At 71.0% G+C, this 91,646-nt stretch carries 78 protein-coding genes, 1 tRNA gene and 6 pseudogenes; 59 read left to right on the top strand and 26 right to left on the bottom strand.

Going from position 1 to position 91,646, the window contains the following annotated elements; all coding sequences use genetic code 11:
• Positions 1 to 295 (top strand): annotated as a pseudogene (locus ACFHVL_RS15270) (hypothetical protein); the annotation flags it as partial.
• 247 nt (positions 296 to 542) lie between these two features.
• Here ACFHVL_RS15270 and ACFHVL_RS15265 read toward each other — a convergent pair.
• The gene (locus ACFHVL_RS15265) at positions 543 to 1,115 is read right to left on the bottom strand and encodes an HD domain-containing protein (protein ID WP_416628496.1); all 573 of its coding nucleotides are present in this window, start codon (positions 1,113 to 1,115) and stop codon (positions 543 to 545) included.
• Positions 1,116 to 1,263: 148 nt separating this feature from the next.
• On the opposite strand from ACFHVL_RS15265, the gene ACFHVL_RS15260 reads away from it, so the two are divergent.
• From ACFHVL_RS15260 to ACFHVL_RS15230, 7 genes and pseudogenes are all read left to right on the top strand, one after another.
• A complete protein-coding gene (locus tag ACFHVL_RS15260; RefSeq protein WP_416628495.1) occupies positions 1,264 to 2,478 on the top strand; it encodes a helix-turn-helix domain-containing protein in 1,215 nt (404 codons plus the stop codon).
• 195 nt (positions 2,479 to 2,673) lie between these two features.
• On the top strand, positions 2,674 to 3,873 hold the full coding sequence (locus ACFHVL_RS15255; protein WP_416628494.1) for a helix-turn-helix domain-containing protein: 1,200 nt from the start codon (positions 2,674 to 2,676) through the stop codon (positions 3,871 to 3,873).
• Between the two features lie 349 nt (positions 3,874 to 4,222).
• On the top strand, positions 4,223 to 4,498 hold the full coding sequence (locus ACFHVL_RS15250; protein WP_416628493.1) for a hypothetical protein: 276 nt from the start codon (positions 4,223 to 4,225) through the stop codon (positions 4,496 to 4,498).
• Entirely contained in the window at positions 4,495 to 5,706 is a 1,212-nt protein-coding gene (locus ACFHVL_RS15245; RefSeq protein ID WP_416628492.1) for a helix-turn-helix domain-containing protein, read from the top strand. Before ACFHVL_RS15250 ends, ACFHVL_RS15245 begins: the two co-directional genes overlap by 4 nt.
• 267 nt (positions 5,707 to 5,973) lie before the next feature.
• Complete coding sequence (locus ACFHVL_RS15240) at positions 5,974 to 7,590, top strand: DUF885 domain-containing protein (RefSeq protein ID WP_416628491.1); 1,617 nt, start codon at positions 5,974 to 5,976, stop codon at positions 7,588 to 7,590.
• A gap of 187 nt (positions 7,591 to 7,777) precedes the next feature.
• Positions 7,778 to 8,503 (top strand): bacteriorhodopsin, encoded by a 726-nt coding sequence (locus tag ACFHVL_RS15235; RefSeq protein ID WP_416628490.1) that lies wholly within the window; start codon positions 7,778 to 7,780, stop codon positions 8,501 to 8,503.
• 41 nt (positions 8,504 to 8,544) lie between these two features.
• A pseudogene (locus ACFHVL_RS15230) lies at positions 8,545 to 9,429 on the top strand (Brp/Blh family beta-carotene 15,15'-dioxygenase); the annotation flags it as partial.
• A gap of 188 nt (positions 9,430 to 9,617) precedes the next feature.
• Here the strand turns inward: ACFHVL_RS15230 and nudC are convergent.
• Entirely contained in the window at positions 9,618 to 10,334 is a 717-nt protein-coding gene (gene nudC, locus ACFHVL_RS15225; RefSeq protein ID WP_416628489.1) for an NAD(+) diphosphatase, read from the bottom strand.
• Between the two features lie 115 nt (positions 10,335 to 10,449).
• Positions 10,450 to 11,160, bottom strand: coding sequence for a hypothetical protein (locus ACFHVL_RS15220; RefSeq protein ID WP_416628487.1), 711 nt, complete (start codon positions 11,158 to 11,160; stop codon positions 10,450 to 10,452).
• A 217-nt stretch (positions 11,161 to 11,377) separates the two neighbouring features.
• On the opposite strand from ACFHVL_RS15220, the gene eno reads away from it, so the two are divergent.
• From eno to ACFHVL_RS15155, 13 genes and pseudogenes are all read left to right on the top strand, one after another.
• Positions 11,378 to 12,661, top strand: a complete 1,284-nt coding sequence (gene eno, locus ACFHVL_RS15215; protein ID WP_416628485.1) for a phosphopyruvate hydratase — start codon at positions 11,378 to 11,380, stop codon at positions 12,659 to 12,661.
• A gap of 175 nt (positions 12,662 to 12,836) precedes the next feature.
• The gene (locus ACFHVL_RS15210) at positions 12,837 to 13,529 is read left to right on the top strand and encodes a septum formation initiator family protein (protein ID WP_416628484.1); all 693 of its coding nucleotides are present in this window, start codon (positions 12,837 to 12,839) and stop codon (positions 13,527 to 13,529) included.
• Positions 13,519 to 14,014, top strand: a pseudogene (locus ACFHVL_RS15205) (DUF501 domain-containing protein); the annotation flags it as partial. The gene ACFHVL_RS15210 and the pseudogene ACFHVL_RS15205, both read left to right, overlap by 11 nt.
• Positions 14,015 to 14,105: 91 nt before the next feature.
• Positions 14,106 to 14,633: an amino-acid N-acetyltransferase gene (locus ACFHVL_RS15200; protein ID WP_416628483.1), complete on the top strand. Its 528-nt coding sequence runs from the start codon at positions 14,106 to 14,108 to the stop codon at positions 14,631 to 14,633.
• Positions 14,634 to 14,747: 114 nt separating this feature from the next.
• The gene (locus ACFHVL_RS15195; protein WP_416628505.1) at positions 14,748 to 15,674 is read left to right on the top strand and encodes an exopolyphosphatase; all 927 of its coding nucleotides are present in this window, start codon (positions 14,748 to 14,750) and stop codon (positions 15,672 to 15,674) included.
• A 141-nt stretch (positions 15,675 to 15,815) separates the two neighbouring features.
• A complete protein-coding gene (locus tag ACFHVL_RS15190; protein ID WP_416628481.1) occupies positions 15,816 to 16,517 on the top strand; it encodes a dienelactone hydrolase family protein in 702 nt (233 codons plus the stop codon).
• A 43-nt stretch (positions 16,518 to 16,560) separates the two neighbouring features.
• A complete protein-coding gene (locus tag ACFHVL_RS15185) occupies positions 16,561 to 17,298 on the top strand; it encodes a uracil-DNA glycosylase (protein ID WP_416628480.1) in 738 nt (245 codons plus the stop codon).
• A gap of 46 nt (positions 17,299 to 17,344) precedes the next feature.
• Complete coding sequence (locus ACFHVL_RS15180) at positions 17,345 to 18,082, top strand: DUF4129 domain-containing protein (protein WP_416628478.1); 738 nt, start codon at positions 17,345 to 17,347, stop codon at positions 18,080 to 18,082.
• Between the two features lie 21 nt (positions 18,083 to 18,103).
• Positions 18,104 to 18,688: a hypothetical protein gene (locus tag ACFHVL_RS15175; RefSeq protein WP_416628477.1), complete on the top strand. Its 585-nt coding sequence runs from the start codon at positions 18,104 to 18,106 to the stop codon at positions 18,686 to 18,688.
• Positions 18,685 to 19,722 carry an AAA family ATPase gene (locus ACFHVL_RS15170; protein ID WP_416628476.1) on the top strand — a complete coding sequence of 346 codons (1,038 nt, stop codon included), beginning with the start codon at positions 18,685 to 18,687 and terminating at the stop codon, positions 19,720 to 19,722. Before ACFHVL_RS15175 ends, ACFHVL_RS15170 begins: the two co-directional genes overlap by 4 nt.
• On the top strand, positions 19,719 to 21,182 hold the full coding sequence (locus ACFHVL_RS15165; RefSeq protein WP_416628475.1) for a DUF58 domain-containing protein: 1,464 nt from the start codon (positions 19,719 to 19,721) through the stop codon (positions 21,180 to 21,182). The genes ACFHVL_RS15170 and ACFHVL_RS15165 overlap by 4 nt, the downstream gene beginning before the upstream one ends.
• A complete protein-coding gene (locus tag ACFHVL_RS15160) occupies positions 21,179 to 21,742 on the top strand; it encodes a hypothetical protein (RefSeq protein WP_416628473.1) in 564 nt (187 codons plus the stop codon). Before ACFHVL_RS15165 ends, ACFHVL_RS15160 begins: the two co-directional genes overlap by 4 nt.
• 127 nt (positions 21,743 to 21,869) lie before the next feature.
• A pseudogene (locus ACFHVL_RS15155) lies at positions 21,870 to 23,186 on the top strand (NAD(P)/FAD-dependent oxidoreductase); the annotation flags it as partial.
• Positions 23,187 to 23,293: 107 nt separating this feature from the next.
• Here the strand turns inward: ACFHVL_RS15155 and ACFHVL_RS15150 are convergent.
• Positions 23,294 to 25,159 (bottom strand): hypothetical protein, encoded by a 1,866-nt coding sequence (locus ACFHVL_RS15150; protein WP_416628472.1) that lies wholly within the window; start codon positions 25,157 to 25,159, stop codon positions 23,294 to 23,296.
• A gap of 138 nt (positions 25,160 to 25,297) precedes the next feature.
• Between ACFHVL_RS15150 and ACFHVL_RS15145 the strand changes: the two genes are divergently transcribed.
• The 3 genes from ACFHVL_RS15145 to ACFHVL_RS15135 all read left to right on the top strand — a co-directional run bounded on the left by ACFHVL_RS15145 (position 25,298) and on the right by ACFHVL_RS15135 (position 26,820).
• A tRNA-Leu gene (locus ACFHVL_RS15145) sits at positions 25,298 to 25,378 on the top strand.
• A 131-nt stretch (positions 25,379 to 25,509) separates the two neighbouring features.
• The gene (locus tag ACFHVL_RS15140) at positions 25,510 to 26,331 is read left to right on the top strand and encodes a Bax inhibitor-1/YccA family membrane protein (RefSeq protein WP_416628471.1); all 822 of its coding nucleotides are present in this window, start codon (positions 25,510 to 25,512) and stop codon (positions 26,329 to 26,331) included.
• A gap of 120 nt (positions 26,332 to 26,451) precedes the next feature.
• Positions 26,452 to 26,820 (top strand): hypothetical protein, encoded by a 369-nt coding sequence (locus ACFHVL_RS15135; RefSeq protein WP_416628470.1) that lies wholly within the window; start codon positions 26,452 to 26,454, stop codon positions 26,818 to 26,820.
• Positions 26,821 to 26,830: 10 nt separating this feature from the next.
• Here the strand turns inward: ACFHVL_RS15135 and ACFHVL_RS15130 are convergent, their stop codons facing one another.
• On the bottom strand, positions 26,831 to 27,640 hold the full coding sequence (locus ACFHVL_RS15130) for an SGNH/GDSL hydrolase family protein (RefSeq protein ID WP_416628469.1): 810 nt from the start codon (positions 27,638 to 27,640) through the stop codon (positions 26,831 to 26,833).
• Between the two features lie 40 nt (positions 27,641 to 27,680).
• The gene (locus ACFHVL_RS15125) at positions 27,681 to 28,808 is read right to left on the bottom strand and encodes an SGNH/GDSL hydrolase family protein (protein WP_416628468.1); all 1,128 of its coding nucleotides are present in this window, start codon (positions 28,806 to 28,808) and stop codon (positions 27,681 to 27,683) included.
• Positions 28,809 to 28,979: 171 nt separating this feature from the next.
• Between ACFHVL_RS15125 and ACFHVL_RS15120 the strand changes: the two genes are divergently transcribed.
• Both ACFHVL_RS15120 and ACFHVL_RS15115 read left to right on the top strand, forming a co-directional pair.
• The gene (locus ACFHVL_RS15120) at positions 28,980 to 29,336 is read left to right on the top strand and encodes a YkvA family protein (RefSeq protein ID WP_416628466.1); all 357 of its coding nucleotides are present in this window, start codon (positions 28,980 to 28,982) and stop codon (positions 29,334 to 29,336) included.
• A 174-nt stretch (positions 29,337 to 29,510) separates the two neighbouring features.
• Positions 29,511 to 30,887 carry a cystathionine beta-synthase gene (locus tag ACFHVL_RS15115; RefSeq protein WP_416628465.1) on the top strand — a complete coding sequence of 459 codons (1,377 nt, stop codon included), beginning with the start codon at positions 29,511 to 29,513 and terminating at the stop codon, positions 30,885 to 30,887.
• A gap of 306 nt (positions 30,888 to 31,193) precedes the next feature.
• Here ACFHVL_RS15115 and ACFHVL_RS15110 read toward each other — a convergent pair whose 3' ends face one another.
• The gene (locus ACFHVL_RS15110) at positions 31,194 to 31,724 is read right to left on the bottom strand and encodes a GNAT family N-acetyltransferase (protein ID WP_416628464.1); all 531 of its coding nucleotides are present in this window, start codon (positions 31,722 to 31,724) and stop codon (positions 31,194 to 31,196) included.
• Between the two features lie 754 nt (positions 31,725 to 32,478).
• On the opposite strand from ACFHVL_RS15110, the gene ACFHVL_RS15105 reads away from it, so the two are divergent.
• Positions 32,479 to 33,546 (top strand): helix-turn-helix domain-containing protein, encoded by a 1,068-nt coding sequence (locus ACFHVL_RS15105; RefSeq protein WP_416628463.1) that lies wholly within the window; start codon positions 32,479 to 32,481, stop codon positions 33,544 to 33,546.
• A 27-nt stretch (positions 33,547 to 33,573) separates the two neighbouring features.
• Here the strand turns inward: ACFHVL_RS15105 and msrA are convergent, their stop codons facing one another.
• Positions 33,574 to 34,227 carry a peptide-methionine (S)-S-oxide reductase MsrA gene (gene msrA, locus ACFHVL_RS15100; protein ID WP_416628462.1) on the bottom strand — a complete coding sequence of 218 codons (654 nt, stop codon included), beginning with the start codon at positions 34,225 to 34,227 and terminating at the stop codon, positions 33,574 to 33,576.
• Positions 34,228 to 34,361: 134 nt separating this feature from the next.
• On the opposite strand from msrA, the gene ACFHVL_RS15095 reads away from it, so the two are divergent.
• From ACFHVL_RS15095 to ilvA, 3 genes are read left to right on the top strand one after another with little or no spacing between them, the layout of a single operon-like run.
• Positions 34,362 to 35,504, top strand: a complete 1,143-nt coding sequence (locus ACFHVL_RS15095) for a cystathionine gamma-synthase (protein WP_416628460.1) — start codon at positions 34,362 to 34,364, stop codon at positions 35,502 to 35,504.
• Between the two features lie 38 nt (positions 35,505 to 35,542).
• A complete protein-coding gene (locus ACFHVL_RS15090) occupies positions 35,543 to 36,937 on the top strand; it encodes an amidase (RefSeq protein WP_416628459.1) in 1,395 nt (464 codons plus the stop codon).
• A gap of 44 nt (positions 36,938 to 36,981) precedes the next feature.
• Entirely contained in the window at positions 36,982 to 38,205 is a 1,224-nt protein-coding gene (gene ilvA, locus ACFHVL_RS15085; RefSeq protein WP_416628458.1) for a threonine ammonia-lyase, read from the top strand.
• Between the two features lie 59 nt (positions 38,206 to 38,264).
• Here the strand turns inward: ilvA and greA are convergent, their stop codons facing one another.
• Both greA and ACFHVL_RS15075 read right to left on the bottom strand, forming a co-directional pair.
• Positions 38,265 to 38,765, bottom strand: coding sequence for a transcription elongation factor GreA (gene greA, locus ACFHVL_RS15080; protein WP_326551501.1), 501 nt, complete (start codon positions 38,763 to 38,765; stop codon positions 38,265 to 38,267).
• Positions 38,766 to 38,905: 140 nt separating this feature from the next.
• Complete coding sequence (locus ACFHVL_RS15075; protein ID WP_416628456.1) at positions 38,906 to 39,340, bottom strand: DUF4307 domain-containing protein; 435 nt, start codon at positions 39,338 to 39,340, stop codon at positions 38,906 to 38,908.
• Positions 39,341 to 39,471: 131 nt separating this feature from the next.
• Between ACFHVL_RS15075 and mca the strand changes: the two genes are divergently transcribed.
• From mca to purE, 8 genes and pseudogenes are all read left to right on the top strand, one after another.
• Positions 39,472 to 40,353 carry a mycothiol conjugate amidase Mca gene (gene mca / locus ACFHVL_RS15070; RefSeq protein WP_416628455.1) on the top strand — a complete coding sequence of 294 codons (882 nt, stop codon included), beginning with the start codon at positions 39,472 to 39,474 and terminating at the stop codon, positions 40,351 to 40,353.
• A gap of 51 nt (positions 40,354 to 40,404) precedes the next feature.
• Complete coding sequence (locus ACFHVL_RS15065) at positions 40,405 to 40,677, top strand: hypothetical protein (RefSeq protein WP_416628454.1); 273 nt, start codon at positions 40,405 to 40,407, stop codon at positions 40,675 to 40,677.
• Positions 40,678 to 41,012: 335 nt separating this feature from the next.
• Positions 41,013 to 43,538 carry a putative bifunctional diguanylate cyclase/phosphodiesterase gene (locus tag ACFHVL_RS15060; RefSeq protein WP_416628503.1) on the top strand — a complete coding sequence of 842 codons (2,526 nt, stop codon included), beginning with the start codon at positions 41,013 to 41,015 and terminating at the stop codon, positions 43,536 to 43,538.
• Complete coding sequence (locus ACFHVL_RS15055; protein ID WP_416628452.1) at positions 43,535 to 44,137, top strand: HAD family hydrolase; 603 nt, start codon at positions 43,535 to 43,537, stop codon at positions 44,135 to 44,137. The genes ACFHVL_RS15060 and ACFHVL_RS15055 overlap by 4 nt, the downstream gene beginning before the upstream one ends.
• 57 nt (positions 44,138 to 44,194) lie before the next feature.
• Positions 44,195 to 45,428 (top strand): annotated as a pseudogene (locus ACFHVL_RS15050) (thioredoxin domain-containing protein); the annotation flags it as partial.
• A 98-nt stretch (positions 45,429 to 45,526) separates the two neighbouring features.
• A pseudogene (locus ACFHVL_RS15045) lies at positions 45,527 to 46,216 on the top strand (hypothetical protein); the annotation flags it as partial.
• A gap of 12 nt (positions 46,217 to 46,228) precedes the next feature.
• Entirely contained in the window at positions 46,229 to 47,407 is a 1,179-nt protein-coding gene (locus ACFHVL_RS15040) for a 5-(carboxyamino)imidazole ribonucleotide synthase (RefSeq protein ID WP_416628451.1), read from the top strand.
• Positions 47,404 to 47,901 carry a 5-(carboxyamino)imidazole ribonucleotide mutase gene (gene purE, locus ACFHVL_RS15035; protein WP_416628450.1) on the top strand — a complete coding sequence of 166 codons (498 nt, stop codon included), beginning with the start codon at positions 47,404 to 47,406 and terminating at the stop codon, positions 47,899 to 47,901. The genes ACFHVL_RS15040 and purE overlap by 4 nt, the downstream gene beginning before the upstream one ends.
• A gap of 103 nt (positions 47,902 to 48,004) precedes the next feature.
• On the opposite strand, the gene ACFHVL_RS15030 is transcribed toward purE, so the two are convergent.
• Together ACFHVL_RS15030 and ACFHVL_RS15025 are read right to left on the bottom strand one after the other, a co-directional pair.
• The gene (locus ACFHVL_RS15030; protein ID WP_416628449.1) at positions 48,005 to 53,176 is read right to left on the bottom strand and encodes an SCO7613 C-terminal domain-containing membrane protein; all 5,172 of its coding nucleotides are present in this window, start codon (positions 53,174 to 53,176) and stop codon (positions 48,005 to 48,007) included.
• Between the two features lie 170 nt (positions 53,177 to 53,346).
• On the bottom strand, positions 53,347 to 54,774 hold the full coding sequence (locus ACFHVL_RS15025; RefSeq protein WP_416628448.1) for a UDP-glucose dehydrogenase family protein: 1,428 nt from the start codon (positions 54,772 to 54,774) through the stop codon (positions 53,347 to 53,349).
• Between the two features lie 264 nt (positions 54,775 to 55,038).
• Here ACFHVL_RS15025 and ACFHVL_RS15020 point away from each other — a divergent pair, with 264 nt between their 5' ends.
• Entirely contained in the window at positions 55,039 to 56,202 is a 1,164-nt protein-coding gene (locus tag ACFHVL_RS15020; protein WP_416628447.1) for an acyl-CoA dehydrogenase family protein, read from the top strand.
• 7 nt (positions 56,203 to 56,209) lie between these two features.
• Here the strand turns inward: ACFHVL_RS15020 and ACFHVL_RS15015 are convergent, their stop codons facing one another.
• Both ACFHVL_RS15015 and ACFHVL_RS15010 read right to left on the bottom strand, forming a co-directional pair.
• Entirely contained in the window at positions 56,210 to 57,292 is a 1,083-nt protein-coding gene (locus ACFHVL_RS15015) for a hypothetical protein (RefSeq protein ID WP_416628445.1), read from the bottom strand.
• A gap of 79 nt (positions 57,293 to 57,371) precedes the next feature.
• Complete coding sequence (locus ACFHVL_RS15010; protein ID WP_416628443.1) at positions 57,372 to 58,130, bottom strand: hypothetical protein; 759 nt, start codon at positions 58,128 to 58,130, stop codon at positions 57,372 to 57,374.
• 230 nt (positions 58,131 to 58,360) lie between these two features.
• On the opposite strand from ACFHVL_RS15010, the gene ACFHVL_RS15005 reads away from it, so the two are divergent.
• A complete protein-coding gene (locus ACFHVL_RS15005; RefSeq protein ID WP_416628441.1) occupies positions 58,361 to 60,364 on the top strand; it encodes an acetoacetate--CoA ligase in 2,004 nt (667 codons plus the stop codon).
• Positions 60,365 to 60,449: 85 nt separating this feature from the next.
• Positions 60,450 to 60,788, top strand: coding sequence for a hypothetical protein (locus ACFHVL_RS15000; RefSeq protein WP_416628440.1), 339 nt, complete (start codon positions 60,450 to 60,452; stop codon positions 60,786 to 60,788).
• Positions 60,789 to 60,862: 74 nt separating this feature from the next.
• Here the strand turns inward: ACFHVL_RS15000 and ACFHVL_RS14995 are convergent, their stop codons facing one another.
• Positions 60,863 to 61,597: a TIGR03089 family protein gene (locus ACFHVL_RS14995; protein WP_416628438.1), complete on the bottom strand. Its 735-nt coding sequence runs from the start codon at positions 61,595 to 61,597 to the stop codon at positions 60,863 to 60,865.
• A gap of 220 nt (positions 61,598 to 61,817) precedes the next feature.
• Here ACFHVL_RS14995 and ACFHVL_RS14990 point away from each other — a divergent pair, with 220 nt between their 5' ends.
• A complete protein-coding gene (locus tag ACFHVL_RS14990; RefSeq protein WP_416628437.1) occupies positions 61,818 to 62,981 on the top strand; it encodes a glycosyltransferase family 4 protein in 1,164 nt (387 codons plus the stop codon).
• Between the two features lie 79 nt (positions 62,982 to 63,060).
• Positions 63,061 to 64,161 (top strand): mannose-1-phosphate guanylyltransferase, encoded by a 1,101-nt coding sequence (locus tag ACFHVL_RS14985; protein ID WP_416628436.1) that lies wholly within the window; start codon positions 63,061 to 63,063, stop codon positions 64,159 to 64,161.
• A gap of 12 nt (positions 64,162 to 64,173) precedes the next feature.
• Here ACFHVL_RS14985 and ACFHVL_RS14980 read toward each other — a convergent pair whose 3' ends face one another.
• Complete coding sequence (locus ACFHVL_RS14980; RefSeq protein WP_416628434.1) at positions 64,174 to 65,358, bottom strand: coenzyme F420-0:L-glutamate ligase; 1,185 nt, start codon at positions 65,356 to 65,358, stop codon at positions 64,174 to 64,176.
• A complete protein-coding gene (cofD, locus tag ACFHVL_RS14975) occupies positions 65,355 to 66,383 on the bottom strand; it encodes a 2-phospho-L-lactate transferase (protein ID WP_416628432.1) in 1,029 nt (342 codons plus the stop codon). The genes ACFHVL_RS14980 and cofD overlap by 4 nt, the downstream gene beginning before the upstream one ends.
• A 192-nt stretch (positions 66,384 to 66,575) precedes the next feature.
• Between cofD and ACFHVL_RS14970 the strand changes: the two genes are divergently transcribed.
• From ACFHVL_RS14970 to ACFHVL_RS14945, 6 genes are all read left to right on the top strand, one after another.
• On the top strand, positions 66,576 to 67,409 hold the full coding sequence (locus ACFHVL_RS14970) for a hypothetical protein (RefSeq protein WP_416628431.1): 834 nt from the start codon (positions 66,576 to 66,578) through the stop codon (positions 67,407 to 67,409).
• A 67-nt stretch (positions 67,410 to 67,476) separates the two neighbouring features.
• Positions 67,477 to 70,038, top strand: a complete 2,562-nt coding sequence (locus ACFHVL_RS14965; RefSeq protein ID WP_416628430.1) for a bifunctional FO biosynthesis protein CofGH — start codon at positions 67,477 to 67,479, stop codon at positions 70,036 to 70,038.
• Between the two features lie 258 nt (positions 70,039 to 70,296).
• A complete protein-coding gene (locus ACFHVL_RS14960) occupies positions 70,297 to 70,527 on the top strand; it encodes a hypothetical protein (protein ID WP_416628428.1) in 231 nt (76 codons plus the stop codon).
• Positions 70,528 to 70,670: 143 nt separating this feature from the next.
• Positions 70,671 to 72,059: a DUF4331 domain-containing protein gene (locus ACFHVL_RS14955; RefSeq protein ID WP_416628427.1), complete on the top strand. Its 1,389-nt coding sequence runs from the start codon at positions 70,671 to 70,673 to the stop codon at positions 72,057 to 72,059.
• A gap of 85 nt (positions 72,060 to 72,144) precedes the next feature.
• Complete coding sequence (locus ACFHVL_RS14950) at positions 72,145 to 72,513, top strand: phospholipase (RefSeq protein WP_416628426.1); 369 nt, start codon at positions 72,145 to 72,147, stop codon at positions 72,511 to 72,513.
• A 478-nt stretch (positions 72,514 to 72,991) separates the two neighbouring features.
• The gene (locus tag ACFHVL_RS14945) at positions 72,992 to 73,249 is read left to right on the top strand and encodes a WhiB family transcriptional regulator (protein WP_326551528.1); all 258 of its coding nucleotides are present in this window, start codon (positions 72,992 to 72,994) and stop codon (positions 73,247 to 73,249) included.
• Positions 73,250 to 73,367: 118 nt separating this feature from the next.
• Here the strand turns inward: ACFHVL_RS14945 and ACFHVL_RS14940 are convergent, their stop codons facing one another.
• Complete coding sequence (locus ACFHVL_RS14940) at positions 73,368 to 73,733, bottom strand: metallopeptidase family protein (protein ID WP_416628502.1); 366 nt, start codon at positions 73,731 to 73,733, stop codon at positions 73,368 to 73,370.
• A gap of 219 nt (positions 73,734 to 73,952) precedes the next feature.
• Between ACFHVL_RS14940 and ACFHVL_RS14935 the strand changes: the two genes are divergently transcribed.
• Complete coding sequence (locus ACFHVL_RS14935; protein ID WP_416628424.1) at positions 73,953 to 74,324, top strand: DUF3499 domain-containing protein; 372 nt, start codon at positions 73,953 to 73,955, stop codon at positions 74,322 to 74,324.
• 16 nt (positions 74,325 to 74,340) lie between these two features.
• Here the strand turns inward: ACFHVL_RS14935 and ACFHVL_RS14930 are convergent, their stop codons facing one another.
• The 4 genes from ACFHVL_RS14930 to ACFHVL_RS14915 all read right to left on the bottom strand — a co-directional run bounded on the left by ACFHVL_RS14930 (position 74,341) and on the right by ACFHVL_RS14915 (position 79,304).
• Positions 74,341 to 75,690, bottom strand: a complete 1,350-nt coding sequence (locus tag ACFHVL_RS14930; protein ID WP_416628500.1) for an NAD(P)/FAD-dependent oxidoreductase — start codon at positions 75,688 to 75,690, stop codon at positions 74,341 to 74,343.
• 151 nt (positions 75,691 to 75,841) lie between these two features.
• Positions 75,842 to 77,188, bottom strand: coding sequence for an aspartate aminotransferase family protein (locus ACFHVL_RS14925; RefSeq protein ID WP_416628423.1), 1,347 nt, complete (start codon positions 77,186 to 77,188; stop codon positions 75,842 to 75,844).
• 658 nt (positions 77,189 to 77,846) lie between these two features.
• The gene (locus ACFHVL_RS14920) at positions 77,847 to 78,704 is read right to left on the bottom strand and encodes an SPFH domain-containing protein (RefSeq protein ID WP_416628498.1); all 858 of its coding nucleotides are present in this window, start codon (positions 78,702 to 78,704) and stop codon (positions 77,847 to 77,849) included.
• Positions 78,705 to 78,821: 117 nt separating this feature from the next.
• Positions 78,822 to 79,304 (bottom strand): Lrp/AsnC family transcriptional regulator, encoded by a 483-nt coding sequence (locus ACFHVL_RS14915; RefSeq protein ID WP_416628422.1) that lies wholly within the window; start codon positions 79,302 to 79,304, stop codon positions 78,822 to 78,824.
• A gap of 238 nt (positions 79,305 to 79,542) precedes the next feature.
• On the opposite strand from ACFHVL_RS14915, the gene ACFHVL_RS14910 reads away from it, so the two are divergent.
• The 6 genes from ACFHVL_RS14910 to ACFHVL_RS14885 all read left to right on the top strand — a co-directional run bounded on the left by ACFHVL_RS14910 (position 79,543) and on the right by ACFHVL_RS14885 (position 85,893).
• Positions 79,543 to 80,781 (top strand): ABC transporter substrate-binding protein, encoded by a 1,239-nt coding sequence (locus tag ACFHVL_RS14910; protein ID WP_416628421.1) that lies wholly within the window; start codon positions 79,543 to 79,545, stop codon positions 80,779 to 80,781.
• Between the two features lie 11 nt (positions 80,782 to 80,792).
• A complete protein-coding gene (locus ACFHVL_RS14905; RefSeq protein ID WP_416628420.1) occupies positions 80,793 to 81,956 on the top strand; it encodes an ABC transporter ATP-binding protein in 1,164 nt (387 codons plus the stop codon).
• Complete coding sequence (locus ACFHVL_RS14900; protein ID WP_416628418.1) at positions 81,953 to 82,867, top strand: ABC transporter permease; 915 nt, start codon at positions 81,953 to 81,955, stop codon at positions 82,865 to 82,867. The genes ACFHVL_RS14905 and ACFHVL_RS14900 overlap by 4 nt, the downstream gene beginning before the upstream one ends.
• Positions 82,867 to 83,709: an ABC transporter permease gene (locus tag ACFHVL_RS14895; RefSeq protein WP_416628417.1), complete on the top strand. Its 843-nt coding sequence runs from the start codon at positions 82,867 to 82,869 to the stop codon at positions 83,707 to 83,709. The genes ACFHVL_RS14900 and ACFHVL_RS14895 overlap by 1 nt, the downstream gene beginning before the upstream one ends.
• Positions 83,710 to 83,767: 58 nt before the next feature.
• The gene (locus ACFHVL_RS14890) at positions 83,768 to 85,021 is read left to right on the top strand and encodes a saccharopine dehydrogenase family protein (RefSeq protein WP_416628416.1); all 1,254 of its coding nucleotides are present in this window, start codon (positions 83,768 to 83,770) and stop codon (positions 85,019 to 85,021) included.
• 158 nt (positions 85,022 to 85,179) lie between these two features.
• Positions 85,180 to 85,893 (top strand): hypothetical protein, encoded by a 714-nt coding sequence (locus ACFHVL_RS14885; RefSeq protein WP_416628414.1) that lies wholly within the window; start codon positions 85,180 to 85,182, stop codon positions 85,891 to 85,893.
• On the opposite strand, the gene ACFHVL_RS14880 is transcribed toward ACFHVL_RS14885, so the two are convergent.
• Complete coding sequence (locus ACFHVL_RS14880; protein WP_416628412.1) at positions 85,871 to 87,307, bottom strand: gamma-aminobutyraldehyde dehydrogenase; 1,437 nt, start codon at positions 87,305 to 87,307, stop codon at positions 85,871 to 85,873. The genes ACFHVL_RS14885 and ACFHVL_RS14880 overlap by 23 nt on opposite strands.
• A gap of 505 nt (positions 87,308 to 87,812) precedes the next feature.
• On the opposite strand from ACFHVL_RS14880, the gene ACFHVL_RS14875 reads away from it, so the two are divergent.
• The 3 genes from ACFHVL_RS14875 (at position 87,813) to ACFHVL_RS14865 (ending at position 89,116) form a co-directional block, all read left to right on the top strand.
• Positions 87,813 to 88,073: a ribbon-helix-helix protein, CopG family gene (locus tag ACFHVL_RS14875; protein ID WP_416628410.1), complete on the top strand. Its 261-nt coding sequence runs from the start codon at positions 87,813 to 87,815 to the stop codon at positions 88,071 to 88,073.
• Positions 88,070 to 88,504 carry a type II toxin-antitoxin system VapC family toxin gene (locus ACFHVL_RS14870; RefSeq protein ID WP_416628408.1) on the top strand — a complete coding sequence of 145 codons (435 nt, stop codon included), beginning with the start codon at positions 88,070 to 88,072 and terminating at the stop codon, positions 88,502 to 88,504. Before ACFHVL_RS14875 ends, ACFHVL_RS14870 begins: the two co-directional genes overlap by 4 nt.
• A 396-nt stretch (positions 88,505 to 88,900) precedes the next feature.
• Positions 88,901 to 89,116, top strand: a complete 216-nt coding sequence (locus tag ACFHVL_RS14865) for a hypothetical protein (protein WP_416628407.1) — start codon at positions 88,901 to 88,903, stop codon at positions 89,114 to 89,116.
• Positions 89,117 to 89,423: 307 nt separating this feature from the next.
• Here the strand turns inward: ACFHVL_RS14865 and ACFHVL_RS14860 are convergent, their stop codons facing one another.
• The 3 genes from ACFHVL_RS14860 to ACFHVL_RS14850 all read right to left on the bottom strand — a co-directional run bounded on the left by ACFHVL_RS14860 (position 89,424) and on the right by ACFHVL_RS14850 (position 91,579).
• The gene (locus ACFHVL_RS14860; protein WP_416628497.1) at positions 89,424 to 90,170 is read right to left on the bottom strand and encodes a phosphotransferase family protein; all 747 of its coding nucleotides are present in this window, start codon (positions 90,168 to 90,170) and stop codon (positions 89,424 to 89,426) included.
• A 489-nt stretch (positions 90,171 to 90,659) separates the two neighbouring features.
• The gene (locus ACFHVL_RS14855; RefSeq protein ID WP_416628405.1) at positions 90,660 to 90,848 is read right to left on the bottom strand and encodes a DUF397 domain-containing protein; all 189 of its coding nucleotides are present in this window, start codon (positions 90,846 to 90,848) and stop codon (positions 90,660 to 90,662) included.
• On the bottom strand, positions 90,845 to 91,579 hold the full coding sequence (locus tag ACFHVL_RS14850) for a helix-turn-helix domain-containing protein (protein WP_416628404.1): 735 nt from the start codon (positions 91,577 to 91,579) through the stop codon (positions 90,845 to 90,847). Before ACFHVL_RS14850 ends, ACFHVL_RS14855 begins: the two co-directional genes overlap by 4 nt.
• Positions 91,580 to 91,646 lie beyond the last annotated feature (67 nt).

Raw genomic sequence — 91,646 nt, 5'->3', positions numbered from 1 at the left:
CGACGAGACGGTGTGGGTGTGGGACGCGGCCACCGGCACCCCGATCGGCCAGCCCTTCACCGGCCACACCGACGACGTGAACGCGGTGGCGGTGGGGCAGGTCGACGACCGTCCGGTCGTCGTCTCCGGCGGCGCCGATGCGACGGTGCGGGTGTGGGACGCGGCCAACCTGCGAACCTACGAAACCACAGAGATCCATCTTCCAGAATCAGCCTATGGAACCGCGTTCAATGTTCCCGGAATCATTGCCATCGCAACCACACTCGGTGTCATAAGCGTGCGGCTAGAGCACTAATAGGAAGCAAAGGCGGCCGAGTGCTCCGACGCACTCAACTCGGCAGATCCGGAAGTCGAGCGTCCGCTGTCTCGCATAACCGATCGTTACACGACGTGTTGGCAACGAGCCTTCGCCGGGTTGATCTTGGTGGACGCCATGTCGGAGTGAGCTTTGGGTAGCAGGCAGACTCGATCGCGCGCGGTCAGGCAAGACGCACCTGACCCTCGACGGGTCGGTCCCAACGCTCGGCTCGGCGGAACCTGCCCTACTTCGGTGGTTCGAGCCAGGCGAGTGGTTGGCCGGCGAGGGCGGCGTCGGCGAGGCGGTGGGCCGAGGCGGTCTTGAGGACGGCGCGGGAGCTGTCGATCCAGCGTTGGATGTTGTCGATGCCTTGGTGGCGGTATTCGACGGCTTGGACGAGGAGTTCGAGTTTGTCGGCGTCGCGGGCGACGATCGCTTCGGGGGTTTCGCCGGCTTCGTACTCGGCGACGGCGGCGGTGATGACGTCGGCGACGGCTGGTGGGCAGTCGGCGACCTGGTCGGCGGTGATGGTGGTGTTGGGTGCGGCGGTGAGGTAGCGCTTGGCGATGTGCGGTAGGTCGGTGGTGCGGGTTTCCTGGGTGTCGTGCAGGACGCAGAGCATGGTGACGCGGGCTGGGTCGGCGCCTTCCATGGCGGCGAGCATCATGCCGATGATCGCCGTGCGGAACGAATGGTCGGCGATGGATTCGGGCTGGGTGACGCCGGCGAACCACCAGCCGGTGCGGGCCGCGCGTTTGAGCACGCCGGCCTCGAAGATGAACTTCATCGCGCCGGCAATGTCGTGGTCTTCGCTCATCTGCTCGTTCCTGTGCCGGGGAACCCGTTGGTACGCAGGCTGTAGAGGATCGAGGTTAGCTCCTGCCGGGACTGGCCGGAGAGCGTGTCGCTGTCCAGTAGCGTGGTGTCGACGAGCCGGTGACATCCCTCGCTGCGAGGAGGTCTGGGTGGGCGCGATGCCAGAGTTGAGCTTCGGACAGCGGTTGAAGCTCTATCGCGAGCGGTCAGGCAAGACCCGTGCTGTCCTCGGTGGTCTGGTGGGTCGCAGCGCCGAGTGGGTAAAGGCGGTGGAGACCGACCGCATCCTGCCGCCCCGGGTCCACATGCTCGATCGGATTGCCCGTGCTTTGAAGATCGACGTTGTTGTGTTGGTCGGTGAGTTGAGCGACCGGTCGGCCGTGGTCAACGGCACGGAGCATCCCGCGTTGGCGTCGGTGCGTGACGCGGTGAACCGCTATCCACTCTCCAGCGAACTTCCACCCGTGCCACTCGGACAACTCAGCGAGCGGTTGATCGCGGCCTGGCGGGCCCGTCACCAGGCGTCGGACCACCGTACGGTGCTCGGAGCGCTGCTTCCGGATTTGGTCCGGGACGCGCAGCGCGCCGCACTCGCCTACGAAGGCGCCGAGCGTCGCCGAGCGCAGGCGCTGTTGGCCGAAGTGCTCGGGTTGGCGCAGATGTTCATCGCGTACCAGCCGGCTGCCGAACTGCTCTGGCGCGTCGCCGACCGGGCGATGGTGGCGGCGCAGGAGTCGGGTGATCCGGCGGCACTGGCCTGTGCCGGATGGTTCCTGTGCCAGGTGCATCGGGACGCGGGTGACTGGGATACCGCCATGGCGGCGACGCTCGACGTCGTTTCGGCACTGGAGGCGCGGATGCCTGATGCCGATACGAACCTCCTCGCACTCTGGGGTGCTCTGCAGTTCGAGGCTGCCTACACGGCGGCCCGCGCCGGCGAGGAGGGGCGCGCCTGGCGGTACTGGGATCGTGCCGACCGGGTTGCGCAGCGGCTGCCGCAGGACTTCTACCAGCAGCAGACATCGTTCTCCCGGGTCATCATGCCGGCTCACGCGGTGACGGTGGCGGTGGAGCTGCAGAAGTCCGGCGAGGCGGTCCGGCAGGCGCGGCGTATCGATCCGGCGACCATCCCGTCCCGCCCGCGCAGAGCCCGGCATCTGATCGAGGTCGCCCGTTGCCACGACGGCAAAGGCAACAGCGAGGCTACCGCGATGACGCTGCGACAGGCGTACGAGTCCGCGCCGGAAACGATCCGATTCAACGGCTACGCCCGGCAGATGACTCTGGACCTGCTGCAGAGCGGGCCGCGTTCGATGCGCAACGAGGCGCATGACCTTGCGCTGAAGGTGGGCCTCGTCGCCTAGGTTCGTACAGCGGCCTGGCTCCGTCAGGTAGAAGTTCAGGTAGAAGATGGTTGATGTAGTGCCGGTTCTCGGCGGTGGTGTGCCGGGCCGCTGCACAGGCCAGCCGCGTAACGCGGGACCGGGTACCGTCGGACGTGGTGGCGCGCCGGGATGAAGCGGCCTCGTCCGCCCCGCTGCCCAGCCTCTACCTGGGAGATGCTCATGGATACGTTTGGATCGCGGCTGCGGACGTACCGCGAACGTAGCGGCAAGACCCGGGCGGTGCTCGGCGGTCTCGTCGGGCGCAGTGCCGAGTGGGTCAAAGCTCTTGAATCCGGTCGGCTGCTCACCCCTCGCCTGCCGATGCTGCTGCGGTTGGCAGAGGTATTGGGCATCGATGATCTGTCGGCGTTGACCGGCGAGCAGTCGCTTCCGGTCGCGTCGGTCACCCGCGCCGGCCATCCAGCTATGGACAGCGTTGCCGCTGCCGTGCAGCGCACGACCCTGCCATCGGGCGATCCGGTGAAGGTCGCTGCGCTGCGTTCCCGGGTGGATCACGCGTGGGCGACGTGGCATCACGCCAGTGCCGAGCGGACTGCGGTCGCCGCGTTGCTGCCGGGGCTGCTGACCGATGCTCGCCTTGCGGCTCGCCGGTTGGATGGGGTCGATCGTAGGCAGGCCGCTGCTGAGCTTGCTCGGGTGTATCACCTGGTGCAGTTGTACGCGGCACACCAACCGCAGCCGCAGCTGGTCTGGCTCGCGGCTGACCGGGCGATGCTTGCGGCGCAGGACGCTGACGATCCTGGGGCGATCGCTGCTGCGGCCTGGTATTACGCCCATGTGTACCGCTCTGATGGCGAGCCTGACGCGGCGGAGCAGGTGCTGGTCGACGCGCTCGACCTACAGGGCGACGGCGAGGGCGGTAGCGCTGAGCAGCTTGCCCGGTTGGGGCAGCTGCAACTAGGCCTTGCCTTGGGACATGCCCGCGCCGGTCGTGCGGGGCAGGCCTGGCGGTACTGGGACTCGGCGGATGCCGCCGCGCGGCGACTCGGTCCCGGATACGTGCACCCGTGGTTGATGTTCGGGTCGGTGGTGGTCGATGCGTTCGGGGTGACCCTTGGTATCGACCTGGTGCGTCCGGGTGATGCGGTGCGGCGGGCGGCGGCGGTCAACTACTCGGCGCTCCCGTCCCGGACCCGCCGGGCCGGTGGCCTGATTGACGCCGCCCGGGCTCACCTCATGCGACGGGACGAGGTGGCGGTGGTACACCTGCTCGGCCGGGCGTTGCGCGAGTCGGTGGAGACTGTCCGGCATCAGCCGTATGCCCGAGGTATGGCTATGGAGCTTGCTGGCCGCACCGGGGTGGTGGGCGAAGACGCCCGGGAGTTGGCGTTGGCGATGGGTATCGACTGGTAGCTGTACCTCGGGTACAAGTTGTCCCCCTCGAACTCGTGACCGCTCGTAGCGTTCCCGATACGGCCTGCTGGATGGGTGACTGTTTCCACGTCAGGCCGGCCTGCTGGGCGGCGGCTCGGGGTTGATGTGGAGAGCCACTTCGGGTCGCCGCCCTTCCAACTGCCGTCGAGGGGGCCGTGGTGCTCGGGAAGTGGTTTCAGCGTGCGGATGTGCCGGTGGACGTGGTGTATCCGGTGCCGGGCAGGCGGCGATACGCCGAGTTGACCGCGTCGCCGCCGGATCGGCGGCCGGCGACGCGTGGGGATCGTGCGGAGCGTCGGGGCGGAAACGCCGGAAGGCACTTCCTGTCGTGACCGGGATCAGGACCAAGGTCAGCGGTGGTGGGCCGGTGCATGAGCCGGTGCGGCCGTCATGGTGGTGTGCGGTGTGTCCGGACGGGACGCCGTGGCCGTGTCCGCCGGGTCGGACGCAGTTGGCGGAGGCGTACGTCGGGGAGCCGATCGCGCTGTCGGTGGACGTCGCTGAGTTGCTGCCGCTGACGGCTGAGGAAGCCGGGATCACTGATCCGGCCGAGTTGTACGAGCGGTTCGTGTCCTGGACCTGGATCGAGGTCGAGCACCGGTGAGCGTGTCGGTGGGGGTGGGGCGTCGGGTGGCGTTGTGGCGGGTCCAGCGGCGGATGACCCAACAGGTGTTCGCCGACCGGATCGGCCGGTCGAAGAGCTGGGTGGAGAAGGTCGAGCGCGGGGTCCGGCGGTTGGATCGGTTCTCGCTGATCCAACAGGTAGCCGAGGTGCTGCGGGTCGACCCGGCCGAACTGCTCGGCACCGACCGCCCATCGGAGACCGACAAGGTGGCTGCCGGCGTGTCGGCCGTCCGGGCGGCACTCGCCAGCTACGAGGTGTTCGCCGCGGACTCACCGGACCCGAAATCCGACACTGGGGAGGTAGGGCGGTGGGTTGAGCATGCCTGGTCGACGTACCGGCACGGGGATTATCCCCGGTTGCTGCGGATGGTGCCGGACCTGCTGAACGTCGCACGGCAACTGCATTCGGCGCGACCGTCGGCAGGAGCAGGGCCGCTGGTCCAGGCGTACCGGGTCACGGCCCAGGTGCTGGTCAAGGTCGGGGAAGCCGAGCTCGCCTGGTTGGCGGCCGACCGGGCACTCGCGACGGCGGGCAGCGATCGGTTGCTGGCGGCGTCGGCGGTGGTGCCACTCGGGCAGGCGCTGCGCGGGTTGAACCAGGGCCGGTTGGCGATGGCGGCCACGATCGCCGCCGCCGACCGGATCGCCGCGTCGACCGGTCCAGGCAACTCACCCGAGCACCGGTCGGTGTACGGGACGCTGCTGCTGCAGGCAGGGTTGGCAGCCGCCGCCTGCGGCGAGACGCACAGTGTCGGTGAACTACTCGGGCAGGCGGCCGGCGTCGGGGCACGGATCGGTGTCGGGCAGGACTTCCGTACTGCGAGTTTTGGTCCGGCGGCGGTCGAGTTGGCGCATGTGGTGGCAGCGGTGGAGTTGGGTGATGCCCGGCAGGCGGTACGCCGGAACGAGACGGCCAGCCGACGTCACCCTTGGCAGGGATTGCCGGCCGAGCATCGGGCGGCGTACCTGGTGGACGCCGCGCGGGCACACCTGGAGATCGGTGACTTCCCTGGGGCGGGGCGGTGGCTGGTCGAGGCGGACCGCGTCGCACCGGCTGAGATCCGCTACCGGCCTTCCGCCCGTACCGTCGTGGGTGAGGTCGCCCGGTGCGGGCCGCAGGTCGCCGGGGTCGCCCGGCTGGCGACGGCGCTCGGCCTGATGAAGTCCGGCGTCGAGTTGCTGGTCTAGCATGCGCCGGGTGTCGGCGGAGCACGATCGGTCCGGGTCCGGTCCGCCGTCCGGCCCGGCACGCAACGCTTGCCCGACGAGACGGTGGAGCGGGTCGGCCTGCTCCGGTCCGTCCTGGCCGACCGACGATCCAGGCGAAGACCTACACCTTCAGCGCGAACGGGATCACCGCGACCCGGACCCTGTCGCTCACGACGAGCCGGCGGTAGCCCGCGCCCGTAGCCTGATCCACGGCCAGCGTCGGTGGGATGCCTTAGGGTCGGTGGCATGGTGCCGTTCGTACCCTTGGCTGAACGTGTCGTCGACGCGCTGTTGGCCAGCGACCCGTCGTTGGCGTCGTCGGCCGGCGACCACCGCTACGACGACCGGTTGCCGGATCTCTCCACCGACGCGGTCGCCGCCACCGCGACGATGCTGCTGGACGCCACCAACGCGCTCGCCGAAGTCGACGCGGACACCCTGTCCGCTCAGGAACGGGTGGACCACGCGATCCTTTCGACGATCGTCGACCGGCGGCTGTTCGAGCTGACCGAGGTGCGGGCCAGGGAGTGGAATCCGCTGGTCTACAACCCTGGTTCGCTGCTGCACAGCCTGATCGCGCGCCCATTCGCGCCGGCCGCCGAGCGGTTGACCGGCCTGGCCGGGCGGCTCGGCGCGGTGCCGGACGTGCTGGCCACCGCCCGCGACACGCTGCGCGGGGTGCCGGCGATCCACGCCGAGACCGCTGCCGGGCAGTTCGCCGGCACCGCCACCCTGGTCCGCGACCAGGTGCCGGTGCTGCTGGCCGAGGAGCCAGGGCTGCGCGGCATGGTCGAGCCGTTGGCCGCTGAGGCGGCGCACGCGCTCGACGAGTTCGCCGGCTGGCTGCGCGAGGGTCTGGACCGGGGCACCGACCGGCGGGATCCGCGATTGGGCCGGCGGCTGTGGGAAGCCCAACTCTGGCACACCCTGGACACCGAGCTGACCGCCGCCGACGTACTGGATCGGGCCTGGGCGAATCTGGAGCGGGTCACCGGTGAGATCCGCGCGGTGGCCGCCGAGTTGACCGGCGGCCCGGCCGACGACGACACGGTACGCAAGGCACTGGACCAGCTCGCCGCCGAGCACCCGGACGACGCGTCGATCGTGTCACTGGCGCAGCGGGCGGTAAGGGAGACAACGGAGTTCGTCACCTCCCGTGACCTGGTGTCGCTGGTGGATGATCGGTGCGTGGTCCAGGAGATGCCGGAGTTCGCCCGGGGAGTGGCGGTCGCCTACTGTGACCCGCCCGGGGTGCTGGAGCGCGCCGACGTGCCGACGTTCTACTGCATCGCGCCGACCCCGGCGGGCTGGCCGGCGGAGCGGGTCGAGTCGTTCTACCGCGAGTACAACGATCACATGGTGCGCAACCTGACCGTGCACGAGGCGATGCCGGGGCATTTTCTGCAGTTGGCGCACGCCCGCAGGTTCCTCGGTACCACCCGGGTGCGGGCGATCGGCCGCTCCGGGCCGTTCGTCGAGGGCTGGGCGGTGTACGCCGAGGAGCTGATGGTCGACGCTGGCTTCGGTGGCCTGCCGGTGCGGCTGCAGCAGCTGAAGATGCAGCTGCGGATGACCATCAACGCGATCCTGGATCAGTTGACGCACTGCGAGCAACTGCCGCAGGCCGAGGCGATGTCGTTGATGACCGGTCGCGGCTTCCAGGAGGAGGGCGAGGCGGCCGGCAAGTGGCGTCGGGCGCTGCTCACCGCCACCCAGCTGTCCACCTACTTCGTGGGGTACAGCGAGGTGGCGGCGGTGGCGGCGGCGCGTCCGGCGGACGTGCCGGCGCGGCAGTGGCACGACGCGATGCTGTCGCACGGTTCGCCGCCGCCCCGGCATCTGCCGGCGCTCCTCCGGTTCTGAGCGTCCCGCTACGGGCGGCCGACGGCGGCGGGTTCCGTTGGTGTTCGATCAGCCAGCGGGATGTCGAGTACGCCGCTGGCAGCTCGGTCGGCAGGTGTCGTCGAGCGCGATCCAGCCGGCTTCGGCGGGCTGGAATAGCTGATGAAGCAGAACAATCCGCGAAATAGTGCGACAGTACCCTTAGTGGTTGTCTGACTGCAAAGGGCTCGCGGTGTCGCAGTGGTGGTTGTGGTTGTTCGTGGTGGTCGCGTCCGGCGCGGTGCTGTACTTCGCCCACTGGATGCGCGAGCCCAAGGGCGTCCCCGTCACCGTGTACCTGCTTGCGATCGGCATCCTGATCTGGTCCGCCGTCTGGCACGCGGTGATGGCGCTCGGCGGCGCACACACCATGGTCGGCGACCATGACGTGCACTGGGGATACTATGCCGACTGGATGGTCACCGCGCCGTTGCTCGGCTATGCGCTGGTTCTGGTGGGGACGCACGCCCTGACCGGCAAGAGGACCGACCTGGTGGCGCTCGTGGCAGTGACCAGCGTCCCCATGATCTTCTGCGGACTGGTCGGTGACCTGGCACCCAATCCGCCCACGCGATACCTTGCGTACGGAGTCGGCGTTGCCGCGCTGGCGGCCAACTTCGTGGTGATCTGGGGGCCGCTGCGCAGGGCTGCGGCTCAGCAGCCGGACCCGATGACGGCCCACTTCAACCAGTTGGCCCTACTGCTCGGCGCCCTGTGGATCGGCTTCACCCTGGTCTGGCTGCTGGGACCATCCGGCCTCGGCATGCTCGACGAGCCGACGACCACTGCGGTGTTCGTCGTCCTGTCGGTGCTGATGAAGGTCGTCTGGAGTGCGTTCGACCTGAGGCGGCTGCGGTCGCTTGCCGACCGAGACGCCCTGCACGTCGCGCATTGAGTGCCAGCCGGCAACTGCTGAGTCGGGCCGGACGGGTCGCCGTGCTGGCGTTGGGCGCGGTGCTGCTGTTGTACCTGTCCGTGCCGATCCACGCGGCGCCGGTCGTCGATTCGCCGCTGCCGTTGCTGGTGGGGCTGCTGCTCGGCCTGCCCCACGGGGCTGTCGACCATCTGGTCCCGGCCTGGTTGAGATCCGCCGCCGGCGGCTGGCGGCCCCGGGCTTGCCTGCTCGTGGGGTACGCCGGGTTGGCCGTCCTCGCCTGGTGGATCTGCCATCGTGCCCCCGGTCCGGCGCTCGTCGCCTTCCTGATCCTTACGGTCATCCACTTCGGTGCCGGTGACGAGGCGTTCCACCGGCAACGGGACGCACGGTGGACCCGGACCCGGACCCGGACCCGGACCCGGCCGTACGCCGTGCTCGCGTATGGCGCGCCGCCGGTGCTGCTGCCGTTGACGCTCTGGCGGGACCAGGTCGATCCGCTGCTGGAGACCATCGGCCCCGACGCGGCGCACCTGCTGACCACCGAGGTCCGCGGGGCAGCCGTCGCGCTCGTCTGCGCGGCGGTGGTCGCCACTGTGCTCGACGACCTGCGAGCTGGCCGGCGCGGTGACACCGGCTACCTCGGGCTGCTGATCGCCGTGTTCGTGCTCGTTCCGCCCGCCTGGGCGTTCGGCACGTACTTCGCGGCGAGTCACTCGGTGCGGCATGTGGCCCGGCTGCTGCTGGCCGACCCCGGCAACGCCGCCGCGCTGGCCGCCGGGAGGCTCGCTCCGGCACTGCTGCGGTTCGCTGCCCAGGCGGTGATTCCTACCGGAGTCGTGCTGGCTGTGCTGGTGCCGTTTGCTGTCTCGGCCACGCCGGACGTGGTGTTGTCCACCGGCTTCGCGGTACTGGCCGGGCTAACTGTGCCGCACGCCATGCTGGTGTTCTGGCTGGACCGGCATGCCGTCCGGCAGCGGGCAGGCTGGACGCCCGATGTCCGGGGGCAGGCACGCCGCGGTAGCCCGGTGATGTCGGCGACATGGCATAGGGCCGGTGGAGTGGCGTCGGTCGGACCTTTGCCGGACGTGTCGTCGACGAGCTGCCGGTCGGACCGGTCGGTCGGACCGGTCGGTTACTGGGCGGCCGAGGGCCGCGGGCTCCGTTGGTGTTCGATCAGCCAGCGGGAGATCGAGTATCCCGCCGGCAGCTCGGCCGGCAGATCGTCGAGGGCGAACCAACGGGCTTCGGCGATCTCCCGGCCGTCGGCGACTGGCACGGCGTCGGGCGCCGCGCGAGCGGTGAATCCGGCGAGTAGCACGCCGGGACCGGACATCGCCCATGGCTGGCTGCCGAAGTAGGCGATGTCGTGCACAGCCAGCCCGACCTCCTCGTCGACCTCCCGGTGCACCGCCTCCTCCAGGGTTTCGCCGGCCTCGACGAAGCCGGCCACCAGCGCCCAGACCGCGGTGGCGCCGTAGGCGTGCCGGACCAGCAGCAGCTCGGCCGCGCCGACGTGGGTGGTGCGGGTGATCGCAGCCAGGACGGCGGGGGAGAGCTGCATCGGTACGTACAGGTTGCAGCCGGGACAGCGGCGGGCATGCTCGTCGGGCACGTCGGCCAGTTCGGTGGCGCAACCGCCGCAGAACCGGTGGGTACGCCGCCAGGTGATCACCTGCAGGGCCCGTCCGGCCAGTGCGGCCAGTGGCTCACCGACCTTGTCGGCCATCGCCGGCCAGCTGTGCCAGTCGCCGAGTTGGTCGTCGACGGTCGGCAGGCCGGTGGCCCACACCCTGGTGCCGTCGAGGCTACCCAGCGGCACCAGCTCTGCCCCGGCTGGCAGGTCGGCCACGGTGGGCAGCGGCCCAGTCGTGCCAACGAGAAGTCGGCGACCGGCAATCACCAGGCACGGATCGCCGGGGCTGGCGACAGCGCCACCCGTCCCGGCGTCGGGCAGGAACCTGCGGCTAGGCCGACCCAGGCCGCCGATCGACGGATCGGGCACCTGCGGGTAGCTCGAATGCGGTCTCGTCGGCGGTGTCACTGTACCGGCTTATCGCGATCTCGACGGCTTGTCCATCGACCACCCCGGCGAAGCTGCCCAACGCGCCCTCCGTGGTCACACAGGCGTCGAAGCGGGAGGCCGCCGCTGTCTGCACCTGACTGACTCGTACGCAGGTGGCGTGCCGGCCAGCGATGGTGGTGTCGTTCTGGGCGACCACCGCCGCGGGATCCAGGGCGGTCGCGGTCAGCAGCGCGATCACGACCGCCGGGGCGATCAGGCCGCCGTCGTTGGCGTCGGTGAACAGCTCCGGCTCCGGCTGGGTCGACGGTGACGGTCCGGTGCTGAGCGTGCAGACCGGACGGGCGGTCGCGGTGTCGCACTCCGTGGTGGCGTCGGTGCTGACGATCAACTTGCCGCCAGGGTAGTCGTAGGCGGTGCGCTGCGGGTTCTGTGCCTGCACGATCCTGGCACTGGCGCCGCCGACGAGTTGGTAGTCGGCGGAGTAGGTGAGCGCGCTGGCCTGGTCTAGCCGGGACGCTAGTTCGTTGACCAGGTCGGCGGGCTGGATCGTCTGGCCGGCGTCGGCGATGCTCTGGCAACCGGTGGTCAGTAGCAGGGTTGCGGCGGCGGCCACCGCCGTCGTCCGGTGGGCGAGCTTCCCCGGTGCGCGCATGGGGACAGGGTGACCGATCGTGTCCACCCGCCGCAAACTCGTTGCCATCAATGTCCGAATATGGGGTGGATGCGCGATGCGGGTGGTTCCCGCCTTGTACATCCTGGGTTCCGGAAGGCAGCGCCCGTGACCAGATGCCGGCCCGATACGCTGCCTCATGGAACGGTTCGGCCGCACCGTCGCGGCCTGCGGGAATTTGATCACGAGGAGCGACACAGTGGCTACCATCGAGGGAATCGTCGCCAGGGAGATTCTCGATTCGCGCGGAAATCCGACCGTCGAGGTCGAGATCGGGCTCGACGACGGCACGATCGCCCGCGCGGCGGTGCCGTCCGGCGCGTCCACCGGAGCGTTCGAGGCGGTCGAGCTGCGTGACGGCGACGCCGACCGGTACGCAGGCAAGGGCGTCGAGCGTGCGGTTTCCAACATCGAAGAGCGAATCGTCGACCAGTTGGTCGGATACGAGGCCAGTGAGCAGCGGCTGATCGACCAGAAGATGCTCGATCTGGACGGCACCGCGGACAAGTCCGGGCTGGGTGCCAACGCCATTCTCGGGGTTTCCCTCGCGGTGGCGAAGGCCGCCGCCAACAGCGCCGAGTTGAGCCTGTTCCGCTACCTCGGTGGTCCGAACGCGCACCTGTTGCCGGTGCCGATGATGAACATCCTCAACGGTGGCGCGCACGCCGACTCCAACGTCGACGTGCAGGAATTCATGATCGCGCCGATCGGCGCGCCGACGTTCCGGGAGGCGCTGCGCACCGGTGCCGAGGTCTACCACAAGCTCAAGTCGGTGCTGAAGAAGAAGGGCCTGGGGACCGGTCTCGGCGACGAGGGCGGCTTCGCGCCGAGCCTGCCGACCAACGCCGCCGCGCTGGATCTGATCGCGGAGGCGGTGGCCGCCGCCGGCTACCAGCTCGGCACCGACATCGTGCTGGCGCTGGACGTGGCCGCCACCGAGTTCTACTCCGACGGCGCGTACGTCTTCGAGGGCGCGAACAAGACCTCCGACGAGATGATCGCCTACTACACCAAGCTGGTCGGCGAGTACCCGATCGTGTCTATCGAGGACCCGCTCGCGGAGGACGACTGGGCCGGCTGGTCGGCGATGACCGCCGCGCTCGGCGACCGGATCCAGATCGTCGGCGACGACCTGTTCGTCACCAATCCGCAGCGGATCGCCCGGGGTATCGCCGAGCAGGCCGCCAACGCCGTACTGGTCAAGGTGAACCAGATCGGTTCGCTGACCGAGACGTTCGACGCGGTCGAGTTGGCCCACCGCAGCGGATTCCGGTGCATGATGAGCCACCGTTCGGGCGAGACCGAGGACACCACGATTGCCGACCTGGCGGTGGCGACCGGCTGCGGCCAGATCAAGACCGGTGCCCCGGCCCGTTCCGAGCGCGTCGCCAAGTACAACCAGCTGCTGCGGATCGAGGAGGAGCTGGCCGACGCGGCGCGCTACGCCGGGGCCGGCGCGTTCCCCAGGTACCGTTCGGCGTGACGTCCCGACGCCGTGCGGCGTCGCCATCCCGCCGATTCGCGGCGCGATGCCGCGCCGTTTCGGCTGGTTCAGGTTCGCGAGTGGTGGTGGCATCGCCGGCGGTTCGACCAGCCGGCGGCGATGCCACCACCGCCGCGGGAGTACCACCGATCGCCCGGGGAGGGGTGTGACGACGGTGACGCAACGGCGCACACCGAGTGGGCAGGGCCCGGCCCGCCGGCCGGGGCAGCCCGGCCGGTCCGGAGCCCGTGGCCCGCTGCGGATCGCAGGCCGGGACGCCGGGCGGCCGGCTGCCCGCGAATCCGGCCGGAGCGCAGGCCGCGACGGCGGCTCCCGCGCCGATCAGCGCAGCGGGTCGGCCCGCTCCGCCAACGGTACGCGGGCTGGTGATCCGGGTCGCCCGGCCAGCCGGCCAGCGGCCGGCCGTCGGGCACCGGGGGGGCCGGTCAAACGGACCGCGGCACCCCAACCCAACCGTTTCACCGGGCGGGCCACCGTACTGCTGGTGGTCCTGGTCGCGCTTGCGTTGGCGTACACCTATCCGGTGCGGGTCTACCTGAGCCAACAGGCCGACATCGCCCGGATAGAGCAGGCCCAACAGGAACAGCGGGATCGGATCGCCGACCTGGACGCGCAGGCGGAGCGCTGGCAGGACCCGGACCACATCCGGATCGAGGCCAAGCGCCGGTTCTTCATGGTGTACCCGGGTGAGGTGCCGCTGCTGGTGCTGAACGACCCGGACGGAGCCGCTCGCGACGCCGGCACCCCGGTCGACCCACTAACGGACCCGGCCGCCCCGGCGGATCCGTGGTACGACACGCTCTGGTCCAGCGTCCAGGCCGCCGACGCCGAAGGCGGTGCCCGATGACCGGCGGACCGGCGGACGAACAGGACCTGGCGGCGGTCGCCGCGCAGCTCGGCCGGACGCCACGCGGCACCCGGGCGGTCGCCCACCGCTGCCCGTGTCAGCTGCCCGACGTCGTCGAAACGGTGCCCCGGCTGGCCGACGGCACCCCGTTCCCGACCTTGTTCTACCTGACCTGTCCCCGGGCCACGGCCGCCTGCAGTCGGCTGGAGTCCGCCGGCCTGATGCGTGAGTACGCCGAGCAGCTCGCCGGGGATCCCGAATTCGCCGCCGACTACCAGGCGGCACACGAGGACTACCTGGCCCGGCGGGAGGCGATCGGTCACGTGCCGGAGATCGCCGGGGTGTCGGCCGGCGGCATGCCGGGGCGGGTCAAGTGCCTGCATGTGCACCTGGGCCACGCGTTGGCGGTCGGTCCGGGGGTCAACCCGATCGGTGACCGGGTCCGCGAGTTGATCGAGCCGTGGTGGGCTGCTGGTCCCTGCGTACCGCCTGCGGAGCTGGACCAGGGCCGGACGCCGCGGCCGGCTGCGGCTGCGGCCGGCGACAGGGCTGCGGCCACCGGTCTGGAGGCCGGTCGTGGCGGAGCCTGACCTCGGCACGGAGGTGGTCGTCCGGCGGGCACGTACCCGTGACGTGCGGGGTATCCGCCGGCTGATCGACCTGTACAGCCCGGATCGTCGGCTGCTCAGCAAGGCGACGGTGACGCTCTTCGAGGACGTGCAGGAGTTCTGGGTCGCCGAGCTGCCGGCCGACGGCACCATCGTCGGTTGCGGTGCGCTGCACGTGATGTGGGAGGACCTGGCGGAGATCCGTACCGTCGCGGTCGACCCGGCGTGCCGGGGCCGCAAGATCGGGTACCGGATCGTGGCGGAGCTGCTGGCCGTGGCCCGGGAGCTGGGGGTGGGTCGGGTCTTCGTGCTCACCTTCGAGACCGGGTTCTTCGCGACGTTCGGCTTCGTCGAGATTGATGGAGCGCCGGTGCCGGCTCAGGTGTACGAACAGTTGCTGCGCTCCTACGACGAGGGTGTCGCGGAGTTCCTCGGGCTGGAGCGGGTGAAGCCGAACACGCTCGGTAACACCCGGATGCTCCTGCACCTGCCCTGAGCACCCCGACCCGTCAAGATCCCGACGATCTTGCGCTTATCGACGGACAATCTGGACAAAAGCTCTCGACGAGTGCAAGATCGTCGGGGAGAGGGAATGGGTGGCGCGATGCGGGTGGCGGGGATCGATTGCGGCACGAACTCGATCCGGCTGTTGGTGGCCGACCTCGGCGAGCAGGGCGACCTCGCGCCGCTGACCGACGTGGTGCGCCGGATGGAGATCGTCCGGCTCGGTGAAGGCGTCGACGAGACCCGCCGGCTCGCCCCGGCTGCCATCGAGCGCACCCGCCGGGCGCTGGCCGGGTACGCCGCCGAGATCGCCGCGCACGGTGCCGAACGGGTACGTATGTGCGCCACCTCGGCCAGCCGGGACGCCGCCAACGCCGACGAGTTCGTCGCGATGGTCGAAGCCACCCTGGGTGTGACGCCGGAGGTGGTCACCGGCGACGAGGAGGCACGGCTCACCTTCACCGGAGCGGTCGGCGGGCTGGCTGATGTCGCCCCGGCGCCGTACCTGGTGGTCGACATCGGCGGCGGCTCCACCGAGTTCGTTGTCGGGGTGGACACCGTGGCGCGGGCGGTGTCGGTCGACAGCGGCTGCGTACGGATGACGGAGCGGCACCTGCGGGCCGACCCGCCGACCGCCGCGCAGATCGTCGCCGCCGAGCACGACATCGCCGAGGCGGTCGACCGGGCGGTGGCGGTGTTGACGGTGACGGACCTGCCCGGCCCAGCGACCCTGGTCGGCCTGGCCGGGTCGGTGACCACGGTGGCCGGGATCGCACTGGGGCTGGACGAGTACCGGCCGGAGCGGCTGCACCACGCCCGGATCAGCTACCAGCAGGTCGCCGAGGTGACCGCCGACCTGCTCGCCATGCCGGTCGCGCGGCGGCTGCGTATCCCGGTGATGCACCCCGGCCGGGCGGATGTGATCGCCGCCGGAGCCCTGGTACTGCGGATCATCATGGAGCGGGCCGGTGTGCCGTCGGTGGTGGCCAGCGAGCACGACATCCTGGACGGGATCTGCCTCAGTCTGCGGTGACACCGATCCGAACGGCAGGTCAGCAAGAGGCGAACGCCACCCTGCGCACGCCTTCCCCGGCCTCGCGGCGCGTGTCAGGCTACCCGGACACGTGAGCCACTGCGCGCCAGCCAACGATGACTGACCGACAGGAGGACCCCCATGGGTGAGATGGTGAGTTACCGCAGCAACGGTGGGACCAGCGAGGGATATCTGGCCCTGCCGCCGACACCCAGCGGGGAGAGCGGCCCGGTACCTGCGGTCATCGTGATCCAGGAGTGGTGGGGGCTGGTGCCGCACATCACCGCGGTCGCCGACCGGTTCGCTGAGGCGGGCTTCGTCGCGCTCGCCCCGGACCTCTACCACGGGGCGCAGACGACCGAGCCGGACCAGGCCCGGCGGCTGTTGATGGGGCTGGCGATGGATCAGGCCGCGAAAGACATCGCGGGCGCCGCGGAGTACCTGGCCGGCCGCGGCGAGACGGCCGGTGACACCATCGGTACGGTCGGATTCTGCGCCGGTGGCTCGCTGGCGCTCTGGTCGGCCACGCTCACCGACCGGATCGTCGCCACCGCCGGGTTCTATCCGGCGTTGCCGTGGGAGCGGATGCGTCCGGACTGGTCCGGCTACGCCGGCAAGTCGGCGATCATCCACTGCTCGCAGGAGGACGGCACCTCCGCGGCCGACGGCATCCAGCAGGCCAAGGGCTCCGTCGAGGCGGCCGGTGGCAACTGCGCCGTCTACGACTACCCTGGCACCCGGCACGCGTTCTTCAACGACGATCGTCCGGAGTCCTACGACGACGACGCGTCGACGCGGGCCTGGGCGCGGACCCTGGAGCTGTTCCGGACCCGGCTCGGCTGACCGGCCGGCCGTCCGGTCTGCCCGACGCCGGAAGGAGCCGCCGGTGACCCGTACCGCCGACGAGGTGACCGCGACGGCGGCGGCCGTGCCGGACCTGGCTGCCCTGGATCGGGCGGTGGCGCGCTGCCGGGCCTGCCCCAACCTGGTCTCCTGGCGGGAAGAGGTCGCGGCGACCAAGCGGGCGGCATTTCGCGATCAGACGTACTGGGGTCGGCCGGTGCCCGGCTTCGGCGCGCCGGACGCCCGGATCGCCATCCTCGGCCTGGCCCCGGCGGCCCACGGCGGAAACCGGACCGGCAGGGTGTTCACCGGCGACCGTTCCGGCGACGTGCTGTTCGCCGCCCTGCATCGGGCCGGGCTGGCCAACCAGCCGACCAGCGTCGCCGCCGACGACGGCCTGCGCCTGCGGGACACCCGGATCGTCGCCGCGGTGCGCTGCGCCCCACCGGCGAACAAACCCACCCCGGCTGAACGGGACACCTGCGCGCCCTGGCTGCACCGCGAGTTCGATCTGCTGAAGCCCACCCTGCGGGTGGTGGTCGCGCTCGGCGCGTTCGCCTGGGCCGCCTGGTGGCCGGTGCTTACCCGAATTTACGGCCGACGCCCGCCCACACCCCGACCCGCGTTCGGCCATGCGGCACACTGGTCGGGTGGCGGGCAGGTGCCCAACGTGCTGGGCTGCTATCACGTCAGCCAGCAGAACACGTTCACCGGACGGCTCACCCCCGCCATGCTCGACGAGGTCTTCGCCGAGGTGAAGCGCCTCGCGGGGCCCGTCTGACCGGGCTGGGGCGGCCATGAGGGATTCGAGGGGGCGCACGTCGACAATGGATTTCGCGGCTCTCCGTCGGCTGTGGCCACTCGCCGCTGTCGCCGTCCTGCTCGCGCTGACCGCGGTCGCGGCGGCGAATTCGACCTTGCCGGTCAGTCGGACCGACACCACCACCGAGCGGGAGCTCCCGGCCCTGCCGGATTACCAACAGCCGCAGACCCTCCCCACCGACGAGCCGCCGGAGGACTTCGCCGCCGCCGAGCAGCAGCCGGTCCCGTCGTGGATCCCTCTCGCCGCCGGCGCCCTCTGCGGGGTCGCCGTCCTGGTGGTCGTCGGCCTGCTGCTGTGGACGCTGCTGCGTGACCTGACCCGGCGGCGTTCCCGGGCGGCACCGGGTCGGATCCGCCGCCGGGCGCCGCCGCCCGGTCCGGCCAGCGCGGCGGAGGTGGTAGCGGCGGTCGACGCCAGCCTGGTCGAACTCTCCGACGCCGACGCCGACCCCCGCCGTGCGGTGATCGCCTGCTGGGTACGGCTGGAACAGGCCGCCGCCGCGGCCGGCACTCCCCGGCAGATCGGCGACACCTCCACCGACCTGGTCACCCGGCTGCTCGCCGGACACGCGATCAGTGCCGAGGTGCTCTCCGCGTTCGCCGCCGTCTACCGCCAGGCCCGGTACGCCCGGCACGCCGTCGACGAGCGGACCCGGGCCCAGGCCCAGTCGGCGCTGCGCCGGCTGCGCGGTGAGTTGACCGCCAGCGTCGGCGCCACCGACGGCAGGCCGGGCGATGAGTGACCAGCGGGGTGGGCCGGGGCGATGACCGACCAGCAGACCAGCATCGACGACCTGCTCTATCACGAGGAGGAGCCCTCGGCCGCACCGCGCCGGGAGCGTGGCCGGGCCTGGTCCTGGCTGAGTGCGGTGCTGATCGCCGCCGCCGGTGCCGCCGCCGTACTGCTCGGACTGCGGATGTTCGGCCTGGCCGTGCCGATCGAAGCGGTGTTCGCCGGCTGCCTGGCGCTGGTGGTGCTGCGCCGCACCGTACGTTCGGTCGCCCCGGTGCCGCCGCCGAAGCTGCGCCGGGTCGGCACCGACCCGGAGGACGGCAGCTACCTGCTCGGCACCCAGGACGGCCTGCGGGAGGCGGTACGCCAGTGGGAGAGCCGACTGAAGTCCGCGCAGCACGGCGCCGGCCGGTTCACCGAGCTCATGCTCCCGGTGCTCGGCGAACTGGTCGACGAACGGCTCCGGCAACGGCACGGACTGACCCGGGCCAGCGATCCGCAGCGCGCCCGGGCGATCTGCGGGGACGAGTTGTGGAACTTCCTGAACACCCCGGCCCGACGGAAACCGTCGGCCAAGGACTACGCGGTGTTCGTCAGCCAATTGGAGAAGATGTGAACGACGTGGTGGCTGCCCCGACCGCCGAGGCGAGTCGGCTCGCGCACGCCGTACTGGACGCGGTCGGCACCGTCCTGGTCGGCAAACGGGCCTCGCTGGAGCTGGTCCTGGCCGGGATCCTCGCCGGTGGGCACGTGCTGCTGGAGGATCTGCCCGGCCTCGGCAAGACCCTGACCGCCAGATCGTTCGCGCAGGCGTTGGGGTTGGATTTCCGCCGGTTGCAGTTCACCCCTGACCTGCTGCCCGCCGACGTCACCGGGTCCTTCCTCTACGACCAGCGCAGTGCCGACTTCACCTTCCGGGCGGGGCCGGTCTTCACCAACCTGCTGCTCGCCGACGAGATCAACCGGACGCCGCCGAAGACCCAGGCGGCGCTGCTGGAGGCGATGCAGGAGAAGCAGGTGTCGGTGGAGGGGGTCACCTACCGGCTGGAGGTGCCGTTCCACGTACTCGCCACCGCCAACCCGATCGAGTACGAAGGCACCTATCCGCTGCCGGAGGCGCAGCTGGACCGGTTCCTGCTGCGGGTGTCGTTCGGCTATCCGAGCCACGACGAGGAGTGGGAGGTGCTCCGCCGCCGGATCTCCCGCCGACAGGAGGAGACCGAGCTGGCCGCGGTGGTCGACGCGGCCGGGCTGCGGGCGATGCAGGCGGCGCTGGAGAACGTGGTGGTCGAGGATTCCATCGGCCGGTACATCGTGGCGCTCACCCAGGCCACCCGGGAGCACCCGTCGGTGCTGGTCGGGGCGTCGCCCCGGGGTTCGCTGGCGTTGCTGCTGCTGGCCCGGGCCAAGGCGGTGCTCGCCGGGCGGGACTTCGTCGTCCCCGAGGACGTCAAGGAGGTCGCCGCCCCGGCCCTGGCCCACCGGATCACGCTGCGGCCGGAGATGTGGCTACGCCGGGTCGACCCGGCCTTCGTGGTCGCCGAGGTGCTGGCGCAGACCCCCGCGCCGGCCAGCGGGGCGCTGCCCAGCTACGCCGGTGGGTTCGGCCCGTCGGCCGCGGCGGCCGGTGGCCGCCGCCCAGCACCGTGACCGCCGGCCAGTGGCTGCCCACCCGGGCGCTCGGGCGGGCGGTGCTGGTCACCGGGCTGTTGCTGATCGCCGGAGTGATCCTCGGCCGGGTCGACCTGGTCGCCCTGGCCGCACCGTTCGCCGTCGGCACCGCGTACGCGTTGCGTCGCCGCCCGGCCGCCGCGCCGGTCCTCGACGTCGGCGCGGTCGAGGGTGACCTCGTCGAGGGAGGTCAGGTCGGGGCCCGGGTCGCCGCCGCCAACCCGGCAGACGTCGGCTACGACCTGGTGGTGGTCCGCGCCCTGGTGTCTCCGTGGCTGCGCATCGACGAGTTGGGGCTGCTGGCAGCCACCACGATCGGCGATGAGCCGGCCGGTGCGGCCGACGGTGCGCCCGACGGTGGTGGGTCCGCCGGGCCGGGTGCCGCGACCCTGCAGGTGCTGGAGCGGTTCGGGGCACCGGCCCGGCTGTCGCCCAGCGGCGGGGTGCCGGACCGTCCGTTCGGTCTGGTGGTGCCGACCGGCAGCGCGGCCGGTTTCGAGTTGGGCGGCATCGCCCTGCGATGGGGCCGGCCGGCGATCGGCCCGGTCGCCGCCCGGGCGGTCGCCTGCGACGGCCTGCTGGCCTGCCGACCGTTGGTCGCCGAACCGGTCCGGGTGCCGGTGTATCCGGTGACCGAGCCGTTCGACGCAGACGAGGCGATGCCGCGCGCCGCCGGTCTGGTCGGCGGGCACCGGTCGCGCCGGCCGGGGGAGGGCGGCGAGCTGGCCGGCGTACGGATCTTCGGCCCCGGTGACCGGCTGCGGCGGATCGACTGGCGGGTGTCCTTGCGGGCCCGGCAGCTGCACGTGGCGGCGACGCTGTCCGACCGCGACGCCGAGGTGGTGCTGCTGTTGGACGTACTCACCGAGGTGGGCCGCTCCGGCGGGTTCTCCGGCGGCGCGTCGGTGCTGGACACCACGGTCCGGGCGGCGGCTGCGGTCGCCGAGCACTACCTGCACCGGGGCGACCGGGTCGCGATGCTGGAGTACGGGCCGTTGGCCCGGCGGCTGCGTCCGGCCACCGGTCGTCGGCAGTACCTGACCGTGCTGGAGTGGCTGCTCGACGTCGAGGTGCGGCCGACTCCGTACGAGCCGTACGACCAGGTGTTCGGCCCGCAGCTGCTCTCCTCGGACGCGCTGGTGGTGGTGCTGACTCCGCTGGTCGACCCGCGATCGGCGGAGATGCTGGCCCGGATGGCCCGCTCCGGCCGGATCGTCGTCGCCGTCGACACGCTGCCCACCACGGTGGCACCGCCGCCCCGGGGGGGCCCGTGGACCGAGGCGGCGTACGGGCTGTGGCGGCTGGACCGCGACAACACCATCGGCCAGTTGCGCGAGCACGGGGTGCCGGTGGTGACCTGGGCCGGTGCCGGCAGCCTCGACCAGGTGCTGCGTGACGTCTCCCGGCTGGCGTCGGCGCCGAAGGCGGTGCTGCGGTGATCACCTCGATCCGGGGCCGGGTGGCGTCGGCCCGGACCACGGCCAGCCGGGCCACCCTGGCACCGCTGCTGGTACGGGCCGCCCTGGCGGTCGTCACGCTGCTCGCGCTGCTGCTCGCGTACCCGGGTGAACTCGGCGACGATCGGCTCTACCTGGCGTTGTTCGCCGCCGCCGGGCTGCCGGCGATCGCCCCGCGTGGTCACGCACCGACGGTGGCGATCCTGGTCGGGGTGGTCGGCTGGGTGCTCGCCACCACCGCGTACGGGGTACCGGTGCAGCTGTGGCGGCTGCTCGCGGTGGGGTCGTTGCTCTACCTGACGCACAGCCTCGCCGCATTGGCCGCCGCGTTGCCGTACGACGTGGTGCTCTCGCCCGACGTGCCGGTGCGGTGGCTGGTCCGCGTGGCGGGCGTGCTGCTCGCGTCGGCGGTGCTGGTGGTGTTGCTGCTGGCGGTGGCCGGGCAGGCCGCCGGGCAGCCGTTCCTGCTCGCGGTACTGGCCGGGTTGGCTGTCGGGGTCGGCGCGGTCACGCTGCTCGCCGCCCTGGTGAAGCGGCGCTGACGCCGCTCCGGTTGGCCGCCTCGTCGATGGCGCAGGTGGCAGCGTGTGAGGGCTCACATCCGCGTGCTGGGTCACATATCTGGCTTTGGAGGCGGCGTCAAGAGGCAAGCGGGAGCAAGATGGGGATGTGAATCCGCAACGGATCCTTGTCGTCGGTGCCGGGCACGTCGGTCTCTACGCGGCTCTGCGCCTGTCCCGCAAGATGCGTCGGGGCGAGGCCGAAGTGATCGTGGTCGACCCGCAGCCCCACATGACCTACCAGCCGTTCCTTCCTGAGGCGGCCGCCGGCAACATCTCGCCCCGGCACTCGGTGGTGCCGCTGCGCCGGGAGCTGCGCCGCTGCCAGGTGATCGCCGGGGCGGTCACCAGGATCGAGCACTCCCGCAAGGTCGCCAGTGTGCAGCCGATCGTCGGCCCGGCCAGGGAGATCGCCTATGACCACGTGATCGTCGCCCCCGGCTCGGTGTCCCGGACGCTGCCCATCCCCGGCCTGCGGGAACACGGCATCGGCTTCAAGACCATCGGCGAGGCCATCTATCTGCGTAACCACGTCCTGCAGCGGCTCGACGTGGCGGCCGCGACCGTCGACGCCGAGGTGCGACGTACCGCGTTGACCTTCGTCTTCGTGGGCGGGGGGTACGCGGGCATCGAGGCGCTCGCCGAGATGGAGGACATGGCCCGCGACGCGCTGCGCTACTACCCGGAGCTGAAGCCGGCCGACATGCGGTGGGTGCTGGTCGAGGCGACCCAGCGGGTGCTGCCCGAAGTCGACCGGGACATGGGCGCGTACACCGTGCAGCAGCTTGTGAAGCGCGACATGGACATCCGACTGGACACCCGGCTGGAGGCCTGCGTCGACGGGATGGTGAAGCTGTCCGACGGCGACAGCTTCCGCGCCGACACGATCGTCTGGACCGCCGGGGTCAAGCCGTCGCCGATGCTCGACGCCACGGACCTCCCGCGCGACGAGCGGCGGCGGGTCGCCTGCGCGGCGACGTTGCAGGTCGTCGATGGCGACCGGATCGTCGACGGCGCCTGGAGCGCCGGTGACTGCGCCGCGGTGCCGGACCTGACCGGGCCACCCGGAGCGTACTGCTCGCCGAGTGCGCAGCACGCCGTCCGGCAGGCGCGGACCGTGGCCGACAACATCCTGGCGGTGGTCCGTGGCCAGCAACCGGTGGAGTACCGGCACAAGCACGCCGGCAGCGTCGCCAGTCTCGGCCTGCACAAGGGCGTCGCCCAGGTGTACGGCATCAAGATGACCGGTCTGCCTGCCTGGTTCATGCACCGCACGTACCACATGAGCCGGATTCCGTCGGTCAACCGCAAGGTCCGGGTGATCGTCGACTGGACGCTGGCGCTGATCCTCAAGCGCGAGGTGGTGGCGCTCGGCCAGCTGCACGACCCGCGGGAGGATTTCCTCGGCGCGACGCCGCCGGTGACCAACGCTCCGGTGGCCACCGACGCTGTGCCGGCTTCCGGCACGTCCGCGGCACAGGTCGGATCGGAACCGGCGAAGGCCAAGTAGGTCGACCGCGTGGGCCTGGCGGGTCAGCCGACCCGCCAGGTCCACGCGTCGGCGACCCGTTCGCCGGGCCGGCCGAGCAGCGCCTCGGCGGTCTGCCGCAATGCCCCGGCGTTCTCAGTCCCGTCGACCAGCACCACGCAGTCGGCACCCCACTGGGCCAGGTCGCGCCGGGCTCGGGCCCGTTCGGCGTCGGTGACCTCGGGTACGTCGCCGGTGCTGGCCACCTTGGCGAGGATCTTCGACGTGGGCTGTTTGGAGGTGCCCATCGAGGCGTCCCCGCCTGGTGCGTACGGGCCGATGAAGAACCCTTCCGGCATGCCGAAAGCGACGTTCGCGCCGGTGGCCCAGGCCATCGGCCAGGGCTCCTTCGGCGTGGCCAGCGGCACTGGCACCAGCACGCCGCCGGTCGGCACGCAGTCGCGCCAGTGGCCGCCGGTGATGAACTCGGGCAGTGGATCGCGGTCGACCGCCGGTAGCGGCGCCGCGACGGCGGGCAGCAGCGCCACGGCGATCGCGGCCGGAACGCCGACCCGCACCGGGCGCCGACCGAGCCGCAGTGCCCGGTCGATCGCCAGCGCCAGGATCGTGGCGATCAGCGGGATCACCGCCAGGGCGAACCGCATCGGCAACGCGCCGTCCACCACCGGCATCCCGTGGAGCATCGCGTACAGGCCGGGGACCTCGGTCCGGGTGCCGTCGACGACGATCCGTGGGCCCAGCGAGAGCCAGGCCATCAGCAGCGTCCCGGCGGTGCTGGCGATCACCACCGGCCGGCGGATCAACCAGGCGGCGCAGCCGAGCGTGGCGATCACCAGTGGCCAGCCGAGGAAGGTGTTGTACTCGGCCGGACCGGTGGTGAGTTCGGCGGCGGCGGCCGAGCCGACAACCGAGAGCTCGGACACCGCGGGCCAGCTGGCCAGGTCGGCGGAGAAGTACGACGGGTCGAAGACGCCGTCGTCGACGCCCTGTGGGCCGGCGAACTGGAACCACAGCGGGTACGCGAGCAGCCCCACTCCGACGGCCACGGCGACGAGCATCCCGACGACGAAGTTCGGCAGGATCCGCCACGCGTAGCGGGGGCGGGCGGCGGCGAACGCGACGGTCATGATGATCAGCGTGACGGCGGTGAGGAACAGCACCTCTTCGCCGATGAAGACCTGCAGGGCGACGACGACGCCGAGCCAGCCGCCGGAGGTGAGGAGCCGGCGGCGGTCGGGGTGGCCGGCCGGGCCGAGGATCTGCCCGCCGGGCGTCGAACCGGTCGGATCGGCGGCCCGCATCATCCGGACCAGCAGCCAGATCATGACCGGTACGAGCCAGATCGCTGTCATGTGCAGGTGACTGTTGCTCTGCGACACCATTCCCGGGGCGAAGCCAGCGAACGCGCCGCCGGTGGCGGCGGCGAGCCGGTGTACGCCCGCGACCCGGTTGAACAGGAAGTAGAAGGCGATCGCGCTGGCGGCGAGGTTGCCGGCGACGAGCAGCGCGAAGGTCACCGGGGCACCGAAGGTCAGGGTGACCGGGGCCAGCAGGAAGCCCAGGGCGATGACCGTGGTGTTGGCCATCAGGTTCACTCCGTCGGGCGCGTTCAGCCGGTCGCTGAGCAGGCTGAAGTCACCGAGCAGAATCCGCGCGTCAGAGGCCAGGAACCATTCGTACAGGGTCTGGTCCTCTGGGTTGAGCGCCAGCAGCCGGGCGCCGGGCGCCGGCCACAGCTGGTGGGTCAACCACGCGGACACCACGATGAAGAACAGACATACCGCTATATCGCGGCTGTTTCTCCGCACTGCTGCGGCGAACCAGGAGCGGCGGGAGCTGCCCGGTGCGGACTTGTCCGGGCGCGCCGGAACGGGACCGGTGTCCTGCGCGGCGGTGGCTGAGCGGGTCACGAACCGAACCCTAGTGCCGACGGGCGGCCGGGTCGCGCCCGGCTGGGTGCGACCCGCTACCGTGACATTCTGCGGTCGCGTACGTGCGCGGTGGTGTGGGTTCGCGGTGCGAACCGGACGCGAGCGCTCGGTCGACCGGCCCGGGTGGTGGAACGGCAGACACGGCTGCCTTAAAAGCGGCTGCCGAAAGGCGTGCGGGTTCGATTCCCGCCCCGGGCACCTCGCCGCCGACCGTCGCCAGATTCCCGCCGCCGAGGCCCCGCGACAACGCGTTCCGCACAGTGCCGAACACGCCGTCTACTCTTGAAGGCACACCATCGTGTGACAACCCCCCTGAGGGAGGCTGGACAGTGAAGACATCCAACCCGGTTCTGGCCCGGCTCGGCCAGGCGGCCGAGCGGGAGCGGGCGGCCGGGTACGCCCCTGCCGGTCCGTACGGGCAGCCCGGCCACGGGCAGCCATACCCGACGGCAGCCGGCTACCCGGCCGCGCCGCCCACCGTCGCGCCGATGACGATCGACGACGTCGTCGTCAAGACCGTCACGCTGCTCGGCGTCACCGGTCTGTCGGCGGCGGCGGCCTGGGTCCTGGTGCCTGACGCGCTGCTCGGTATCACCATGATCGGTTCGGCGATCGTCGGCCTGGTCCTCGGCCTGATCATCTCGTTCTCCCGGATGGCGAACCCCGCCCTGATCGTCGGCTACGCCGTCATCGAGGGTGTCTTCGTCGGCCTGGTGAGCAAGTTCTTCCAGGTGGTCGCCGGTTACCAGGGCATCGTCCTACAGGCGGTGGTCGCCACCTTCGGCGTGTTCTTCCTGATGGCCGGGCTGTACAAACTCAAGGTCATCCGGGCCACCCCGAAGTTCACCCGCGGTCTCATCGCCGCGATGGCCGGCGTCTTCGCCGTCATGATGATCAACCTGGTGCTGGCGCTGTTCGGTGTCGACACCGGCCTGCGCAGTGGCGGTCCGATCGCGATCATCTTCAGCCTGATCTGCATCGTGGTCGCTTCACTGAGCTTCGTGCTCAGCTTCCACGAGGTCGAGGAAGGCGTCCGGCTCGGGCTGCCGCAGCGGTACTCCTGGGTCGCCGCGTTCGGCATCCTGGTCAGCCTGATCTGGCTCTACATCGAGATCCTGCGGCTGCTCAGCTTCTTCCAGGGCGACGACTGACACGCAGCGGTACTCCGCCCGGCGATGCGGCGGGTCTGTTCGAGCGCGAAGCCCGGTCCCCGATCATTCGGCGGCCGGGCTTCGCGCTGTCCGCGCCGGTGCTGGGACTAAACTGCGCCGGTGCCCACGCGAGCGCCCGACGGTCAGGCGGCCGCCCTGGCCCAGCAACTCGACCTGCTGGCCCGCCAGGTCGACCTGCTGGCCCGCCAGGTGGCCCACTGGGAGGTCGCCCGCTGGGCGGTCGGCGGCGGCCGGCGGGCAGCCGATTTCCATCACCTCGTACAGGACGTCGCGGACCTGGGCGCCGCCGCAGAGGGTCGCCCCGGCCGGCCGGTGCCGCGACTTCGGCTCGACACCGCTCTGCCTGATCAGTTGCGGGTGGTGACGGCAGACCTGATCAGCGCCGCCACGGACGCGGCCTCGGCGACGGACATGGCGGTCGTCGAAAGGGCCATCGCGGCCGTGCGGCGGCTGCGCGCACAGCTCTGACGAACGCCGATCAGTTGCGGGTGGCCGCCGTCGCCGCCCCGAGCACGGCCGGCAGCAGGGCATGCGCCCAGATGCGGTAGCCGTCGGCAGACGGGTGGTAGCCGTCGTAACAGTAGGTGCCAGGATCCGCGCGGAACACCGCACCCGTCTCGCTGGCCAGATCGATCACCCGGGCACCCGCGTTGCGACCGGCCCGGGCCTGGGCCCGAGCGGTGCGCCGACCGAGCAGCCCGGCGATCTGCCGCAGCGGCGGCGCGATCGCCCGCACCGCACCGAGATCCGGACAGGTGCCGACCACCACCTCAGCGCCGGCGCTGCGCAGCCGGCGTACCGCCGCCGCCAGATGGACCGCCGACTCGCCCGGCCGGCGCATCGCGGTCGCGTCGTTGGTGCCGATCAGGATGACGGCGACATCCGGACGTTCCCCGAGTAGCGCCCGTGCGACCTGGGTGGCCAGATCGCTGGACCTGGATCCGGCCACACCGACGCTGGACAGCAGCACCCGTCGCCGTGCGCCGCCCGCGCCGCCGCCGTCATGTTCGGCGAGCAGCCGGGCCAGCTGCCCGCCGACCGTGTCCGCCACCCGGTCCACCCCGACGCCGAGGGCGATCGAGTCCCCGAGCAGCACCAACCGCACCGGCGCACCGCTCGCCGGGCCGAGCGCCGCCCGCACCGCCAACCCCAGCTCGGGCTGGGCATATCGGCGGTTACGAGCCAGCAGCACCTCGCTGACCAGGAGCGCCGCACTGCCGACGGCACTGGCGGCTATCGCAGCGGCGGTGACCTGACCGACCCGTACGGCGACGTCTTTCGGGCTCACGGGGTCACCTTCCGTCGGGATGGCTGCGGCGGGCACGGTCTCAGCTCTCCGGCGCGGCGGCGGTGAGCCCCAGCTCGTGTTCCTGACCGGAGAATACGGCCGGGCCACGGTCGTCGCTGTCGCGTTCGGTGCCCGGCGGGCCGATGAGCCAACTGAGCGCCGCCGCCCGCCAGGATTCGCCGGACAGGATCGGGCGGCGGCGTAGCCGGGCCCAACGTCCGGCCGGCCCACGTTCGCGCCCACCGACCCGGGTGCCGCGCACCTCGGTGCCGGCGTGGCGGACCGCCTCGTGTGCCGCCTGCGGCAGGGTGCGGACCTTTTCCCGTCCGGTGACCCCGGTACGCGAGGCGGTGCTGGTGCCGAGTGCGCCGAGTGCCGCAGGCAGCAGGACCGCGGCGGCCATCGCGTACCCCTCGGCCGAGGGATGGAACCGGTCCCAGGAGTAGAGGCGGGTCGGCTCGGCGGCGAACCGGGGGCCCAGCAGGTCACCGAGCGAAACCGTCCACCCGCCGGCCTCGACCACCGCCACGGTCTGCGCGGCGGCCAGTTGTCGGCTCCACCGTCGGGCCAACCACCGCAGGGGCGGCTTGACCGGCTCGATCGCGCCCAGGTCCGGGCAGGTCCCGACGACGACCTCGGCGCCGACGGCGCGTAGTCGGCGCACCGCGTCGACCAGGTGCCCGACCGCGACGTCGGTCGGGGTACGGGCGGTGACGTCGTTCCCGCCGATCAGGATGACGGCCAGGTCTGGCTGTAGTTCCACCGCCGCCTCGACCTGGGGGACCAGACCGACGGACCGGGCTCCCACCACGGCCAGCCGGTGCAGTCGGACCGGGCGGCGCAGCCGCCGGGAGATCCCGTTCGCCAGTAGCGCGCCCAGCGTCTCCCGGGGTCGGTGGACGCCGTACCCGGCGGCGGACGAGTCGCCCAGTACCACCAGGGTCAACGGTGGTCCGGGCAACCGGGCGCCGTAGATCCCGTCGCCGCGCGGTGGCGGAGCCTCCGCGAGCGGGATGACCCGGCGGGCCTGCCTGGCCTGACCGTAGAGGGTGCCGGCGGTGGCCACCGCCACCGCCGCGGCGGTGGCGGCACCGAACGCGACCAGCCTGGCCACCCGCGTCGCCACTGTCCGACCGGCTGGGCGTGTCCCCGCGTCAACCGTGCTCATCGTGTCCCCCGACTGCGCTCCGGTGCTGCCGTCGTGCTGCGTCCTTCGAGATTATCCCGGTTCGCCGGGCGGGACCCGACCCGATTCGGGCCGGATGCTCGTGCGGCGCTATTTGCCCACAGGGGGCATCATTGGACGCGAGGGTCGTGGCGGGTGACGAGGAGGTGGCCGATGGCCAGAACACTCAAGCGGGCGGCGGCGTTCGCGGCGCTGGGCCGGGCGTTGACCGCCGGTGCCCGTGGCGGACCGTCGCTGGGCCGGCGGCTCGCGGCGCTGCCCCGGATGATCAGGGCGACGGTACGGGGCCAGTACGACGGTGGCATGCGGCTGGCGTTGATGACGGCCGCCGTGGCGTACGTCGCCTCCCCGTTCGACCTGGTGCCGGAGGCGCTACTGATCCTGCTCGGCCTGGTCGACGACGCGCTCGTGGTGACCTGGCTGGCTGGCAGCGTGCTGGCCGAGACCGAGCGGTTCCTCGCGTGGGAAGCGAGTCGTGAGTCGGTGGTTCCCGGTCAGGTCATCGGCTGACCGACGGGACGGTGGTCCGGATCGGGCCGTCAGCTGACAGAGACAGACTGACGACCGCCGGCCGCGTAGGCTGACCGCGACATACTCCACCGCCGGCAGCGGGCTTGTTGTCGGCCGACGACCTCGACCCCGACGATTGGCGCGTCGCCGGCGCCAGCAGAAGGGCACAACGAGGTGCGCTACCACGACAACGTCGTTGATCTCATCGGCAACACCCCGCTGGTACGCCTGCGCAACGTCACCGCCGGGATCTCCGCGACGGTGTTGGCCAAAGTCGAGTACTTCAACCCGGGCGGTTCGGTGAAGGACCGGATCGCGTTGCGTATGGTCGAGGCCGCGGAGCAGGCGGGTCTGCTCCAGCCGGGCGGCACGATCGTAGAGCCGACCAGTGGAAACACCGGGGTCGGCCTGGCGCTGGTCGCGCAGCTCAAGGGCTATTCCTGTGTCTTCGTCTGCCCGGACAAGGTCAGCGAGGACAAGCAGAACGTGCTGCGGGCGTACGGAGCCGAGGTGGTGGTCTGCCCGACCGCGGTCGCGCCGGAGGATCCCCGCTCGTACTACCAGGTGTCCGACCGGTTGGCGGCGGAGATCCCCGGGGCGTGGAAGCCGGACCAGTACGCGAATCCGGCCAACCCGCAGTCGCACTACGAGGTCACCGGACCGGAGCTGTGGGAGCAGACCGAGGGCCGGATCACCCACTTCGTGGCCGGGGTGGGTACCGGCGGGACCATCTCGGGGGTGGGCCGGTATCTCAAGGAGACTTCCACCGGGGCGGTCCGGGTGATCGGTGCCGACCCGGAAGGCTCGGTCTACTCCGGCGGATCTGGCCGCCCGTACCTGGTCGAGGGGGTGGGTGAGGATTTCTGGCCGCAGACCTACGACCGGTCGATCTGCGACGAGATCGTGGAGGTCTCGGACCAGGAGTCGTTCGCGCTGACCCGTCGACTGGCCCGGGAGGAAGGTCTGCTCGTCGGCGGCTCGTGTGGCATGGCGGTCGCTGCGGCGTTGCGGGTGGCCCGGCGGGCCGGTCCGGACGACGTGGTGGTGGTGCTGCTACCGGATGGCGGCCGCGGCTACCTGTCGAAGATCTTCAACGACGAATGGATGGCACGGTACGGGTTTCTGGACACCAACGGTGCCGAGCCGACGGTCGGCGACGTGTTGGCGGCCAAGCCGGGTGGGCTGCCGGAGCTGGTGCACGTGCACCCGACGGAGACGATCCGGGACGCGGTCGACTACATGCGCGAGTACGGCATCTCCCAGTTGCCGGTGCTCAAGGCCGAACCGCCGGTGGTGACCGGGGAGGTGGCCGGCTCCATCGCCGAGCGGGATCTGCTCGACGCGTTGTTCAGCGGCAAGGCGCAGCTGTACGACACGATCGAGCGGCACATGGCGGAGCCGTTGCCGATGGTGGGGGGCGGTCAGCCGGTACGCGAGGCGGTGGCGCTGCTGGCCGCTACGGACGCGGCGCTGGTGTTGGTCGACGGTAAACCGCGGGGTGTGATCACTCGGCAGGACCTGCTGGCCCATCTGGGAAAGAGTGGCGCATAGTCGCACAGGGTGTCCGGTCGACTGCGGCTGGCTGGGGTTGACTACAGCTATGGAAGTTCCGTCCCGGCACTGTCCGCTGCCGGGGCGGACGACCATGACGCTTCACCACCGCGGTGACCCGGGCGCCCGCCAGCATCCCGGTGTCCCGCACTGTTGCCCGCCCACAACCGATCAACCGGCACGCCTCCGCCGGTTGAGCGCCTTCGGCCAGGCGTTTTCCCCCGGTTAGGGCGGGCAGTGCCGGGCGAGAGTGCGGGGCTGGACGGGAACCCCCGCAGCAGCGGTCCCGTACTCTCGCCCGGCCGTTCAGATGTTGTCGGACCGTTCGGTGAGCGCCTGTGCGTAGCGCAGCTGGGGAGTCGAGACCGGTCCGATCCATCCGTCGCGCCGCCCACCGTCGGGCTGCCAGCCGCCGCGCTCGTAGAAGCGTCGCGCACGCTGATTGGCGGTGATCACCCACAGCGTTCCCCGCAGGTACCGGCGGCGGCGCATCGTGGCGAGCGCGTCGTGGATCAGCGCGGTGCCGATGCCGCGACCGTGGTACTGGTCGTCGACGTGGATGGCATACAGCTCGCCGGCCGCCGGGTCGCCGTCCTCGTCCGGCCCGACGTAGGTGAAGCCGGCCAGGGCGCCGTCGGCCTCGGCGACGGTCAGCAGGTGGGTGTCGCGTTCGTAGCTCCATCGCTCGACCCACCATCCGGCCATGGCGTCGGCGGGCACGGCGGTCAGCGCGGATTCCGGCACGATGTCCCGGTAGGCGCTGCACCGGGACCGGTAGTGCAGGTGGCCGACCGCAGTGACGTCGTCAGGCTGGGCCGGGCGCAGGATGACCGCCACCTGGCGAGCCTACCGGGATGGAACGACCCCCGGGGCTTCCGCGTCGGTGACGCGGGCCGGCTGGACTTGGCCGGCACCCCGGGGGTCGGGTGGCTGTCGTGCATTCGCCGCACCGCTGCCACACGGTCTCGACGATCTGAGCTGTCAAGGACAGCGGCTAGCGGGCAGCCACCTCACGAGTCCTATAGCTATTCAACGCTGGACCACCTCCTTTCCCGTGTACGGCCACGCTAGCTGGGTCGTGGGCGGGCGGCAACGGTTTTTTCGACGACCCGCCCGACTGGTCGGCGTGGTCACCCGAGGCAGGCCAGGGCTCGGTCGGCCCCGGGAGACGCGGGTCGTGGGACGCCGGGGTAGGCGCCTAATGTTACTAATTGTCACCAGACGCTTACCTAAGGTGTTCTGGCGTGCGTGGCATTGATGCTGGTCATATTTCTGCATGCCGACGACAAAATGATCTACCTTCAGTCGAAGGAAGTAACCCCCCTTGTCGAGTATGGCCAACATCTGCCATCGTCTTTTCCGGATGGTGCATGAAGTGCTCCACGACCGATCCGGTGGGTTGCCTGTCGTTGACACCATCCTGGGTGGGCCGCGAGGTCGACGGGTCGTTACGCCGAGTCGGTGGAGGCTCGTCGAACGCGTCCGCGCGCCATCCCCGCGGCCCTGGCCATTAGCGTCGTGCGCTGCAGATGGCCATGAATAGTACGGACGAGTTTTCAGCGGGTCTTCAATAGAGGTGGGCGGGCAGAATATGAACGACATAGGTGAGAAGCTGAGGGCGGCCCGGGAATCCGCTGGTATCAGCCTGGCCCGAATGGCGGCACTGAGTCACTTCAGCAAGGGCCACCTGTCGAACGTCGAGGCTGGGCGGCGGACCGCCACAGCCGATGTGATGATCGCCTACGAGCAGGTGTTGGGGGACCAAATGCAACGTCGGGGACTGATCGCCGGGCTCGCCGCCGGGGTGGTGGCTCCGGCCGCCGTGTCCGAGTTGATCCATCGCGGGTTCACCGCCGCGCTCGACGACCCGGCGGCCGAGGAGCAGTGGCGGGAACGGGCCGACAACCTCGGTCGGGACTACATGTCGGTCGGCGCCGGTGAGCTCCAGGAGCGGCTGGCCAGCGATCTTGTAGTGCTCCAGCAGCAGCTCGGCACCCCGACGATGTGGGGGTTGGCGGCCCGCTTCCTGAGCGTGTACGGCAAGACCACCGGCGAGGCACGGGAAGCCATCCGGTGGTACCGGATGGCGGCGGTGGCCGCCGACCGCAGCGGGGACACCACCGTACGGGTCTGGGTCCGTGGCCGGGCCGCGCTCGCCCTCGGATACGAAGGAGCGGCGCTCGCCGTCGCGCAGGACCTGGCCGACCAGGCCCTCACCCTGACCGAGCGCCCGTCGCTGGGCCGGCTCAACGCATTGATGGCCAAGGCCCAGATGGCCGGGGTGCGCGGCGAACGCGCCGCCGCGCTCGCTCATCTCGACACCGCCCGCCGGGTTTTCGACCAGATCGGCTCGACCGAGCTGATCTCGGACTTCGCGGTGCCCGAGTGGCGGATGGCCACCTTCACCAGCATGCTGCTCGCCCGGCTGGGCGACCCGTCCGCGATCGACGCCCAGGAATGGTCCGACCGGACCAGACCGGCGAGTCTGGCCCGGTTCGCAACCCACATCGAGATGCACCGCGGTCTGATGCTGGTCAGATTCGGTGATCAGGCCGAAGGGATCCGCTACGCGCGTTCGGCCTTGGCCAAGCTTCCGACGGCCAAGCACAGCCAGTCCCTGCGCCTGATGCTGCGGGAGGTCGAGCGCACCGCCGCCTGATCGCGCTGCGACGCACCCGGCGACCCGTCAGTTGGCGCGGGCCACCCCGACCGGGCAGCTCATCCCGTTCGGCCCGTGGTTGCAGTAGCCACCAGGATTCTTGTGCAGGTACTGCTGGTGGTGGTCCTCGGCGTAGTAGTACTCGCCGAGCGGGCGGATCTCGGTGGTGATCGCACCACGGCCGGCCGCCGCCACCACCGGCGCGAACGCCGCCTTCGACTCGCTGGCCACCGTGGCCTGCTCGGCGTCCGTGGTGTAGATCGTCGACCGGTACTGGGTGCCGACGTCGTTGCCCTGGCGCATCCCCTGCGTCGGGTCGTGATTCTCCCAGAACACCTTGAGCAGGTCGGCGTAGCTGATCTGGGCCGGGTCGTAGACCACCGCGACGACCTCGGCGTGTCCGGTGCGGCCCGAGCACACCTCCTCGTACGTCGGATTCGAGGTTTCGCCGCCGGCGTAGCCGACCGAGGTCGAGAAGACCCCGGGCAGCTGCCAGAACAATCGCTCGGCACCCCAGAAACAGCCCATCCCGAACACCGCCACCCGGTTGCCGGTCGGCCACGGTCCGGCCAACGGGGTACCGAGCACCAGGTGCCGGTCCGCGACGGGCATCGGCCGGTCCCGGCCGGGCAGCGCCTCACCTGGTGCGGGCAGGTCCGCCTTCATCGGTCGTAGGAACACCACGACTCCTTTCGTCTGTGCCATCCGCGTCAACACCGGCGGCGGCCAGGTCGTTCCCGCCGGGTACCCGCAGGACGCGCCGGCATCCGTCCCGACGAGCGCTGTGGTCGGGGTGATGGCCTAGCCTCGACGCCATGACATACGGGTTCGACACCGTCGCCATCCACGCCGGCCAGGAGCCGGAGGCCCGAACTGGTGCCGTCGTGCCGCCGATCTACCAGACCAGCACCTATGCGCAGGACGAGGTCGGCGCGCCCCGGTCCGGGTACGAGTACAGCCGATCGGCCAACCCGACCCGCGACGCCCTGCAGGAGTGCCTGGCGGCGATCGAGGCCGGCCGTCGGGCGTTGGCCTTCGCCAGTGGGCTGGCCGCCGAGGACACCCTGTTGCGCGCCCTCTGCCGGCCAGGCGACCACGTGATCATCCCGGATGACGCGTACGGGGGCACGTTCCGCCTGTTCGCCCGGGTGGCGCAGCGTTGGGGGTTGACCTGGACGGCGGCGCGGATCTCCGACGTCGACGCGGTCCGTGCGGCGATCCGACCCGATGAGACCAGGATGATCTGGGCGGAGACCCCCACCAATCCGCTGCTCGGCATCGCCGACGTGGCGGCCCTGGCCAGCCTCGCCCGTGACCGCCGGGCACTGCTCGTGGTCGACAACACCTTCGCCTCGCCGTACCTTCAGCAGCCACTCGCGCTCGGTGCCGACGTGGTCGTCCACTCCACCACGAAGTACCTCGGTGGCCACTCCGACGTGGTGGGCGGCGCGCTGGTCGTGGCCGACCCCGGTCTCGCCGACGAACTCGCCTTCCACCAGAACGCGATGGGCGCCGTCAACGGACCGTTCGACGCCTGGCTCACCCTGCGCGGCGTCAAGACCCTCGGGGTACGGATGGAACGGCACTGCGACAACGCCGAGCGGGTCGTCGAGTTCCTCGACCACCACCCGGCGGTACGCCAGGTGCTCTACCCCGGACACCCGGAGCACCCCGGCCACGAGACGGCCGCCAAGCAGATGCGCCGGTTCGGCGGCATGGTGTCGTTCCGGGCGGCCGGTGGCGAGGAGGCGGCGGTGCGAATCTGCAACCAGGCCCGACTCTTCGTGCTCGCCGAGTCGCTCGGCGGGGTCGAGTCGTTGATCGAGCACCCTGGACGGATGACCCACGCGAGCGCGGCCGGCTCGCCTCTTGAAGTTCCCGGGGATCTCGTGCGACTGTCAGTCGGCATCGAAACCGTCGACGACCTGCTGGCCGACCTGGACCAGGCGCTCGGCTGAGAAGTCGCGAACCTGCGTACCGGTTGCCTGGAGGTGCCGTGCACGACATCGTCCCGACCTGGGTCGGAACCACCGCTCGGCAGATCGCCCGAGCCGTACGGCGGGGTGACACCTCGGCCACCCAGGTCGTCGCCGACCATCTCGATCACATCGCGCGGGCCGACGGCGAGCTGTCGGCGTTCCGTGCGGTGCGCGGCGGTGAAGCGATCGTCGAGGCCGAGAAGGTCGACGAGCAGGAGGATCTGGCGAATCTGTCGTTGGCCGGCGTGCCGGTCGCGGTCAAGGAGAACACTCCGGTGGCCGGGTTGGCGACCTGGCACGGGTCGGCCGCCGCGCGTACCCCGGTCGCCGAGGACGACCACGAGATCGTCCGCCGATTGCGCGGCGCCGGTGCGGTGGTCGTCGGCGTGACCCGGATGCCGGAGCTGGGTCTGTGGGCGAGCACCGACGACGCGACCGGGGTGAGCCGTAACCCGTGGCAGCCCTCGCGCACGCCTGGCGGGTCGTCGGGTGGCGCGGCCGCCGCAGTGGCCAGCGGGATGGTCCCGATCGCGCACGGCAACGACGGATTCGGCTCGATCCGAATTCCAGCCGCCTGCTGCGGGCTGCTCGGGCTCAAGCCCGGCACCGACGTGGTGCCGCGTCAACTCGGCACCGAGGACTGGTTCGGGATGACCGAGAACGGCATCCTGGCCAGCTGTGTGGTGGACGCGGCCATCGGCTTCGCGGTGCTCGCCGGTCGCCGGGTGGAGAAGCTCGTGCAGCCGGGCCGGTTGCGGGTCGCGGTCTCGCTCACCTCGCCGGTGGTCGGGGTCCGGGCCGACGCGGCCAACCGGGACGCGGTGGCCTCGACGTCGCGCCGGCTCGCCGAGGCCGGCCACGACGTGGTGGGCACCGCGTTGAACTATCCGACCGCGCTGGGCCTGCAGGGCCTGGCGACCTGGTTCGCGGCCGCGGCCGAGGACTCCGCAGCCGGTCGGGCCGGTGGTCGCGACCTGCAGTCGCGTACCCGTCGGCACGTCGCATTGGGTCGTTGGGTGCAACGGCGGGGGTACGTGCGGGCGGCCGACCGGGCCGGCTGGCGGGAGCGGATGATCGGATTCTTCGCCGATCGCGGTACGGACGTGCTGCTGACGCCGGCGTTGGCGAGCGTGCCGCCGGTTGCGACCGGCTGGGCACGGCGCTCCTGGTCGGCGAACATGTGGAGCAACATCCGGTACGCCCCGTACGCGGCGCCATGGAACATGGCCGGGCTGCCTGCTCTGGTGGTGCCGGCCGGGTTGCGCCCGGACGGGCTGCCGGTCGGTGTGCAGCTGGTCGGACCGCCCGGGTCGGAACTGCTGCTGCTCGCCGTCGCCGGCCAGTTGGAGATGGTGGCCCCCTGGCAGCGGCACGCCCCGTCCTGGCCGAGGGTGGCCAGCGCGGTCTCCTGAGCCCTGAGCGCGGTCGCCGTTCGGCTGATGCGACGATCATCGACATGACAGAACTGGTCCAACTGTCGGATGTGCTCGCCGCCCGGGAAGTGCTGCGCGGTGTGGTGCGGGTCACTCCGCTGGAGCCGTCTCGGCCGTTGAGTGAACTGCTCGACGGTCCGGTGTGGCTCAAGTGCGAGAACCTGCAGCGGGCCGGCTCGTACAAGGTCCGTGGGGCGTATCTGCGGATCTCCCGGCTGACCGCGCAGCAGCGCCGCGGCGGCGTGGTCGCGGCCAGCGCCGGCAACCACGCGCAGGGCGTCGCGCTCGCCGCCGGGCTGCTCGACATCGCCTCGACGGTCTTCATGCCCGAAGGCGCGCCGCTGCCCAAGGTCGCCGCGACCAAGCGGTACGGCGCGCAGGTCGAGTTCGCCGGTGCCACTGTGGACGAGGCGTTGGACGCCGCCCACGAGTTCGCCGACCGTACCGGTGCGGTGTTGATTCATCCGTTCGATCATCGCGACGTCATCGCCGGTCAGGGCACCGTCGCGTTGGAGATCCTGGAACAGTGCCCGGACGTCACCACGATCGTCACGGCGGTCGGTGGCGGTGGACTGGTCTCCGGGATCGCGGTGGCGGTCAAAGCACTGCGGCCGCAGGTGCGGGTCGTCGGTGTGCAGGCGGCCGGTGCCGCCGCGTTCCCGCCCTCGTTGGCCGCCGGCGAGCCGACCCGGCTGGGCACGATGCGTACGGTCGCCGACGGCATCGCCATCGGGCGCCCCGGGGATCTCACCTTCGCCCATGTCAGCGAGCTGGTCGATGAGATCGTGACGGTCTCCGAGGAGGAGATCTCCCGCGCGTTGCTGATGTTGCTGGAGCGGGGCAAGCAGGTCGTCGAACCGGCCGGATCGGCCGCCGTGGCGGCGTTGCTGTCCGGCGCGGTACGTCCGGGCACACCGACCGTGGCGGTCCTGACCGGCGGCAACATCGACCCGTTGCTGCTGCTGCGGGTGATCGAGTACGGGCTGGCGGCTGCCGGGCGCTATCTGCGTTTCAGGGTCCGTTGCGGGGACCGCCCCGGCGAACTCGCCAGCGTGTTGTCGCTGATCGCGCAGCAGCGGGCGAACGTGGTCGACGTCGAGCATCACCGCCGCGATCCACAGCTACGACTCGGCGAGGTGGAGCTCGCCCTGTCCGTGGAGACCCGCGGGCCGGAGCACTCGGCCGGACTGGTCGAGATGCTGCGCGGTCACGGCTACCAGGTGATGTTCGCCGCCGACGGAGCCTGACGCCCGACCGAGCCTGACGCCCTGGGGAGCCTGACGCCGACGGCGGGTCTGTGTCCTGCTCAGCCGGCGAAGGGCTCGAACTTGTCGACAGTGACCTTGATGTCGGCCCCGCTCGGCGCGGTGTACGTCACGGTCTGACCCGGTCGGGCACCGAGGATGGCCTGGCCGAGGGCGGACTCCGGGCTGTAGACGGTCAACTCGGTGGTCGACGAGATCTCCCGGGATCCGAGCAGGAAGGTCTCGGTGTCGGCGGGGTCGTCGTCAAAGTGGATCGAGACGACCGTCCCGGGCGCCACGGTGTCCTTGTTGGGTGCCTCGCCGACCTTGGCGGTGCGCAGCAGCTCCTGCAGGTAGCGGATGCGGGCCTCCTGCTTGCCCTGCTCCTCCCGGGCGGCGTGGTAGCCGCCGTTCTCCCGCAGGTCGCCTTCCTCGCGGCGGGCGTTGATCTCGGCGGCGATCGCCGTACGTCCGGCGATCAGCTCATCGAGCTCGGCCTGTAGCCGGTCGTAAGCGTCCTGGGACAGCCAGGTGGCGGGCGCCTCGCGGTCGGTCGTGGACACAGACGATCTCCTTGTGTGCTTGCGGGCGGACGAGGTCGAACTACCAACGTACCAGCGATCCGCACCATCGTGCCGGGGTTGCCGGCGCGCCCGTGTGCCGTGCGGCAGCTACCGCGCCGCGCCGACGTTCGTCGGCGGCGCTATCCGACAGGTTGGCAGCGGATCACTTCGCCGAGGAACGCCTGCCGCTCGGTGGCCAGCCGGTACGTGGTGCGGATCTGCCGTTCGCCCGGTTCGGCCCGCACGGTCACCTGGTCGCGGCCGACCTCCACGCCGTCGTGGGAGCGGGCCCGCACCAGGCAGTTGGCCGAACCACCAGGCGGTACGGTGACCGTAAAGTCGATCAGGATCCCGTCCGTGGTCGCCTCGGTGTATGTGATCACCTTCGGGTCGTACGTCGGGTCGCCGTAGAGCGTGTAGAGCCGGACGGTGACCAGCATCCCCACCAGCACGGCCACCGTGGCCAGCAGCGCCACCAGCCATGGTCGGCGAGTCCGGGGCGCGCGGCGCCGTCCGTACCGCCCGGGTGGGAACATCGCGGCGGTCGGTGCGGTTGTGGCGGACGTGTCGGTCACCCGGGACGTATCTCCTCGGCGGGACGTGTCGGTGCGGTCGGCGAGAATGTTCGGCAGGGTCCTATTGTCGCAAGCCGGGACCGGGACGGGGCCGGCAGGGGATGCCGGCCGGGTGGATGAGGAGCTTTTCGGTGGCTGAGCAACTGCGTCTGATGGCAGTGCACGCACATCCCGACGACGAGTCCAGCAAGGGTGCGGCGACGATGGCCCGGTATGTCGCCGATGGCGCCCAGGTGCTCGTGGTGACCTGTACCGGCGGTGAGCGGGGCAGCGTGCTGAACCCGAAGCTGGACCGCCCGGACGTCTGGGAGAACATCGCTGAGATCCGGCGCGCCGAGATGGACGCCGCGCGGGCGATCCTGGGGGTCGAACAGGCATGGCTGGGCTTCGTCGACTCGGGGCTGCCGGAGGGTGACCCCCTGCCGCCGTTGCCGGCGGGCTGTTTCGCGCTGGAACCGGTGGAGCAGGCCGCCGGCCCGCTGGTCCGGCTGATGCGCGAGTTCCGGCCGCACGTGGTGACCACCTACGACGAGGAGGGTGGTTACCCGCACCCGGACCACATCATGTGCAACCGGGTCAGCCTGGCCGCGTTCGACGCCGCCGGGGACGCGCAGCGCTACCCCGGGCTGGGGCAGCCGTGGCAGCCGTTGAAGCTGTACTACTGCATGGGTTTCACCAAGGCCCGGATCCTGGCGCTGCACGAGGGGATGCTCGCGGCCAACCTGGAGTCGCCGTACCAGGAGTGGATAGACCGTTGGGAGGACCGCCCGGACAAGGGGGACCGGATCACGACCCGGGTCGAGTGCGCCGACTACTTCCCGGTGCGCGACGACGCGCTGCGGGCGCACGCGACCCAGGTCGACCCGGACGGCTTCTGGTTCCAGGTGCCGATGGAGGTGCAGCGGCAGGCCTGGCCGACCGAGGACTACGAACTGGTTCGTTCGGTGACGGACAGCCCGATGCCGGAATCGGACCTTTTCGCCGGAGTACGGGAGTGGCTCGATCGGTCCTGAGCCGCCCGGCGTAGCGTGTAGCTGTCGTTCGCGTTTCCGAGGAGTCCGATCATGCTCGACGCTGTCCACGTCCTCGCGGCGAGTCAGGACCTCGCCGCGAACAACTTCGGCGACACCCGGACCGGTGGGCTTGCCGGCCCGATGGGTCTGTTCCTGATCCTGCTGCTGGCTGCCGCGACGGTGCTGCTGATCCGGAACATGAACGTCCGGCTGCGTCGGCTGCCGAGCCGCTTCGAGCACGGGCAGGCCGAGGACGCGCCGTCGACCGAACGTAATGTCCTTGATCCGACAGAACTCGACGTGCGCCCCGGATCCCCTCTGTAGGCGCTTGCAGGCCGTTCCATCAGGGGCTTTCCTCCCACTGGGTGGACCTCCGTTCCTAAACCGGCCCTGTGGCCCCTGTTGCCGCAATCCGCTTTGGCTTAGCCTTCCGCCGGGGACCTTAAGTTCCTCCGACCGCGCGCGGAAAGGGGCGACCATGGATCACGTAGCCGTCGCCGCTGCCGCGCGACCCGGACGCGAGCATGGCTCATGATGGCCAGCCGCACCGGAAGTGACCCGTGACGCCGCAGCAGCCGACGCCGACCGCGGGCGCCGGCGACCTCACCCCATCCCCGTCCGGCGGCCTTTGGCGGCTATCGGTCTTCACCGTGGCGGTCCTGCTGGCCGCCCTGTCGACCGTGGCGATCGGCCTGTCCATCGAAACCGACCCCGGCGGGGTGGAGGTGCCCGCCCCAGCCCGGTTCGCGATCGTCGCCCTGTTGCTCGGCGTGGCCCAGCTTGCCCGGTTGCGGTTCCGCATCGGCACCGGCACCGTCAGCTTCACCTGGGGCGAGGCCGCCCTCATCGTCGGTTTCTACCTCGTTCCGCCCGGTTGGCTGCCCGCCGCCGCCGCGATCGGCGTCGGCCTTGCCTGGACACTGCTGTCGATCTTCTCGGATCCGCGTACCGCGCCGGAGATCGCCCGAGTCACCGCGTCGCTGACCATCGCGGTCGCGGTCGCCGCGGTGGTCACCAGCACCGTGTCCGACCCGTACGCCCAGCCGCTCACCCCGGCGTTGGCCGTCGCGCTGATCCTCGGCGGGCTGACCTATCTGCTCGCGACCGCCGCTCTGGCCACCGTCACCCTCACGCTGCGCCACGGCCGGCCGTTCGGGGGCACCCTGCTGCACGCCCTACGGCACAAGATCCTGATGTTCGTCGGAAATGTACTGGTCGGCCTGGCGACGGTCACCATGCTGGGGCACGACCCGCGCTGGCTGTTGCTGCTGCCCCCGGTGTTGTGGCTGCTCCAGCAGACCTACGGGCACTGGCTGCGGGTCGAGGACGAACGTCGGGCCTGGCAGGAGTTCGCGCAGGCGACCCGCGCGCTGAACCAGTTGGACGAGGCGGGCGTCGCCGGCGCCGGGGTCGTCGGCGGTCTGGCGCTGTTCGGCGCCGATCGGGTCGAGGTGGACATCCAACGCACCGACGGCCGGCTCTGGCGCTACGCCGCCGACGCCAGCGGCACGCTGCACCGGACGGAGCTGCCGGTCACCACCACCGTCAGCGGACCCGAACGGGCCGACGACGACGCGTCGGACCAGATCCTGATGCACCGGCTCGCGATCGGGTCGACCACCGTCGGCGCGCTGCGTATCCACCTGACCGCCAGCAGCCTTCCTGGGCCCCGGGACCGCAACGCGCTCTCCGCCTTCGGCGACGCGCTCGCCGCCGCCCTGCACGACGCGGCCACCCATCGTGAGCTGCAACATCTCACCGCGCGTGCGGCCCACGATTCGATGCACGATCCGGTTACCGAGCTACTCAACCGCTCGGCGCTACTGGCCGGCGGCGACGCGGCGCTGCACCAGTTGGACCACGACTATCCGGTCGCCCTGCTGATGCTCGACATCAAGGGGTTCAAGGAGGTCAACGACACGCTCGGCAACGCCGCCGGTGACGAACTGCTCCAATGCGCCGCCCGCCAGTTGCGCGAGCGCATTCGTCCCGGTGAACTGCTCGGCCGGCTCGGCAACGACGAGTTCGCTCTGCTGCTCACCGCGCTGGCCGTGCCGGCACCGGGCCAGCCGACCGCCGCCGTCCGGGAGACGCTCGACCCGTCACCGACGGCGAGCGCCGAGTGGAGTTCCCCGACCGCGGCTGCGATGCGCCGGGCCAGGGAGATCACCGCCGCACTCGCCGAGCCGATCGAGGTCGCCGGGGTGCGGATGTCCGTCGAAGGCGCCCTCGGTGTGGTCGTCGCCGGGGCGGGCACCGCGGACATGAACGAACTACTGCGCCGGGCGAACATCGCGATGAGTCAGGCCAAGGAGATCGGCGGCAGCGTGGCCGGCTACGACAGCGCCAAGGACGCCGCGAGTACCGACCAGTTGGCGCTGCTCGCCGAGTTGCGTGCGGCCCTCGACACCGACGACCAGCTGGAGCTCGCGCTGCAACCGGCCGTCGATCTGGCCACCGGGGCGCCCACCGGAGTCGAGGCGTTGATCCGCTGGCGGCACCCCCGGCGCGGCCGGCTCACCCCGGTCGACTTCGTCCGGGCGGTCGAAGGCAGCGAACTGCTCGCCCCGTTCACCCGCTACGTCGTCGACCGTGCACTGTCGGTCGCCGCCGAATGGGCGGCGCACGACATCGACGTGCCGATCTCGGTCAACATCTCGGCCCGCAGCCTGCTCGATCCGCAGCTGCCGGCCGAGATCGGCGAGCTGCTGCGCCGGCATCAGGTGCCGGCCCGACGCCTGGTGTTGGAAATCACCGAGACCGTGGTGATGAGCGAACTGGAAATCATCGACGAGGTGCTGGCCAGCCTGCGGGAGATGGGTGTTCAGTTGGCGGTCGACGACTTCGGCACCGGGTTCTCCTCGCTTGCCTTCCTCACCCGGGTGACCGTCGACGAGTTGAAGGTCGACCGGTCCTTCGTGGTACGGATGGCGGACTCCCCCCGGGCCGCCGCGATCGTCCGGCACACCGTCCACCTCGGCCGCGAGATGGGACTACGGGTGGTGGCCGAGGGCGTCGAGACCGCCGACCAACGGGCCACCCTCGCGGCGCTGGGGTGCGCCGCCGCGCAGGGCTACCACTTCTTCAAACCGATGCCGGCCGACAAGATCGTCGCCGTGCTCCGGTCGCTGCTGGACTCCGCCCAGGCACAGGTCTATCCGCTACGCGCGGACGGCGTCTCGTGACCGGCGGGCCGAGCGGTGGCCTCACCAGTTGGCTGGTCTTCGACTACGGCCAGGTGATCTCCCTGCCGCAGCCGCCGGACACCATGGCCGCGATGGCGGCCCTCGCCGGAGTGCCGCCGACCACCTTCACCGAGGGGTACTGGCGGCACCGGCTCTCCTACGACGCCGGCTGCCCGGCCGAGCAGTACTGGAGTCAGGTCGTCGGCCGACCGCTGAGCGCCGCCGATCCACTCGTGGCCGAGCTCGACCTGGTCGACATCGCCAGCTGGTCGCACCTCAATCCGCGTACCGTCGCCTTGATCGACGACCTCGCCCACGACGGACACGGCCTGGCGCTGTTGTCCAACGCACCCGCGTCGCTGGCCGCCACGATCGACGTGGCGGACTGGGCGGCGGTGTTGCACCACCGCCTGTTCAGCTGCCGGCTGGGCCTGACCAAGCCTGATCCGGCGATCTACGCGGAGCTGCTACGCCGGCTGGGGGTGCCCGCCACCGAGGTGACCTTCGTCGACGACCGCCCGGAGAACTGCCAGGCAGCGGCCGACGCCGGGCTCACCGCGCTGCTCTACCCGCAGGTACCCACGCCGTCCCGGCGGTGACCGGGTCGCGGACTGACTATCGTCGTGAGTCGTGCGACGACCTGAGGAGTGGCCAGCGTGAACCGGCTTGGCGAGGCGACCAGCCCGTACCTGCAGCAGCATGCCGACAACCCGGTCGACTGGTGGCCGTGGTGTCCGGAGGCGTTCGACGAGGCCCGTCGCCGCGACGTGCCGGTGCTGATCTCGGTCGGCTACGCCGCCTGCCACTGGTGCCACGTGATGGCCCACGAATCGTTCGAGAACGACACCGTGGGTCAGCTGATCAACGACAGGTTCGTGGCGATCAAGGTGGACCGCGAGGAACGCCCCGACGTGGACGCGGTCTACATGACCGCCACCCAGGCGATGGCCGGCCAGGGCGGCTGGCCGATGACCGTCTTCGCCACCCCCGAGGGCACCCCGTTCTTCTGCGGCACCTACTTCCCGCGCGCCAACTTCGTCCGGCTGCTGCAATCGGTCGACACCGCCTGGCGCGACCAGCGGGACGCGGTGCTGCGCCAAGGGGCCGCCGTGGTCGAGACCATCGGCGGCGCGCAGGCGGTGGGTGGTCCGACCACCCCGCTCACCGCCGACCTGCTCGACGCCGCCGCGCGGACCCTGCACAAGGAGTACGACACGACGCACGGCGGATTCGGCGGTGCGCCGAAGTTCCCGCCCCACCTCGACCTGCTCTTCCTGCTACGCCACCACCAGCGCACCGGCGATGCCGACAGCCTGGAGATCGTCCAGCACACCTGCGAGGCGATGGCCCGGGGAGGCATCTACGACCAGCTCGCCGGCGGCTTCGCCCGGTACGCCGTGGACGGCACCTGGACCGTGCCGCACTTCGAGAAGATGCTCTACGACAACGCCTTGCTGCTGCGGGCCTACACCCAGTTGTGGCGACTGACCGGTGACCGGCTGGCCGGCCGGATCGCCCGGGAGACGGTCCGCTTCCTGGCCGACGGACTCGCCGTGTCCGGCGGCGGGTTCGCCTCGGCGCTGGACGCCGACACCGACGGCGTCGAAGGCGCCACCTACGTGTGGACCCCGTCGCAGCTGATCGAGGTGCTCGGCGACGCCGACGGACGGTGGGCCGCCGACCTGTACGACGTCACCGATGCCGGCACCTTCGAACACGGGACGAGCGTGCTGCGGCTCGCCCGCGACATCGACGACACACCGCCGGAGCAGCTCGACCGGGTACGCGCGGCGCTGCGTCGCGCCCGCACGGCCCGCCCACAGCCGACCCGCGACGACAAGGTGGTGGCCGCCTGGAACGGCCTGGCGATCACCGCCCTGGTCGAGTTCGCGACCACCGCCGTCGCCCTGGCCCCGGAGCCGGCGGCGGCCGGCACCGATCCGGACGTGGAGCTGGCCGTCGAGCTGGCCACCGCCGCAGGGGCGTATCTGGCCCGTACCCACCTGGTCGAGGGGCGGCTGCGCCGCGTCTCCCGGGACGGTCTCGTCGGTGCCCCGGCCGGGGTTCTCGAGGACTACGGCTGCGTCGCCGAGGCGTTCTGCGCCCTGCACCAGTTGCGCGGCGAGGCCCGGTGGCTCGACCTGGCCGGTGAACTGCTCGACGTCGCCCTGGCCCGGTTCGGCACCGACACCGGCGGTTTCTACGACACCGCCGACGACGCGGAGCGCCTCGTCGCCCGGCCGGCGGACCCGACCGACAACGCCACCCCGTCCGGGCTTTCGGCGACCGCCGCGGCGCTCACCGCGTACGCCGCCCTGCGGGGAGCGACCCGGTACCGGACCGCCGCCGACGCGGCGTTGGCCACCGTCGCGCCGGTGGTCGCCCGGCACGCCCGGTTCACCGGGTACGCCGCCGCCGTGGGCGAGGCACTGCTGTCCGGGCCGTACGAGATCGCCGTGGTCACCGCCGACCCGACCGGTGACCCGCTGCTGTGGGCCGCCCACCGGCACGCCCCACCGGGTGCGGTGGTGGTCGCCGGCTTCACCGACCAGCCCGGCGTACCACTGCTCGCCGGCCGGCCGGCCAGCGGCGGGGCGTCAACCGCGTACGTCTGCCGGGGCTTCGTCTGCGACCGGCCGGTCACCTCCGTCGCGGACCTGGTCGCACAGCTGAGTTAGGCTGTCGCCGCCATGGATACCCGTACCGGTCTGCCTGTTGTCGGCATGGTGGGTGGTGGGCAACTTGCCCGGATGACCCATCAGGCCGCGATCGCTCTCGGTCAGTCGCTGCGTGTGCTGGCCCGCACGCCGGAGGACGGCGCCGCCCTGGTCGCCGCCGGCGTCCAGTACGGCGAGCACACCGATCTCGCCGCGCTGCGTACCTTCGCCAAGGGCTGCGACGTCGTCACGTTCGACCACGAGCAGGTGCCCGGCGAGCACATCCGGGCGCTGGCCGCCGAGGGGGTACGACTTCACCCGGGGGCGGACGCGCTGCGCCACGCCCAGGACAAGGCGGTGATGCGGCAGCGGTTGACCGAGCTGGGTGCGCCGGTACCCCGCTGGCGGCGGGTCGGATCCGTCGACGACCTGGCCGCGTTCGGCGCCGAAGTCGGTTGGCCGGTGGTGGTCAAGACCGCGCGTGGCGGCTACGACGGCCGGGGCGTGTGGGTGCTCGACGGGCCGGACGGGCTGGCCGCCGCCGGCCTGGACCCGGCGTCAGGTGCGGAGTTGGCGGCTGGCTCGGGCCTCGAGTTGATCGCCGAGGAACGGGTGGCGCTCACCCGGGAGTTGGCGGTGCAGGTCGCCCGTTCGCCGTTCGGTCAGCTCGCCGTCTATCCCGTGGTGGAGACCGTGCAGCGCGACGGCGTCTGCGTCGAGGTGCTGGCACCCGCGCCGCACCTGCCGGAGCCGCTCGCGGTCGCGGCTCAGCAGTTGGCCATCGACCTGGCCACCGAGCTGGGCGTGGTCGGGCTGCTCGCGGTCGAGCTGTTCGAGGTGGCCGGCACGCTGGTGGTCAACGAGCTGGCGATGCGGCCGCACAACTCCGGGCACTGGACGATCGAGGGGGCCAGGACCTCGCAGTTCGAGCAGCATCTGCGGGCCGTACTGGACTATCCGATGGGGGACACCGCGCTGACCGCCCCGGCCGTGGTGATGGCGAACGTGCTGGGTGGACCCGATGGTGGGATGGGTATCGACGAGCGGCTGCATCATCTGTTCGCCGCCGACCCCGGGGCCAAGGTCCACCTGTACGGCAAGCAGACCCGGCCGGGCCGTAAGATCGGCCATGTGACGGTGCTCGGCGAGGACCTGCCCGAGGTGCGTGCCCGGGCCGCCCGCGCCGCCCAGTGGCTGCGGGAGGGACGATGATCGGCGTCATCATGGGCAGTGACTCCGACTGGCCGACCATGCGTGCCGCGGCCGACGCCCTCGACGAGTTCGACGCCGCGCACGAGGTGCGGGTGATCTCGGCGCACCGTACGCCGCAGGCCATGCTCGACTACGCCGCCGGCGCGGCCGACCGCGGTCTGCAGGTGATCATCGCCGGTGCGGGTGGCGCGGCGCACCTGCCCGGCATGGTCGCCTCGGCGACGCCGCTGCCGGTGATCGGTGTGCCGGTGCCGTTGAAGTACCTGGACGGGATGGATTCGCTGCTGTCGATCGTGCAGATGCCAGCCGGCGTGCCGGTGGCCACCGTGTCGATCGGTGGTGCCCGTAACGCCGGGCTGCTGGCGGTACGCATCCTCGCGGCGACGGACCCGGTGCTGCGCGCCAGGATGGTCGCCTACCAGCAGGAGCTGGTCGAACTGGTCGCCGCCAAGGATGCCGCGTTGCACGCCTCCCGTACCCCTACCCCCACCTGACCGCGCCCACCTGACCGCGCCGATCTTGCAGTTATCGAGAGCTTTTGTCGGATTTGTCCGTCGATAAGTGCAAGATCGTCGGGATCTTGGCGGCGGAGGGACGTCAGCGCATGCCGCGCAGGGCACCCCGGACCCGCTCCTGGGTCTGCCGGCGCCACTCGCTGCTCGCCCCGAGCGCCAGCAGCACCAGGCCGACCGGAATCAGCACCAACCACGGCCCGAAGAAGGTCAACGCGTGCAGCGCGGTGACCGCACTGACCACCGTACCGACCACCACCGGCGCCCGCTGCTGACTCATCGCCCCGAGCAGCAGAGTGCCGACCGCGCCGAGTAGCAGCAGCACATGCCGGAAACTGTTGTCCCCGTCGCTGATCACGATCACCAGGGTCGGCAGGAACGCCGCCACCAACGCCGGGCCGTACGCGGTCCAGCTGCTCAGATCCGGTCGATGCCGCAACTCCAGCACCCCGACGAGCAGGGCCAGCGCGGCGAACGGCAGGGTGTACGCCTCGATCAGCGCCACGTCGGCGATCCGCATCAGCATCCACCAGGCGGCGATCTCGCAGCCCACGGCCAACCAGAACAGGATCCGACGCTCCAGGACGCGGCGTCCGGGTCGGGTGGCGGTCACCCCGAGAACGGCACCCCAGGCGGCCAGCAGACCTGCCAGATGGGGGGTGGAGCTGTAGGCCAGAGCAAGCGCGAGCAACGCGGCGGCGTAGCTGCTCCACTCGAGGACGTTCCGCTCGCGGATCGCCTCCGGATGGTCGAGCCGAGGCAGCCGGGTGGCGGACAGCAGCAGCGCCGCACCGACCGCGAGCACCCCGAACGCCGACCACGCCAGCGGCAGGCCGGCGACCAGGCCGAGAGTCAGTACGAACATCTGCGCCATCACCGAGGCGAACAGCCAACCCAGGATCCGGGCCGGCTGGCTACGGCCGCCGTACGCGGCGACCGCGCCGACCGCGACGGCGCTGCCCAGGGTGAACACGGTCAGCTGGTCGTCGGCGAGGGCACCGGCCAGGCCGGCACCGCCGGCCGCCAGCCCGATGAAGAACAGCGTCCGGCGGGCGATCCGCAGCGGCCGGTGCCGCTCGGTGTCCGGTGGCGGTGCGGCCAGGGCGAGCCCTACCATCGCGACCGCGAAGACCAGCAACGCCGCCATGGTGCTCGCCGGCCAGCCGACGCCGAACGACAGCGGCGTGATCAGCAGGGTGACCGCCACTCCGGGCAGCACCACCGGGACGATCTGACTCGGCTGTCCGGTGTTGAAACCGGTCGCGGCGAGCGCGGCGGCGAGGGTGAGCAGCAGCGCCGCGAGGACGTTGGTCGGGCCCACCGCGGCGGCCGGCGGATCCAACAGCCCGGGCGGTGGACCCTGCCAGATGGCGGTCAGCGTCTGGTACGGCTCGATCAGCGCGGCGGTCAACGTCGGCGCCACCGCCGCGACAGCCAGCGCTGTCGGCAGCGCGGCGGCGGTCAACGCGCCCTTGACCGGGCTGATCGCCCACTCCTGGCCGATCTCCAACGGACCGGGTCGGCTCCACTGCCCGCCGAGCCCCACCCATCGCCGGCTCGGCCGGGACAGGTCGATCGGCGGTCGAGTGGCCGCCCGGAGCAACTCGGCCAGCACCCCGAGCAGAGCGGCACCTGCGGCGTACATACCGGTCGGCAGGTCGGTCGGCAGCGAGGCCAGGGCGGTCACCGTGGCACCGGCGGCTACGCCGACCGTCGCGTACGGCAGATAGTGCGGCACCTGACGGCGGACCACCGCAAGCACCGCGACGCCCAGCGCCGACGCGGCCAACGCGCTGGTCAGCACGACTTCCGTGGTCGAGCCGAGGGTGGCGGCCAGCGCGGCGACCGCACCGGGCAGCGCGAGTAGCGCGGCACCGGCGGCACTGCCACCGATCCTGGCCAGGTGGGCCGGCATCGATTCCGGATCCGCGGTGACCGGGCGGCCGGCGGCGACCGGGTCGCCGAGGTCGTCCCCGTCGAGCCCGTCGTCGCTGTAGCCGTCCTCGGCCGTGGTCGGGTCGTCGCCCCGCGCCACCCGGTCGGCAAGCGTCATCGTCGCGATCACCCGGCCGAGTACGGCGACCACGACGCAGGTCAGCACGATGACGCCGAGCGCGGCGGCGGTGGTCCACGGCCGGACGAGACTGGCTCCGACCGCGTAGAGCGCGACCGCGGCGGCGACCCAGGCCCGGGCGGTGGCCGCGTGTGGGTCGTCGGCGGCGACCGAGGCGATGCCGTACCCGATCGCGACCAGGCAGCCGACCATGATCGGTGACCACCACGGCAGACCGAGCGCCGCCGGGGTGCCGACGGTGGCGAGCGCCACCAGCACCCCGGCACCATGGAACGACCACGGCCGGGGGAGTGCCACAGCGGCCGCCATCGCCAGCAGCACCAGGGCCAACGGCACCTGCCAGGCGTTCGCGGTGACCTCGGTCGACCAGGCGTTCAGATCGGCCTGCCACAGCTGCCCCGGAGTGGCCAGGGCCTGAATCCCGCCAGCGACGGCGGTGTAACCGGCGAGTACGGCGATGACCCCGCCGCTGGCCGCCACCCCGAGCACCGGCCCACGGCGCCAGTCCTGCGGCATGGCCCGCACCCCGACGGCCACCAGCAGGGCCAGCGCCGCGCTGGCCACCAGCTCGATTCCCGGCACCACGATTGCGCTGATCCTGGCCAGGGTGCCGACCAGTGCCGCCATGGCCGCGGCGGCGGCGACGTCCGGGCCGTCGAGCAGCCGGTCCGCCCGGCGGCCTGCGTCGATGTACGGGGTCATGAAGAGCAATCCGGCACCGAGCAGGAGCCCGACGGCGACCCAGGTGTCGGCGACAGTGGCACCCGGCGAGCCGAACGTGGCGGCGGTGACCGCCGCCGCGCCCAGACCGGTGCCGACCGTCAGCGGCCGGGGGATCTGTCGCTGCGCCACCTGCGTCAACGCCGAGTAGCTGAGCGTCGCGCAGACCGCCAGGAACCCGGCCGCCAGGATCGGCGCGGTCGTCTGCTGCACAGCCAGCGCGGTCGGTCCGGGCGGCGGGACCAACGTGGCGACGAACGCGGCGACCCCGCCGGGCAGGGCAAGCGCCGCACCGCCGCCGGCCCAGCCGGCGATTGAGTCGCCGGCCGGTCGGCGACTGATCTCCGGCAGGCTGCCGGCCATGGCGATCAGCACACCAGCGGCGGCCAGTACCAGCAGGACCGCCGCGGTCGAACCGGGGCGGGCCAGCGCCGCCCCGGCACCGGCCGCGCCGAGTACCGCCGCGCAGCCCACGTGGACCCGGACGGCCCGTTCGGTGTCGGCGGTGAATCCGCCAGCGGCCACTGCGATCGCGGTGAGCACCGGCAGCCAGGGGGCCGCGTACCAGGGCAGACCGAACGACGCCGGCACCGCCAGGGCGGTCAGGGCTGCTCCGACGACGGTCGCCTCCCGGCGCCATTCGACCGGAATGGCGATCGCGGCCGCGACGGTGACCAGCAGCGCGGCCAAGGCGAGTTGCCAGTTCGCCGGTCCGGCGTACGCGTCCAGTTGGCTCTGGTAGATGTCCAGGTCCGCCCGCCAGCCGGGCAGTGCGGCGCGGATCGGCGCGAGCGCCGCGCGTAGCGCCCCGCCGGCGACGAGGACGCCGAGAACGGTCAGGGCCAGGGCGGAGGCGAGTTGCGGGCCGCGTCGCAGCCGTTCCGGAAGCATCCGTACGCCGACGCCGGTGACCGCGACCACGGCGGCGATCAACAGCAGCGCCCGCCCGGGCAGGCCGACCGCCACGATCCGGCTGGCGGCACCGATCACGGCCAGTGTGAACACTGCGGCGGCCAGGTCCGGTAGTGGACGGTGGCGCAGCGTGAAGGCGCCTGCCAGTCCCACTCCGGCGGTGATCAGCAGTACCGCGCCGGCCAGCGCGGCCGACCCGACCGTGTCGGCGCGCAGCACCGCCGCGATCGCGTAGGCGAGCCCGACGCAGACCGCGAGGCCGTGCAGGGTCCAGATCAGGTCGCGCAGCCAGAGGGTCACTGCGCTGGGGGCCGGTGGCAGCCAGCCCCGCTGCGGGTGGTCGGTCCGTGGGCCGGTGCCTGCGCCCGGTCGGCGCGGCGGACCGTCTGCTGGTTGACCGCCGACAACGGCGTCGGCCTCCTCCGGAGCACTTTCCGGCCGGGCGGATTCGTCGCCGGCCAGCTCTCCCGTACGGCCGGGGGCACCGGCGGGGCCGTCGGATGGGCGGCCGGGTGCGCCGGCCGGACCGGCGGGGTGCTGTCCGGCCCGGCCGACCAGCCAGCCGCCACCGGTGCCGCGGCCGGTGCCGGTGAGTAGCCGGGCCAGCGCCAGGTCGATCACCGCGACCGCGGCGAGCGCCAGCGCCCAGCCAACCGGGCCTCGGATGAGGTCGTAGCCGAGCAGCGGCACGATCGGCTGGATGGCGAGCACCATCGCGTACCGGGGAAGATTGAGCCCGGTGGTGGCGGCGTACCCGCCGGCTACCACCGCCGTGAGGGTGAAGGTGAGACCGGCGAACACCGCAGCGCTGACCGGGCCCGCCTGGACCGCGGCGGTGGCCCACAAGGCGTAGCCGTCGATCGGGATGAGGATCAGCGCGACGCCGGCGATCGTCTCGGCAGTGGACCGCAGACCTCGGGAGGCGACCGTCGGCGGCGTCGCGAGCAGCAGCAACGTGCCGCTGAACAGGATCAACAGCCGGGTGGCGGTCGGCAGGGTGCTGTTGGCGACGGCGGCGAAAACGACCACGGCCATCAGCGCGCCGAGGCCGAGCAGCACGTTCTGGATCGACTGCGGGGAGGCCTCCGGCCGGGAGCCCTCGCCCGACGACACCCTGGTTGGATCGTCGTCGGCGGACGCGGACGGGTAGCCGGGCTCGTCGTATCCGGCCGCCCGGGCGTCCGGTGGACGGTCGTCGTCGGACCGGTGGGGAGTCTGCCGGGGGAACCGGGGTGGCGCGGTGGTGCGGTCGGCAGTGGGCGGTCGGCTCCCGGCGCGTCGGCGGACCGAGATCCGGGGTGCCGGACCGCGCCGACCGGCGGCACCGCCGGTGGCCAGGATGTCCCGCTGGAAGATGGCCGCCTGTAGGTCACTGGCCATCTGTTTCTGCTGCTTGGCCAGCGCGACCTCGCGTGCCTTCATATCGGCGATGGACCGCTCGATGCGCGCCAGGTCGTCAGCGAACTGGGGTTGCGCGGCACCGCAGCGGGAACAGGTCGCCGCCGCCGGCACGGTCCGTCCGCATGTGGTGCAGCGGTACGCCGTACTCATGGCACCTCCTCCACGCTCAGGCCAACACTGTGGACCGCCTTCTTCTACGAAGCATGCCTAAACCAAGCAACTGTTGAACAGCCCCTGTCGGCGTGGAGATCGGAGAAATAATGACGACCGCGGCCCCTTGACGGGTTCGCGGTCGTCGGATGCGACTGGCTGCGGCCCGGTCAGGGGCGGCCCATGCCCCGGTACCGCCAACCGGCGCTGGCCCACAGCGCCGAGTCCAGGCAGTTGCGACCGTCGATGACTCGGCGGCCGGCGACCAGCTCACCCAGCGCGACCGGGTCGGCGTTGCGGAAATCAGCCCACTCCGTCAGTACGCAGACCAGGTCGGCGTCGCGCACCGCGTCGACGATCGACGGCACGTAGGTGAGGTCCGGTTGGGCCCGGCGGGCGTTGTCCGTACCTTCCGGGTCGAAGACTCGCACCTGTGCGCCGGTCTTGGCCAGCATCGCCGCCACCGCCAGCGACGGCGCGTCCCGTACGTCGTCGGAGTTCGGCTTGAACGTGGCACCGAGCACCGCCACCGTGGTGCCGGACAGGTCCGGTCCGGCCGGCCCAGCCCGGCGGCCCAGCAGCTCGGCGGCCAACTGCACCACCCGGGTCCGCCGCCGCAGGTTGATCAGATCCACCTCGTGCAGGAACCGCAGCGCCTCACCGGCGCCCAACTCCTGGGCCCTCGCCTGGAACGCCCGAATGTCCTTCGGCAGGCAACCCCCGCCGAAACCGACCCCGGCCTGCAGGAACCGGTTGCCGATCCGCGGGTCGTACCCGATCGCCCGCGCCAACTGGGTGACGTCACCGCCGGCGACCTCACACACCTCGGCCATCGCGTTGATGAACGAGATCTTCGTCGCCAGGAACGCGTTCGCAGCGACCTTCACCAGCTCGGCGGTGGCGAAGTCGGTGACCACCAGCGGCACCTCGCGGTCCTCGGTGGCGGCCAGGTCGAACACGCCCTTGTGCGCGGCGAACAGCATGCCGTTGGCCCACTCGCTGCGTACCCCGACGACGATCCGGTTCGGCCGCAGCACGTCCTCGACGGCGAAACCCTCCTGCAGGAACTCAGGGCTCCAGGCCACCTCGACCCCGAGATCGTCCGGCGCGTGCTTGCTGACCAGCTGCTCGATCCACTCGGCGGTGCCGACCGGCACGGTCGACTTGCCCACGATCAACGCCTTGCGGGACAGATGCTGGGCCAGGCTGGTCACCGACGCCTCGACGTAGGACAGGTCCGCGCCCATCCCGTCGGCGCGCTGCGGTGTACCGACACAGATGAAATGCACGTCGCCGAACTCGGCGGTCTCCGCCATGTCGGTGGTGAACCGCAACCGCCCGGCGGCCAGGCTCCGCTTGAGCAGCTCGTCCAGCCCCGGCTCGTGGAACGGCACCTCACCGGCGGACAGCTTCGCGATCTTGTCGGCGTCGACGTCGAAGCCGATCACCTCGTACCCCAGTTCGGCGAAGCAGATGGCGTACGTCGCACCCAGGTAGCCGGTACCGAGGAAGGTCAGGCGCGGGCGGGAGGCGCCAGACGGCGGGGTGACCGCAGCGATGGCAGGCATTGGCTGAGTGTTCGGATACGGGATGGTCACGCCTGTGTTCTCCGCTCGCGCTGGCGGCGCCGTGGTTGCGTCGCGCTCGGGTGGTTCGGTGCCGGGGCCGACACCAATCATCGTTGTTTTGACGTGTGTGGCAAACCGCTTCGCCGGGGACCGACCCAGAGATGGCTCCGGTCGGCTGCCCGGCAGACGATAGTCCGTGCTGCTGGCCGGGGGCGACCTGCACCCGCGTTACCGGCCGGTATCCTCGCATTGGAGCAGCATGCGAGTAGTTACCCCAGGGTGAGGGAGGGCGCGATGACGTCCGGGCCGGCGTTCGATGTCTATCAGTTACCGGAAGAGCACGTGGCGATCCGTGCGGCGGTTCGTGAGGTATGCGATGCCAAGGTTGCGCCGAACGCGGCCGAAGCGGACGAGTCCGCGCAGTTCCCGACCGCGTCCTACGACGCGTTGCGGGCAGCGGACTTCCACGCCCCGCACATTCCGGAGGAGTACGGCGGGGCGGGCGCCGACGCGCTTGCCACCGCGATCGTCATCGAGGAGGTGGCGCGGGCCTGTGCCTCGTCCTCGCTGATTCCGGCGGTCAACAAACTGGGCAGCCTGCCGTTGCTACTCGCCGGCTCCGAGCAGCTCAAGCAGCGGTACCTCGGCCCGGTGGCCACGGGTGCGGCGATGTTCTCGTACTGCCTGTCGGAACCGGAGGCGGGCAGCGACGCGGTGTCGATGACGACCCGGGCGGTACCCGACGGCGATCACTGGGTGCTCAACGGGGTGAAGCGGTGGATCACCAACGCCGGCGTGTCGGACTACTACACGGTCTTCGCGGTCACCGAGCCAGGTGCCCGGTCCCGGGGAATCTCCGCCTTCGTCGTGGAAAAGTCCGACCCAGGGGTGAGTTTCGGGGCACCGGAAAAGAAACTCGGAATTAAAGGCTCGCCGACCTGCGAGGTCTACCTCGACAACGTCCGGATACCGGCGGACCGGATGATCGGTGAGCCGGGCACCGGTTTCGCCACGGCGATGGCGACGCTGGACCACACCCGGGTGACGATCGCCGCCCAGGCTGTCGGCATCGCGCAGGGGGCGCTCGACGTCGCCCGCGGGTACGTACGGGAGCGTCAGCAGTTCGGCAAGCCGATCGCCGAGTTCCAGGGAATCCAGTTCATGATCGCCGAGATGGGGATGAAGCTGGAGGCGGCGCGGCAGATCACCTACGCCGCGGCGGGGCGCTCCGAGCGCGGTGACGCCGACCTGACGTTCTTCGGCGCGGCGGCGAAGTGCTTCGCGTCCGACGTCGCCATGGAGATCACCACCGACGCGGTGCAACTGCTCGGCGGCTACGGCTACACCCGGGACTTCCCGGTCGAGCGGATGATGCGGGACGCCAAGATCACGCAGATCTACGAAGGCACCAACCAGGTCCAGCGGATCGTGATGGCGCGCAAACTCCTCGCGCCGTGAATCGCGGCTAGTCCTCGGACTTCTTCGGGGCGTCGGGGGCAGCGGACACCACCGTGGTGGTGTCGTCCCCGGCGCCTTCGTCGGTCGTCGGCCGGTCGATGCGGACCGTCTCGTCCGGGACGGTGATCCGGGTGGTTTCGTCGGTCGTCGGTCGGTCGATGCGGACCGTCTCGTCCGGGACGGTGATCCGGGTGGTTTCGTCGGGGTCGGCGGGGGCTTGCGGGACGATCCGGGTGGTTTCGTCGGCGTCGACTGCTGGCCGCCCGATAGCCACGGTCTCGTCGGTCGGACGGGTCACCGCAGTGGCTGGCAGGGCCACCGTCTGATCGGCGGCACCGGACGGCTGCTGCGGGGCCGATTGCTTCCGGTCTGCCGGCCCCGGGGCCGTCGGCCCAGCCTGCGCCGCGGCGGGCTGGGACAGCACCACGGTGGGATCCTCGCGGCGGTGCCCCGGCGGGCCGAGCCGCATCGTCTCGTGCTCGGTGTCGCCGGTGGAAGGGGTCGCCGGGCGGGCCGGCGGACCTGCGGCGGCAGCAAAGGCGGTGGTCCGATCCGGGTCACCGTACCCCTGGTAGACGCCGGGATCGCCGTACCCGCCCCCGTACCCGGCGTGCTCGTGCATCGGCAGCTGGGCGGTCCGGGCCACCTCGGGGCTGACCGGCCCGCCGGCGTACAGCGCGACCATCCGCTCACCCCGCCACCGGCGGGGACTGAACACCGTGGCGAGCAGCGGCACCGCCAGCACCACCGCGAGCCCTTCAGCGGGAGCGGTGAACACGAAGTCGATGCCGAACAGTCGACGCGGCATGCTCGCGTAGAAGTTCGCCATGTCGACGGCGGACCAGACGGACATGGCGAGCAACGAGGAGCCGGCCAGGACCGGCCCGATCGGCGACAGACGGGGCAGCAGGAGCAACGCGTACACCACGCCGCACAGAGCCAACGCGGCCAGGCCGATCAACGCCTCGGCCGGCGGCTGCGGGTAGACCTCACGACGGGCGGCGGCGTACTCGCTGAGCCCGAGCCCGGCCAGGAACCAGACGACCGGGGTGAGGACCAGGGACAGGACCAACGAGCCCACGTGCCTCATCCGACCTCCTCGCGGGTGTGCTCACAGGCACGGTACCCGCCAGGTGCGACCGACCAGACGACGGTTGGTCAGGACCGGATCAGCGGATCGCCCGGCTGGAACGCGGAAAGGGCCGGGCCGGGCGTAGCCGGTCGCTGCCGTCACCGGCTTGCGCCTCGCCGGCCCGCGCGGCACGGTCGGGTCGGTCGGCGGTGGCTGACCGGTCGTCCACCGGGGCGGTCAGCGTCGCGGTGGCGGGCCGCCCGCCGGTGCCGTGGTCCGGCTCGGCCAGCGTCGGGGCGGGGGACGCCGGCGTCGGGTCGGTCGAGCCGTCGGGAAGCGACCACAATGACGGATCGAACTCGCCGAGCGGGCGTACCGGCAGTGGCTCCGCCACCGTCGCCGGATCCGTCGGCCCGGCCGGGTCGGCACCGGCCAACCCGCTTTGCCAGCGCCGCCGGCTGAGCACGGCGGTGCTCAGTAGTACGCCGAGCAGGGCGAGAGTGCCGTTCTCCACCGGCTGCAGCAGCACCACCGGCTCACCGAGGATCTGCCACGGCGTACCGATGATCTCGCGGGTGCGCAACGGGTCGACGAACATCGCGACGTACGGGGCGGCCAATGCCAGCCCGGCGACCAGCGGGCCGAGCGGCGACACCCGAAGCGTGCCCAACAGGCCGAGCGACAGACCGGCGACCAGCAGGAACGCGGCCGGCACCAGCAGGGCCGCGGTGTGGTACCGGCCGTCACTCACCCAGTCGGTGATGGTCCTGGTCGACGTCGTCTGGCCCAGCGCGATGAGCAGCCAACAGATCGGCGCCACGGCGAGGCCGCTGAGGAAGCTCCAGAGATGACGCATGGGCGAACCGTACCGTTTCGGGCGGGTGAGGCCGGGGCAGCCGCGCAGCGTCCGCCGGGTTTTCAGGGGTACGCCCCAGTTCTGTGCCCGTTGTGCGACCCGCCCACCACAGCTTGTGTTCCCGGCACGCTCCGTGGCGCCGGCCGGCACACGACAATGACCATTCGGTACGCGAGGATGGTCCGTGGACGGTCCGTCCAGGCTGGTCCGGACCGGGGAGGAGTGCAGGGGTGAGCGAGGTGCTGTGGCGGCCACCGGCGGACGTGCGGCGGCGGACCCGGATCGGCGCGTACCTGGACTGGCTGGAACGTACCCGTGGGCTGCGCTTCGCCGACTACCCGCAGCTCTGGCAGTGGTCGGTCGACGATCTGACCGGCTTCTGGGGTTCGGTCTGGGAGTACTTCGACGTCGTCGGTGACCGGCCGGCCGACGAGGTGCTCGCCGACCGGCGGATGCCGGGCGCCCGCTGGTTTCCCGGCGCGCGCCTCAACTACGGCGAGCAGGTGCTGCGCGCCCCCGGGCTGGCCGGCGACGACCCGGTGGTCGTCGCGTACAGCCAGACCCGTGAGCCGGTCACCCTCACCGTCGCCGACCTGCGGGAGCAGGTTCGTCGGGTGCGCGCCGGGCTGCGCCGGCTCGGCGTCGGTCGTGGCGACCGGGTCGCGGCGTACGCGCCGAACATCCCGGAGACGTACGTGTTGATGCTGGCCACCGCCAGCCTCGGAGCGATCTTCTCCTCCTGCGCGCCGGAGTTCGGCAGCCGCAGCGTCACCGACCGTTGGCAGCAGATAGAGCCGACGGTGCTGGTCGCCGTCGACGGATACCGCTACGGCGACAAGGCGGTGGACCGGCGGGCCGAGGTGACGGCGATAGCGCGGTCGCTGCCGTCGGCGCGGCACCGGGTGCTGATCCCGTACCTGGCCCCGGAGGCCCCGGAACCGGCCTGGGCGACGTCGACCTGGGCGACGCTCGCCGCGCCGACCGACGAGCCGCTGGCCTTCGACGCGGTGCGGTTCGACCATCCGCTGTACGTGCTCTACTCCTCCGGCACCACCGGCCTGCCGAAGCCGATCGTGCACGCCCAGGGGGGCATCCTGCTGGAGCATCTGAAGATGCTGGCGCTGCACCATGATCTCGGCCCGGGCGACCGGTTCTTCTGGTTCACCACCACGGGCTGGATGATGTGGAACTATCTCGCCTCCGGGCCGGCGGTGGGGGCGGCGATCGTGCTGTTCGACGGCAACCCGGCGGTGAGCGTGCCGCCGGACGGACCGGCCCGCCCCGATCTGGGCAGCCTGTGGCGGTTGGCCGCCGACAGCGGCACCACCTACTTCGGCACGTCGGCGCCGTTCCTGCTGGCCTGCCGCAAGGAAGGGCTGGTGCCGAGCGAGATCGCGGACCTGTCCGCGTTGCGTGGGGTGGGCTCGACCGGTGCCCCGCTGCCCGCTGAGGGGTTCACCTGGGTGTACGAGTCGGTCGGCGCCGACCTGCAGTTGGCTTCGCTGTCCGGCGGCACCGACGTGTGCACCGGTTTCGTGGGTGGCGTACCGCTGCTGGAGGTCCGGGCCGGGGAGATCGCCTGCCGGTGTCTGGGCGCCCGGATCGAGGCGCGGGCCGCTGACGGGCGGCCGGTGGTCGGCGAGCTGGGCGAGTTGGTGATCACCGCGCCGATGCCGAGCATGCCGGTCGGGTTCTGGAACGATCCGGACGGCAGCCGGTACCGGCAGGCGTACTTCGACCGGTATCCCGGTGTCTGGTGCCACGGTGACTGGATCACCATCGCCGAGCACGGTGCCTGCGCCATCACCGGGCGGTCGGACGCCACCCTGAACCGGGGCGGCGTGCGGTTGGGTACGGCCGAGTTCTACTCGGTGGTGGAGGCGTTGCCCGAGGTCGCCGACTCGCTGGTGATCCATCTGGACGATCCGCAGGGCGGGGCGGGCGACCTGCTGCTGTTCGTGGCGGTGCGTCCCGGTGTGGAGCTGGACGACGCACTGCGTACCCGGATCGTGCGTGAGCTGCGGTCGGCGCTGTCGCCGCGGCACGTACCGGACGGGATTCACCAGGTCGCGGTGGTGCCCCGGACGTTGTCGGGCAAGAAGCTGGAGGTACCGGTGAAGAAGATCCTCACCGGTACGCCGGTCGACCGGGCGGTGGCGACCGGGGCGTTGGCCGATCCGGGGGCACTTGAGCCGTTTGTCCGCTTCGCCGAGCAGCGGTCGGTGGGCGACTGACCGGCTCGATCTCACCTCGTTGTCGCTCGGTGGCAACGCTGCGTCAGTCCCGCGCGTCTCACCAGTCGTGGGGATCTACTTCCGCTTGAAGATCACCGACACGCTCGGCGTCTGGGTCGAGGGGGCGCACGCCTTCGATCCGATCGCCCGGATCACCAGGACGTTCTGGTACCGGCTGCCCGCCGAGTGGGTCGTCGACGGGGCGATCCCAGTGCAGCGCCGCGAGATGCTGGTCGACCGGCTGTACGGGCCGGACTGGCGCAACGGCAATCCGGACGGATCGCGATACATCATCCTCGGGATGCAGGAGAAGGTGCTCAGCGACGGAGAGGCAGCCGACAAGCCGTGGCTGGCGGACCGGGCCGGGTTCTACGTGTGGGTCCCGGACGGCGAACTGCGGGAGGTGGTCCCCAGCGAGCTGTGACCTGTCCGGGTGGCCTGGTCGGCCGGCTGCGCGGTGGTCAGGGCTGGCTGCGCGGTGGTCAGGCCGCGCGGCGGTCAGCCCAGGATGTGGTCGACCTTCTCGCTGTCCGCGCGGGCGTCGAGCAGGCGCCGGTCGAGGTGCCGGCAGAGCACCACGCTCGCCTCCATGGTGAGCGGGGCCAGCAGCCAGTCGATCGGGTCGGGGTAGCGGTCCACGTCCAAGAGGACCCGCGCCCCCGGGGGGATACCCAGGTCCGCGCCGCGCTGGACCGCGTGGGCGGCCAGCTGCGCGTCCTGCGGACCGACGGCCGGATACGGGGTGAAGTGGTCACCGTGGCCGCGTACCTCAGTGATGTAGTCGACCCAACCTGGGGCAACGTCGCGGGCCGGCATCGCCATCGGGGCGAGACCGAGCAGGTAGCGCTCACCGCCGGGTCGCCGGTCGGCGACCCGGCGCGTGTCGTTGGTGGCGAACAGCACCTCGGTCGCTGGCTCCGCCGGCCCCGCCTCGGTGGTCGGCTCGGCGTCGGTGGTGAGCCCGGTCGCTCGCACGGTCAGCCCGGCGGACCAGCAGCCGAGCAGTACGGCCGCGGTCTGCCAGTGTGGCGGCAGGAGCACCTCGGCGTGGTCCCCGGCGTCGGCGCCGGCTCCGTCCACCACCAGGTTGGCCGTCTTGGCGACCCAGTTGGCCAGGGTCGCCCCGGACAGTTCGGTGCGGTCGCCGCTCGCGTCGTCGTACCAGGTGAGCAGCGGTCGTGTCGGATCGGCGGTGATGGTGACCGCGAGTAGCCCGGCGAGGTTGTTCGTCATCGCCGTCGAGCCTAACGTCCGGCGATCGCCCCTGCCGCGCGGTCACTGACCGTACACGCTGTCACCGTGTGCTCTCGGGGGGCTGACCATCGTCGTGGCCGGCTCGGGAGGACCCGGTTTCCTCGGTGTCGTCGGCGCGGCGGACGACCTCCGGCGGCGTAGTCTTGGGACACGTGTCCTTCTTCACAACCCTCCCACCACCCTTCAGAGGAGTTGCCCTGTGACCGCCGGTCGACCGCCCCGCGTACTCATCGACGCCACGAGCGTGCCCGCCGATCGGGGTGGCGTCGGTCGATACGTCGACGGCCTACTCGGGGCCCTCGGCACCCAGAACGGCGGCGGCGTCGAGGTCACTGTCGTCGCGCTGCGTACAGATGTCGAGCGGTACACCCGGATGCTGCCGACTGCCGACGTGATCGCCGCGCCGGCCGCCGTGGCGCACCGCCCGGCCCGGCTGGCGTGGGAGCAGACCGGCCTGCCGCTGCTCGCCCAGCAGGTCGGCGCGGACGTGTTGCACTCCCCGTTCTACACCTGTCCGATGCGCGCTGGTTGTCCTATTACGGTGACTGTGCACGATGCGACTTTCTTCACTGAGCCGGAGCACTACGACAAATCTCGCCGCACCTTCTTCCGTAGCGCGATCAAGACCTCACTCCGGCGGGCCAGCCGGGTGATCGTGCCCAGCAAGGCCAGCCGCGACGAGCTCATCCGGCTGCTCAACGCCGACCAGGCGCGGATCGACGTCGCCTACCACGGCGTCGACGCCGACGCCTTCCATGTGCCCAGCGACGAGGAGAAGGCCCGGGTACGGGCCCGACTCGGGCTCGCCGGCACCGACTACGTCGCGTTCCTCGGGGCCAAGGAACCGCGCAAGAACGTACCCAACCTGATCCGGGGCTGGGTGCGCGCGGTGCAGGACCGCCCCACCCCGCCTGCGCTGGTCGTCGCCGGCGGACAGGGCCACGACGACGACATCGACCGTGCGGTCGCCGACGTCCCCGCCCACCTGCGTCTGCTGCGGCCGGGCTACCTGCGCTACGCGGACCTGCCCGGATTTCTCGGCGGGGCGCTGGTGGCCGCCTACCCTTCGTACGGTGAAGGCTTCGGCCTGCCGATCCTGGAGGCGATGGCCTGCGGGGCGCCGGTGCTGACCACACCACGGCTGTCGCTGCCGGAAGTCGGCGGCGACGCGGTCGCGTACACCAGCGAGGACCCGGACCGGATCGCCACCGACCTGACAGCGCTGCTCGACGACGAGTCCCGCCGGCAGGCACTGGCCAAGGCAGGCGTGGACCGGGCCAAGGAGTTCACCTGGGAGTCCAGCGCCGAGGTGCACGTCGCGTCCTGGAGCCGGGCGGCGTCGCTGGCCAAGACCGCCGGGTGAACCGGTCCACGCCACCGGAAACGGTGGCAACGCCGGCGTCTCGGCGGGGGCGGGTGCGTCGGCCGGGCATGATGTGCTGATGCTCTACGCCGTCATCCCGGCGGGTGGCAGCGGCACCCGCCTCTGGCCGCTGTCCCGCGCCGGTAACCCTAAATTCCTACACCCGCTCACCGGCACGGCCGCCACGTTGTTGCAGGCGACCGTGGCGCGGCTGGCCCCATTGACCGACCCGGAGCGGATTCTGGTGGTGACCGGGGCCGCGCACGCCGCCGCGGTGGCCCGGCAGTTGGCCACCGTGCCGGAGGAGAACGTCCTCGTCGAGCCGTCGCCACGGGACTCGTGCGCGGCGATCGCGCTGGCCGCGGCGGTCATCGCCCGCCGCGAACCGCAGGCGGTGATGGGCTCATTCGCCGCCGACCACATCATCACCGACACCGACCGGTACGTCGACACGATCCGGCAGGCGGTGGCCGGCGCCGAAACCGGGCTGCTGATGACGGTCGGCATCACGCCGACCCGGCCGGAGACCGGCTACGGCTACCTGGCCTGCGGCGAGCCGATCGGTCCCGGGCCGATCCGGCGGGTCGAACAGTTCACCGAGAAACCCGGCCTCGCCGTCGCCGAAAGCTACCTGCGGTCCGGCCGGCACCTCTGGAACGCCAGCATGTTCGTCTGGCGGGTCGACGTGTTCCTCGCCGAACTGGCCCGCCAGCAGCCCGAACTGCACGCCGGGCTGACCCGGATCGCCACCCGGTGGGACTCGCCGGAGCGTGACGAGGTGCTCGGGTCGATCTGGCCGACATTGCCGCGCATCTCCGTGGACTACGCGGTGATGGAGGGCGCGGCGGCGGCAGGTCGGGTCGGTACCGTCCCCGGCGACTTCGGCTGGAACGACGTCGGCGACTTCCACACCCTCGGCGAGGTGCTGCCCGCCGACCTCGACGGCAACGTCGTGCTCGGCTCGCCGGCCGCCGAGGAGAAGCCCGGCGTACTGCTGCACGACAGCACCGGCCTGGTGGTCGTGCCGCAGTCCGGTCGGCTGGTCGCCACCATCGGCGTCCGGGACCTGATCGTGGTGGACACCCCGGACGCGGTGCTGGTCTGCCCCCGCGACCGGGCACAGGACGTGAAACGCCTGGTGGACGAACTCAAGGAACGCGGCGCGGACGGCTACGTCTGAGCCCGTGGGCAGCTACGGCCGAGCCGGGGCGAGCCCGAGTACGGCAGCGGCCGGCTCCGGCGTGGCAACGGCTTCCAGGTGTGCGCTGGCGATGCCTTCGGCGGCCAGCGCCGCCCGGAGCCGGTGCAGGTCGGCGCCGAAGCGCACCAGGGCCGCGCTGGCACCGGTCGGTGCGTCCGCCGGTGGTCGGCAGTGCAGAAATCCCGGGTACGCCGGCACCGTCGCCGCCCGGGCCACGGTCGCCAGCGCCTGAGCCGACACCTGCTCGATGCGGGTTCCGGCGGCGACCAGACCGGCGACGGCCCGGACCGCTCGCCGGACCGCTTCGGCGTCGACCGCCGCGCTGGTGTCCGCGTCGTCGATGTCGTCGGCGGGCGGGGGTGCCTGCGGCAGGGTCGCCGCCGCGAGCAGCCCGGCCCGGCGAGCCTCGACGGTGCCCATGGTGAACATGTCCTGCGCCAGGTCACGGATCAACGGCCGGACCCCCGGACCGTCACCGTCAGCGGATCCGGCAGCTGTGGATCCGGCGGCCGGATCCACAGCCGCCGACCCGGCCTGCCACGGATAACCTCGGACCACCGCCACCGGCACCTGCTCGGACTTGCCTTTCACCAGGTCACCGGCGCCGGCGAGTTCGTCGACGACAGCCACCTGGGTCAGCCGCAGCTCGTTGCCGTACCGGTCGAACTGCCCACGGTAGTCGTGGACCGGATCGATGCCCGCCGCCCCGAGCGCGACGTCGGTCAGGCCGTTGCGCCACGGCCGTCCCATGGTGTCCGACACGATCACCGCCAGGTCGAGGCCCAGCCGGGCGCGTAGCGCCCGACGCAGTTCGCGGGCGGACCGGTCGGGGTCGACCGGCAGCAGCACCAGCTGCGTAGACTCCACGTTGGAGTTGTCGATGCCGGCGGCCGCCATCACGAAGCCGTGCCGGGTCCGTGCGATCCGGGTCGGCCCACGCTGTGCCACCACCTCGATCGTTTCGGCGTCCACCCACCCGTCCCGTACCCGGGTCCGGTCCGGCTCGTCGGCCGGCAGCTCGACCAACCGGCCCTCCGCCTTCGAGACGATCTTGCTGGTCACCACCAGGACGTCGCCGTCGGCCAACCACGGCGCGGCGTCGCCGATCAGCGCGGCGAGATCGTCACCGGGCCGTACCTCACCGATCCCGACGACGGGCAGGATCTCCAGCCTCATCCGGCGGCCCTGCCGGTCCGTTCACCGGCGAGTCGCAGCGCCGTCTCGACCGCCGTCTCGACCATCGCGGCGGTCGCCGGCTCGTCGGACATCCACAGCGGTACGGCCTCGACCTCGACGCCGTCGACCCGGGTCGCGGCGTCGACCGGGTCGACCAGCCAGCCGTCCAGCAGACCGCCGTCGCCGCGCCCGCCGTAGAGACCAGCCACCCCGGCCGCCGTGCACGGCACGTCGAGCACGGCGAGGCAACGGTCGGCCATCCCGCGTACCGGGGCGTCACCGATGATGGGGGAGAGGCCGACGACCGGTGCCGCGCCGTCGGTCAGCGCCTGGCGAAGCCCCGGCACCGCCAGGATCGGGGCGATGCTCACCACCGGGTTGCTCGGGGCGATCAGCACCACGTCGGCGGCGGTCAGTGCGTCCAGTACGCCGGCCGCCGGTTTCGCCTCGGCCGCGCCGACGAAGACGAAGCGGTGGGTCGGCAACGCCCCCCGGTGCCGTACCCACCATTCCTGGAAGTGGATGGCCCGCTCGCCGCCGACCTGCCCGCCGGTGGACCGCCCATTGCTGCCGGGCTGCTCGGGGCCGGAGACCACCACGTGGGTCTCCAGCCGGTCGTCGGTGGCCGGCAGCAGCCGGACGCCCGGCTGCCAGCGCGCACAGAGCGCCTCGGTCACCGCCGACAGCGGGTAGCCGGCGTTGAGCATGGTCGTGCGGACCAGATGGGTGGCGATGTCGCGGTCACCGAGCCCGAACCAGGTCGGCTCCGCCTGGTACGCGGCCAACTCCTGCTTGACGGTCCAGGTCTCGTCGACCCGACCCCAGCCGCGCTCCGGATCCGCGCCGCCACCCAGTGTGTACATCACGCTGTCCAGATCGGGGCTGATCCGCAGTCCGTGCAGGATGACGTCGTCCCCGACGTTGACCACGGCGGTCACCTCGGCTCCGGTGCGCCGGGCGTACGCCCGGGCCCCGACCAGGAACTTCGCCCCGCCGATCCCGCCGGTCAGTACCACGATCCGCATGTCGACCATCCTCGCCCATCGGCGGCGACCGCCCCTATCCCGGGCGGGCGGTTTCCCAGCGGCGCTGTTCGGGGATCCCACGGCTGCGGCCATGCCGCTAGGCTCGCAAGGCCGGTGCCACTTCACGCCGGTCGCGTGCCGGTCACGGCCGTCCGACGTACTCCGACGCCTGAACGAGCCCAGGGAGAAGCTGTGACGACCCAACCAGAGGCCTCGCCCGGCGACCGGCCGCCAGCCCGGGAATTCACCCTGCCGCTGCGGGAGCTCGCCGCCCTGGTGCTGCTCGGTGCCACCGCGGTCTTCCTCTTCGTCGCGCTGCTCGATCTGCTCATCTCGTACCGCCTCGGAGCCGGGCCCGGCCTGGCCCGGCGTTCGGCCGACAGCTTCGGCGGCTTCGTCAATCTGGTCACGGTCGGTTTTCCATTGCTGGCCGTGCTCTTGGCCACCCATCTGTCCCCGGAGCTGGCCCGGGCCCGGCTGATCACCCTGGTCGCTCTGGTCGAGTACGCGGTCATGGCGGTGTTCGGTGGCCTGTTCGGCCTGCTGGTCGGGTTCGTCGTACTGGTCGACGACAGCATCCGTGGCGCGTTCCAGGCGTTGCTGGCCCGGGCGGCGTGGCTGGCGGTGCTCGGGGTCGCCGGACTGGCGGTCGTCAAGCTCTGGCAGGGGCGATACCAGGTGCCGAAGCCGACGGCCGCCGGGTACGGCCAGCCGTACGGCTGGCCGGCCGGGAGCCATGGCCAGCCCCCCTCCGGCCACGGTCAGCCGCCGGCCGGCCCCGGCTACGGTCCGCCTCCCGGTTACGGTCCGCCTCCCGGTTACGGTCCGACTCCCGGCTACGGTCCGCCTCCCGGCTATGGTCCGCCTCCTGGCTACGGCCCACCCCCTGGCTACGGTCCGCCGTCGACCGGACCGCACCCGATGCACCCCCCACCGCCGCCGCAGTCGGCCCCACCGGCACCTCGGTCGCCGGCCGGCCCGCCGGACGAGTCGGGGCCGGCCGGGCCGACCCAGCGGACCGACTGACCGTCCACCGGCCGAGGTGTGGTGCGTGCCACCGTTGAGCCGGGCCGTGAAGGCCTAGTCTGCACAGGTGGCCGAGCACACTGACAATGCTGCCGTCGAGGCCGCTGAGCCCGCCTTCCAGGCTGTCGCACCGCAAACGCCGACGTTGGCGAGCGTGCGGCGGGCGCTGCGCCGCGCCGCCGACGGGCGCAGCCTCGACGTCGACGAGGCGACGGCGCTGCTGGCCGCCACCGGCACCGAGCTGGACGCACTGCTCGACCTCGCCGGGGCACTGCGCGACGCGGGTCTGCGCGACGCCGGCCGGCCGGCGGTGATCACGTATTCCCGGAAGGTCTTCATCCCGTTGACCCGGCTCTGCCGGGACCGCTGCCACTACTGCACCTTCGCGACCGTGCCCGGCCGACTACCCACCGCCTACCTGGATCGCGACGAGGTGCTGGCGATCGCCCGCGCCGGTGCGGCACAGGGATGCAAGGAGGCGCTGTTCACCCTCGGTGACCGGCCGGAAGAACGTTGGCCGGCGGCCCGGCAGTGGCTCGACGAGCGCGGCTACGACTCGACCGTCGACTACCTGCGAGCCAGCGCGATCGCGGTGCTGGAGGAGACCGGGCTGCTGCCGCACCTCAACCCCGGCGTGCTCAGCTGGGCTGAACTTCAGCGGCTCAAGCCGGTGGCGCCGAGCATGGGCATGATGCTGGAGACCACGGCCACCCGGTTGTGGTCCGAGCCGGGCGGCCCGCACTACGGCTCACCGGACAAGGAGCCGGCGGTCCGGTTGCGGGCCATCGCCGACGCCGGGCGGGTCGGGGTGCCGTACACCACCGGGGTGCTGATCGGGATCGGCGAGACGGCACGGGAACGGGTCGAGTCGCTGTTCGCGATCAGGTCGGCCGCCCGCGAGTACGGCCACATTCAGGAAGTGATCCTGCAGAACTTTCGCGCCAAGCCGGACACGGCAATGCGCGGCATGCCCGACGCCGAGTTGCGTGACCTGGCCGCCACGGTCGCGGTCGGCCGGATTCTGCTCGGGCCGGGTGCCCGGATCCAGGCCCCGCCGAACCTGGTCGCCGGGGAGTACGCGTTGCTGTTGCGGGCCGGGATCGACGACTGGGGCGGGGTCTCCCCGGTCACCCCGGATCACGTCAACCCGGAGCGCCCCTGGCCGCAGATCGAGGAGCTGGCCCGGCGCACCGCCAAGGCCGGGTTCACCCTGCGGGAGCGGCTGACCATCTATCCCGAGTACGTCCGGCGCGGCGAGTCCTGGCTGGATCCGCGGCTCGTCCCGCACGTGAGCGCGCTCGCCGAGGTGGGCACCGGACTCGCCGACGCCTCAGCGGTGCCGGTGGGCCGGCCATGGCAGGAGCCGGAGGAGGTGTTCACCTCGGTCGGGCGGGTCGATCTGCACGCGAGCATCGACACCGAGGGGCGCACCGGGGACCGCCGGGGGGACTTCGACCAGGTGTACGGCGACTGGGCAGAGGTCGCCGGTCGGGTCAGCGTACCCGCTGGTGGTGTCGGTGCCGCCGGTGACGCGAATCTGCGGGCCGGGTTGCGGCTGGCGGCCGACGACCCGGCGGCGCTGCTGCTGCCCCAGCACAGCGACGCCGCGCTGGCGCTGTTCGCCGCCGATGGCGCTGCGCTGGATCAGCTCTGCCGCAGCGCGGACGACGTGCGGCGCGACACCGTCGGCGACGACGTCACCTACGTCGTCAACCGCAACATCAACTTCTCGAACGTCTGCTATGTCGGCTGCCGGTTCTGCGCGTTCGCCCAGCGGGAACGCGACGCCGACGCCTACCGACTCTCTGCCGAGCAGGTCGCGGACCGGGCCGAGGAAGCCTGGCAGGACGGGGCCACCGAGGTCTGCATGCAGGGCGGTATCGATCCCAAGCTGCCGGTGACCGCGTACGCCGAACTGGTTCGCGCGGTCAAGCAGCGGGTGCCGCAGCTGCACGTGCACGCCTTCTCACCAATGGAGATCGTCACGGCGGCGGCAAAGGCCGGCATGCCGGTCCGCGACTGGCTGCTGATGCTGCGCGAGGCCGGGCTGGACACCATCCCCGGGACCGCCGCGGAGATCCTCGACGACGACGTGCGCTGGGTGCTGACCAAGGGCAAACTGCCGGCCGCCACCTGGGTCGAGGTGGTGAGCACCGCGCACGAGGTGGGACTGCGGTCCAGCTCGACGATGATGTACGGCCACGTCGACCATCCGGGACAGTGGCTGGCGCATTTTCGGGTACTGGCCGGGGTGCAGGACCGCACCGGCGGGTTCACCGAGTTCGTGGCGTTGCCGTTCGTGCATACGAACGCGCCGATCTACCTCGCCGGACTGGCCCGGCCAGGCCCGACCTGGCAGGAGAACCGCGCCGTACACGCGATGGCCCGCCTGCTGCTGCATGGCCGGATCGACAACATCCAGTGCTCCTGGGTGAAGCTCGGCGACGAAGGTACGGTCGCGATGCTGCGCAGCGGATGCAACGATCTCGGTGGCACCCTGATGGAGGAGACGATTTCCCGGATGGCCGGTTCGGCGAACGGCTCTGCCCGCACGGTGGCGCAGTTGCAGGCGATAGCGGCCGCCGCCGGCCGGACGGCGGTGCAGCGCAGCACGGCGTACCAGCGCTGATCACCGGTCAGTGCCCGGCTGCGGCCCGTCGCGTCCGGGCCGGCCGGCGGTTCGACGAAACCTCTTCCCCGGATGATCGAACCCGGCGGCGCTGCCGCGCGTATGAATAGTTGCCGGCGGGTTCGGGCAGCCGATGGGACTCCCGCGCCGGCAGCAAGGTCCCGTCGCGACAGTGGGTCACCCCCTGACCCACCGGAAAGGTTGTCCATGAGAACTGGCCAGCGGAACCGACCGAAGTTCAAGATCTCCCGCCGTCAGGTGCTGACCATCGCGGCGAGTGCGGGTGTTGGCGCGGCTGCCGTCAGCGTCACCGGTCTGTCGTCGGCTGTGGACAGCCGGCTCGCCGGCTCTTCACCGGATGATCAGGCGATTGTCGTGCACTTGCGGGATCCTGCCAGCGGGACGCTCGACGTCTTCGTTGGAACCTCGCGAATCGAGGTACATGACAAGGAGCTCGCCGCGCAGCTGCAGCGTGCTGCCCAAGGCTGACTGCCTGCTCGGGCAGTCGATGCCTGAGCACCCTTCCGACAATCGTGTCCCGCGCACGTTCCACCATGGCGGGCACGTGGATCTCATCAGGCGCACTTCGCGTCGAACACCGATTCGCTCAGGCAATGTGAGGTAGGTTCGTCATGTCTTCGCATCGTGAGGCACCGGAAATATCCAAAGACCCGGTGGCCGACAGCACCGACGTATATGCGTTCGTCAGTCCGGACCGGCCAGACACGGTCACTCTCATCGCCAACTACCTGCCGTTCCAGCTGCCGTCGGGCGGGCCGAACTTCTTCGAGTTCGGCGACGACGTGCTGTACGAGATCCACATCGACAACAACGGCGACGGACACCCTGACATCAGCTACCAGTTCCGGTTCTCCACCGAGATCACCAACGAGAACACGTTCCTCTACAACACCGGACCGATCGAGGCGCTGGACAGCGAAAACTGGAACCGTCGCCAGTTCTACAGCCTGACCAAGGTGGACGCCCAGGGCACGGCTCAGGTGCTCGCCAACAAGGTTCCGTGCCCGCCGAGCAACGTCGGCCCGTTGTCCACGCCGGACTACGTGGCACTGGCGAAGGCGGCGACCTTCCAGCTCAAGACCGGTGAGCGGGTCTTCGCCGGGCAGCGCGCGGAGGGCTTCTTCGTCGACCTCGGCGCGATCTTCGACCTGGGCACTCTGCGCCCGTTCCAGCAGCTGCACGTCCTCGGCAGGGACATCTTCCAGGCGGCTGACGAAGGGGTCAACGCCACCGACCGGTTCAACGTGTCCAGCCTCGCGTTGCAGGTACCGATTTCCGACCTGGTCAGCGGCGGTGGCCGCTACGACGTCAACGACCAGCGTTCGGTGATCGGTGTGTGGACCTCGGCCGGGCGCCAGCAGGTCCGGATGCTCGGGGCGGCGAAGGCCGAGGACCTCAACGTCGGACCGGTGACTCAGGTGTCCCGGCTCGGCAACCCGCTGTTCAACGAGGTCATCGTTCCGATGGCCCAGAAGGATCTGTGGAACACGCTCTCGCCGGCGGGGGACGAGCAGTTCGCCGGTCTTGTAGAGAAGCCCGAGCTGGCTACGCTGTTGCCGGCGCTCTACCCGGACGTCTTCCCGAATCTGGCCGAGCTGAACGAGTCCGGCCAGCCTCGCGCCGATCTGGTGGCGATCCTGCTGACCGGCATCCCGGCCGGGCTGATCGACGGCTTCCAGAACAACACCGGCGAGGTGCAGGCCGACATGCTGCGGCTGAACACCGCGATCCCGCCGGCCCAGGAGCCGAACCAGTTCGGGCTGCTCGGCGGTGACCTGGCAGGCTTCCCCAACGGACGCCGGACCACCGACGACGTGGTCACGATCGCGCTGCGGGCCATCGCCGGTCTGACCTTTCCGCTGATCGACGATACCTTCACGCCGGACGACGCGGCTGGCGCGGTCACCCCCGGGCTCAGCGCCGAGGACGTGACCGCACCGTTCCTGGGGCACTTCCCCTATCTCGGAGTGCCGTACGACGGCTTCAACAACCCGTCCTGACCGGACCGCTCGGCCGGAGTCGTCGATCGGCGACGACTCGGTCGAAACGTCCGAGTCGTCGCCCAGATCCAGCAGAGGTGGGAGCATGCACCAGCACAGTCTGGCCCAGTCGGAGACCGCCAGCGTCGTTCTCGACATCGGCGGCGACGTGGGCGCCCTGATCATCTACACCGGACAGGAGTTCCACGGCCGGGAGATCGAGGTCAGCCGGATTCCCGACGAGGATCAGGCGGATCCCGCTCCGCGTACGCATGCCGCGGTCCGCGAGCGGCAGGTGCACGACGGGGTCTTCTTCAGCGCGGTCATCACCGACCTGCGGGCGGGCTCCTACACGGTCTGGCGGGAGGGCGACGTGCCGGCCGGTCAGGTGCGGATCACCGGTGGTGCGGTGACCGAGTTCGTCTGGCCGCAGCACGCGACCGCCGGCAGGTTGACGCCGCGGCCGGCAGGTTGACGCCGCCGAAAGGTGTGACGAGATCGACGTTCCGGTGTGACAGATCCCTGGGGAGGGCAGCAAGGCACGTGAGGTAGTCGGTCGGCAGACCACGACACCGAGCCGGTACCGCGGATGCGGTACCGGCTCGGTGTCGTCTGTGTGACTGGGTATTGCGGTCCGGTCGGCGGTTTTCAGGGGGGTGGTCGTGGGTGCTCCGGTGGGCGCGACTCGCCGGTGCCGCGTTACCCGGCGGGGGGCTGAATCGATAGGGCAGGTTGCGGGCCGGATGCAAGCAGGAGGGCAGTTGGCGGGGTCCGCGAAAGCAAGCCCATTTATCAGGTTCGTCTTGACGACGCACGCATTACACGCGTGTAATTTCAACGGGGTCGCTCGGACGGGCTGCATCAAAACCGGATCGAACGGGCAAGATGGACACGCCTTCCGCGTGGGGGGTTGCGCCGGCCGGATCGGCCGGCGCGCGAAAGGAGGCACGCGTATGGATGGTCGGCTGGAGGTCGCGGACCTGCTCGGCAATGCCCCGGAGTGGCAGGAACAGGCGCTGTGCTCACAGACCGATCCGGAAGCGTTCTTTCCGGAGAAGGGTGGATCCACGCGTGAGGCGAAGCGGATCTGCTCGCGCTGTGAAGTGAAGTCCGAGTGCCTGGAGTACGCGCTCGGTCACGACGAGCGGTTCGGCATCTGGGGCGGGCTGTCTGAGCGGGAACGCCGCAAACTCAAGCGCCGGGTCGCGTGACCCGCCACCGGCCCGGCCGACACGGCTGCCAGCAGTGGGACCTTCCGGTCCGCCGAGGGCAACGTGTCGCCGGGCCGGTGCGCTTTTCCTGCCGGCCGTACGTACGCCAGTGCCCGCCCTACGCCAACTCGTCCGGATCGACACCCAGCAGATTCGCCACCTGCTCGATGATCACGTCGTGGACCAGGTCGGCGAGGTCTTCCCGATCCATCGCCCGGAACTCCAACGGACGGCGGTAGAGCACGATCCGGGGTGGCATCTCCTGGCGTCCCGGCCGGCCGGGCAGCAGCCGGGCCAGCGGCACCTCGCCGTCCTCCAACACGTCGGAGTCGTAGACGTTCAGATCCGGCGGCACGTCCTCGACGGCGAACTCGACGCCGGCCAGCTCCCGGGCGAAGCGGCGCTCCAGAGTCTCGACCGTGTCCAGGACCAACTCGTCGAACACCTCCGCCTTCGTACGGGACAGCGGCACCGTCGCCGGCACCAGCCGGCCGCGCAGCCCCCGCCCGTGCCGGTCCCGGCGGTCCCGACGCACCCGACGGGGCACCTGGGCGCTGCCAGGTGCGGGGATGGTCACAGGGATTCTCCGGTCACCCGCTCAGCGTAGTCCGGAACCGGTTGGTTCGGGCGTGGGGATCACCAGTCCCGGCGTGTCGCGTCGGCAAGCTGGTGGCGGAGCCGGTATTAGAGATAGCGTGCCGCCGTGAGGTCATCACGGCGCTGCTCCCGCAACGGCTGCCCCCGCCAGGCCGTCGCCACGCTGACCTATGTCTACAACGAGTCGACGGCCGTCGTCGGGCCGCTGGCGGCCTTCGCCGAGCCGCACACCTACGACCTGTGTGAGCAGCACGCCCGCAGCCTGACCGCCCCTCGGGGCTGGGATGTCGTCCGACACGAGGGTGAGTTCGAGCCGCCGCCGCACACCACCGACGACTTGGTGGCCCTCGCCGAGGCGGTCCGTGAAGCCGCCCGCCCGGCCCCGATCCGCCCGGTCGAGCCGGACGTGACGGATCTCGACATCAACCCGTCGACCGGCCGCCGGGGCCATCTGCGGGTCATTCCCCCCCGACACTGAGCATCAGCCGGGCGGTCTAGTGGCCGATCAGCCGACCCAGCAGCGCCGCCCGGCGCGACGGGCGGCCGGTGCGGGCCTCTGCCTCGTCGGCGGCGGTCATCATCCGCAGGCTCGCGTTGACGCCGAGCCAGCGCAGCGGCTCCGGCTCCCAGCGCGGCGACCGGTGACCGACCCAGGGCAGCCCGGTCAGCTCGCTCTCCGCGCCGAGGATCAGGTCGGCCAGGGTGCGCCCGGCCAGGTTCGCCGTACCGACCCCGTCGCCGACGTACCCGCCGGCCCAGGCCAGCCCGGTGTCGTGGTCCAGACCGACGGAGGCCGTCCAGTCCCGGGTGACGCCGAGCGGTCCACCCCAGGTCCGGGCCACCGCGACATCGTCGCCGAGCACCGGGAAAAGCTCGCCGAGGGTACGCCGTAGCGAGCTGAACACCCGGGGGTCGCGGTCGAACTCGGGCCGCACCCGGGATCGGAAGTGGTACGGCGCACCCCGCCCGCCGAACGCCAGCCGCCCATCAGCGGTGCGTTGCCCGTAGATGATCAGGTGCCGGAAGTCGCTGAACGTCTCCCGCTGGGCCAGCCCGATCCGCTGCCACACCTCGTCGGGCAGCGGCTCGGTGACGATCATCAACGAGTAGACCGGGGCCACCGCCCGACCGGCGCCGGGCAGCGACGCGGTGTAGCCCTCGGTGGCCCGGACCACCACCGGGGCGCGTACGGTGCCGGTCGGGGTGCGGGCCAGCCCGGGCCCGTACGCCAGCACCGGGGTCTGTTCGTGGATCGTCACGCCGCGCCGCTGCGCGGCCCGGGCCAGGCCGCGGACCAGCCGGGCCGGGTGGATCGCCGCGCAGTGCGGGGTGTACGTGCCGCCGAGCACCCCGTCGGCGGCACACCGGCCGGCGGCCGTGTCGGCGTCGAGCAGGGCAAGGTCGGCGTCGGTGCCGCCGTACGCGTGGGTCTCGGCGACCGCCGCCTCGGCCCGGAGCAGCTGAGCCGGGGTACGGGCCAGGGTGACCGTGCCGCCGTGGCTCCAGTGACAGTCGATGCCTTCGTCGGCGGCGACCCGGCCGACCTCGTCGACGGTGGCGTACATGGCGTGTTGCATGGCGATGGCGGCGTCCCGGCCGTGCCGGCGGGCCAGCGCGCTCGGCGAGCTGGGTAGCAGCGCCGAGCACCAGCCACCGTTGCGCCCGGAGGCCCCGTACCCGGCGATCTTCTTCTCCAGCACCACGATCTGTAGTGACGGATCGGCGCGGGCCAGGTAGTACGCGGTCCACAGTCCGGTGTAGCCGGCACCGATGATCACCACGTCGGCGATCCGGTCGCCGTCCAACGCCGGCCTCGGTGCCAGCTCGTCGTCCACCGAGGACATCCAGTACGACACGTCCCAGCCGCCGCCCCGCTGCTTCCCGGCCACCCGCCGCCCCTCCCACTCGTCCCCGACGATCTTGCAGTTATCGAGAGGATATGTCCACTTTGTCCGACGATAAGTGCAAGATCGTCGCGATCTTGGCGCAGAGGTGTCAGAGGTGCTGCCAGGCCTCGGTGAGCACCGAACGCAGGATCTGCTCGATCTCGTCGAACTGCGTCTGGTCGGCGATCAGCGGCGGGGCCAGCTGGATCACCGGGTCACCCCGGTCGTCCGCCCGGCAGTAGAGACCGGCGGCGAACAGCGCGCCGGACAGGAACCCGCGCAGCAGCCGCTCCGACTCGGCGTCGTCGAACGACTCCCGGGTGGTCCGGTCCTTGACCAGCTCGATGCCGTAGAAGTAGCCGTCGCCGCGTACGTCGCCGACGATCGGCAGGTCGTACAGCTTCTCCAGGGTGGCCCGGAAAGCGCTTTCGTTCGCCCGTACGTGCCCGACCAGGTCCTCCCGGGCGAAGATCTCCAGGTTCGCCAACGCCACCGCGCAGGAGACCGGATGGCCGCCGAAGGTGATCCCGTGCGCGAACGACTCCGTACCGTGCAGGAACGGCTCGATCAGTCGGTCGGACGCGATCATCGCGCCGAGCGGCGAGTAGCCCGAGGTGATCCCCTTCGCGGTGGTGATCATGTCCGGCTGGTAGCCGTACCGCTGGGCGCCGAAGTACTCCCCGAGCCGGCCCCACGAGCAGATCACCTCGTCGGAGACGAGCAACACGTCGTACGCGTCGCAGATCTCGCGTACCCGCTCGAAGTAGCCCGGCGGCGGCGGGAAACAGCCGCCGGCGTTCTGCACCGGCTCCAGGAAGACCGCGGCGACCGTCTCCGGCCCTTCGCGCTCGATGGCCCGGCCGATCTCCTCGGCCGCCCACCGGCCGAACGCCACCGGGTCGTCGCCGTGCTCCGGCGCCCGGTAGAAGTTGGTGTTCGGTGCCTTGATCCCGCCCGGAACCAGCGGCTCGAAGTCGGCCTTGATGCCCGGCAACCCGGTGATCGACAGCGCCCCCATCGACGTGCCGTGGTACGCGATGTGGCGGCTGACCACCTTGTGCTTCATCGGCTTGCCGACCCGCTTGAAGTAGGCGCGGGCCAGCTTCCACGCCGACTCGACCGCCTCCGAGCCGCCGGTGGTGAAGAAGACTCGGTTCAAGTCGCCGGGGGCCAGCGCGGCGATCCGCTCGGCCAGCTCGATCGCGGTCGGGTGCGCGTACGACCAGATCGGGAAGTACGCCAACTCGCTGGCCTGCTTCGCGGCAGCCTCGGCCAGCTCGGTCCGCCCGTGTCCGGCGTTGACCACGAAGAGCCCGGCCAGCCCGTCCAGGTAGCGGCGCCCCTCGCTGTCCCAGATGTACGCGCCGTCGCCGCGCACGATGGTCGGCACCGGGGCGTCCTGGTAGCTGGACATCCGGGTGAAGTGCATCCAGAGGTGGTCGGTCGGGTTGCCCATGTGTGGCCCCATCGCGTCAGTCGCATCGGCGTCCGGCGAGCGCCGTCCTGGCTACGGTTATCGCACAGATCCTCCGCGTACTGCAAGGTTCACGAGATCAACAGTGCCGTTCGCCTACGGTTTGAGCAATCTGAGCCGGCTACAACGACGAAATCCGCAACCCGGGATGAGTCACCCAGCCGGGGCCGCTCGCTGACATTTCGCGGCCCGGCCGACCACGTCGACTCCGGGCAACTCCTTGATCAACTTCGACGACGATCCCTCGGACCCGAGGGCGCGTGGCGCCCCGGGAGGCGCTCCTCGCCCCGCGTGGCCGCCGCAAGATCAATGTGAGCACCAGAGACGCTACAGCGCGGTTTTAGCGTCTCTGGTGCTCACATTGATCTTGAACGCCGGATGGCGCACCTCGGGATCGGGTCGACAGACGTTCTGATCCGGCATCGGACGTCCCGAACCGACCCGCCACCGTGCCCCCACCGCCGTCGGACCTCTTCACATGGGTCGATCGCGAACCACCCATGTGGACGCCACGAGTGAGGTGCGCCGATGAACGAGGTGCTGCGGGTCGCGCTGGCCCGGTCTGGACAGCAACCCGACGACGCCCGGTGGGGGCAGCGAAGATCTGCCCGCCGGCAGCGCGCGGACCCAGCCGGGTCGGTCAGTCGGTGGTCGCCGGGCGGCCGGTGTTGAGGTCGACGCTGCCGCCGGCCGGGACCGGCACGAAGGTCGGGCAGCCCTTGGTGGTCTCGTCGGTCAGGCAGCGCTGGAACACCTCGTACAGGATGTAGCCCTCCGGGCCGAGTACCTCGACGAGCTGACGGATCTGCTTGAGCTTTTCCTCGACGGTGGCGTTCTGTTCGGTGACCGCCCGCCGCTCGGTGATCGCCACCTGGACCGCGGCCAGGCCGTCGACCAGATCCTGGCGCGGCGTCGGCTTCTGCAGGGTCAGGTTGAACTGCAGGAAGTACGCCCGCCCACCGGTGGTGGCCTGCACCGCCGCGCCCAGGTCTTCGTTGATCGCCGTCTCGAACGCGGCCCGGGTGGCCGGGTCGTTGTACAGCGCCAACCAGTCGTACTTCTGCGCCTCGGTGGTCATCGCCTTGTGCAACGGCTGCCCGACGTAGAACCGCAGCAGGTCCAGCCAGTGTTTGGTGGTCCGGCCGTCGTCGTCCATCACCGGCTGGAACTTCAGCCCGATCTCCTCGTGGAACTCGCGCAGCATCCCGCCCTCGTCTTCGCACGAGGTGTCCAGGTGGAAGGTCAGCCCACCGGACACGGTCAGCTCCTGGTTGTCCTTGGAGACCACCACGAACGGCGTGGACTCGGAGCCCTCGTTGCCGGTGAAGTCGAACGTGCGCTGGCCCGCCGGGTAGACGTAGTACTTCTCGCCCGGCCCGTCCCAGGCGCGGTTGTTCTGGATGACGCATTCCTGGTACGTGGTGCTGGAGAAGGCTCCGGCGTCGTAGTGCAACGCCACCTGGTCCGACTCGGTGCTGACCGTGCTGCAGCCGGTCACGGCCAGCAACAGTAGTGCTCCTAGGCCTGCCAGCACCCGTGCCTGACGACGCATCTGCCCGCCCCGATCTGTTCGACGTGTGCCGTCAGGGTAGGCAGTGGAATCAACCGAGCTGACTCAGGCCGTACCCCAGGTGTAGGTCTGCTTGCGCAGCTTCAGATAGACGAACGCCTCGGTGGAGACGACCCCCTCGACCGCGCGCAGCCGTTGCAGGATCTCCAACAGGTGGTCGTCGTTGCGGCCGACCACCTCGGTGAGCAGGTCGAACGACCCGGCGGTGATCACCACGTAGTCGACCTCGTCCAGCTCGGCGAGCCGGTCGGCGACCGCCTCCAGATCCCCGGAGGTACGCAGGCCGATCATCGCCTGGCGGGGGAAGCCGAGCTGCAGTGGATCGGTGACCGCGACGATCTGCATCACCCCGGCGTCGAGCAGCCGCTGCACCCGTTGGCGGACCGCCGCCTCGGACAGGCCGACCGCCTTGCCGATGCTGGCGTACGGCCGGCGGCCGTCCTCCTGCAACTGTTCGATGATCTGCTTGGCCACGTCGTCGAGGAGGACGTGGCCCGGGTTGGCGCCGCCGGACTGCCGTGTGCCCATCCCAGGCTTCCCCTGTCTGCCGAATCGGTGCATTATTCCTGGCGGACGGTACGCCGCCGAGGTGACTCATGTTAAGAGTCCGAGTCTGGCGTATTTCGTCGCCATTGGCGAGCTCCGCAACGGAATCCCTTGTGATGCGGTCTTCTGCATGTCAGGATCGGCGTCTAATTGGTCAACCACCTACGCCGCCATGCTTCGGGTCGGCCCCGGCCGGCTCGCCCCCCTTCAGGAGCCGTACATGCGTAGCCGCCTCCGCCCCCCACCCTCCGCGCCGGCCGCCGCCCTGCTCGCCGCGCTGGGCGCCAGCCGCTCGTTGAGCCGGCGCGGCCTGGTTCGCGGTGCCGCCGCCTCCGGTGGAGTGCTGCTCGCCGGCAGCGCCCTCGCCGGCTGCGGCACCCCGGCCGCCCAGCAGACCGAGGAGAGCTGCGTCAGCGAAGACGTCTCCGACAGCGAGAAGACGATCGCCTTCTCCAACTGGCCGCAGTACATCGACATCGATGAGGCCGATGAGGGCCGCCGGCCGAGCCTGGAGGCGTTCCAGCAGGCCAGCGGGATCGAGGTCACCTACACCGAGGACATCAACGACAACAACGAGTTCTTCGGCAAGGTGCAGAACCAGCTGTCGTCGTGCCAGCCCACCGGCCGCGACATCATGGTGCTCACCGACTGGCTGGCCGCCCGGATGATCCGGCTCGGCTGGGTGCAGCAGCTGGACAAGGCGAACCTGCCCAACGTGACCGCCAACCTGCTGCCGTCGCTGCGGGCCCGCCCGTTCGACCCGGACGACTCGTACGCCGTACCGTGGCAGTCGGGTCTGACCGGGATCGCCTACAACGGCACCGTCACCGGCGAGGTCCGCACCATCGACGAGCTGCTCACCCGGGCCGACCTCAAGGGTCGGGTGACCGCGTTGACCGAGATGCGCGACACGATGGGGCTGCTGCTGCAGGCCGGCGGCCACGACCCGTCGGACTTCACCGACGCCCAGTTCGACGACGCCCTGGAGAAGCTGCGCCAGGCGGTCGCCGACGGCCAGATCCGTCGGTTCACCGGCAACGACTACGCCGCCGACCTGGCCCGGGGCGACGTCGCTGCCTGCATCGGCTGGTCCGGCGACGTCATCCAACTCTCCGCCGAGGACCCGAACATCGTCTTCGCCGCACCCGAGTCCGGCCTGATCCTCTTCTCCGACAACATGCAGGTGCCGAACCAGGCCGCTCACAAGGCCAACGCCGAGAAGCTGATGGACCACTACTACGACCCGGCGGTCGCCGCCGAGGTCGCCGCGTACGTCAACTTCATCTGCCCGGTCGAAGGCGCGCAGGAGGCGATGGCCGCCATCGATCCGGAGCTGGCCGCCAACCCGCTGATCTTCCCCGACGAGGCGCTGCTCGGTCAGGCCAAGGTCTTCATGGCGCTGTCCGAGGAGCAGGAACGCTCGTACGAGCAGAAGTTCCAGCAGGTCATCGGGGCCTGAGGCGGCTACCGATGGTGAGTGACCCGCCCGCCGGTGACCTGCACCTGGCCAACGTGACCAAACGGTTCGGCCCGTTCACCGCCGTGGACGAGCTGAGCCTGACCATCCCGCAGGGTGCGTTCTTCGCCCTGCTCGGCGCCTCCGGCTGCGGCAAGACCACCACGTTGCGGATGGTCGCCGGGCTGGAGCAGCCCACCAGCGGGCAGGTGCTGCTCGGCGGGCGGGACATCAGCCGGCTGCGTCCGTACCGGCGGCCGGTGAACACCGTCTTCCAGAGCTACGCACTCTTCCCGCACCTGAGCATCGCCGAGAACGTCGCGTTCGGACTGCGCCGGCGCGGCATCCGCGACGTGCGCACACAGGTCGAGCGGATGCTGGAGATGGTGCAGCTCGGCGGCTTCGGCCCGCGCCGCCCGCAGCAGCTCTCCGGCGGGCAGCAGCAGCGGGTGGCGTTGGCCCGCGCGTTGATCAACCACCCGCAGGTGCTGCTGCTCGACGAGCCGCTCGGCGCGCTCGACCTGAAACTGCGCCGGCAGATGCAGACCGAGCTGAAACGCATCCAGACCGAGGTCGGCATCACCTTCGTGCACGTCACCCACGACCAGGAGGAGGCCATGACGATGGCCGACACCGTCGCGGTGATGCACGCCGGCCGCATCGAGCAGCTCGGCCCGCCCGCGCAGATGTACGAGTTCCCGGCGACCGCGTTCGTGGCGAACTTCCTCGGCCAGTCGAACCTGTTGGCCGGCGAGGTCACCGGGCGCTCCGGCGACGACGTGACGGTCACCGCGTACGGATCGCGGTTCGCGGTGCCCGCGAGCCGGTCCCGGTCCGTCGAGGGTCCGGTCTATCTGGGGGTACGCCCGGAGAAGCTCGCCCTGGCCCGGGACGCCGATCAGGTGCCGGCCGGGGCGCAGTCGGTCGCCGGCGTGGTCACCGACCTGGCGTACCTGGGGGTCAGCACCCAGTACCAGGTGCGCACCGGCTGGGGCACCGAGCTGAGCGTGTTCAGCCCGAACAACGGGTCCGGCCCCGGCGGCGATGACCAGCTGCTGCCGGTCGGCGCCGACGTGGTCGCCTACTGGCAGCCGGCGCACGCCTTTCTGCTGGATCGCGACCCAGGTGCCGGCGACCAGACCGCCCCGCTGTTTGACGAAGCCGTACCAGCGTCATGAGCGTCCTGGCGCACGTCGGCGGCGGGCCAGCGGCGGGCAAGCCGCCGCCGCCACCGGCCCGGCGGGGTCGCGGGCGGGCACTGCCGTACCTGCTGCTGTTGCCGGGTGGGGCGTGGCTGATCCTGTTCTTCGCGGTGCCGGCGTTCCAACTCGGCGCCACCAGCCTCTACGACCCGAACGGGTCGCTGGCCACCGGCTACGCGATGACCTGGTCGTTCGGCAACTACCCGGCCGCCCTGGCGGCGTACTGGACGCAGTTCGGCCGAGGCTTGCTCTACGCCGGCATCGCCACCGTGATCGCGATGCTGCTCGGCTACCCACTGGCGTACGCGATCGCTCAGAAGGCCGGCCGGTGGAAGAACCTGATGCTGGTCTGCGTCGTCGCGCCGATGTTCACCAGTTTCCTGGTCCGCACCCTGGCCTGGAAGACGATCCTGTCGGAGAACGGCTGGCTGGTCGGCGTACTGCAGGATCTGCACCTGCTCGCGCCGGACGGCCGGCTGCTGTTCACCCCGGTCGCGGTGGTGCTCGGGTTGACGTACAACTTCCTGCCGTTCATGGTGCTCCCGCTGTACGCGAGCCTGGAGCGGCTCGATCCCCGGCTGCTGGAGGCGGCCAGTGACCTGTACGCGAGCCCGGCGCGGGCCTTCTGGCGGGTGACGCTGCCGCTGTCGCTGCCCGGCCTGGTCGCCGGCACCCTGCTGACGTTCATCCCCGCCTCGGGTGACTACATCAACGCCCGACTGCTCGGCACCCCCAACGAGTACATGATCGGCAACGTGATCGACTCGGCGTTCCTGGTGCGGCTGGACTATCCGCAGGCGGCGGCGCTGTCGTTCCTGCTGATGGCGGCGATCCTGGTGGTCGTGTCGATCTACATCCGGCGCACCGGCACCGAGGAGGTGCTCTGATGGGCCCGGGTTCGACGCGGGTCGGTGCGGGGGTCGGCGCGCGGATCGGCCGGTGGCTGGTCGACCACTGGGTGCTCGGCGTCGGCCTGCTGGTGCTCGGCTACCTGCTGCTGCCGGTCGCGGTGGTCGCCGGGCTGTCGGTCAACCAGCCGTCCAGCCGGCTGTCCTACGATTTCAACGAGTTCACGTTGGACCACTGGCGGCAGCCGTGTGCCAGCGCCGAGATGTGCGACGCGGTGCTGCGCAGCGTGCAGATCGGGTTCCTGGCCACCGCCGGGGCGACGATCCTCGGCACCCTGATGGCGTTCGCGCTGGTCCGGCACCGGTTCCGGGGCCGGTCTGCGGTCAACCTGCTGATCTTCCTGCCGATGGCCACGCCGGAGCTGGTGATGGGATCGTCGCTGCTCACCCTCTTCGTGGCCGGCGCGGTGCCGCTCGGATTCTGGACCGTGGTGATCGCCCACGTGATGTTCTGCCTGAGCTTCGTGGTGGTCACCGTGAAGGCGCGGCTGGCCGGCATGGACAACCGCCTCGAGGAGGCGGCGATGGACCTGTACGCCAGCGAATGGCAGACGTTCCGCCGGATCACCCTGCCGTTGGTGGCACCCGGCATCGTCGCCGCCGCCCTGCTGGCCTTCTCACTGTCGTTCGACGACTTCATCATCACCAACTTCAACTCCGGCACCACGGTCACTTTCCCGATGTACGTGTGGGGTGCCGCGCAGCGCGGTATCCCCCCGCAGGTCAATGTGATCGGCACGGCGATGTTCGCGATCGCGCTGCTGCTGGTGGTGCTCGGCGGCACGCTCGGGCGGCGCCGCAGCCGGGCCGGCGCGAGCTGACCCGTAGCGCTGTCGCGCTCAGTTGACCCGTCCGGCTCGGCCGTTCAAGGGAGAGAATGTGCGGATTCTGCTGGTAGGTGCCGGTGGTGTCGGCTCGGCGGTGGTGTCGATCGCCGCCCGCCGGGACTTCTTCGAGACCATGGTGGTCGCCGACTACGATCCGGCCCGCGCCGCCCGCGCGGTGGCCGCACTCGGTGCCGGGCGGTCAGCTGTCGAGTCGCCGACCGGCGGCGACCGCCGCTTCGTCGCCGCGGCCTCGGTCGACGCGTCGTCGGCCGAGGCGGTCGCTGCACTGTGCCGCGAGCACCGGATCACCCACGTGCTCAACGCGGTCGACCCGCGCTTCGTGATGCCGATCTTCGAGGGGGCGTACGCGGCCGGCGCCGACTACCTGGACATGGCGATGTCGCTGTCCACACCGCACCCGGACCGCCCGCACGACGAGTGCGGGGTCAAGCTCGGCGACGACCAGTTCGCCGTGGCCGACGACTGGGCCGCCGCCGGGCGGCTCGCCCTGGTCGGCGTCGGCGTCGAACCGGGCCTGTCCGACGTCTTCGCCCGCTACGCCGCCGACCAGCTCTTCTCGTCGATCGACCAGATCGGGGTACGCGATGGCGCGAACCTGGTCGTCGACGGCTACGACTTCGCCCCGTCGTTCTCCATCTGGACCACCATCGAGGAATGCCTGAACCCGCCGGTGATCTGGGAGTCCGGGCGCGGCTGGTACACCACGGCACCGTTCAGCGAGCCGGAGGTCTTCGACTTCCCCGACGGCATCGGCCCGGTCGAGTGCGTCAACGTCGAACACGAGGAGGTGCTGCTGATTCCGCGTTGGGTGACGGCGCGGCGGGTCACCTTCAAGTACGGCCTCGGCACCGAGTTCATCGAGGTGCTCAAGACGCTGCACAAGCTGGGCCTGGATTCGACCCGGCCGGTGCGCGCCGGCAAGGTCGAGGTGTCGCCGCGTGACGTGGTCGCCGCCTGCCTGCCGGATCCGGCGACCCTCGGCGACCGGATGCGCGGCAAGACCTGCGCCGGGACCTGGGTCACCGGCCTGTCGCCGGCCGGTGAGCCGCGCGAGGTGTACCTCTACCACGTGGTCGACAACGAGTGGTCGATGGCCGAGTACGGCCACCAGGCGGTGGTCTGGCAGACCGCGATCAACCCGGTGGTGGCGTTGGAGCTGCTGGCCGCCGGCACCTGGTCCGGCACCGGGGTGCTGGGGCCGGAAGCGCTGCCGGCCCAGCCGTACCTGGACCTGCTCACCGCGTACGGCTCGCCGTGGGGTCTGCGCGACAGCCTGCCCTCATGATCGCGACGATCTTGCAGTTATCGATAGGATTTGTCCGAAAAGTCCATCGATAAGTGCAAGATCGTCGCGATCATGAGGTGATGTCGGAGGCTGGAGATCACCCGAGAGGCTGAGCCGCAACGGGCCGACTGATGTCAGGATGACGGCGGGTCGGATCGGTGACGGTCAGCAAGGACGGTGTGGTGATCGAGGATCTCGGCGAGCAGAACTCCACCAGAACAGCGGTCACTCCCGCCAGCCGGCGGAGTCGGCTGGTCAACACGCTGCGTTGGCCGCAACCGCGGCCCTGGCCCGCCCGGCAGGGCTGGACGGTCGCCGGGGCCGGGCTGCTGCTGTCGCTGATCGGCGCGGTCGGCGTCTTCATCGGCGACACCGCCAGCGTGGTCGGCTTCGGAGTGGCCCTGGTCGGCGGGGCGCTGATCGCCATGGCCGTCGCATACCGGATCCGCCGTAGCTGGCCGGCCCTGCTGGTCGCACTCGGCGTAGCGCTGGTCGGCCTGGTCCTCGCCGACCTGGCCAGCATCGCCTACCTGAACATCTCCGGTGACCAGGTCACCGCGACCGTGGCGACCGCGGACTGCGCGGCGCCGCGCGGCGGCGTCGTCGACTGCGACTACGAGTGGCAGGACTCCGCCGGCACCATCCCGGTGTCGGACCTGCTCAGCGACGACCAGTACGAGGTGGGCGACCAGGCAGACCTGGTGGTGGACCGCAACGGATGGGTCAGCGCCCGGCCGGTGGACGCCATGTCCCCGGACCCGGTCAGCCTGGCCGTCGGTCTGCTCGGTGGGCCGCTGCTGCTCCTGCTCGTCGTGCGCTGCCTGGCGGTAGGGGAGAGCTGGCTGCGGCTCAGTCCTCGATCGCGTGCATGACGTGCTTGAGCCGGGTGTAGTCCTCCAGCCCGTACATCGACAGGTCCTTGCCGTACCCGGAATGCTTGAACCCACCGTGCGGCATCTCCGAGATGAACGGGATGTGGGTGTTGACCCAGACACAGCCGAAGTCGAGCCGGCGGGTCATCCGCATCGCCCGGCCGTGGTCGCGGGTCCACACTGAGGCGGCCAGGCCGTAGCGGACGCCGTTTGCCCACCGGGTCGCCTCGTCCTCGTCGGTGAACCGCTGCACGGTGATCACCGGCCCGAAGACCTCGTCCTGGATGATCTCGTCCGGCTGACGCACCCCGGAGACCACCGTCGGAGCGTAGAAGAAGCCCCGATCGCCGACCCGGGCACCGCCGACGTGCAGCTCGGCGTGGTCCGGCAGCCGGTCGACGAAGCCGGCGACCCGGCCCAGCTGGTCGACGTTGTTCAACGGCCCGTACGCGACGTCCGGCTCGTCCGGCAGCCCGGTCTTCGTACCCCGGGCCTGCTCGGTCAGGGCCGCGACGAAGTCGTCGTACACGCCTGGCCCGGCCAGCACCCGGGTCGCGGCGGTGCAGTCCTGCCCGGCGTTGAAGTAGCCGGCCCCGGCGATCGCCTCGGCCGCCGCCGCCACGTCTGCGTCGTCGAAGAGCACCACCGGGGCCTTGCCGCCCAGCTCCAGGTGGGTGCGCTTGAGGTCGGCCGCGGCCGCCGTCGCCACCTCCATGCCGGCCCGCGGCGACCCGGTGATCGACACGAAGTCCGGCGTCGGGTGTGCGACCAGCGCCCGACCGGTGTCCCGGTCGCCGCAGACCACGTTCAGCACCCCCGGCGGCAGGAACTCGGCGGCGATCTCGGCCAGCAGCAGAGTGGACAGTGGGGTGGTGTCGGACGGCTTGAGCACCACCGTGTTGCCGGCGGCCAGCGCCGGGGCGATCTTCCAGACCGCCATCATCAGCGGATAGTTCCAGGGCGTGACCTGTGCGCAGACCCCGATCGGCTCCCGGCGTACGTAGGAGGTGTGCCCGGCCATGTATTCGCCGGCGGACTTGCCCTCCAGCACCCGGGCGGCGCCGGCGAAGAACCGGAACTCGTCGACGCAGGGCGGCAGCTCCTCGTCGGCGGTCAACTGCCGTGGCTTGCCGGTGTTGCGGACCTCGGCGTCGACCAGGTCGCCGGCGCGTGCCTCGACCGCGTCGGCGAGCTTGAGCAGCGCCAGCTGCCGCTGCGCCGGGGTGGTGTCCCGCCAGCTTTCGAAGGCGGTCGCCGCCGCCGACATGGCCCGGTCGACGTCGGCGGCACCGGAGGTCGGCGACTGGGCGAACACCTCGCCGGTGCACGGGTCGATCAGGTCCTGGTAGCCGCCGTCGACCGGGTCGACGTACTCGCCGTCGACGAAGTTGCGCAGCGTCTGCTTGTCGGTCATCGTTCGGCGCTCCCGCACGTCGGGCCGGATCAGGTCAGGATGAGGTATCCGCCAGCTACGAGCCATCTTCGCGACCGAAATCGCGGCAGACAAGGGGTACGGCGACTGTTTCCGTTCCAGCCGCCGGCTGTCGCGGAATGGGGGGCGTCGGGCTGGTCGAGCTTTGCCCGTTGTGGGCGCTGAGCGTATTTTGCATCTGTTGTGACCAGTGTTGCCTGGGCGCGTGGCGACAGATGCCGGACGGCGTAGGCGGCGGCGCGGCATCGAGGTGAGGTTTCGGGCCCGCCGATCTGGCCACCAAGATCAATGTGAGCACCAGATACGCTAAACCCGCCGCGTAGCGTATCTGGCGCTCACATTGATCTTGGGGTGAGCTTTGATCGATGATCGCGCGCTGCACTTCCTGCGCGAGTTGCCGGTTTTGTCGTACCTGGCTGCGACTACCAACCCTCGCGACGGTTGGTGGTCCAGTCCGCCTATCGGGTGGTGGAGGTACCATAACCATATGGCGTTGAAGAAGACGACAGTGATGGTCGACGAAGATGATCTGCGGGTCATCAAGGAGGCCGCCGCGCGGGAAGGGCGTCCGGAGTCGGAGTACTTCCGGGAGGCGTTTCATATCGCGGCGCTGCGGGCGCGTCGTTGGTCGGAAGACTGGGACATACCGGAGATCGGTTTCGGTGGGCCGGTGAGCGATGACGATGTGCGGGCGGCGGTGGCGCAGGCCGAGGACCGCAGGTACGGCTCGTCCGGCCACGCTGCATGATCCTTGTCGGGGACACCTCCGGGCTGGTGGCCGCGTTCAACATCGACGATCCTGAGCATGCCGCCGCCCGCAGGGTTTTCGCCGAGGCGTCAGCGACGGTGATCTCACCCTTGGTGTTCGGGGAGATCGAGCACATCATCACCCGGAACGTGGACCGCAAGACGGCACACGCTGTGCAGGACTGGCTGTTGGGGCAGGAGCGGAACCTGCGGGTCCTGGTCCCAGAGGTGACCGCGACCGTGCTGCGCAGGGCCCGTACGGTCCAGTCGCGGTACGCGGCGCTGCGCCTGGATCTCACGGACGCCGTGAACGTCGTGCTCGCCGAGCAGTTCGAGACGGACGCGGTGTTGACGCTGGACCGGCAGGACTTCCGGGCTATCCGTCCACTGAGCAGTCATACGGCGTTCCGGGTCCTGCCCGACGACCTGTGAAAGCTCAGTGCCGGACGACTTCTGGATCCGGGAGCGCCGCCGACATCTGCTGGTTGTCAATGGTCCTGCATGCCGGCTGACGGGGGATGTGGAGCTGTCCTCGTCGGGACGGCTCGGGGAGGGGTTGCAGGCGGCGGCAGCGGCGGCGGTTGCCAGGTCTTCGCCCGAGAGGCCGGGTCGGGAACTGCGTTCCCGACACCGTGAACAGGTAGCCATCCGGGATCGGATGCTCGGACGGCGTCGTGGTTGGGTCATCCTGGCGGGGTTCTGGCGTGACTGGACGGTCTACTCGGGCAGCCGGCCCCGACTCGGGTCGGTCTGCGCGCTACGGTCTGCGTATCGCGGCGGGCGCACTTCAAGATCCGCAGCCTAGTCCGAACAGTACGAGGAGACACGATGACCGACGCCACCAGCGACGCCGATCCCACCGCTGACACCGAAGCGGGAGAAGCGGGAACCGAGGAGCAGCCGCAGCCCTTCGAGAACCGGGCGGCCCGCCGGTCCAAGGGCAAGGCCACCACGAACCACACCACGGGTACCGCGAGCCGCGTCCACGGCCGTTCCGGCACGGTGCAGAGCCCTCGCCAGTACGGCAACCGCCGAAGCGGCTGATCTTCGGACCTCCTGGTCAAGGCGTTCCACGCCGTCAATGGCAGGCTGCTGCGCGAACTGACCCGCCCAGCCGGTGCCCCGGATCGCACCGCCCTGCCCATCGCCGGCGATGACGCCGCCAAAGCGCAGCTCACCGAGCTGAGCTGATCAAAGACTTCGGTTCGACACCGTCGACGTCGGCGGCCTTGCCGAGAGCTGGCGGATCGGGCCTACCACCCGCTGATCCCTATCCCGGCCGGCGCGGTCGCCGAGCTGGCCGCCCCGACCGAGCGTCAACGGCACTCGTGGCTGTCGGGTCCGTGCAGGCTCACAGCCGGGATGTCAGTACGGCGACCTCGGGGAACTCGTCCGGCGAGCCGTAGCCGTGCTCGGCTAGCCAGCGGACGTTGGTCAAGCATCGCAACGACCACCATGCGCGGATAAGGTCGCGGTCGACGTCGGTGCCGTAGCCGGCGACGACGTCGGCAAGGTGCTCCTTGTGTCCGAGCGTGAGGATGGCGAGGTCGAACAACGCATCGCCCTGGGACGCCTCGGACCAGTCGACGACGCCGGTGACCTCGTCATCGGCGACGAAGATGTGGTCGACCTGCAGGTCGCCGTGGGTGAACACCGGTGTCCACGGCCGCAGCGCGGTCTCGGCGAGCCGGCGGTTGCGGGTTACCACGTCAGCGGGAAGGACGTCGTTGGCGACGAGCCACTCGCACTCGCTGGCGAGGCGGGCCGCGAGTTCGTCGAGGCTCCGACCGGGCCATGGCGGCAGCGGCGCGTCGTGCAGCATCCGAACGGCGGTGCCCGCCGCGGCCCACGCCGCGGGCGACGCGGTCGACGGCTCACCGAGGTGGCCGAGCGCCGTGCCCGGGAGGGCAGCGAGGGCGAGCACGGGCGGCTTGCACCACAGGATCTCCGGGGTCGGGATCGGCGCCATGGCCATCGCTTCGACCTCGACCTCGGTGCGGGTCCGATCGGCGTCGATCTTCAGGAACACGTCGCCGACGCGCAGGGTCGCGCGCTCGTTGTGGGCGACGACGACCTCAACCTTCTCCACGTCGGCCATTGTCGCGGGGACGATCACCGACGTCACCCTGGTTACTCGAGAGGATCCTGCGGTTGAGTGACCGGACCCCGCGAGGTCGCAGCTACACCCGATCTTCGGCACCGTCAGATCGGTGGATCACTCACGTTGCGTGAGGCGTGATCGGTGGCAGATTCGTGCACCCGGGCTGGCGCCGGATCGTCGAGTCGAGGGCTCAGATACCTTATTCGGCGGGAATTACGTGCGTGAGCCCTCCACTCGACGACGGACCGGGACGTGTCGGACCGATGTGCGTACGCACATCGGTAGATCCGGAAGCCGAGGACCGGCAGGCTGGGCGACTTGTCGTCACACACCGTTACCGAGCTGGCTTTGCCAAAGTGCGGCGGTCCGGTTTGGCGGTGCTGGCGTGGCTGACCCGGCAGGGGCTGGCTGGGTGTGAAGAAGAAGCGCCGGCCCTAGCAAGGGAGGGCCGGCGCTCTGGTGACCCCGTCGGGGCTGGGAGTCGGCTCAGTGGTGCTGCTTGGCCAGCTCGACGAAGGAGTGCCAGGCGGAGGGGGCGAAGGTCAGTGTGCCGCCGTCGCGGTCCTTGGTGTCCCGGACCAGGACCCGGCCGGGCAGGTTGTCGGCCACCTCGACACAGTTGCCGGATGAGCCGTTCGATCGCGAGGACTTCCGCCAGGCTGGTTCATTGCTCACTGGATCATCCCTAACATGAGGTCCCTGGTCTGGTCAGCGGAGAGTGCCAACTCGTTCACTGCCTCCCAGACTAGTTCCAGCTCGAGCACGTCACCAGAGGTGGTGGCGACGCGTCCGCGCAGCAGGTCGTCCAGGTAGCCGACCCGCCGCCCATCGCTCATGGTTGCCAACGCCAGTGGTCCACCGAGGCCAGCGTGGAGCCCTGCCGAGTCAGGGACCGCGCGGATCCGGACCGTCGGTCGATGCCCGAGGTCGACCAGGTGCGCGATCTGGTCCTTCATCACCTCTTGTGGACCACGGCGCAACGCCGCCTCCGCGACCATGACCACCAGCTCCACCGGGGGATCGCGGTCCAGCACCGCACGCTGCCGAGTCTGTCGGGTCGCGATCACCTCTTCGAGTCGGCCTCCGTTGGACGGAACTGCCGCGAAGACCTGCCGCATGTATGCCTCGGTCTGCAGCAGTCCAGGGATCAACGTCGGCTCCCAGGCCCGGAGCAGCACCGCGCGTCGCTCGTGCTCGACCCAGGAGCGCAGCCACGGCTGTCGGTCCCCACGGGCCTCGTCCGCCAGCTTCTGGACCTGCTTTCCGGAGTTCAGCACCTGGTCCAGCGTCTTCGCGGTGTCCTCCTTCGGCACCAGTCGGCCCGTCTCGAAGCTGGCGATCAGCGACTTCGACACGCGTAGCGCCTTTGCCAACTGCGTCTGGTTCATGTGCCGGGACAGCCGCACGGCCCCGGCGTTGTTCCTCTATGCCTGATTTGATCACGGTTTGTTAGATGCGGTAGACGGCGAAGGC

It is taken from the genome of Micromonospora sp. LOL_023 (assembly GCF_048060115.1).
GTDB lineage: Bacteria > Actinomycetota > Actinomycetes > Mycobacteriales > Micromonosporaceae > Micromonospora_E.
Note: the sequence above shows the minus strand (reverse complement) of the source record. Positions and strands in the feature narration are given on the sequence as shown.

Coding starts and splice junctions, on each gene's coding strand:
- ACFHVL_RS14980 (WP_416628434.1), bottom strand. CDS start 65,358: ATGAGGCTGGAGATCCTGCCCGTCGTCGGGATCGGTGAGGTACGGCCC.
- ACFHVL_RS15240 (WP_416628491.1), top strand. CDS start 5,974: ATGGTGCCGTTCGTACCCTTGGCTGAACGTGTCGTCGACGCGCTGTTG.
- ACFHVL_RS14915 (WP_416628422.1), bottom strand. CDS start 79,304: ATGGGCACACGGCAGTCCGGCGGCGCCAACCCGGGCCACGTCCTCCTC.
- ACFHVL_RS15020 (WP_416628447.1), top strand. CDS start 55,039: ATGACGTCCGGGCCGGCGTTCGATGTCTATCAGTTACCGGAAGAGCAC.
- ACFHVL_RS15265 (WP_416628496.1), bottom strand. CDS start 1,115: ATGAGCGAAGACCACGACATTGCCGGCGCGATGAAGTTCATCTTCGAG.
- ACFHVL_RS15105 (WP_416628463.1), top strand. CDS start 32,479: ATGAACGACATAGGTGAGAAGCTGAGGGCGGCCCGGGAATCCGCTGGT.
- ACFHVL_RS14955 (WP_416628427.1), top strand. CDS start 70,671: ATGTCTTCGCATCGTGAGGCACCGGAAATATCCAAAGACCCGGTGGCC.
- ACFHVL_RS14865 (WP_416628407.1), top strand. CDS start 88,901: ATGACCGACGCCACCAGCGACGCCGATCCCACCGCTGACACCGAAGCG.
- cofD (WP_416628432.1), bottom strand. CDS start 66,383: ATGCGGATCGTGGTACTGACCGGCGGGATCGGCGGGGCGAAGTTCCTG.
- ACFHVL_RS15220 (WP_416628487.1), bottom strand. CDS start 11,160: ATGCGCGCACCGGGGAAGCTCGCCCACCGGACGACGGCGGTGGCCGCC.
- ACFHVL_RS14945 (WP_326551528.1), top strand. CDS start 72,992: ATGGATGGTCGGCTGGAGGTCGCGGACCTGCTCGGCAATGCCCCGGAG.
- ACFHVL_RS15125 (WP_416628468.1), bottom strand. CDS start 28,808: ATGAGCACGGTTGACGCGGGGACACGCCCAGCCGGTCGGACAGTGGCG.
- ACFHVL_RS14895 (WP_416628417.1), top strand. CDS start 82,867: ATGGGCCCGGGTTCGACGCGGGTCGGTGCGGGGGTCGGCGCGCGGATC.
- ACFHVL_RS14875 (WP_416628410.1), top strand. CDS start 87,813: ATGGCGTTGAAGAAGACGACAGTGATGGTCGACGAAGATGATCTGCGG.
- ACFHVL_RS14870 (WP_416628408.1), top strand. CDS start 88,070: ATGATCCTTGTCGGGGACACCTCCGGGCTGGTGGCCGCGTTCAACATC.
- ACFHVL_RS15175 (WP_416628477.1), top strand. CDS start 18,104: ATGACCGACCAGCAGACCAGCATCGACGACCTGCTCTATCACGAGGAG.
- ACFHVL_RS15015 (WP_416628445.1), bottom strand. CDS start 57,292: ATGAGGCACGTGGGCTCGTTGGTCCTGTCCCTGGTCCTCACCCCGGTC.
- ACFHVL_RS15190 (WP_416628481.1), top strand. CDS start 15,816: ATGGGTGAGATGGTGAGTTACCGCAGCAACGGTGGGACCAGCGAGGGA.
- ACFHVL_RS14880 (WP_416628412.1), bottom strand. CDS start 87,307: ATGACCGACAAGCAGACGCTGCGCAACTTCGTCGACGGCGAGTACGTC.
- ACFHVL_RS14930 (WP_416628500.1), bottom strand. CDS start 75,690: ATGTCCTCGGTGGACGACGAGCTGGCACCGAGGCCGGCGTTGGACGGC.
- ACFHVL_RS14950 (WP_416628426.1), top strand. CDS start 72,145: ATGCACCAGCACAGTCTGGCCCAGTCGGAGACCGCCAGCGTCGTTCTC.
- ACFHVL_RS14985 (WP_416628436.1), top strand. CDS start 63,061: ATGCTCTACGCCGTCATCCCGGCGGGTGGCAGCGGCACCCGCCTCTGG.
- ilvA (WP_416628458.1), top strand. CDS start 36,982: ATGACAGAACTGGTCCAACTGTCGGATGTGCTCGCCGCCCGGGAAGTG.
- ACFHVL_RS14910 (WP_416628421.1), top strand. CDS start 79,543: ATGCGTAGCCGCCTCCGCCCCCCACCCTCCGCGCCGGCCGCCGCCCTG.
- ACFHVL_RS15030 (WP_416628449.1), bottom strand. CDS start 53,176: ATGAGTACGGCGTACCGCTGCACCACATGCGGACGGACCGTGCCGGCG.
- ACFHVL_RS14925 (WP_416628423.1), bottom strand. CDS start 77,188: ATGGGCAACCCGACCGACCACCTCTGGATGCACTTCACCCGGATGTCC.
- ACFHVL_RS15040 (WP_416628451.1), top strand. CDS start 46,229: ATGGATACCCGTACCGGTCTGCCTGTTGTCGGCATGGTGGGTGGTGGG.
- ACFHVL_RS15180 (WP_416628478.1), top strand. CDS start 17,345: ATGGATTTCGCGGCTCTCCGTCGGCTGTGGCCACTCGCCGCTGTCGCC.
- ACFHVL_RS14905 (WP_416628420.1), top strand. CDS start 80,793: ATGGTGAGTGACCCGCCCGCCGGTGACCTGCACCTGGCCAACGTGACC.
- ACFHVL_RS14900 (WP_416628418.1), top strand. CDS start 81,953: ATGAGCGTCCTGGCGCACGTCGGCGGCGGGCCAGCGGCGGGCAAGCCG.
- ACFHVL_RS14860 (WP_416628497.1), bottom strand. CDS start 90,170: ATGGCCGACGTGGAGAAGGTTGAGGTCGTCGTCGCCCACAACGAGCGC.
- ACFHVL_RS14995 (WP_416628438.1), bottom strand. CDS start 61,597: ATGACGAACAACCTCGCCGGGCTACTCGCGGTCACCATCACCGCCGAT.
- ACFHVL_RS15255 (WP_416628494.1), top strand. CDS start 2,674: ATGCTCATGGATACGTTTGGATCGCGGCTGCGGACGTACCGCGAACGT.
- ACFHVL_RS15120 (WP_416628466.1), top strand. CDS start 28,980: ATGGCCAGAACACTCAAGCGGGCGGCGGCGTTCGCGGCGCTGGGCCGG.
- ACFHVL_RS15095 (WP_416628460.1), top strand. CDS start 34,362: ATGACATACGGGTTCGACACCGTCGCCATCCACGCCGGCCAGGAGCCG.
- ACFHVL_RS15065 (WP_416628454.1), top strand. CDS start 40,405: ATGCTCGACGCTGTCCACGTCCTCGCGGCGAGTCAGGACCTCGCCGCG.
- ACFHVL_RS15010 (WP_416628443.1), bottom strand. CDS start 58,130: ATGCGTCATCTCTGGAGCTTCCTCAGCGGCCTCGCCGTGGCGCCGATC.
- purE (WP_416628450.1), top strand. CDS start 47,404: ATGATCGGCGTCATCATGGGCAGTGACTCCGACTGGCCGACCATGCGT.